Genomic DNA, 115,343 nt, shown 5'->3' on the forward strand with positions numbered 1-115,343 from the left:
CAATGTCTTTGCCGAAATAGTTTTTTACTTTTTCAGAAAAGGCTACGATCTCAATGCTGTCCATTTCCAGGTCTTTGGTAAAGGAGCTGGCTGCTGTAATATCCAGGTCTTCCACAAATTCTTCACCTATTACTTCTGTGATGAATTGTTTCAGTACAGGCAGGATCTCTGCTTCGCTCAGCTTAGCGGGTTGTGTTAACTGGTCCATCCGATAATGTAGTTTTTGTATTGAATAGTTTGAATGTGTACGCCTTGTATGGTTAAGGTTTCCCCGTTAATGGCTTCTACCACATAAGCCTTGGGATTGCCCTGCAGGCCTTTGCCCAGTGATTTGCCATAGGCTTCTTTGGCTACCCAGTAGCGGGTAAGCCACTCTGCATGGCTGCGGTTGCCCAGCAGCGCCAGCTCTGCGGGGTCAAACACCAGCTCTTCAAAAGCGGTGTTGTGCTCCCGTATTTCTTCTATGTCAATGCCTACGGGTTTGCCAAAACGGGCAATGGCTACGGCATCTGTATTTTTATGCGCCAGGGAAATGTGGATGTTGCCGGTCATATCGCCTGCTGTAAAGGGCTGGCCTGCTTCATTGGACTGGATGGCAAATTCCACCGGGTAATACAGGTTACCTGCTTCCAGCAGCAGGGCCTTTACCGCATCTTTTACGGCTACCCGGCTAATGACCCATTCTTTCTTTTTATGCAGGGGCAGGCTGTTGTGATGTTTTTTCTCCTCCTGGTTAAAATAACGTTTCACTATAAAATCCCAGGAGTTCACGCGGCTATAAGCATTGTGGAACATAAACACACCGGGCACAATCTCTTTTGCCAGTGTATGTTTGGGAGAGATGAGCGCATTCCACAGCGGTTCATCAATTTCCAGGCGGCGGTTTTGCCAGCCGCGGATGATGGCCCATACCTTATTATCCCGTTTCAGGATAAAATCTGCAAATGCAAATTCATCGTTTAGGGAAGTTAGCTGGCAGGTGCATTCAAAGCTGCCCTGCTGGTCTTCCATCTGCTGGTAGAACTCTACTTCCTGGATCTTAACGGGGAAAGCTATACGGTCTTTGGGCAGGGTTAGCTGCAGCCATAATCCAAACAGCTGCCCGGCATTATCCAGCAGGGAGCCTTTGCCGGCGCCGCCTTCAATAATACCGGTAATGCCTTTTTCCGCAATTACCTTTACTTCGGTAATGCCCTGGTATGCGGGCCCGTGGAACATGCGCTGGGAGTAGATCTGCTGCGGCGTGATAGCAATCTGCAAAGGCGTGCCAATATCTGCTGCCGTTTTTTCCGGCGTGCCATATTGCTGTGATAACTGTACTTCTGCATTGGCATATTTTTCCAGGTCCAGGTAAATACGGTCAGGTGTTTTCCATTCTCCTTTTACGGTTTCGCGGAAGGGGGCGGCCACATTCATCCACTGGAACACTTTTACCTGCATGATCTTTTGTACTTCCATGCCGGGCGCGTTCTCTTTGGCTATGTCGCCAAACATTTCCAGGATCATGGTCATGGGTATTACGGGCTCACAATCATCTGCACAATGCCAGCCCGGCCTTTGGCGTATCAGGGAATGGTCTATGAGGTAAGGATGTGTATCCAGCGATACATCCAGCTTTTTTACTACCGGCTGCTTTTGCAGCGGGGCCGTGGGCATAGCCGTATGTGCATGGCCGTTAGTTCCGTTGCGATGGCTGGCCTTTTGCTGGAATATTTCCATTACAGATTGCTGTATGTCTGATATTTCTGCAAAATTGTTCAGCAAAGCCTGCATCAGGGGCGAGGATGCTGTTTCCGGCACTGCGCTGCGGCCGGCAGCAGGTACTGACAGCTTTTTCAGGGAAGGCAGCTCCCGCACAATGGGAGAGCCCAACTGCAGTTTTATAGAGCGGTTGGCTGGTTTACTTTTTATAGTTGAAGTTACGGCTGCAGGTGCTTCCATAAAAGTGCTGTCAACTGCCTGGCCTTCTACAAACAGGGCCGCCAGTACGCGTTGCAGCTGTGTGATGCCGGAGCGGGTGGGCACGCTGGCGGCTACTGCGCTGTAATTTTTTTGTTTCAGCGTATCATCCACAAAACCTATTAAACCGCCGGCGCCTACCTGTACGAATATACGTACACCGGTTTCATACAATTTCTCTGTAAGCTCCCGGAAACGTACAGGTTCTACCAAATGCTCCACGCTCAGCGCGCGGATGGCAGCAACATCATCCGGGTAAGTGCTTAAGGTAGTGGCAGACCATACCGGCACTGACGCCTGCTGGAATTCCAATTGGTTCATACCATCCAGCAGCAGCTCCAGCTTGTCTTTTACAAAAGGGGAGTGAAAGCCTGACTGGAAGGGCAGCACCTGGTAAAAAACCTGTTCTGCTTTTAAGGTATGGATAAATTCTTCTACCGCTTCATTGGTGCCGCAAAGGATCACCTGCTGCGGGCAGTTATCAATAGAAAGGTAAATGTCTTTAGTGGCGGCCAGTAATGGTTCTAGCCGCTCGTACCCGCAACCTGCTACCAGGAAGGTGGCGTTCTTTTGTTCAAACAGGGCAGGGTCTAACTGCGCCTGCAGGCGTAACAATGATTGCTCTGTTACCATTTCAGCAGCGCGGCCGGCCAGCCACTCACCCAGGCTATGCCCTGCATTCAGGTGCGGTTGCACACCTAATAACTTCAGGGCGCTATCCAGGATACTGCTGTTCTCCATTTGCTGCTGCGCAGCGCCTAACACGCCATCGGCAGCGGCTACACGCGGTAAACCCGGCAGGTTAAAATACTGCGCTACGCTGCTGGTTTCGCCACCGGCCAGGCCATCCAGACCGGGGAACAGGAAGGCTATTTTACCCCCCTGTAATAACATGGCTTCGTTGGAGAACCAGATGTCCTGCCGGTTACGCCAGGGCACATCTTTATTTATAATTTTTATAGCGCGTTGGATACGTTCGGGTGTGGGATCAAAAATGGCGATGCGGTAAGCGCCTTCACCGGTAAAGGTTTCATTGGTTTCTAATGCCTGCAGCAGTGCAGCTTTATCAGGCCTTGCGAGTAAAAGCACCGCATCTTTTTGCGCAACAGCGCCAATGCCGTTGAATTGTTTTTTGGAAATACCTTCCTGCATACTCACGGCTTCCATTACTACATGCGCATTGATTCCGCCAAAGCCAAACGCGTTCACCCCGGCACGGCGCGGCAGCCCGGTTTCATCCCAGGGCGTAACGTTGTGTATTGGTGTGAACCGTGTTTTTTCCATAAAAGGTAAAGGCTCTTCGCAATGCAGGGTAGGAGGCAGCTGGCCGTGATGCAGTGCCAGCGCGGTTTTAATAAGCCCTGCTATACCGGCTGCTGGCATGGCATGGCCTATCATGGATTTAATAGTGCCAATGCCTGCTTTGGGTAAAGCTGCTGCGCTGCCAAATACATTCAGCAGGGTTTCCAGCTCTGTTTTGTCGCCCAGCTGGGTGGCGGTACCATGCGCTTCTATCAGGCCAATATCGCGCAGATCAGCGCCGGCCTGCTGCCAGGCTTGCAGAATGGCCTTTGTTTGTCCTTTTACGGAGGGGCTCATTACGCTTACGCCTGCGCCATCGCTGGATACGCCTACACCCTTAACGACCGCGTATATACGATGTCCGTCGCGGATGGCATCTTCCAGCCTTTTCAGTACTACAAAACCGCAGCCTTCTCCAATGATCACTCCATCTGCGCGTTGGTCAAAAGGCCGGATCTGCTGGTTGCGTGATAAGGCGCCCAGCTGAGTGAAGATGCTCCAGAAAGGCGCGTTCTGCGAGGCATGTACGCCGCCGGCTATTACCATATCAGAACGCCGGCTGCTCAGCTCCTGCACGGCATGGTCTACTGCTATGAGGGAGCTTGCGCAGGCGGCATCAATGGTATAGGCGGTACCGCCCAGGTTCAGGCGGTTAGCCACCAGAGAGGCTACCAGGTTAGGGATCAGGCCCATGGCCGTATCCGGGCCAAAGCGGCCTTTCTTTACCTGGAACTCTTTTTTAACCAGGTCTAATTCTTCTGATCTTAAATTGGGTAGCAGGTGCTGCAATACCCGTACTATTTGTTCACCAGTTCTAATAATTTCAATACCTCTTACTGCGCCGGGGCCGGGGTAGTTCCCTTTGCCAATGATGATGCCTGTTTTTTCCAGCGATAAATTCTTTTCAAACACCCCTGCATCATTCAGCGCTTTATGGGCCAGGTGTAAGGCCAGCAGCTGCTCTGGTTCCGTGCTTTCCACCACCAGCGGCAGAATGCCAAATTGTATAGGATCAAATTCTGCAAAATCATCTATAAACCCGCCGCGCCGGCAGTAGAACCGGTCTACCGCTACCTCCCCGTCAAAGAACATACTTTCCATCCGGTTTTCCGGTACGGTCTGTATCGCATCCACCCTGTTGATGATATTTTTCCAGAAAGCAGCTACATCAGGGGCGCCCGGGAAAATGCAGGACATACCTATGATAGCTACGTTTATGTTGTGGTCCATTTTTATGATTTATTTCCCTCTTTCTCTATCAGAAAGTAACATTACCGGCCATGATCACTACCTGGCTTTCATTGCCATACTTCAGTTCATCAATAAAGATCTCCATACCATCGCCCAACGGTATTAAGGCTATGCCGCGGCGTTCGTATTCCTTTTCCAGCGAGGGGGATACCATGCCGGTACCTTTCCAGGGGCCCCAGTTAATGGCCATTACCTTGGCTTTCAGCTGCTGTTTCAGCACCCGTGCATAACGGTCCATTACACTGTTGGCTGCTGCATAATCTGTTTGCCCGCGGTTACCGTATACAGAGGCTACACTGGAGAAGAGGATCACGAACTGCGTATCTGCATTCAGGTGCTCAGCCAGCACACGCAGTGGTGTTACTTTGGTGGAGAATACGCGCTCAAAGGATTCCGGTGTTTTCTGGTGGAACAGCTTATCTTCCAGCAGGCCTGCGCCGTGCACCACGCCATCAATACGGCCATACTCTTTATACACCTGGCTCATGAAAGCACGCAGGGCGGCTTCATTCCGCAGGTCAAGCGAATGATAGCTAACAGTTGCGCCATTGTGTTCCATGGCAGTGAAGGTATTCAGGATCTGGTTATGTTTATGGATCTCTGCTGCACGTTTTTCAATGTCGGCCGGTTTTTTCAGCTCACCTTGCGCTACCAGGTGCTGGCGGATCTCGTCTTTAGTTTTGAGATGCACCAGGCTTTCCTGTGACAGCTTGCGCGGATCTGCAGAGCGGCCTACCAGGATATAGTGACAGGGATATTCTTTAGAGAAACGGATCATGAGCTCCGCGGTAATGCCTTGTGCGCCGCCAAATACCAGCACCACGGATTGTTTGGTGAGGCGGATATCGGACGTAACACCAATGGTAAGCGGTGCATGTACCGGTTCCAGCGTTTGGCGCTGCCCGTTAAGGTAGGTAACTTCTGCAGGGCCTTCCGGGTGCAGAATTTCATCTAATGCAATGGCGGCAATTTTTTCCGGCGACAGCTTATTGGCCAGGTTAATTGTGCGGCAGGTGGTATGCTCATATTCTTTATCCAGGCTTTTAAAAAAGCCGCTGTAACCCTGGAAGTGCTGCAGCAACAGCGGATCTGCCGCGGGTGTTACATGCCCGTCAAAATCAGAGAGGGCATATACCCATTTCACTTTCTCAAAATCCAGCTTCTTCACCATGAAAACGGAGGTGATAATATCGCTTCTTTTTGGCGAGGAGAAAATATCCAGTATAATAAGGCCGTGATAAGCTTCCAGTGAATCGGTGGCTGCTATGATGGTGGCTTGTGCACCCTGCTGTTCCAGCAGCTGTTTAACCGCTGTTGCAATGGGGCCGCCGCCATCATCTGTTATGGCAAAGTGTAATCCTTTTAATTCTGCGGGCGACAGGCGCTGCATGGCGGAAGGTGTAAGCTCAAAGCGCAGGCGGGAAATTTTCTCCTTCAGGCTTTCTTTCACAAAACCTTCTTCAATGATCTTTTTGGCTTCCTGCACCGGTTCAAAATTACCGGCGGTGCTTTCTGCTATCCAGCTGATCAAACCCTGTAAGGTTTTTATGGAGGCCAGCTTTTCCATCATCTCCTCTCCATTGCCATTGGCCTGCTGCAGGCCGCCCAGGCGGGTTTTCAGCTCTCCAATGATCTCCATACGTTTAATGGAGTCAATGCTCAGGTCTGCTTCCAGGTCCAGCTCAAGGCCCAGCATATCCGGCGGGTAACCGGTTTTTTCACTTACTACATTTAAGAGTACGGTTTGTATCTCTGTAACAGATAAACCTTTGGAGGGTGTTGTTGCTGCCTGGATAGTAGCTGCGGGTATGGGGGCCGGTGCTGCTGTGGTGTTTTCCTGTGCGTTGGTTGTTAACCAGTCCACCAGCCCTTTCAGTGTTTTTATAGCAGCCAGCTGCTCCACCAGCGATTCTTCACTGTGCGTGCTGCTGCTAAAGCCACCCAGGCGGGTTTTCAGCTCTCCAATGATCTCCATGCGTTTAATGGAATCAATGCTCAGGTCTGCTTCCAGGTCCATTTCCATGCCCAGCATATCTGAGGGATAACCGGTTTTATCGCTGATCACTGCCAGCAGAATGGCCTTTACATCTTTTTCCGCGGTTACGGTTTGCACTCCATTCGTGTAAGCATGCCCGTTTGATCCGTTATTATGATGGCCGTTATTGCCATTGTGTCCATTGGTTCCGTTATAACCATTGCTGATATTAGTGATGTTTGTGCCATCGGTATGTACGGCAATGATCTTGCGGGGCGACAGGTCCGGCGCTGGAAGATCGGCGCTGTGGAAGCTTTGCGGGGTATGGCCCAGGTAACCTAAAATTACATCGCGCTGCGCCTGTACAATATGTTTCAGGCTGTTCAGGTAAGCTTCTACCATTTGTTCTGCACCGCTGTTGTGGTTGATCACTACTGTATTAGGCTCTGTACCTTTTAAAACCAGTGGTGTCATAATGGGCATTGCGCCATGGGCCGGCAGCTTACCATAAGCGGGTACTGCCATCTGCCCGTTCACCAGCCAAACGGTGCCAGGTTTTTTGTACTGGTCAATGGCTTCCAGATCCAGCTGTTTTACATTACGGCCGTCAAATAAACGGTCCAGCTGCACGGTTCTGCCACTGGCCATGTAGCGGGCAATGGTGTGCAGCAGGTGGGTAATGCCCGGCTGGTCTTTATCTTCTGTATGCAGGATCAGCTCATCATCACCTATAATAGACCTGGTAAGGTTGCTTAACACTTTACCCGGACCTACTTCAATGAATACACGTGCGCCCTGTGCATACATCTGTTCTATTTCTTCTGTAAAACGTACCGGCTGTACCAGGTGTGTTGCCAGTCTTTCCTTAATGGCTGCGGGCTCTGTAGGGTATGCTGCTGCTGTGGTGTTAGACCATACGGGAATAACCGGCGTTTTAAAATCTGCATCCTTCAGCGCATTGGCAAATAAGCCTTTGGCGCCGGACAGCAGAGGGCTGTGGAATGCGCAGGCTACTTCCAGCGGCTGGAAGGAGATGTTGGCGGCTGTTAGCTTGGCCGACAGTCTTGCTATAGCGGGTGTGGCGCCGGCCATTACCCATTGCAGGGGCGAGTTGTGGTTCACCAGGTACACATCGGCTTCCCCTTCAATGGCGCTGGTTAACACTTCTTCCCTGCAGCTCAGGGCCAGCATGGCGCCTTTATCAGCTCCAATAGCATCCAGTATAGAAGCGGCTCTTTTTTCACTTAAAGGCAGCAGCTGATCTTCTTCAAACACTTTGGCAAAACACAGGGCCGGCAGCTCGCCATAGCTGTGGCCTGCCAGCATATCCGGCACAATGCCCAGCTCCTGTAAAAAGGTGGCAATGGCCAGATCCACCATACCTAAAAGCGGTTGCGCCAGGCGGGTGTCTTTAATGGCATTGCGCTGCGCTTTGGCGGCTGTTTCATCAAAAACAGCGGAGGGGAACAGGATCTGTTCATACTGCGGTTTGTCTTTCAGCAAACGGCGCATTACCGGGAAAGTAACAAACAGCTCACGCGCCATATTCACCCGCTGGCTGCCCTGTCCGGGAAACAGGAAGGCTACTTTACCTTCCAGCTGCTGTGTGGTGTACACGCCGTTGGTAGCGGCGCCGGACAAGGCTAGGTCCAGCTTTAGCAGCAGGTCGTCTGCGCTGTCTGCCACAATACATAACTGAACGGCTGAAGTGTGGTTTTTATAAAGGCTGAAGGCGATGTCCTTCAACGGAATGTTATCATTTTTTTCCAGCAGGCCTTTTACTTTCAGCAGCTGTTGCCGTGCTGCTTCATAAGTTGCGCCACGGAACACGAACAGCTCGGCCGGCCAGGAATTGAGCACAGTGGCCGGTTGCGGCGTATTCACATCATTCTCTATCACTGCATGGAAGTTGGTGCCGCCAAAACCAAATGCGCTGATGCCTGCTACTCTTTTATCCTCGTTCCAGATGCCGGTTTGCGTGTTAAAGGCAAAGGGGCTGGTGGCTGCGTTATAAAAACTATTTGGATCTTTCAGGTGCAGGGTAGGTGGTTTTACACCGTGGTATACTGACAGCGCTGCTTTAATAAGCCCTGCCAGACCGGCGGCACACTTGGTATGCCCTATCTGTGTTTTTACAGAGCCCAGGTGTGTTTGCGCATGGGTAGCGCCGGAGCGGATGAGCATATCGGATATAGCGCTTAGCTCTGTTTTATCACCTACTACTGTGCCGGTGCCATGTGCTTCTATGAGCCCTACGCTTACCGGTGAAATACCGGCCTGCTCGTAGGCCCGTTGCAGGGCGCTGGTTTGGCCGGCTTTGCGTGGTGCGGTAAGGCCCAGGCTTTTACCATCACTGGAGCCGCCTACACCTTTTATTACTGCGTAAATGGTATCACCATCGCGCTGGGCATCTTCCACACGTTTCAGCACCATCATGGCAATGCCTTCACCCAGCGTAGTGCCGTCTGCGTTAGCATCAAAGGTGGCGCATTTGCCCTTGCGGCTTAATGCGTGTGTGCTGGAAAACATCAGGTAATCATTAATGCTGTTGTGCAGGTCTGCTGCACCGGCTATTACCATGTCGGATTTTTCCAGGATCAGCTCCTGGCAGGCCAGGTCAATAGCTGCCAGGGAGGAGGCACAGGCAGCATCTACCGTGTAGTTACGCCCGCCCAGGTCTAAACGGTTGGTGATACGGCCGGCAATTACATTGGCCAGCACACCGGGGAATGAATCTTCTGTGAGCTTGGGCAAAACTTCATGCAGCTCTGCCGGCATTTCTCCGAAGATCTGGGTAAAGAGGGAGCGGAAGCCATAGCTGTTGGCCAGGTCCGTGCCCGCCTCTGTACCAATAATCACAGATATATTTTCACGGTTAATATTCAGCTCACCATAACCTGCGTTATCCAGCGCCTGTTTGGCTACCAGTAAGCTTAACAGCTGCGTGGGGTCAATGGCTGCCAGGGATTGCGGGGGAATGCCAAAGGCTACGGGATCAAAATCTATTTTAGGAATAAAACCGCCCCATTTGGAAGGCGTTTTTTCTCCGTTGGTAGATGCGGGATCATAGTAGAGTGATTTGTTCCAGCGTTCATCCGGCACTTCTGTTACACAATCTTTACCCAGTATAATATTACGCCAGTATTCTTCTGTGTTGCGTGCGCCGGGGTAAATACAGGCCATGCCTACAATGGCTACGTTCAGCGCTTTTTCCGGCGCATGAGGCATAGCGGGTAATGCTGCCTGTTCTATAATGGCATAATTATCTGCTGCTACTGTTTTGTGCAGATCTGCAATGGTGGTGATACGGTCCCTTAAGGCCGCTACCTGGCCTATCATGTACATGCCGCCGGTAAGCTGGTCTGCTGTATTAATGTTCAGCAGCTCATTGCCGCGGCGTTCTATACCTTTGGCGGCTATACGTAAACGGCCTACGTTCAGCTGTTCCAGCTGCGCCCATATTTCTTTTTTATCGGCGCCGGCTGATTGTAAACGTTCTTTTTCTACATTAAAGAAATCGGCAAATGGGGTATACAGGCAGCGGGTTTCATGGCCTGGTGCGGTTTCCAGTAAAATGGTGTCTTTATGGTTAATGGCTTGTTCCTGGAACTGGGGCAGGATGGCGCCGCTGCTTACGGCTTCCTGTGTATAGATATAGGCGGTGCCCATTAGTACGCCGGTTTTAGCGCCGCGTGCTGCTAAGGGGGCTGCCATTACGGAAATAAAGGCGGCGGACAATGCATCATGTATACCACCGGCAAAGAATACACTGAACTGGTCGGCATGCTCTTCCTGCAGCAAACGTTCTACCTGCCGCTCCCATAACACCAGGCTGGATAAGGGGCCTACGTGGCCGCCGCATTCCCGGCCTTCAAACACAAAACGTTTTGCTCCTTCTTTAATGAACATGTCCAGCAAAGAAGTAGATGGTACATGCAGGTAGGTTTTAATGCCTGCCTGCTCCAGCGATTTAGCCTGTGAAGGCCTGCCGCCGGCTATTAATACAATGGGTGGTTTTTCATCTTTAATATAAGCGATCTGCTCTTCCCTTAATTCAGGCGGCGCAAATCCCAGTATGCCTACGCCCCAGGGTTTGTTGCCTGCCAGAGTTTTGGTTTGCTGGATCAGCTTTTTGGCGGGTTCGCCTTTTAATAAGGAAAGCGCTACAAAGGGCAGCCCGCCTGCATCTGCTACTGCGGCGGCAAAGGCAGGTACATCACTTACGCGGGTCATGGGGCCTTGTGCAATAGGATAGGGGATGTTCAGCTCTTTGGATAAGGCATTGCCCGGGCTTAATACATTTAATGCTTTGGCTTGCTGCAGGTGGCCGTAAGCGGCTTCCTGCAAACCAAATATTAAGCGGTTCAGTTTTTTGTAACGTAAAACCAGGTCAATACCAATGGCTATATCCTGGCCCAGGGGTAAATAACCTTTATCCATATCCGTTATACCCAGGTAAGGCGCTAAGTCTTGCCGGGTGGCCTTTTCAGGCAGCAGGGGTGAATTGGGCCTTGCCAGCACACGGTAATGATCTATTATGCGGGTTTCATTACCATTCAGCTTTTCACAGATATTTTTAATGGGGGCAGGTACATTACTTTCCGGGAATAATGCCAGCTGGCTGTCCAGCACCACACCGGTAGCGCCGGTAGCTGCCAGCGCTGCGGCGGTGTGTATGCCTACGCCGCCCTGCACCCATATTTCCAGTCCGCTTATTTCCCGTATCACGCGCTGGAACAGGATGTAGGATGATTCATCGCTCACGGTGCCTGCGCCTTCATTTCCTTTTATAATAATGCCCTGTGCATTGGCTGCTTTGGCTTTGTGCGCCTCACCAACCGCATGCACCTGGTAATAAGCTGCTACGTGTTTGGGTAACGTTATTTTAAAACCATAAGGAATAATTGCCAGTGTAACCTGTGCTGGCAGGGAAATGGAGGCCAGCTGCTCATCTGCAAAACATACACCGAAAGGCTGGCTGGTTTTTGCGGTAATGGTGTTTAGTGCGGTCTGGGCTTTTGACAGATCACGGCCCAAATGAAGTACAGGAAAGGCTTTTGCTTTCAGCAGGGCCAATACAAGGCCTGCATCCGGTTGCTCCAGGGGAGTCACTCCGATAATTTTTATTTTTCCCATGGTTATGGTTTTATTCCGGCAAAGTATACCAATGTAAACAGGTAGTGTAAGCTGTTAGCTACAAGGTTTTTTATGTTACATACCGGATATGTTCTATGGTTATTACGAATAGCTGGTTCTATTGTTCCTATATATACGGCCTATTTGCCTGGATGGGTTCTCAAAAAAATATATATTAAAACTACTTATAGGTGTAACCAGGCAAGGCGCTTTCAATAAAGACAGAAAAGGTTTTTCAATCTTCCCGAGGGAGTAAAGATTAAAATAGGGCCGTATTTAAAAGATATAGTCCACTGGTTCTAAAATCCAATCTGTTATTTCACACTTCACATGTTATTTCACATGCGTATTATCGCTGACATGCATTCTCATTTAAATGTTTTATCAATTGCATGATCAGCCGAAAAGTGATGCTAAAACAATCATGGTTTTTATTTCATCATGAGCAAGGTGGTAAAATGTAAGGTTCATAGGTGTGTATTTTGAGTAATTCTTACATGAATTTACAAAAAAAGCAAACGGTGATCCGGTGGTAACATGTTTTTAACACGCCAATTTCATTTAGGGTAAGAATATACATTTTCTTAATATCTGCGGAATGCCAGTAAAAAGGGGCATAGTGAATGTTTATGAAGCGGGTTTATTTGTTATTGACTTTTTTGAGGGGGATATAAGATGAAACATTGCATGAAGAAATCTTCCGGGGTTAACCTGTATCTTAACGCAAACAATTTGTACAGATATACGTATTACTTAAATTAATAAGTATCAAAAAAAGCAGCAGTGAATAAAGTATTGTACAGTAAAAGGTTTGATGTACAAAAACTGTTCAATTGACAATTATTCCTGCTGCTTTGTTAATGGTTCATTGTTAAGTACTTACTGCCATCCGCCGCCTAAGGTCTGGTATAATTGTACGGTGCCGGCCATCATATCACGGCGGGCATGAACAAGCGCCAGCTCTGCTTCCAGCACACTTTTTTGCGCGGTAATGATCTCCAGATAAGAAGCATAACCACTTAAGAACAGGTCATTTGCAGTGGATACTGCGCTTTGCAGCACACTTACTTCCTTTTCACGTAAGGCGTAGATGTGTTGCTGGTTGTGCACATTGCCCAATGCAACCGACACTTCCTGGTAAGCCTTCAGGATCTTTTGCTGGTAATTATAATAAGATATTTTGCTGCCGGATTCATTGATGCGGTACTGCGCCTGTAATTGTTTTTGATTGAACAGCGGCGCTGTAATGCCGCCTAATACGCCATAGGCAAAGGATGCAGGCTCCAGCAGCAAGCCGGCTTTAAAAGCATTAAAACCTCCGTATGGCGTAATATTCAAAGAAGGCAAAAATGCTTTGCGGGCTGCCTGCACATCTGCTTTAGATGCAGCCAGCTCCAGCTCCGCCTGTTTAATATCCGGGCGGTTGGCAAGCAGCTTCCCGGGCAGGCCGGGCTTCCAGGGCGCTCCCAGCGTATCTATTGCTAATGCTTTACTACGTGGCACTGGTTGCGGATAACGGCCTAATAAAAAATTCAGCTGGCTTTCTATCACCAGCTGGCGCTGACGGGTTATATGTTCCAGGCTGCGCGTATCCAGCAGCTGCGCTTCAAACTGTTGTACGGCCAGTAAAGTAGCCCGCCCGGCAGCTTGCTGGATCTGCACGGTGGCTAATGCGGTTTCCTGTAATGCAATGTTCTTTTTGATAATTGCCAGCTCATTATCCAAAGCGATCAGCGTATAATAATGCGCGGCCACTTCTGATACCAATAAGGTAGTTACCAGGCGGCGGCCCTGCGCACTGGCCAGGTAACGCGCCAGGGCGGCCTGTTTGCGTGCTTTTATTTTACCCCAGAGATCTACTTCCCAGCTGCTGCGCAGGCCCAGGAAAAAATCCGGAGTAGGATCCGGAATGCGCTGATCCTTACTAATGTTAGTAGACAAATTTGTATCAAAATTGCCTACTCCATTCAGGGTATACTTACCATATTTATCAATACCGGCAGTGGCAGACAGGTTTACATTCGGTAACCATGCATACCGGGCAGCCAGTAAAACTGCTTCGGAAATCTTCATTTCTTCCCGGCTGCTTTGTAAGGCATAATTATATTGTAAGGCCGTATCTATCAGCGCGCGTAAAGGTGCATCTTCAAAGAATTGCTGCCAGGGCAGCTGGCCTATACCGGCAGTGTCTGTGCTGTTAACCGCAAAGGTATCCGGCATGGGTTTGTTATCCGGTAAGACCAGTGGTTTAGGCAGGCGGCAACCGAATGCCATTAATAGAAGGCTGAATGCTATTATTTTAATCAGATCCATCATGATGTTGCTTTTAAACGTTTGCGGGATAAGCTGGCGAACAATACATACAAACCCGGTATTACCAGCACCCCGAACAAAGTACCTATTAACATACCACCTGCTGCTGCCGTACCAATGGAACGGTTACCCATAGCGCCTGCACCAGCGGCCACACACAGGGGTATTAAGCCTGCAATGAATGCAAAGGAGGTCATGAGGATGGGACGCAGGCGGGATACCGCACCTTCCTTTGCCGCTTCCAATGGAGAGAGCCCCTGCTTATTACGCAGAATGGCAAACTCCACGATCAGGATGGCGTTCTTGCCCAGCAAGCCAATGAGCATCACCAATGCTACCTGCGCATAAATGTTATTTTCCAGCCCGAATAATTTCAGCGATAGGAAAGCGCCGAAAATGCCAGCGGGTAAGGAAAGGATCACCGGCAAGGGTAACAGGAAACTTTCATATTGCGCGGCCAGCAGCAGGTACACGAACACCAGGCATATCATAAAAATATAAATGGCCTGGTTGCCGGAAAGGATCTGCTCCCGCGTCATGCCGCTCCATTCATAACTATACCCGCGTGGTAGCTGTGCGGCGGTTTCCTGGATGGCTTTAATAGCATCGCCGCTGCTGTAGCCAGGCGCCGCATCTCCATTGATCATGGCTGCAGTGTACATGTTATAACGGGTAAGCTGCTCCGGCCCATACACCCGTTCCAAACGAATGAAGTTGGAGAAGGGCACCATTTCACCTTTATCATTTTTTACATACAGGTGCAGCACATCTTCCGGTTTGGCGCGGTACTGTGGCGATGCCTGTACCATTACCTTGTACATTTGACCAAAGCGTATGAAGTTAGACGCGTAGTAGCTGCCCAGCAAGGTTTGCAGCGTGTTCATGGCAGTTTCAATACTCACGCTCTTTTGTGCGGCACGTTCCTGGTCCACATGGATCATGTATTGCGGAAAGCTGGGATCAAAGCTGGTGAAGGCTGCGCCTATTTCCGGCCGCTTTTTTAATGCAGCTATAAAATTATTGGTAGCCTCAGCTGTTTGCTGCAGGTTGCCACTGCCGGTTTTATCCAGCACCCGCAGCTCAAAACCACTGGCATTCCCAAATCCGGGTACTGTAGGCGGCGGAAAAAATTCAATGTTGGCATCCCTGATATGGCTGGTTCTCTTTTCCAGCTCCGCAATCAGATCTGTTACGGAAGCTTTACGCTCGTCCCATGGTTTCAGGTTGATCATGCCCATGCCGTAAGAGGCACCGGCAACATCATTCACCAGGCTAAAACCAGCCAGTGTGGATGCGGATTCCACGGCATCTATATTCCGCGCAACCTGGTACACCTGTTCCAGCACCTGCTCTGTACGTTCTACCGTAGCGCCGGGCGGGGTGGTTACATTTACGTAGATCATGCCCTGATCTTCCGAAGGAATAAACCCGGATGGCAATATAGCGCTGGCGCCCCAGGTAGCCAGGAAGAACAGTATCAGCAATCCAACGGTAATAAGCCGCCGGCCTGCTATACGGCCTATGAATTTCCGGTAGCGGTTGGCCGTAGCATCATAACCTTTGTTAAATCCTCCAAAAAAGCGCTGTAATAAATTCTTCTTTGCCGGCTGCCCGTGCGTATTTTTTAACATGATAGCGCAGAGTGCAGGCGTAAGCGTTACTGCATTAATGCCGGATATAACAATGGAGAATGCCAGCGTTAGCGAGAACTGCCTGTAAAAAACGCCTACCGGCCCGGATAGGAAAGCTACGGGTATAAATACGGCCGACATTACCAGCGTCATGGCCCCAATGGCCCCGCTGATCTCTTTCATAGCTGCTATGGTGGCTTCCAATGGCGGCAGGTGCTCTTCGCCCATTTTTACATGCACGGCCTCCACTACCACAATAGCATTATCCACCACAATACCTATGGCCAGCACTAAGGCAAACAGGGTAAGCAGGTTAATGGAAAAACCTAACATCTGCATAAAGCTTAAAGTACCTATCAATGCTACGGGCACTGCCAGCGCAGGTATCAGGGTGGAGCGGAAATCCTGCAGGAACAGGAACACTACCAGGAATACCAGCAGGAAGGCTTCAAACAGCGTACGCACTACTTCATGAATGGAGGCATCCAGGAAGCGGGATACGTCGTAGTTGAAATTGTACGTCATGCCCGGTGGAAAGGAAGTGGCTTTCAGCTGTGCCATGCGGTCCTTTACATTTTGTATCACCTCCCGCGCATTGGAGCCGGGGCGCTGCTTCAGCATGATGGATGCAGAGGGCTTGCCATCTGTTTTGGATACCATGCCGTAGCTTAATGCCCCGAACTCCAGCTCTGCTACGTCTTTCAGGCGGAGCATAGCACCATCTGCCTCTGTGCGCAGGATGATGCCGGCGTACTGGGAAGGTTCAAAGAACTTGCCCGTGTAGCGTAATACATATTGTAACAGTTGTGGGTTTTTGTCAGAGCTTTCACCGGTTTTACCGGGTGCTGCTTCAATATTCTGGCGGCGGATAGCGGCAATAATTTCTTCTGCTGAAATGTTGTAGGCCAGCATACGGTCGGGCTTTAACCATACGCGCATGGCATATTCCTTGGCGCCCATGATCTCTGCAAAGCCAACACCGTCAATCCTTTTCAGCTCCTGCAGCACATTAATGTCGGCAAAATTGTAAATGAACTGTTCATCCAGGTCAGCGTCTTCGCTCATTACATTGAGGTACAGCAGCATGCTGTTCACCTCTTTTTCTGTGGTTACGCCGGCTTTAATTACTTCTTCGGGTAATTCATCTATAATGGTGGCTACGCGGTTCTGTACGTTCACTGCTGCCTGGTCGGGATCAGTGCCTACCTTAAAAAAGATCTGTATAAGGGTAATGCCGTTGTTACTGGATACGGACGACATATACGTCATGCCGGGTACGCCGTTAATGGCGCGTTCCAGCGGGGTGGATACGGCTTTGGCGCATACTTCTGCATTGGCCCCGGTATATTTAGCCGTTACCGTTACAGAGGGCGGTACAATATCGGGGAATTGGGTAACCGGCAGCGTAAACAGCGCCAGCAGGCCCAATAACAGTATGATCAAAGAGATAACGAGCGACAGTACCGGCCGCTTTATAAAAGTTTCAAACATGTGTTGTTGTTTTTGTGTCCCTACATTTTCATCTTCAGCAAACTGTCGAGGGGAATGCTAACAGGATGAATGTGCATGCCCTCGCGGATGGTTTGCGTGCCTTCGCACACAATGCGCTCACCGGCTGTAAGCCCGTTTTTCACAATGTAACAATGTGATAAGCGGGAGCCTGGCATAAAGCTGCGCATGCTTACCCGGTTTACGCTGTCTACTACAAAAACGTAGTTCTTATCCTGCATTTCAAATACGGCTTTCTGGGGAATGATCAAAGCATCCTCCAGGGTATTCTCCAGCTGAATGCTGCCGCTGGCGCCGTGTTTCAGCAGCTTTTGCGGATTGGGAAAGCGGGCGCGGAAGGCAATGGCGCCTGTGGAGGATTCAAATTCCCCTTCTATGGTCTCTACCTTGCCGGGATAGCTATAGCTGGTACCGTCCGCCAGGATCAGGCTTACCGCTTTATTGCTGGGCCCTTTTTGTGATTTCCGGTATTCCAGGTATTCTGTTTCCGATACATTGAAGTAGGCATACATTTCATGTGTGTCTGATACGGTGGTGAGCAGCGTACCATCTGTTACCAGGCTGCCTGTTTTCAGCGGAATGCGGTCAATGGTGCCATCAAAGGGCGCATGAATGTTGGTGTAGTTCAGGTGCATGGTAGCAGTGGCGGCGGCAGACCGTGCCTGGTCTATTTTTGCCTGTGCCGCGTTAAGCTTGGCGGTGGCCACTTCCAGCTCTGTAGGTGCTATCACTTTTTTATCTACCAGCATTTTTACGCGGCGGGTATCTACCTCCGCGGCTTTTGCTTCTGCAATGGCGCTGCTTAAGCTGGCATTGGCTTCTGCCAGCCGTGCCTTGTATTCCTCGTTATTTATGGAGAAGAGTAATTGTCCTTTTTGTACTTCCTGGCCTTCATCCACATAGATCTTTTCCAGGAAACCATTTACCCGGGCCCGGATCTCTACATTACGAACGGCCTGTAAACCGGCTACATAGTTATGTTTCAACAAAGTGTCTTTCGTCACCAGCTTTGTAACCGGGAAGGGCTGCGCCTTTTCCTTTTTGTTATTGGTGTTGCCATTGGTGGTGCATCCCCACAGGATGATCACCAGCATGGCGTATATATAACGCTGCTGCATTAATTGTAATTAATAATGAAGAATGGGTAATTAATAGCCTGCAGGATGTTACTGCCTGCATAATCCATTACATTGATCCGTAAGTGGCATAGCATGGCCGGATTCTCTTACGGGAACGGATACTTTACTATCACCAGATCAGAAAGGGGAGAAGGGGCTCAGAAAAGGGCTAAGCGGAACAGGAAGTTATAATAGGCGGGCAGAAAGGAATCCTGCCATTGATATACACCGCTTTTATTTTCTTTTTCGAGAATGTAATTGTCCTGCCGTTCATCCAGGTACAGGATGCGCGGGCTGCAGCTGAACTGCTGCGTAGTGGCGTTCAGGTAATAGCGCTGTTTGCGGCCTTTAGGGGCCGTGGCGCGTAAGATATCCCTGTTGTCGTCCGCTGTTTCATCTGCCAGCAGCTCTGCTGCCAGGCGGGTAAAAGCGGTGTCGTCAAAAAGAGCAACCTTTGTTTGCTGAATATGTTTTTCTGCGGCTGCAGCGGGTGTTTGCAGGGCCTGCCCGTCGGGGAAAAAGCCCGCCAGCTGCCGTAAGCTGAAGAACAGCATACAGCAGAGCCATTTAACCGGTATGTGCATTTTTTTCACCACGCCTTAAAAAAAGTCCCCAACATTAAGTGTATGCAAAGGTATATTTTAGTGCGCAGGGATCAAAGGAGAATTGGATAAGCGGAATAATAATTAATAATGAAAAATGAATAATTAATAATTGTAGAGCGGGAGTCCGATTGTCCTGAAATGCTCCCTGGATGCGGTATGTAGTGGCCTTAATCACACGTTAGTGGCACGCATTCATGGATCGTGTCCTGAATTCTTCAGGGGTATAATTTATAATTATCTTAACAAAACTTCAGCGTGCAGTATGCATTCATTATTAATTGTTACTGCTGCTGCCCCGCTACACTTCCATCCACCTCTATTGAAGTTTGCTGGCTGCCGGCGGTATCTACGTTATTCATTTCTTCAAAGAATTGACCGTCTTCATAACCAACAGAAACAAATACCGTTAGCTTTTGGCGGGCAGGGCCTTTAAAGGTGCCGCGTACGGGGCTGCAATCCCGGAAATTGCGGCCTACAGATAATTTTACGTGTTTATTGGTTACCCATATATTATTAGTGGGGTCTATGCCGGCCCAGCCAAAACCGGGGATCAGGGCTTCCACCCAGGCATGCGTAGCGCCCTCGCCCCGCATCCCATTTTTATTCGGGCAAATATAGCCGCTCACATAACGGGCGGGGATATGGCAGGTGCGCAATATTTGCAGCATCAGGTGGGCAAAGTCCTGGCATACACCGGCGCTGTGCTGCAGTATTTCGTCCACGGTGGTCTCTACATTGGTAATGCCTTTAATGTATTTGAAATGTTTAAAAATGTATTCGCTGCAGCTTTCTACTACGGCTGCTACACTCTCGCCGCGGCGCACGGCAATAGCAATGGCGTCTATGGCCGCCTGCGACTTTATTGTATCGCGGTTGCCCAGCTCCAGTAATTGCAATTGCCCGTCCATTTCCTGCTGCAGCTGTTTAAAATTGGAATGAAAGTTTATTCCCAGCTGGGAAGATGCCGTGGTACGCACCAGCAGCTTGCTTTCTATTGCCAGCACGTTATGGGAGGGCAGAATGTTGAACAAACCGGTTTTATTGCCCCAGTAGTCAGAGAACGTTTGTACGTTCGGGTGATCTGTGATGAACAGGTCGTGCTGTAACACTTCCTGGTCTGCACACTGGTAAGGAAAGATCTTTATTTCGTTGGCGCTTTCCTTTACCGGCCGGTCGTACTCGTAACGGGTAATATGGTGTATCTTGAAAATAGACATAATCCTATCTGATAAAGCTTATACGTAAGAAAAGAATTGACGGCTCAGCTGCAAGGTAAATTCCTGCAGGTCCTGCCTTATTTCTTCCAGGAACTGTTGTAAAGATGCGTTATTCAATGTTTCCGGGTCCGTGTAACGCACCTTGCTGGACAGGCGGCCAAAACAACGGGTGAGCGCTGCATTTTCCGCCATGGGATTACCCCTTATCACTTCCTGCAAGCGCCGCTCCGCCCTGCCCAGGGTATGAGCTACGGAATGTGGGAAATTATCATTGAACAGTACCTGGTGTAAAACATTTGAATTATAATTGGCGGTACGGTATGTTTTTAAATGCAGCTCATAACCGGAGAGCGACATCAGCAGGTAACGCCATTGCATAATGTCCTGCACATTATCCAGGTCATAATTTATACGCTGGTATTCCTTATTGGTAAGCACAATAGTTTCCAGGCAGCGCTCCACATATTTTCCCAGGTTCATAAAATTCCAGCCCAGCCCGCGCGACATGGTAATGTCTGTAACGCCGTTATACAGAACGGTATGCCTGGTAATGGCGTCCAGCACTTCCAGCGCTTCATAGCTCATCAGGCGCTGATCTACCGAAGGCTGGTTCATAAGATGATAAATGGCATTTACCTCCTCCCATACTTCTTTGGTAATATGGTCCTGTACGCCGCGGGCATTTTCACGGGCGCGGCCCACGATCATCTTCAGCGAATTATTATTGTTGGGGTCTGTGATCAGCTTCCGTAAAGAAGCGCCGGTATTGTGCTCCAGCGCTATGATCTCATTTGCGCCGCAGGTAGTGAAAGTTTCCAGCACCGGCTTCCAGGTCAGGGATCCATTCACATCTTTGTCCAGGGCCTGCACATAATGTGTAGCAGCCACCCTGCAAAGCCCACCGGCCCTTTCCATGTAACGGTTCATCCAATATAATGCGTCAGCTATCCGGCTTAACATGCGAAAAAAATTACGAATTACAAATTAATCAATCACCCAGGTATCCTTACTGCCGCCGCCCTGTGAAGAGTTCACCACCAGCGAACCGGCGCGTAATGCTACACGCGTAAGGCCCCCTGGCACGATCTTAACACCCTGCGGCCCGCATAATGCATAAGGCCTTAGGTCCACATGCCGCGGCTGAAAGGTACCATCAATAAAACAAGGTACCGTAGATAATTTAATGATCGGCTGTGCAATATAATTACGGGCATCTGCCTGAATCTCTACTTTTGCTTTGTTCCAATCCTCCTCTGATACTTTATTGCCCATGATCATACCATACCCACCGGATTGGTTGGTACGTTTAATAACCATGTTCTGGATATTCTCAAAAACATGATTCCGCATATCAGGATCGCTTAGCTCATAAGTGGGCACGTTGGCCAGGATGGGCTCCTCATTCAGGTAGTAGCGGATCATGGCCGGTACATAGGCATATACCGCCTTATCATCTGCCACGCCGTTGCCTACCGCGTTTACAATAGCCACGCTGCCCCTGCGGTAAGCGCCCAGCAGGCCGGGTACACCCAGCACGCTGTCTGGTTTAAAGATCAGCGGGTCCAGGTATTCATCATCTATACGGCGGTATATTACGTGCACTTGTTCCAGGCCATTGGTAGTTTTCATATATACCTTATGGTTATCCACCACCAGGTCCCGCGCTTCTACCAGTGAAATACCCATCTGGCGGGCCAGGAAGGTATGTTCGTAATAAGCGGAGTTATATACGCCGGGCGTTAGCAGCGCTACCGTAGGGTTGGCGATCTGCCCCGGGGCCAGCTGCAACAGTATTTCGTGTAGCAGTATGGGGTAGTTGCTTACCCGCCTCACGTGGTTGGCTGCCAGCAGGTCGGGGAAAATACGTTTGGTCACTTCCCGGTTTTCCAGCATGTAGCTAACGCCGGAGGGAGTACGCAGGTTATCTTCCAGGATATAGAATTTACCATCGTCCCCGCGGATCAGGTCAATGCCGGAAATGTGTACATAAATATCATAGGGCACTTTTATTCCGAATACCTCGCGTGTATAATGCGGGCAGGAGGCAATGAGCCCTGCGGGCACAATTTTATCCTTTATGATCTGCTGTGCGCTATAGATATCTTTTAAGAACAGGTTCAGGGCCTGCAAACGCTGTTTAATGCCGCGTTCTACTATATCCCATTCTTTGCCGGTAATAATACGGGGAATAATGTCAAAGGGAAAAATGCGCTCAATACCTTCATTATCGCTGTATACCGTAAAGGTAATGCCCTGGTTCATAAACAGTTCGCCTGCCAGGCGGTCCTTTTGCAGCAGGGCCGTTACATCCAGCCCCTGTAAGGTGGCAAAAACCTTGTTGTAGTGTTCACGTATCTGCCCGGAATCGTGCATCTCATCCCAAATACCAGGGGCTATATTATATTCATGCAGTAAATGATCCAGGCTCATATCTTTTCACTAATTTGGTTGATGATTGATGGTGTTAACCAATGGTTTGCTATGTTCAACTGATAGGCCAATATAATATTAAAAAAAGGCAAATAGAAGGCATTTTTGATCACATCGGCTAATATTTGTCAAAATATAGCTAATTCTAGTAATTATAAATTATTTTTATTCTACTATCTTAACCCGCATCAACCAAATCGCTAAAGCACCCAATAACCTGCTAAAGCATCAATTTAAAATCTGGCACTATGTTGAAGATCCACAGCGCATTATTATGCCTGCCCGTACCATTACACAATGTTTAAACCATCGAAAGAACCGTAATCTGAAAAAAAATTATTATTAACGGCATCAATCCAAAATCTATGCAAATGACGAGCATTACCGGACATTATTATGTCTGATTGTACTATTGTACAATGTTTACACTACCTAAAGAACCGTAATCTAATCAACCAATTAGTTTAACAAGTATCAACCAAATTTTGCTGAAGCATGCACTAAACCGCTAAAGCACCCACCCAAAAATCTGCACAATTATGAGAACACTCTACCTGGCATTGTTATGCCTGATCGTACCGCTATTGCCGGCACTGGCCCAAACCGTTAAGGTTGAAGGCACGGTGACGGATAATGCAAAGGAACCCCTGCCCGGCGTTTCTGTACGTGTAAAATCAACTAACAACGGCGTTGCTACAGATGCCAAAGGACATTTCAGCCTTTCTGCCACACCCGGCGCTACGCTGGAGATCACTTACGTAGGATTTACCAAACAGGAGATCAAAGTTACCGGACAGCAGGACCTGCATGTGGTAATGGCTGCCACTGCAAGCGCATTGCAGGAAACGGTGATCATCGGTTACCAGCAGGTGACCCGCAAAAAGGCCACCGCCGCTATTTCCAGCCTGTCGGGCCGGGAAATACAAAACCTGCCTGCTGCCAGTTTTGATCAGTTAATGCAGGGCCGCCTTTCCGGGGTGAACGTGCAGAACTTTACCGGCGAGCCGGGGGCACGTACTACCGTTTCCGTTAGGGGAAATTCTGCAGTAAGCCGCGATTATGACGAGTTTAAAGTAGTGAACTCGCCCTTGTACGTAGTAGATGGCATTCCCCAGCCGTCAGAGGAATATGTGAACTCCAATGTGGGCACCGGCACCAACTTCCTGGCGGGCATTAATCCCATGGATATTGCTACCATTGATGTACTGAAAGATGCCTCTGCTGCCGCCATTTACGGATCGCGTGCAGCCAACGGCGTCATACTCATCACTACCAAAAAAGGAAAGTCCGGCATTCCCAAAGTGAGCCTTTCCAGCTATTTTGGTATTACTGAAAGGCCGGAGCTGCGGGATGTGGTTTTAGGCACCGAAGAACGGCGGCAAAAAATGGCGCTGTTACAGCAAAGCCTTACCTACGCACAAAAACAGCAGCTGCCCTTTTTAATGACAGACAGCCTGAACCCGGCGTACAATGCCCATACCGACTGGCAGGACATTTTTTACCGCACCGGGCTTATTAAAAATGCTGACCTGAGTGTGAGCGGCGGCAGCGATAACTCTTACTACCGCTTCAGCGCCGGTTATTACGACGAGCAAGGCGTGGTAATAGGTACAGATTTTAAAAGATACTCCACGCGTTTAAACCTGATGACGCGCGCAATGAACAATAAGCTGGAGATCAATCCCATTATTTCCTTTTCGCGCACAGACCGGCACCGGGGCAATGGCCAGCCGGGTAACTCCATCAACATTACCACGAATGGCGATCCGCGTGATCCTGTAACAGTAGGGGCGGGGCAGATGCCTTCCTCCCTGTTTGCGCTGGACCCGGATAAAAAAGCCGCCATGCTGGGCTCCTATAAGGATGCGCTGGACAGGAATATGGAGAACCAGTTCACCATTAACCTGAACCTGGGATTAAGCATTACCCCGCACCTGAAGCTCAATTCCCAGAACTCTTACATTTATAAGACCAGCCGGCGGGATTATAACAAAACCAATGCGCTTACCTCTAACAGCGGAAGCTTTTCCTTCTCGTTTGCGGATAATGGCGCCAACCTCCTGTCCTCTAACTATCTCAGCTATACGAATAGTTTTAAGGACCATAACCTGAGCGTGATACTGGGTACAGATCTGCAGTATGATCAGTACCAGAATACCCGGGCGCTGGGTTACGGCGGCTCCTCAGACCAGATACAGGTGGTGCAGGGCTTCCGGCAAACGAATATTGAAGCATCATCCGATTACCAGGCATACGGGCTGTTATCTTACTACTCCCGTATTGCGTATGACTTTAAAGAGAAATACCTGCTGTCAGTAAGCGCGCGTACAGATGGCTCTTCCCGTTTTGGAGCAGATAGTAAATGGGGCTTTTTCCCCTCTGCATCTGCAGCATGGATCATATCTGACGAAGCCTTCCTGCAGCACAGCCGCACTTTTTCCCTGGTAAAAATAAGGGGTAGTATAGGTACCTCCGGAAGCCTGCCGGAACAGAACTATTTACAGTATAACCTGTACAAGGTGAATAACGGCGGTTTTTTGGGCAATGACGGCGCTACCTCTTATAACGGGGTTACCGCTATTACGCCCAACTTTACGGATGGCGCGGCACAGAAGGGATTAAGCTGGGAACGCAGTGTGCAATGGAACCTGGGTACAGACCTGGAATTTGCCGATGGTAACTTTGCCGCCACGGTAGATGTGTATAACCGGCAAAATTCCCTGCAGCTGTTTAGTATCATCCTGCCGGTTACCTCCGGTTATGACAAGGCGCTCACCAATGCGCTGGGCGTACGTAACTCCGGTGTGGAGCTGACCGTTTCCGGTTACCCGTTCAAACGGCGTAACAGTGCCATTAAATGGTTTACCCGGCTGAATATTTCCTATAACAAGAACATGATCACCAGCCTGCCCAATGGGGGGCGTGACATTGTTTTCCAGAATGGCGACCGGTTTGATAAATCACACATTCTTTCTGTGGGCAAGCCATTGAACGCTTTTTATTTGTACCAGAACCTGGGCGTATTTGCTACGGACGATGATGTGCCGGGCAACAAATACACCGGCGAAAAATACCGTAACGGCAATGGTACCTACCGTGGTGGCGACTTTTACCTGGCAGACCTGGATGGCGATAACTTCATTGATGTTTTTAATGAAGGGATTAACCCGGACAAGATGCCCGTTGGCGACCCGAACCCCAAGATAACCGGTGGCTTTAACAATGAAATTACCTGGAAGAATTTTATACTGAACATCTTTTGCACCTTCACCTTTGACCGGGATGTGCTGAACCTTTATAAGGCCGACCAGTTCAGCAATTCAACGGATGGTGATGCCACCAACCGCTTTATACAATACGCCACTCCTGATTTCAGCAAGCTGGATATATGGCGCAAACCCGGTGATAAGGCTACTTACGCCAAGTATGACCTGGGTACTTACCGTTATTATTACACCTCTGCGCAAACTTTCTTTCTAGAGAAAGGCGATTACCTGCGCATTAAAAGCATCAGCCTTACGTACAACCTGGGGGCTGACCTGCTGAAACGCTGGGGCATAGACCGGTTCAGCATTTTTGGCGTGCTGGATAATGTGGCGATGTTCCAGCGGTCCAAAGACCTGCCGGATGCAGAAGCCGTGAACCCATACGGGGAGTATAACGGTAATGGATACCCCATTCCAAAGAAATATACTATGGGCCTGAGTGTTAATTTTTAAACCGGTAAAATCTGCTACTATGAAACTTAAACATATTATGCTCCTGTGCACGTTATTATTATCTGTTTCCTGCAAAAAGCTGCTGGAACAGGAGCCCAAGAACTCTACCTACCTTGAAAAGTACTGGAAAAGCACCCAGGACTGTGAAAGCGCCCTGGCTGGTAACTATGCGCTGTTAAGGAATGCGCTGGCATTTAAATACAGCTATTACATGTATGGCGATGCTGTTGCCAAGAATTACTTTGTAATTGATTATAATGGCGATGGGCTGGAAGGCATACAGAACGGGGATTACACCTTTACCTATAATGTGAAGGACCTGGGTAACTGGTCGCGCTATTTTAAGGTGATCACCATGAGCAACACCATCCTGGCAGAGCTGCCCAAAGTGCCGGATGCCAACCTGGAGAAAGATGTGCCTAATGCGCAGCAATACAAGAACCGCGTGCTGGGGCAAGCCCTTTTTATACGTGCATTCACTTACTTTACCATGACCCGCATATGGGGTGACGTGCCTTTGGTAACGGAGTTTTATGAAAATCCGCTGGAAGCGCCGGAGCTGCCCCGCAGCCCCAAGGCCGATGTGATGCAGCAAATAGAAAAGGACTGCCATGATGCCATCAGCCTGCTGAACTGGGGTTATGCTGATAACCCCAGCGGTGCAGCGGTTACTGCCAACAAAGGCTCCGTATACGCGTTACTGGCCCACCTGTACCTGTGGAGGGGCACTACGCTGAATGCAGCCAATGGCGGCGCCAATGACATGAAGGATATTAACAGCGCCGATACTGCTATTAATACGCTGATCGCTAATGGCGGTTATGCGCTAACGGATACGGCTAACTATTATAAAACCTTCATCGGCAAATCCACCGAAAGCATTTTTGAGCTGAACATGAGCGAAGACCAGCTGGAAGGCTCTGATGACGGTATTGGCATGCAGTTCCTGCGTGGCGACCAGTACATTAAATATCACGGGGATTATGCCCGTATGGCTGTGCGCCCGGAATACTTCAGCCGGCATTACCTGAAAGGGCAGGCGGTGAACGATACGCTGGATGTGCGCTACCAGAAAGGATTTGATTACCGGGATGATAACCGCCCGCTGTGCCGCAAGTACAGCAATGTTATTTACCGCAACCCCGGTTTAAAGCTAAGCCCGTACATGAGCAATAACCTGATCATTTTCCGTTTCGCGGATATAAAGCTGCTGCAGGCAGAAATAGCTATATACAAGCAGGAATATGGAAAGGCGCTGGACATCATCAACTTTTTCCGTACCCGTAATAACACGCAGCCCTTAACCATGCCCGCACCGGATGTGCTGATGTATGATTACATCCTGGAAAGAGGGAAAGAGCTGTACCTGGAAGGGCAGCTGTTCTACGACCTGGTACGCACCAAAACCTACACCTACATTGTGGATTGGCTCACAGAGCAGCGTTATGCGCAGGAAGGTTTTTACTGGCCGGTGGATCCCCGCCTGTTCAGGGGCAACAAGTTCCTTACGCAAACCCGTTTCTGGGTAGGTAAGATCTGATCCTTTTTTCTGACCATTTAATATTACGTATATGCAATACCGTTTAAACATCACCTTTCTCATATTAGCTACCGCAATTTTTCTTTTTGCCTGTAAAAAGAATGATTATAAGAACGATGGGGGCGTACATGACCCGCATGTGAACATGACCACCTACGATTACCTGAGATCGCAAAGGGTATTTGACTCCCTGGTGTACCTGATAGACCGTGCCGGCCTGAAGGATATGGTAAACAGCGATGTGACCTTTTTTGCTGTGACCAACTACGGGGTGGATGATTACCTGAAGATCCGCCAGCTGCGCGCTGCAGAGCAAACCGGCGATGAGAATATCCCTTTTAATATGGACAGCATTTCTGTAAAGGAGCTGCAGGATTCCTTAAAGCTGTACATGATCAAGGGCGCCATTAACCGGGATCAAATGAACCGGCAGGGGCAGCTGTATGATTGTATGCTGGGTGCTATTCCAAATACAAAGTTCATGATCAGCTTATTGCGCACCTATCCTTACAATGATTATGTTTCTTATGTGGATATGGTGAACTATACAAAAGTGATAGGCTCCCGTGATGACCAGGCTTTAGACCCGGCCCAGATACCGCAAAGTGAAAAGGATAATGCAGCCGTTTGCCAAACCTCCGGTATTATTACCACCACGGGTATTGTGCACGTGCTGAACGGCTATCACCGGTTATTTTTTAATACTGAAGTTCACTAACCATTAAAGCGAAACAACATGCAAAAAATACTATTGCTTATACTGTGTACAGCCTTTGTGATGGCTGCCTGTAAAAAAGTAGAGCCGGGTTTTTTAAGTGACCAGATGCGCTACAAGGATAACGTGATCTATTGCAAAAGGGGATTATCCCTGCAGCAGTCGGACCGTATTAACACCGACGAATCTACGCCGCCGGTAACATTCAAAATGCTGAACCTGCGGGATAAGGCCACCGGCAAAGCAGCGCCTCAATCATTTTTTGACGATTATGAAGTGCTGGTTTTCAAAGACGGGGAATCTTTTAACGTGGAAACAGATACCAGCGTGGAGCAGCTCAATAAAAAGCGCGAGATCCAGAAGCTGAAGCCTATGTATTTTAACGAGAACAGCGGACAGTTTGTGTTTAACAAAGCATCCCTGAACCTGCCGCTGGGCGATTATCTTTTTGATATTGCCTCCCAGAACGTACATGGCTCCCACACCTTTCCCAGCTTTGGCCAGATCAGCGTTGTAGAGCCAACACTGGATGATATTTTTACCATAGAGGATAATGTATCCAATGCGTTTGACGTGAATAGCGTGGCTATTCCCATGCGCAATCCTAAAATGACGCTCACGAAAGTGTCTGATGAAGGCGCCCGCGTGATCCTGAAGCTGGTGGACAAAAACGGCAACCCGTTCAATCCAAAGGCCGGTGAGATCATTAAACGTGGCGACAGGCCGGTATTTGAGAACTATGCACGCTTTCATCCGATTATTACTACGGATACAGCCATGATCTGTGATTTTGAGCTGGCGCCGTTCCCCCTCACCAAATATAATGATGGTGTTACGGACTGGAACCACCTGATGTATTACCGTATTCCATCGCAGTTTGTGAAGGTGGATAATATGGCGGCAAATGCATTTTCCGTGAATCCGCGGTTTGCGTTTGTAGTGAAATTGGAGGGAACTTATATTGTAGAGATTAAGTTTTTGGATGCAGAGAGGGTGCATTAATTTTAAAGACCATGGACTAAGTGCCCACGGAGTGGCACTTAGTCCAATTTTGGGCTGCGATCTGTAGCCGTGGTTCCACATGTTACCGCACTTACATTGTTTTCCCTCCGCCAATCCCAGCCGCTAACCATACCGCCCCAACGAAGCTTCCACTGCTGAGCGCCTGTTTCCAGGATACTGGCGCAGTTTTTACGGAATATATATGCAGGATGCGGGTTTAAAAGCGTTTTGATCTATCCTATAAATACAGTTGTTTGCCACGCCACCGGATCGTTCCCAGGAACGTGAAGGTGGCGTTTGGCTTTTGTTTGTTAAGCTAATGTTATTCAGGCATTACACATAGATACCACAAAATGACAATGTCTGAAATGATAAACATTCATGATCATATAGTTATTGGGGCCGCTGCTGTCTTTGTGATACTCGTTTAACCCTTTTTATAACACTAAAGTTTTTGCATATTATCCAATAATAATCTTATTATTAAATTATATAAATTAGATTTTATATATTTGCAGCGAAGAAATACAGTTGTTTGTAAGGCTGACCGTTTGGACGTGCTATCCCTTTAATATCAAGATCCTATAGCGAAAATAAGATCACAGCACTACAAAACAGACATGTTTATTTGGGACAATCTTCACGTCAGATCCCCTCATTAATCAGTGAACAGCGGGCAAATTCCTCGCATTCATCCATCTGAAAAGCAGCCCGTTTTATAGCTATCCTATACTGTCTATGAAAAAAAATTTCATTAAAGGTCTGTTAAGCACCGGCTTAATCCTGTGTTCATTACTGACATTCGGCCAGCTGCCTTATAGTCCGTGTAGCCCCAGTGGTGGTAAAAGAGCCGATCTGTTAGGTGTAGAAACTAAATACAAGGCTCCGGGAGGCAGCGCGCCTGTCTTTACCATTCCGGCAGGAACCAAGTCCATAGCGGTTTATACCTCATCTGAAACCGGCATGCCTACCGGTAGCGATAACGCGCAGGGGGATGAGGATTTCATCACCATTAATGCCATCATCAATCTTGCGGCCAATACTTCTTCCGGGTATGTGAACTATGCAAAGAATACAAACACGGATGGTTCCGGTACCAACGTATACGGATGGAAGGATGCCGCATTGGGTGCGCTGATCCCTGCTGCCAGCAAGATAGGAGATGCCTCGCCCGACCTGAACAATGTTAACTTTACGGTTTCCGGCAGCACATTAACCATCACTGAAACCGCTACCAGTATACATACATCATATTATGTTGAATATCTTTCACCCTATACCAACTCATTAAATCCGTTAAGCCCGCAGATCCGGGCATTATTGCATGGGAGTGCCAGCACGAATACCGACCTGGTAATACCTATTCCCGCGGGCACTAACCTGATCAGCATTTCGGCAAAGGGTACCAACTCCAGCGCTACAGATCTGAATTCCAGCAGCGGTACAGAGGAAGGTTATTCCAATTTACGTTTTAATATTGACCTGGATGCCGGTTTAACAGACGGTTTTGTTACCTTATCAAACGGCGGCTCTGTGGATAGAAGATCTACTTATGTGATCAATGACATGAGCAGCACCTCCACCAGCAGCATGATCTCTTCCGGCGTTATAACGGGTGATTATTCAACAAAGCTGACAACTGCAGGTGCAGTGGGCCTGTATAATCCACAGATCTATGTTTCAGGCGGCAACCTGGTCATTAAGAGGGATGCCAATTATGCACGTGATTTTGATGACGCTTATGTAGTGGAGTTCTACCATCGTGTAGGACAGGGCATGAGCGCGGATTTTATCAATACAGAAATTAAAGCCATCCCCAGCGGACTAAGCTCCACTTCAGGAGTTAGCAGGGTATTTAAAATACCGCCGGGCACCAACTCCATTTATTTTAATGAAACCGGTAACGCGGTAAATACAGACCGGGAAAGTAATGAGAACTCCCTGGCAGCATATGCTTATATAGACCTGGCTACTGAAACCGCTACCGGTTATTTCTATCAGCAGGTAGGTTTATCCGGTGCTACCAGGCGCGATGATAACTATGCGTTTAAAGGGGTGCCATTAACGAATGTTAGCACCAGCACACATGCAAATACAGTAGGATTCACTATTCCCGGTGATAACTATGACCTTTTATTTTCTTTGTCGGCCGATAAAAGCGAGCTGACAATTACCAATAAAACCGGTTTAGCCAATCCTTTTTACCAGTTCCTGCTGTCAGCAGACTATTATGGCTCCAAACCGGATATTGCCTTTAGTGATGGCGGGGGTAATATAACTTTCACCAAAGGCGCTTCCTGTAATATAGTAAAGGCCAATATAAACATATGTAATCCCGGTTCCGGTAACAGTAACGGGGGGATGCCCATTTCATTTTACCAGGGCGATCCGACCGTGGACCCTGCCGCTAAGCTAGTATATACCGGTACCTTTGGCCAGGCCGTGGGTGTAGGAGAATGTAAGGTGTTTGTTTTTGATATTGACATGACAGGTTACAGCAACCTGAATGTGCCTTTAACACTGATCATCAACGACAATGGCAGCTTTGTGCCTGGTGGCGTAGGACATACGGTGGGCACGCCTTTTACGCTGTCATCTCTTGCTAACCAGAACACTACTTATAAAGAATGCTACTACGATAACAATAAGATCACCAAAACAGTAAATGTAAATAACTGTCCGCTCGTAAACCTGGATCCGGACAATAGCTCCGGTGCTACAGGTAGTTATAATTACCTGAACTATTTTAACGCCGGAAGTGCTACCGGCTCAAAGATCGCAGATGCCGATCTTAGTATCGTGGACCCGGATGCCGGCGATCTTTTCAGCGCTACTGTTACTTTAACCAATGTGCTGAATGCAGGCAGCGAAAGGCTGAACCTGAATGGCGTACTGCCTGCCGGTATTACCATTTCGGGTAATGGTACCAGCACAATCACGCTCTCCGGCCAGGCTTCGCAGGCAAATTATATTGCTGCTATCAAAATGCTGGAATATAAGAATACGGCCGGTTCGCCTAATACTACTAACCGTATTATCACCGTGGCTGTAAATGATGGTGTGGAAACAGGTCCTGCATCCACCACCACTATCGTTATCTTAACCAGCCCGCGCATTAATGTAACCGGTAATACCATTACCATAGCAGATGCCAGCACTACTACCTATATAACGGATGGTACTAATTTCGGCACTATTACGCCTGGCGGCAGTGCCGTGAATCACACCTTTGCTATCCAGAATGTGGGCACCGGTATTGTTACTTTAACCGGTACACCAGCGGTAAGTAAAACGGGCGATGCGGGTTTTACCATCTTCACACAGCCGGCTTCCAATTCTATTACAAGCGGCAGCAGCACGAACTTCGTGGTACGTTTTGACCCGGCTGCTCATGCTGTGGGCACTTATACCGCCACTATCACCATTAATAATAATGATCCGAATGCAGCCCGTTCCGTATACACTTTTGTAGTTGCTGCTACGGTAAATACGATACCGGCTATTACGGATTTTACCGTAAACGGCAGTGAGGATAATACACTTGCCTTTACCGCAGCCAACTTCAGCACGCATTATACGGATGGTGATGGAACGGCTTTAAATAAGATCATGATCACCAGCCTGCCGCTGAACGGCAGCTTCCAGCTAAGTGGGGTGAACATTACCATAGGGCAGGAGATCCCTGCTGCACAGCTGGGCAACATTACATTTGTACCTACTGCTAACTGGAACGGTACAACGGGATTTGACTGGAACGGTTCCGATGGTATCTCTTATACTGCCGGTGTAGCGCATACTACTATTAATATTACACCGGTAAACGATGCACCTATTATTTCGTTGCCCACCAGTATTGCCGTAACAGAAGATGTACCGGTTTCTATGGGCGGTGTGTCATTTATAGATATTGATGCGGGCACCAGTCCTGTGACGGTTACTTTTAGTGTTCCCAATGGCACTTTCACTGCATTGCCCGGTACCGGCATAACGATAGGCGGCACACCTGGTGCGCTTACTTTAACCGGCACCGTGGATGATATTAACGCCTACCTGGTGTCAGACAAGCTGACGTATAATACTTCACAGAATCCGCCGGTTACGCTGAGCATTACTGTGAACATTAATGATAATGGCAATACCGGCATTGGCGGCGCTATGCAGGATACCCAGATCCTGACGCTGGGCATTACTCCCGTTAATGATATACCGGTAGTAACGGCTGTTCCAAAAACAGTAGCAGAAGATAATGTACTGGCCTTTACAGCGGTGGATTTCACCAGCAAATTTGCCGATCCTGATACTGATCCGTTAGTGAAGATCCGGGTAGTAACCCTGCCTGCACATGGTACGCTGAAACTGAATGGTGTTAATATTACTGCGGGTCAGGAGATTGTTGCTGCTGATTTAGTGAATATTACTTATACGCCTGCTGCTGATTTTAATGGTGCTGATAGTTTTAACTGGAATGGTTATGACGGTACAGCTTATGCTGCTGCAGCATCGCCGGTTAATATTACTGTTACACCGACGAATGACTCGCCGGTAGTAGCTGATGTGCTGAAGACTGTGGTAGAAGATAATGTGTTGGCGTTTGCTAGTGCTGACTTTACCGGCAAGTTTACGGATACTGATAGCGATCCGTTAGTGAAAATTCAGGTTGTTACCTTGCCTACACACGGTACTTTAAAACTAAATGGTACTAATATCACCGCTGGACAAGAAATCCTGGCAACTGATCTGGCTAACATCACCTACACGCCTGATGCTGATTTCAATGGTGCAGATAACTTTAACTGGAATGGCTCCGATGGTGCGGCTTATGCTGTTACTCCGGCCGCTGTAAATATTACAGTTACGCCAGCCAATGACGCACCGGTAATAGCAGACATGCCGAAAACTGTGGTGGAAGATAATGTGCTTGCGTTTGCCAGCACAGACTTTACGAGCAAGTTCACAGACACCGATAGTGATCCGTTAATGAAAATTCAGATCTTGACCCTGCCTACGCATGGTACGCTGAAGCTGAATGGTACTAACATTACTGCTGGTCAGGAGATTGTTGCAGTTGACTTGGTCAACATTACTTACACGCCTGATGCAGACTTCAATGGCTCCGATAATTTCAACTGGAATGGTTCCGATGGTACGGCTTACGCTGTTACTCCGGCCGCTGTAAATATCACCGTTACTCCTGCGAATGATGCACCGGTGGTGGCTGATGTGCCTAAGACAGTGGTGGAAGATAACGTGCTGGCCTTTACTGGTACCGACTTTACTAGCAAGTTTACGGATACCGATAGCGATCCGTTAGTGAAAATCCAAATCGTAACATTGCCTACGCATGGTACCTTAAAGCTGAATGGTACTAATATTACCGCTGGCCAGGAAGTTCTGGTGGCCGACCTGGTGAACATTACTTATACACCAGATGCAGACTTTAATGGTTCTGATAACTTTACCTGGAACGGCTCTGATGGTACGGCCTACGCTGCCACGCCGGCAGCTGTAAATATCACTGTAATACCGGCCAATGATGCACCAGTTGTAACCGATGTGTCAAAAACAGTAGTGGAAGACAATGTACTCGCCTTCACCGCCACCGATTTTACCAGCAAGTTCACCGATACCGATAGTGACCCGTTAGTGAAAATACAGGTGGTAACATTGCCTGCTCATGGTACATTAAAGCTGAATGGTACTAATATTACCGCTGGTCAGGAAGTTCTGGCGGCCGACCTGGTGAACATTACTTATACACCAGATGCAGACTTTAATGGTTCTGATAATTTTACCTGGAATGGCTCTGATGGTACGGCTTACGCTGCCACACCGGCTGCTGTAAATATTGCCGTTACACCAGCCAACGATGCACCAGTAATAGCAGATGTGCCTAAAACAGTAGTAGAAGATAATGTGCTGACCTTCACGGGTACAGACTTTACCAGCAAGTTTACGGATACTGATAGTGATCCGTTAGTGAAAATCCAGGTGGTAACGCTGCCTACGCATGGTATATTGAAGCTGAATGGTGTTAATATTACTGCCGGTCAGGAGATCGTTGCTGCTGATTTAGTGAACATCACTTATACGCCTGATGCTGATTTTAATGGCTCCGATAATTTCAACTGGAATGGTTCTGATGGTACGGCTTACGCCGCCACACCAGCCGCTGTAAATATTACGGTTACACCTGCAAATGATGCACCAGTAGTAGCCGATGTGCCGAAAACAGTAGTAGAAGATAATGTACTGACATTTGCCGGTACAGACTTTACCAGCAAGTTCACCGATACCGATAGCGATCCATTAGTAAAAATCCAGATCATTACACTGTCTGCACATGGTACGCTGAAACTGAATGGTACTAATATTACTGTTGGTCAGGAGATTGTTGCAGCTGACCTGGTCAACATTACTTACACGCCTGATGCAGACTTCAATGGCTCCGATAATTTCAACTGGAATGGCTCCGATGGTACGGCTTACGCTGTTACTCCGGCCGCTGTAAATATCACCGTTATTCCTGCGAACGATGCACCGGTAGTAGCTGATGTGCCTAAGACAGTGATAGAAGATAATGTGCTGGCCTTTACTGGTACCGACTTTACTAGCAAGTTTACGGATACCGATAGCGATCCGTTAGTGAAAATCCAAATCGTAACATTGCCTACGCATGGTACCTTAAAGCTGAATGGTGTTAATATTACTGCTGGTCAGGAGATTGTTGCAGCTGATCTGGCTAATATCACTTATACGCCTGATGCTGATTTTAATGGTTCGGATAACTTTACCTGGAACGGCTCTGATGGTACGGCCTATGCTGCCACGCCGGCAGCTGTAAATGTCACTGTAATACCGGCCAATGATGCACCAGTTGTAACCGATGTGTCAAAAACAGTAGTAGAAGACAATGTACTCGCCTTCACCGCTACCGATTTTACCAGCAAGTTCACCGATACCGATAGTGACCCGTTAGTGAAAATACAGGTGGTAACATTGCCTGCTCATGGTACATTAAAGCTGAATGGCACTAACATCACCGCAGGTCAGGAAATCCTGGCAGCAGATCTGGCCAACATCACTTACATACCAGATGCAGACTTTAATGGTTCTGATAACTTTAATTGGAATGGTTCTGATGGCACCGCCTACGCCGCCACACCAGCCGCTGTAAATATTACGGTTACACCCGCCAATGATGCACCAGTAGTAGCCGATGTGCCGAAAACAGTAGTAGAAGACAACGTGCTCGCCTTCACCGGTACAGACTTCACCAGCAAGTTCACTGATACCGATAGTGATCCATTAGTGAAAATTCAGGTTATTACCTTGCCTACGCACGGTACGCTGAAACTGAATGGTGCTAACATCACAGCAGGTCAGGAGATTGTTGCGGCTGATTTAGCCAATATCACTTATACACCGAATGCAGACTTCAATGGCTCCGATAATTTCAACTGGAACGGTTCTGATGGTACGGCTTACGCAGCCACACCAGCCGCTGTAAATATTGCTGTTACTCCGGCAAACGATGCACCAGTAATAGCTGATGTTCCGAAAATAGTAGTAGAAGATAATGTGCTGGCCTTTATGGGCACTGACTTTACCAGCAAGTTTACCGATACCGACAGCGATCCGTTAGTGAAAATACAGGTGGTAACACTGCCTACACATGGTGCACTGAAGCTGAATGGTACTAACATCACAGCAGGTCAGGAGATTGTTGCGGCCGATTTAGCCAATATCACCTACACGCCAGATGCAGACTTCAACGGTTCCGATAGCTTTACCTGGAACGGTTCTGACGGCACGGCTTACACCGCCACACCGGCCGCTGTAAATATTACTGTTACACCTGCAAATGATGCACCAGTAGTAGCCGATGTGCCGAAAACAGTAGTAGAAGATAATGTGCTGACCTTCACGGGTACAGACTTTACCAGTAAGTTCACCGATACGGACAGTGACCCGTTAGTGAAAATACAGATGGTAACATTGCCTGCTCATGGTACCTTAAAGCTAAATGGTACTAATATTACCGCTGGTCAGGAAGTTCTGGCGGCCGACCTGGTGAACATTACTTATACGCCTGATGCAGACTTTAATGGCTCCGATAATTTCAACTGGAATGGTTCTGATGGTACGGCTTACGCCGCCACACCAGCCGCTGTAAATATTACGGTTACACCTGCAAATGATGCACCAGTAGTAGCCGATGTGCCGAAAACAGTAGTAGAAGACAATGTGCTCGCCTTCACCGGTACAGACTTCACCAGCAAGTTCACTGATACCGATAGTGATCCATTAGTGAAAATTCAGGTTATTACCTTGCCTACGCACGGTACGCTGAAACTGAATGGTGCTAACATCACAGCAGGTCAGGAGATTGTTGCGGCTGATTTAGCCAATATCACTTATACACCAGATGCAGACTTCAATGGCTCCGATAACTTTAATTGGAACGGTTCTGATGGTACGGCTTACGCAGCCACACCAGCCGCTGTAAATATTGCTGTTACTCCGGCAAACGATGCACCAGTAATAGCTGATGTTCCGAAAATAGTAGTAGAAGATAATGTGCTGGCCTTTACGGGCACTGACTTTACCAGCAAGTTTACCGATACCGACAGCGATCCGTTAGTGAAAATACAGGTGGTAACACTGCCTACACATGGTGCACTGAAGCTGAATGGTACTAACATCACAGCAGGTCAGGAGATTGTTGCGGCCGATTTAGCCAATATCACCTACACGCCAGATGCAGACTTCAACGGTTCCGATAGCTTTACCTGGAACGGTTCTGACGGCACGGCTTACACCGCCACACCGGCCGCTGTAAATATTACTGTTACACCTGCAAATGATGCACCAGTAGTAGCCGATGTGCCGAAAGCAGTGGTGGAAGATAACGTGCTGTCATTTACCGGCACCGACTTTACCAGCAAGTTCACTGATACCGATAGCGATCCGTTAGTTAAGATTCAGATTGTTACCTTGCCTACGCATGGTACACTGAAGCTGAATGGTACTAATATTACCGCTGGCCAAGAAATCGTGGCCGCCGACCTGGTTAACATCACTTATACACCAGATGCAGACTTTAATGGTTCCGATAACTTTACCTGGAACGGCTCTGATGGAACAGCTTATGCTACCACACCAGCTGCTGTAAATATTACGGTTACAGCAGCTAATGATGCACCAGTAGTAGCCGATGTGCCAAAAACAGTGGTGGAAGATAACGTGCTGACATTTACCGGCACCGACTTTACGAGCAAGTTTACTGATACAGATAGTGATCCATTAGTAAAAATACAGGTGGTAACACTGCCTACGCATGGTACGCTGAAACTGAATGGTACTAATATTACTGCTGGTCAGGAGATTGTTGCAGCTGACCTGGTCAATATTACTTACACGCCTGATGCAGACTTCAATGGCTCCGATAATTTCAACTGGAATGGCTCCGATGGTACGGCTTACGCTGTTACTCCGGCCGCTGTAAATATCACCGTTACTCCTGCGAACGATGCACCGGTAGTAGCTGATGTGCCTAAGACAGTGATAGAAGATAATGTGCTGGCCTTTACTGGTACCGACTTTAGTAGCAAGTTTACGGATACCGATAGTGATCCATTAGTGAAAATCCAGATTGTTACCTTGCCTACGCACGGTACGCTGAAGCGGAATGGTACTAACATTACTGTAGGTCAGGAGATTCTGGCAGCTGATCTTGCTAACATCACCTATACGCCTGATGCAGATTTCAACGGCTCCGATAGCTTTACATGGAATGGTTCAGACGGCACGGCTTACGCTGCCACACCAGCCGCTGTAAATATCACCGTTACACCAGCCAACGATGCACCGGCAGTAGCTGATATAATAAAAACAGTAATAGAAGATAACGTGCTGGCCTTTACGGGCACTGACTTTACCAGCAAATTCACCGATACCGACAGCGATCCGTTAGTAAAAATCCAGATCGTAACACTGCCCACTCATGGAACGCTTAAGCTGAATGGTACTAATATCACCGCCGGGCAGGAAATCCTGGCTGCTGATTTAGTGAATATTACCTACACACCAGCCGCAGACTTCAACGGTTCCGATAACTTTACCTGGAATGGTTCTGATGGCACGGCTTACGCCGCCACACCGGCCGTAGTAAATATTACTGTTACACCAGCCAATGATGCACCTGTAATAGCCGATGTTCCGAAAACAGTAGTAGAAGATAACGTGCTGACCTTCACCGGTATAGACTTTGCCAGCAAGTTCACTGACACAGACAGTGATCCGTTAGTAAAAATCCAAATCACCACCCTGCCTACGCATGGCACTTTAAAACTGAACGGTACCAACATCACAGCAGGCCAGGAAATCCTGGCAACGGACCTGGCTAACATCACCTACACACCAAACGCTGACTTTAACGGCTCCGACAGCTTCAACTGGAACGGCTCCGACGGCACCGCCTACGCCGCCACACCGGCCGCTGTAAACATCACCGTTACACCAGCCAATGATGCACCGGCAGTAGCTGATATAATAAAAACAGTAGTAGAAGATAACACATTATCCTTCACAAGCACTGATTTCACCAGCAAATTCACTGACACAGACAGTGATCCGTTAGTAAAAATCCAGATTGTCACCTTGTCCACGCACGGTACACTGAAGCTGAATGGTACTAACATTACTGCGGGGCAAGAAATCCTTGCCGCTGACCTGGCAAACATCACCTACACACCAACCTCTAATTTCAACGGCTCCGATAACTTTACCTGGAACGGCTCCGACGGCACCGCTTACGCTGCCACACCAGCCGCAGTAAACATCACCGTTACACCAGCCAATGATGCACCGGTAGTCACCAACATACCAAAAACAGTTGTAGAGGATAACACATTAGCCTTCACCACCACAGATTTCACCAGCAAGTTCACCGACACCGACAGCGATCCGTTAGTAAAAACCCAAATCACCACCCTGCCTGCACACGGTACTTTAAAACTAAACGGTACCAACATCACCGCAGGTCAGGAAATCTTAGCCGCTGATCTGGCAAACATCACCTACACACCAGCCGCTGACTTCACAGGCTCCGACAGCTTCAACTGGAACGGCTCCGATGGCACCGCCTACGCCGCCACACCGGCAGCAGTAAACATCACTGTTACACCAGCAAACGATGCGCCTGCCGGCAATAATGACGGCAAAACCACTAATGAGGATACTCCTGTAAACGGCGTCATTACCGGTACCGATACAGATGCGGATCCGCTCATCTATACTAAAGGCAACAATCCATTACATGGTACAGTAGTGGTAAATCCTGACGGTACTTATACCTACACACCGGCTGCCAATTATAACGGCCCGGATAGCTTTACCATCATTATCAGCGATGGTAAGGGCGGCAACACAACGGTAACGGTAAACATTACCATAATACCGGTAAATGATGCACCCATCAGCGCCGGCAACAGCAAAACTACCCAGGAAGGAATGCCGGTAAGCGGCGCGGTAACCGGTACAGATGTAGACGGAGATCCGCTGACATTCACGAAGGGCACAGATCCTGCGCATGGTACGGTAGTAGTAAATCCTGATGGCACCTATACCTATACACCGGCGCCTGGTTACACCGGTCCGGATAACTTTACCATCATCATCAGTGATGGCAAGGGTGGTACCACTACGGTTACTGTTAACATCACGGTAGGTATGGCTGACAACCCGGCCATTACCCTGGTAAAAACAGGTCTGGTACGTGCGGACAGTATCAGCATCACCTATACATTCACCATCACCAACACCGGCAATGTAACCTTACATAACGTAACGGTATCAGATCCCATGCTGGGATTAAGTAAAACCATTACCGGCAATTTCCTGCCTGGCGCCGTAATCACGGAAACAACCGTGTACATGCTTACACAGGCCGACCGTGATCATGGCAGCGTAAGCAATACTGCCTCCGTAAGCGGACAAACACCGGTTAACACAACTATTACAGATATCTCCGGTACAGGAGGTAATAACGATGCGCCTACCGTAACTGAAGTATCCAGATCGCCGGTGGCTGTGGACGATGAAATGTCCACGAAAGTGAATGCACCGGTAACTATCCCGGTACTGGATAATGATGATGCAGGTCATTCTACATTCAACACCGGTACGGTGGCGGTTATTACACAACCGCAGCATGGCCGCGCGAATGTTAATGAAGATGGTACCATTACCTACACACCGGATCTGAGCTATAAGGGCGATGACAGCTTTACCTACCAGGTACGGGATGCAGATGGTTATATTACCAATGTAGCTATTGTGAAGCTGGGCATCTCTTTCTCAGATCTTAAAGTGCCAACGCTGTTCACACCGAATGGCGATGGTAAGAACGATGCCTTTGAAATACGCGGCCTGAACCAGTACGCAGAAAATGAGCTGGTGATCATTAACCGCTGGGGTAATGAAGTGTTCCGCCAGAAGGGCTACCAGAATAACTGGTTTGGTGAGGGGCTGAATGAAGGCACCTACTATTACCTGTTACGCATAAAGAAAACAAATGGTTCTGGATGGGAAGTACTGAAAGGGTATACAACGCTGATCCGCGCATTCAAACATTAATGTTCTTATAAATTGTCGTTATGAGAAAAGGCATCATATTCACAGGTTTGCTGTTGCTGATTGGCAGGTTCGCGCTTGCCCAGCAGGATGCGCAGTACAGCCAGTATATGTTTAACGGGATCTACATCAACCCCGCCTACGCCGGTTATAAAGAGGTGCTGAATGTGCACAGCTTTTACCGGGCCCAGTGGACGGGTATTGAGGGGGCGCCCCGCAGCTTTTCCGTAGCGGTGGATGCCATTGCCAATGAGGGCAATGTAGGCCTGGCCTTACAGCTTTTCAGCGATAAGCTGGGCGCGCAAAGCACACAAGGCGTGTATGCTAACTATGCCTACCGTATACGGCTAAATGAAGATGGCAGCTCGCGCCTGGCCTTTGGCATCAGCGGGGGACTGCTGCAGCTTGGTATCAATGGCTCGCTGCTTACCACCAATGATCCTGAGCTGGATATGCCGGGTGGTACGCAAACCACACTAGTGCCGGATGCGAGGGCAGGAGTGTTCTTTTCAAACGACCGTGTATTTGCAGGTTTTTCAGTGGATAATCTCATTGCGCCGCACATGAATAAATCGCGCTACATCTATATTCCGCAGCCCAGGCCGCACTATTACCTTACCGCGGGAATGCTGCTGCCGCTATGTGAAAGCATCCAGCTTAAACCTTCCTTTTTACTGAAGGATGACCGGGGCGGCCCTTCCAGCCTGGATATGAACGCTTTCCTGCTCTTTAAGGAAAAGATCTGGGTGGGCGGCTCTTACCGTACCGGTTTAAAGCTGTATGATAAAAATTACCTGCAAAAGGTGCTGATAAAACGGAATGCGGCAGTGGCGGTCATAGAGTTTTTCCCGGTCAGCAACCTGCGTGTAGGGTACGCATATGATTTCTCAGTAGGCCCGCTGCAAAGCTACAGCAGCGGTTCGCATGAGATCTCTATCGGTTTTTCATTTGCCGGTCCGGATATGCGGATGGCCACCCCGCGGGTGTTTTAAACGATTCAATGAAACAGCTTTTCCAGATGAGTAGATACATGACCGGGTTATTACTGTTGTTGTCCTTCACAACGCAGGCGCAGTATATAATAAAGGAGGCAGATCACCAGTATGTGCTTTATAACTTCAGTAAGGCAATAACACTGTATGAAAAAGCCTATGAGAAAAAGCGCATGCTGCATGCTGCGGAAAGACTGGCTGATATTTACCGCCAGACGAACAACTACCCCCAGGCAGAAAAATGGTGCGCCATTGCAGCAGGTATGAAAGGCAGTAAGCCGGAGAACCTGTTATATTACGCAAAAGCTTTACAGAGCAATGCCCGTTATGCCGCAGCAAAAGAGCAATACCGGAAATATATAGCTACTGATACCGCCGGCAGGCTGTCGGACCGGCAAAAGCATAACTGGCTGGCCTCCTGTGATTCCGCCATCAGCTGGATGAATATCTCCAGCATTATTACGGTAGAGAATATAGAGGCGCTGAACTCTCCACAGTCCGACTGGGCGGCAGTACCTTACCAGGGTGGGGTTGTATTCACATCCGACAGGATCATTACACAGCCCTCAAAAACAGATAAGCCATTCCTGCGCTTTGATACGGAGAAGCTTCCGGATGAAGCCATTTATGGCTGGACAGGCAACCAATACCTGCGCCTGTATTATAAAAAGGGGCAGGATAGCGTGACCGTTTACCCGTTTAATGCCGGTACACGATACCATGTGGGCGCCGCTACCTTTACGGAAGATGAAAGACAGCTATTTTTTTCGCTCACCGAAATACCGCGCAAAACAGCTAAGGGAAAAGGAGCGCTCAAAACTATTAACGTAGAAATATACAGCAGCCAGAAAGACGATCGTGGCCGCTGGCAGGCGCCCGTGCCTTTTATGTATAATAACGTGGACGTATACTCGGTAGGCGACCCTTTTATTACGCCCACGGGTGATACCTTATATTTTTCATCTAACATGCCGGGAGGTGATGGTGGTACAGACCTGTACCGCTGTTTTCGTACAGATAAAGGCTGGACCAAACCGCAAAACCTGGCCTGGTTAAATACAGAAGGTAATGAGCGTTGCCCCATTATTGACCGGCAGGGCCACCTGTTCTTTTCCAGCGATGGTGGTATTGGTATGGGCGGCCTGGATATTTTCCGCGGGCCCATTACCGGTGTAGGCGCTATTGTAAATATGCAGTCCCCCATTAACTCACCGCAGGATGATCTTTCGTTTACGTTGGACCAGTATGGGAATATGTTATACATGTCATCGGACCGCAGTGGCGGAAAAGGGGCAGATGATATTTACCGCGTGTACCCGCATGTGAAGCCTGTAATGCCGGTAGGCACGCCGGAAGATGAGCCGCTGATAGATACCGTGAAGAAACCGGCAGACACCACACAGAAAATAGTACCCATTGCCAAGGAGCCGGTAGAGCCGCCTAAAAAGCCGGCGCTGCCGCAATTAGCCAGCCTGCTCCAGTTCTCTATAGATGGTACGGTGTACGACAGTGAAACAAAAGAGCCGCTGGAAAATGCAGCAGTAACGTTGTTCATTTCTAAAACACCAATAGCCACCGTTCAAACAAATGATGCCGGTTATTATCGCTTTGACCTGGATACCGGTACCGTTTATATGCTGCACGGGCAAAAGGAAAATTATACATGGGATGAGAAAACCGTGAGCACCCATGGATTGAAAAAAACGACCGTGCTGCATCAAAGCCTTTACCTGCCTATATTGCCGGTAAGACCCAGGCTGCAGGTGCTCAATGTATACTTTGATTTTGATAAGGCAGATATACGGTCCGAAGCAGCCGTTGAGCTGAATACCCTTGTTAAATTATTACAGCAGCATCCGCACATGAAAATTGAGCTGCGCACGCATACGGATAGCCGCGGTAATGATGTCTATAACCTGAGGCTGTCGCAGAAGCGCTCTGAAGCAGTGGTGAAATATCTTATCAGCAAAGGCATTGAAAAGAAAAGACTGGTAGCAAAAGGCTATGGCGAAACCAAATTGCTGAACCGCTGTAAGAATGGCGTGGAGTGCAGTGAAGAAGAGCACCAGCTGAACAGGAGAACAGAGTTTATGATACTGACAGACTAAAAAAGGCTCCCCCCAGGGAACTCATTTAATTTTTAGTGCGCAAAGCCGTTACGGCCGCCGCCACTGGCAAAAGTAGCCAGCATGCGGGTTCTCTGACCAGCGCTGAACATGTACATGCAGGCATCGTCTGTATAGTCCATGTAGTTCATAGTCATTTCAACCGGCGATCCGGAGCAGGTGCTCAGGTGCGGGTAAGAGGGGCATCCGAAATTAGCATCATTATGCTGCGGTGTATCGCTTACCAGGTCGCTGCCGCAAAGAGCATCGCCCCAGATATGATACAGGTTCAGGAAATGGCCTACTTCATGCGTAGCGGTTCTGCCAAGATTAAACGGCGATACAGCAGTACCGGTATTGCCAAAATAACGGTAACCTATCACCACACCATCTGTAGATGCGCTGCCACCGGGGAATTGCGCGTAACCCAGCACTTCCTGCCCCCCATAGTTAATATAATTCACCACCCAGATGTTCAATACAGAATCCGGCGTAGTAGGATTAATACCACCTAAAGAACTTTTCTTCATGTTCTCAGTACTGGCAGACCAGCTGGTTTTGGTGGAGGATTTACGTACCACGCTTTTTAATGTAAAGTGAATACCCACATTTGCCTTTACACCGGCAAACAGCGCGGGTACGCTGCCATATTCGCTGTTGGCGGCATTGTAATCTTTTTCCAGCACATCGATCTGTGACTGGATCTGTGCCAGGGAAATATTTTCCGTTGTGGTGCGGTACAGCACATTTACCACTACCGGTATCTGCACGCTGCCATCGGGCAGCAGGCGGCCTAAAGATCTGTCTTTAGCAATACGCTGTGTAAGGTTTTCAATAGACTGCAGGCGTTGGCCACGGGCCGGGTCTTTTGAGATCTGGTCTTTCAGTATGTCCATACTGGCGCAGGCACGCGCAGTTGCTGCCATGGGTGTTGGGTCTTTTTCCGGGTTGTCAGCAGGGCGTTCCTGTTTGGTACAGGCAGCCAGCATAAGGGTTATGCCAAATAGGATACTTAGTTGCTTTTTCATACAGAATTGCGGTTTTGTTGTTTGCTCATACAGCTATCAGGTAAGAAATACCTTGGGGGGAGCCGATAGCAGGAGAGTTAAAACGGGTTCTCCGCGCTAAAGTAACTAAAATACTTTTTCGCATACCAGGGTGAACAACGGGACCTGCCCGTGTAATTATGAGGGGGTATTTGCGTGATGGCGCAGTGAGTTATTATCCGGCTGCTGTGCGGCGCGGTACTCGCCTGGCGTAACCTGTTCCTGTTTCCTGAACTGCCTTATAAAATAAGGGATGTTGTTAAAGCCGCTCTGGTAGGCTATTTCAGCAATGCTTGTGTCAGCCTCCTGCAGCAGCTGTCTGGCTAGGGCAATACGTTCGCGTACAATATAATCTGCAGGTGAAAGTCCCAGGTAGCTTTTAAATGCTTTGAAGAAATTGGTGCGGCTCATACAGGCTACCCGGCTCAATTGCTCTATGCTGATCTTTTCTGTGATATGCTGTTTTATAAAATGCAGTACGTGCGCAAAGTGATTGCTGTTATGGGCATATTCGCTGGCCTGCTCCGTTTGTGAAAGATGCTGCTGCTGCGCTATCAATACCAGCAGCTCTTTCAGGGAGAGCTCCACCCGCAGCTCGTTCATAGGTTTATGCTCCAGGCTTAAATGTACGATCTTGTTTATAGTGGCGGTGATCTCCGGGTTATGCAGAAAAAAACAGCTATCCATGGGTAATGCCCAGTGGTGGCTGTTGTCCATTGTATTATATTCCTCATCCAGCTGATCCAGGTTCTTTTGAATAAAATTTTCTTCCATCATTAAAGCCGTGCATTGTGTAGGGGAGGAGATGCCTGCCTCCGGGTAATCGATCAGCATGGCCCGCTGCGCCGGTATGATCAGCGATTCGCCGGGCAGGTAATCAAAAGGTGCTGAACGGTCCATGCGGATCACTTTTTTACCCCGCATCATAGACATAATGGTAAGATGATTGAACTGTAATGGTACCGCCTGTGCCTGCTGGGTAGTTTCAAAAAGGTTCAGCTCACAATGGGTGTAGCTGTACACGCGGCGTTGCTCTACGGCTGGCTGTATAGTGGGGGTCGGTTGTGCCATACTTCAATTTAGTGCATTTCAGGCATTCATAGCGCACATTTGTACGATTGTGTTACCGGAAATGTATTATAGTGTTATGTAAAGGAGCAGGAATGCAGGAAGTTTGAATGCAAGTATTCCGCGTTTTCTTCACTTTTAAATTATCTGAACTTATGAGTAGCAACAGAGGTGTAGTATACATCAAACCAGGGGTAGTGGAAGTGCAGTCTATTGATTTTCCCAAGCTGGCGCTGGGCAACCGCAAATGCGAGCACGGTGTTATACTGCAGATCGTTTCAACCAACATCTGCGGCAGTGATCAACATATGGTAAGAGGCCGTACCACTGCGCCTGCAGGGCTGGTGCTGGGGCATGAGATCACCGGGCTGGTGCTGGAAGCCGGCCGGGATGTGGAGTTCATAAAAAAAGGCGACCTGGTATCCGTTCCTTTTAATATTGCCTGCGGCCGCTGCCGTAACTGCAAGGCGGGGCAAACCGGTATTTGTTTAAATGTAAATCCTGCCCGCCCCGGCGCTGCAAATGGGTATGTGGTTATGGGCGGCGGGGTAGGTGGCCAGGCAGAATATGTAGTGGGGACTTATGCTGATTTTAACCTACTGAAGTTCCCGGACAAGGATCAGGGCATGGCCAAGATCCGCGACCTTACTTTATTATCTGATATTTTTCCCACCGGCTATCACGGTGCTGTTACCGCAGGCGTAGGCCCGGGCTCCATTGTATATGTAGCAGGCGCAGGGCCTGTGGGGCTGGCTTGCGCAGCCTCCTGCCATTTGTTAGGTGCAGCAGTGGTGATAGTGGGGGATATGATCCCTGAAAGATTGGAGCAGGCCAAAAGTTTTGGCTGTGAAATAGTGGACCTGCGCAGCGATACACCTTTACCGGACCAGATTGCAGCTATCATTGGCACACCGGAAGTAGATGCAGCAGTGGACTGTGTAGGTTTTGAAGCAAGGGGCCACGGCAGCCACTCCCATTCTGAACAACCGGCCACGGTGTTAAATGCCGCTATGCAAATTACCCGTGCCGGCGGCGCCATTGGTATTCCCGGCTTATATGTAACGGAAGATCCGGGCGCTAAGGAAGATGCTGCCAAACATGGAAACCTGAGCCTGCGCCTGGGATTAGGCTGGGCCAAATCATTGACTTTTGCTACGGGCCAGTGCCCGGTAATGAAATATCACCGGCAGCTGATGAATGCTATTTTGTATGATAAGATAAAGATTGCCAAAGCCGTAAATGTAGAAGTAATAACGCTGGATGATGCGCCCCGTGGTTATAGTGATTTTGATAAGGGCGCTGCTAAAAAGTTTGTGCTGGACCCCGGAGGCCTGATCAAAAATTAAGTAATTAACGAACCGTGAACATAACAATAACCTGCCGGGGCTGGTCAAAAAGAATGTAAAATCATAAATATAAAATTTCAAATGTAAAAGTAAAATGCCGTGAACATAAGCCTACCAGGTTTCGAAGTATTTACTTTTACATTTATGGATTTGAAATTTTACATTTTACATTCTTTTTGACTAGTGCCGGTAGTACCCTTATTTATTTTGTAATCTAATATCGTAATCATGAACCTCACCTTAGCACAAGCCGAAGCGGCTGTAAAAGCGGCTAAAGAAAAAGCTGCCGCCTTAAACACTTTAATGAACATTGCGGTAGTAGATGCCGGCGCCAACCTCATTGCATTTGTACATATGGATGGCGCCTGGCTGGGCTCTATTGACATATCCATGCGCAAAGCCCGCACGGCCCGTTTCTTTAACATGAACACCGGCGATATTGGCCAGCTGTCACAACCCGGTGGCCCGCTGTATAATATAGAGCATTCCAATGGCGGGTTGATCACTTTTCCCGGCGGCATTCCTGTTAAGGACAGTAAAGGTACAGTGATAGGCGCTATTGGCGTTTCCGGCAGCACGGTGGAGAATGATCATGCCGTTGCAGAAGCCGGGTTAAAAGCAATAAGCTGATCTGCTTTACTGCCAATATCCCATGACCTGCTACCGTGGCCTGTTCCCCGCTCTCAGTGTAAACTGTGTTGCGCCCGCAGGCAAGCCTGCATTCAGTAAGCCCAGTAAGCGGGTGAGGTGCCGTGTATTTACATTGGTGGAGTTGTAAGAATTACCCATAATAGTATCTGTACGGTTTGCAGTTACTGCAGCTGCGCTGTTTAGCGCCGGTGCGGCCTGTGGAGTGCCGGTCATGCCTTCCATGCTGGAAAGGGAGCGGTCCTGTGCGCTCATAGTGGGGAACGCAGCCGCTATTTCTGCATTGCTGCCCGGCAGCTGGTATTCATCCGATGCGCCGATGATATGCCCGAATTCATGCGCTACCGTGCCATTGGGCACGTTCAGGAACCAGCAGGTTTGTTCTGAACGGCCAGGGCCCAGGCTGGGGGCGCAGCTAAGGGTATTATTAGTCATTACGCGGATGGAAACTGCATCCGGATCAGCTTCAGAAAGGAACAACGGCACAAATACCACATTAAACGCCTGCGTGCCGTTAGTGATATGGAAATGGCCATTCCATACGCTGGTAATAGCATTCATCCACCGCGTATATACACCGGCGTTAGCCCCCAGGAAATAAAAACCGCTGCAGCCGGCAGATCCCGCAGTGGGACAACTTACAGTATCATTCCCGTCCACAAACCGCATACGCACAATTACCCGCAGCTCTGTACCGGAAATGTAGCTGTTGGCAGAAATATTTCCTGTAAACTTTTGCATGGCATAATTACCACCACCCACCGGCTGCTCATAATGCGCTTCTTCGTAGGTGGTACTATGCCGCTGGCTGATGTTGGCATCATCCCGGTGATCTATCAAACGAAGCAGCTCATTCTGCAAGGGATCACCGCTGAACTCTACGGTCACTACTTCGCGCAGCATGGTGAAATAAATATCACGGTCATAATCAGGCGCGCCCTGTAATACAACAATGCTCAGCATATCTGCCAGCAGGCGTGCATCGTGGTTAGATACGGCCAGGGTTAAACGCAGATGCGGCTCCGGGGTATGATTATGGAACTGGAGAATGGTGTACACCGTCCATAAAGTACGGCCACGGAAATACCGGCGTATGGTGCCAAAGAATACCGTATCACGGATCAGCAGGCCGGCTTCATCCGGCGTAACACCGCGTAAGCGGTTCAGAAAGGTAATACCATCTGCCCGTGCGCCGGTTAAAGGTTCCAGCACACGCTCACGTACTAAACGCGTTCTTTCAAGCCTGGCCTGGTTATCTGCGCTGATAATGCCTTCTATCATCCGCATAAATTCATCCTGCGGGGCAGCCGGCGTAGGCGGCGTGGGGGCTTCCTGTTTTTGAATAAAGGGGGTTAACGGTTTACGCTGCACCTTTTCTTCTTCCTCACAATGCGCACATTTACGTTGTATAAAAGAAGGTTCCGGCATGCGCATAACAGTATCGGCCATATTATCTGCTTCCTGTTCCAAAGGATCATCTACCGCGCCTACATTTAGCCGGCATTGGATGGGCAGCAGCAAAGGTTCCGCCATATCAGGCGTAGCTTCCATGGTGGCTGCTGCTGCGGGTACTGCAACCGGTGCAGCCTGTGGAGCGGATAATATGGACGGATTTGCTGACATACTATACTGTTATTATGGACAAGCATTACGGAGCGTAGGACAGGGATCATTCTGACCCGGCGGGCATAAACCTGTGCCGCCTGCTGCAATTTCTAAGATAACATCCCAGGGGTGTGCTATTAGCCTGCGCCTGAAACACTCAAAGGCATCGCCGGTATGCAGGTCAAAGTTCATGCGGGTGGTAATACAGTCTACTGTTAATGCATCCAGCCCGTTGCGGATCTCTGCATGGGGCAAAAAAGCATTGGTGATCAATGTCTGTATATTGGCAGGCAGGGAGGGCAGGTCAGCTGCACGCCACGCATACGCGGGATTGGTGGTGGAGGTGGTATCTTCTGCCGGGAATAATGCCGGTGCACGGAAGTTGGCAGGATCTGCCAGCTGCCTGCCCCTGGTAAAATCGCCGGAAACGCCTGCGCTGTAAGCCTGCCGTCCTTCCTGGAAGCTAAGCGTAATAGCTTCTGTAAGCATTTGCTGCGTTTGTTGCTGCGGGGTAGTGGCCGTTGCGCCGCTTGCAGGGAATAAAGCGTCGTCACCTACTGCGCGCCAGTGAAAAGGCGACCCGGTAGTGGAACCGGCGGGCCCGCGGCTGCTCACAACATCCAGCCCTGCGTTATCGGCATCATGCAGCACTTTGGAAATAAGATCGCCAATAGAAAAAGAGGTGAGGGTACTGCCGCCCATAGAGCGTACTACGGGAATGATCTGTTCTGTTAACATATCCACCGTCATCACGTAGCCTATGTTGTCCCTTTCATTAATATGGCTGGCCATGTAACAGCTGATCATGCGTATCATGTTATCTACAAAGCCGGGGTACATGCCATTCCAGTACCGTTGTATATTTCCGCGCTGTGTACGCACATGCCCTGCGGAGAATGCATCTGTTAAAAAGTGCTGTGCAAAACCTTCCCGCGCCTGCCAGGTCCATCTTCTTACTACCAGCGGGTTAAGGCCTTCTGAAAAAGCATCTATCATGGCCTGCGTATGTATATCCGCATAACGCTCCCGGTTACTGTTACCGGCTGAGCTGCCGGTGGAGAAATGGGTTTCATTACGTGCGGCCAGCCGGTTGTACCGGTCTTCTACTGCATCAACAACGGATTGGGATACGGTAGGCCGGGTGCGGGTAGGGTTCACCTTCCACAATACATAATCTATCTGGTCATGGCCAAAGGTGCCATAACTTTCTGCCAGCATAGCTATTTCCTCAATGCTTTCAAAATAGTCGCCGGCCATGGCAATCATCTCCCCAAAAGTTACCGTTCCATAAGAGGTGATGAGTGCACGGTCACTCACTGCGCTATCACCTATACGCCGGTGCTCATCTGATCCGAACCTGCGGATAGTAGCGCCCTGCTGTTGTATAGTATGGGTAAGCTCATGCGCCAGTAAGTGCTGCCCATCGCTGGTTTCCGGTGAGAATTTGCCGCTGTTGAAATAAATATCATTGCCTACGGTGAATGCCTGTGCGGATAACTCGCCGGATAATTGCGATGCATAATCCCCGGTATGGATCCGCACGGAGGAGAAATCCGTTTCAAAACGGCTTTCCATAAAGCTGCGCGTAGTGGAAGGCATGGTTTGCCCGCCGCCCTGCGTAGCGCTTATCTGGTTACTAACTGACTGGCTAACGGAGGTATTGCCACTGCCGCCTGCTTTCTTCTGAATAAAAGAAGCCAGCGGTTTGCGCTGCGCTTTTTCCTCTGCTTCGCAATGCGCACATTTACGCTGAATGAACGAGGGTTCCGGCATGCGCATTACGCGGCCGGCCATATCATCTGCTTCTTTTTCCAACGGATCATCTGCTGCGCCAACTGTTAGCTGGCGCTGAACGGGCAGCCATTGCAAGGGTTCCATACCTTGTTCCGGTTGTGCGGCTTCACTTACTATTGCAGTAACAGGCGCTGCAGCGGCAGCAGTAGCGGGGTTTGAAGTTGACTGGTGTGTTTGTGCAGACATTGCTTTTTGTTATCCGTTAATACATCATCATACTCTGTGGATTACATCCCTGGTAGCAGAAACCTCTCAGGTACCAGGGTTGCGATTCGCAGCCGCGGTAGCATTCCATCATTCTTTCACCTTCCCGGTCGCTGTTATAACGCCGGCTTTCCCAGAAAGCGCCCCAGCCTTTTTGCCAGATGCCGCCACGGTCGTTCCAGGTATGGTCCCATGCATTGGTTGATGAATCGTAATCATCCGGTGTACCGGCGCACTCCGGGTAGGCATGGTTTTGGTCTACCAGCACCCCGCTGTGATCATAAAAACATTCGTTCATGGGATCTTGCGGTGAGGGACGCCTGTCTTCCAGTATACCGCGGAAACCGCAGTGGAACCAGTAGCTGTCGCCATGGTAAGGTACCCAGCCGGGAGGTACGGGGTCAGGATCATTCAGGTGCACAGGGCAGGGGGCCATGCGCTGGATCATTTTACGGCCTATGCCTTCATTTTGCTGTAAGGTATGCGTAAGCTCATGCGCTAACAGGTGTTTGCCCTGTGTTGATTCCGGCGCATACTGCCCGCTATTGAAATAAATATCGTTGCCTACGGTAAATGCCTGCGCATTCAGCTGCGCTGATAAATGGGCGGCATCATTACCGGTGTGGATGCGTACATCAGAAAAATCGGCGCCAAAACGGCCTTCCATAAAGCTGCGGGTATTGCCGGTCATAGGCTGCCCGCTGCCTTTACTGGATGCTATCTGGCTGCTTACGGCTGCAGGGGCGGTGGATGCGCTGCCGGCTTCTTTCTTTTGTATGAAAGAAGCAGCGGGTTTGCGTTGCGCTTTTTCTTCACCATCACATTGCGCGCATTTGCGTTGAATAAAGTTGGGTTGCTGCATGCGCATTTGATGGTTATGCATAGGGGTATGCGCTGCGGGCGTATGCTGTTTTTGGAAGTTAATGATAGTATGTTCCGGCATGAGGTTACATTGTGTATTTAATGGATGTTATTTTATATCCGTTACTTCGCCGTCGCTTCCGCCTGTGTCCAGGCCAATGGTAGGGCCTTTACGGGTGGCTTCAATAGAAGGTGTACCGCCGTTAAAGTCATCAACTTCCTTCACCCACTGTGGCAGTGTTTGATATTTAAGTCCTGAGCCTAAGTGCCCCCAGTACTTGCCCAGGCCTACATAAATAATATTTTCCCCTTCTGTTGCTGTATTGCCGCCGTGATCCATATTGCCCTGGTTGTGAATATATCCCCAGTCGCCGGGGATCCAGTCGGTATCATCGCCTCCATCGTCATTTATAACCGGGCTTTTGCTGCCGCCCACCATGGTAAGCGCAGTAGCGGCTTCGCAGGCAATAGCATATTGCTCCGGATGCACATTAAGGTCATTGATGGCCTTTGTTTTATCCACACCAGGTTTCACATTAAAATTGTCGCTGCCCAGCACCCAGTAATCAGGGTTCATTTTAAAACTGCCTGCTCCTGCCCCGAAGCTATATTGCTTTTTAGCGGCAAAGCTTATAATACCCATCCTGGCAGCCATTTGTTTGCGCAGGCTGGCATTGGCAGCTGCGCTGGTATTGCCCTTCAGCTTAAAGATCCTGGGGGAATGAAATAAGGAGGTTACCAGCTCATTATGTACAGAGCTTTTGTTTACCGCCGGTGCGGTGTAAAAGTTGGCGGATTTTTTAATGCTGTACCCCATAGTATCCAGCTCCACGCCAGAGCTTACCTCTATCATTCTTTGTATACCCTGGCCGCTGCTTTGCTGCAAAGTATGCGTAAGCTCATGTGCCAGCAAATGCTGCCCGCCGCTTGATTCCGGCGCATACCTGCCGCTGCCGGCTTCTTTTTTTGGTACAAAGGGAGTGATGGGTTTGCGCTGCACTGCATCTTCTTCCTCACAATCCGCACATTTACGCTGAATAAAACCGGGGTTCTGCATGCGCAGCGCATCGCCCTGCGCGGGTGCATGTGCGGCAGGCGTTTGTTGTTGCGGAATGCTGATTGTTGTATGTTCCGGCATGAGGACCTACATTATGTGTTTAAATGTTTATAACAGTTCATAAACCAGCTGCCGCGTGCCCAGCGCTTTTTTCAGCTCATCAAACCTTTTACTGAAGGGCAGGCTGCTTTGCAGGTTGCCACCTCCCTGCATGTTGCGCTGTTTACCTTTTAGGATCACCTTACGGAGACGGGTATCTGTTTTTATTACCTGCAATATTTTATCAAACCCTGCATCATTATCGCCTGCTTTTTCCCCGTTTATAAAGTAGGTAACCTGCTCCGGCTGAGCAGTATGAAACTCCCAGCTTATAATAACAGAATCTGTATGCATAGTTTGAATGATCATTTGCGTAATTATTATTCCAGTCCTGCAGTGGGAGAGGTGCGCTGGTTGTCAATAGACGCGCCTCCGTGCCAGCTTTTCACCTGGTCAAACCACTGCTTTAATGTTTTGTATTCAAGCCCCGGGCCAAAGTGGCCCCAGAACTGGTCTTTACCTACATAAATAATATTTTCACCTTCCAGCCCTACCTGCCCGCCCGCGGGGAATTTAGTGTTGGTGATGTAGCCCCAGTCGCCGGGGATCCAGTCTGTAGTGTCTGCGCTGGTGCCATCTGTAAGCGGGCTTTTGCTGCCGCCTTCCATGGTGAGCGTGGTGGCTGCCAGGCAGGCAATGTTATATTCCGTGGGGTTCACATTCAGGTCTTCTATTGCCTTTTGCCGGTCTACGCCGGGTTTTACGGTCATGTCGTTATTCCAATAAGCGGGGTTCATCCTGAAAGCGGCGCCTGCACCAAAGGTATATTTCTTTTTAGACGCAAAGCTTACAATGCCTAAGCGGGATTTTATCTGCGCCTGTAAGCTGGCGTTGGCGGCCGCGCTGGTGCTGCCTTTTAGCTTAAACGTCCTGGGGGAATGTAATAACCCGGAAAAGATCTCATTATGCACAGAGCTTTTAGTAACTGCCGGTGCGGTGTAGGTATCCCCGGTATGGGTAACAGAAAACCCCATGGTATCCAGGTTTACACCGGGATCCACGGAGATGCTTCTTTGTATGCCCTGGCTGCTGCCCTGCTGCAAGGTATGTGTAAGCTCATGCGCCAGCAAATGCTGCCCGCTGGTTGATTCCGGGGCATACTTGCCGCTGTTAAAGTAAATATCATTCCCTACGGTAAATGCCTGCGCCTGCAGCTCATCAGACAGCTCAGCGGCATAACCGCCGGTATGTACGCGTACTCCGGAGAAATCTGCGCCAAAGCGGCTTTCCATAAAGGTTTTGGTATTATCTCCCAGGGCGCTGCCACCGCCTTTTGTGGCTTGTATGCCGCTGCTTACTTCTGCGCTGGCGCTACCGCCGCTGCCGGCTTCCTTTTTTTGTACAAAGGAGGTAACGGGCTTGCGCTGTACTGCATCCTCTTCCTCACACTCCGCACATTTGCGCTGAATGGTGGCGGCTGGTGCAGGCATGCGCATCACGGTATCTGCCATGGTATCTGCTTCCGTTTCCAGCGGGTCATGTACTGCGCCAATAGTAAGGGGCGCTGCTGCAGGTACTACTGCTGCTTTGCCTTCATTAGGACCGGTTTTGCTGGTGTACATAACTACCTGTTTAAATGGTTTTGCCTTCTTTTTTAAACTCCTTGCGGATGCCCTGTAACAGGTCATCTACCAGTATGTGACTGTCGTTGCGGTTCAATGCCATTAGTGATGCATATTGCACCACGTTCATAATAGAACCACCAGACAGCTCATATTGTTGTGCAATACGTTCCAGCTCATCCGGCCTGGGAGGCTGGCATTGTTTGCTAAACGCATTGCTCCAGAGCCGCAGCCTTTCCCTGGACCGGGGCGCCTGGAAGTGGATGATGGCCTGCAAACGGCGGGTAAAGGCTTCATCTACGTTATTACGCATATTGGACGCCAGTATTACCAGCCCGCGGTAATCTTCCAGCCTTTGTAACAGGTAGGCTATTTCCTGGTTTGCATATTTATCGTGGGAGTCAGAGATGCTGGTCCGTTTACCGAACAGCGCATCTGCTTCATCAAAGAATAAGATCCAGTTCTTGTTCTCTGCTTTCTTAAAAACTTTTTCCAGGTTCTTTTCTGTTTCACCAATGTATTTGGAAACAACCATAGAAAGATCTACCCGGTACACTTCCAGGTTATAGAGCTTGCCCAGCAGGGCGGCGGTTAAGGTTTTGCCGGTGCCGGGAGGGCCATGGAACAGCGCTTTGTAGCCGGGTTTCAGCTTTTTGCTCATGCCCCAGCTTTCATATAAGGTAGCGCCATGCTGTACCCATATGCGCAGCTCATCCAGCTGCTGCGCGGTATAATCATCTACCACCAGGTCCGTCCAGTTCAGGGAGGTGCTTAAGCGCCTGGCCGGGAACTCCATACTGAAGTTGGGTTTGCGGAACTGACCCGTAGTAAAAAAATCAACATACTCTTCTGAAATGCTCACCGGGCTGCTGTAAAAGGGTTCATTGCCCGGTGCAGGATCAATGGTAATGATCTGGTGGCCGGAGAAAATATGCTCCGGCTCAAAGAGCTTGTACAGGCGGAAGCGGTGTGCCAGATCATTGCCGGCCAGCAGGAACAGCGCGGTTTCAATGGTAGGCAAAAAGCCGCTGTGCCGCGTGCCTTTGATACCGCCAAACTCCGTATGCCCCCGGCCGGATGCTTTGTTGATGCTAAAGAAAATATCCAGCAGGTGCGGCTGCACATGCGGGATAAGGGTCAGCATTAACAGCAGCCTTTCATCCCGGCTCAGGTGATAATAGTTCACAAACTCCGCGTATACAGAGCGGTCGTTGCTGAGGTCCGGAGCTGTGGTGTCAGCAGGGTCGGTGTCTGCTGTTTCTTTATTGAAATACTCGCTTAAACGGGCATTCACCACCCCGGCAAACCAGGTGATCTCCGCGGAGAGGCTGGCTGCATTTTGATCTAACCGGTTTACGGTAGTTACCGGTCCTTCCATCACGGTTGCGCCGTTGGCCATAAAAAGAGCGATTAGCTGTTAGTAATTAACTGTTAGCTGTTAGCAATTAGCTTTTAGTGTTTAGCGTTAATAGATGATTTACACCATAAGTATAATGCAATCACTAATAGCTAAAAGCTAACGGCTAACAGCTTATTATTCGTTCACCATTCTACAAAGATCAAATAACCGTTCCAGGGCAGGCTGATGGTGGAGAAGCCCCAGGGAATGCTGTCCAGCAGCACATCCAGGGTTTTTTGCTCCACCTGCAAACGCCAGTTCTTTTCCTGGCGGCTCAGGATACCGTCCCTTTTCAGGAAGGTTTCCCGCAGCCCGTTCACAGAAGTATTTTTAAGCATTTTCCAATGCCCGATAATAGATTCCAGCAACAGGGCAGATTCTGTGATCTCTTTTTCTGTAAGCTCCAGATCCAGCGGCACCGGCTCATTCAGCGGCAGGCCGCAGCAAATTTTTTCCATTACCAGGCTGTATTCCGGCACCTGCTGCTGCCCGGTGCACAAATACTTTAACAGGTGCACTGCCCGGTAACAGGCATCTTTACTTTTCCATTCCTTACCATCCCATAATTCCAGCGTGGTAAAGAAAGGACGAAGGAATGCCGCGAGCAGGATTACCCCGGCATGGCGAACAGTGTATTGTTCTTCTTCAGCATGTGTGTTATAGTCCGTTTGAAAAAGCGATCCGGGTAACAATGCTTCTTTTTTAACTGTAGCGGTGGTGCCCCCTGGTAATTGCAGGCCTTTTTCTATAGCCAGTGTTAGCACCAGCGGTTCCACTACACTGCTTTCCTGTTCAGGTGTAATGATGAACAGGTTAAGCAGGTGCTTAGTAAACACCTGCCATACAACATTTTTATCTGCCGTGGCCTGTAACAGCAGGGGCGCGCTTTCCAGCACCAGGTTTACGATCTTTTCCGGTGAGGTAGCTGCCAGTGCTGGTGTAGCCCGTGCGCTAATGGTTTGCCGCCATTCCTGTAATAAGCCCTGCGCATTTGCCAGCGCCGGGAACAGGGTAATGATCTGCATTTTCAGATCATTGCTGAACTGTAAAACCAGGCGTTGCCACAGGTGCGGGTGTGCGCGCTGCGCCTGCAAAAAATCCAGCAGGGCTGCGGGCTGCTCCTGTAACAGCTGCGCGGTAACTTCCTGCAGGTTCAGCTCCGTTTCATCAACCCACCAGGGTAAGCTGCCTTTTAACAGAAAGTGCTGCCACATTTCCGCATAGGAGAGCTGCCTGGCCTGCTGCCGCTTCACCAGCGATATGCCGGCCAGCTTTTGCTGAAAGGCCTGCTCAAACTTTGCCAGGAATACCTCGCTGAACCGGGTGTTGAAACCCTGCGGGCTAAACTTGCCTAAGTCTATTTCCAGCTTATCAATGCGCAGCCATTCCTTATCATCTACATATTTGGAGCATACCCGGTCCACCACTTCCATGATCTGCTCCTGGTAAGTGAGGGAGAAGTTATAGCGCAGGTTCAGCGCCAGCTCTTCATCCGGGCAGTTAACTTCAAATTGCAGTTTATTGATCAGGTGCGACATGTTATATTTATCAGCTTACCGCTTTTTTAACTCTTACATCATCTGCCAGGCCTTTGCTGCAATCATCTTTACATACACCGCAGGGTTGTAAGGTATTGAGCACATCTACCAAAGGATTTACCTTTTCATAGCTGGGCAGTTCCGTTTGCGCCATTTCCTGCAACCAGTCATAATACACTTTTTCAAAGCGCTGCATTTCATTGATGCCTATCCATACCACGCGTGTATATACATGTGCCGGTGATTCCGTTTGCACTGTTTTTTCCACCAGGTTGCGGAAAGTAGCATCGCGGAAACGTTTGGGCCAGCAGGGGAATACTACCGTAGTGCGGAAGGAGTAAGGATCCTCGTTATTGTCGCAGGGATCTGCGGCACAGTACAGGTCCAGCTGGAAGCTGAAGTAGATGATCAGCTGCGCTATTTCTTTTTCAATATCATCCGCTACATCCGGCGCGCCGGGCTGTTTGGATTTTTGATTGAAGATAAAGCTGCTCTGCGCCAGCACTATGTCCTTATCGCCATGGATAATAAAGCTGTATTTCAGCTTGGCAGGATCTTCTTCACCATTGGATACAATGGTATAGTTCACCCTTTCTGATCCATACTCCTGCAGGTCCTTTACGCGTTTGGCCAGGTTCTCATACCGGCGGAACTTTAAGGGCACGGGCGCAGTACCATCTGCAAACGCTTCCTGGAACAGGAACGACTGATCACCTATGCCGGGGTTTACATTCTTGCGGATGTATTCCAGCACCCAGGGCAGGTTATCAAAACATTTTTCAGCGGGTATGCGGTACAATCTTTTACGGTAAGGCGGCACCTCTGTGTTTTGTCCCAGGCCAATGCCCAGGTCACAGGTGTCCAGGCAAATATCCAGCATGCCGGGTAGTATGGGGTTGCCTGCTTCATCCAGCGCACCATCGAACCGCGGGCGTAACAGCAGGTGCTCTACCAGGTGCATGCCTTCGTCATTATTCAGCGTGTCCATTACATACTGCAGGCGTTTAAAGGCCTTATCACGGTCTTCGCTCTTATCAAATTTTTCGCCGGTGGCAATGGCAAGCGCTATCTCAGGGTCTGTGCCATCCCACAGCTCATACCAGAAGGTGCCTATTTGCCCGGCAGATTTGCGGCTGCGCTGGCGCAGCTCATCATGGAAATGGAAGTTGTGCCGGTCGTCTGCAAATTCCAGCAGCTCGCTGATGAGGGATTCCGTGCAGCAGCCGTCTGCTACCTCAATACTGGTAAGCAGCACGGTTTCTTTATTATCCGGATCCACCAGCTTGATCACATTTACGTTCTGGCCTTTTTTATTCTTTTTCCAAACCTGTGTTTTGGTTTTTTCGTCGGTTTCCATCACCGGCTCTACTACAATGTAATCCGGCGCCAGCGTTCTGCGCATGGCATTGCGGAAGCCCAGCAGGCGGCTTACCCTTCTCTCAGTTCCGGAAACATTGGGTGTATCCCAGATATCGTTTTGTGCGTAGTTATAACCTTTGCCACGATTGGTGCTGATCTGGTAGTACTCGCCATCCTTCAGGATGCGGATCTTATCCTGGATCATGCGCTCCTTTACTTTATAGGGCGTAAGCCAGGCGCTGATATTCTCATACTCACTTAAGTCCTCACTGAAGCGGGCCAGCATATGATCCAGGAAATGATTGCGGCGGTCCTGGAAAATTTTAGGTGTTTCCACCAGGCTTTGGATCACATGGGTAAATTCTTTCAGCACCTGCTCCCAGGGATTAGGTGCGCCGTGATCTACCACCAGGTCTTTAAGGTCCTCTATTTCCGTGAGGGCACGGGTAAAATAAGTATGCTTAATGGTATCGTCAAAAGTGAACAGGTCGCGGAGGTGGTTCAGCTGCACCAGGTAATCTGCCAGGATCTGCTCAAAGAACATCAGGTAACCTTTCAGCTGCAGGGCTTGCGTGCGGCGTTTTTCATCGGCCTCATTGGGCAGCCCTGCGCGGTCGCTTACACCATAACACATGGGCAGGGAGTAGGTTACCGGGTAATAATCTTCCAGCTCCATGTTCTCGCCAAGCGGTATAGGCAGGTCTACGGTATGGCCTTCCAGCTTGTACTTGCGTTCCAGCACTTTCAGGTCATTGAACAGCTTCAACATTCTTTCCGGCCGGCGGTCAGCAGGACAGCCGGTGTAATAGGTGAGCAGCTCCCTTTCCTTACAGAAAATGATCTGCGACATGGCTGGTTGTATACGGGCTACCTTGCGCTGTTCCCGCAGGAAGTTCAACCACTGGTAAAAGAAGTTCTTATCAGGATCTGCATCACCGGTCTGGCTGCCACTGGAAAGGTGCAGGTAGGTAATGGCTTTAATGCCTTTAATGTCGGCTATTTCGTTGATAATGTCCGACAGGCGGATGTCGCGGAAAAAGTCTGTTGCCTCCAGTTCTACATCATCAATAAACCCGTGCTTAAGGGCAGGGCCTTCAAATATTTCATCTATCAGGTAACCTCTTTCCTGCATTTGCGGGATGGTATGAAAGGGTACGGATGGGGTGAAGTATTTGTAAATGATGAAGAACATTTGCGCCAGCACCTGGTCAGGATCGGCATATTCCTCTAATGCTACAGATGCCATGATGCCAAAATCCTCGTACTCCACGCCATTGATGCTCAGGAAATCTTCGCATAAATTGCGGTGGCGGCTCAGGCGGTCCAGCACCAGCTGCCGTACTTCCTCCCGCTGGTCGGCCTGCAGCACATCTTCTTCATACTCCACCATTACATTGTACAGCCCTTCAAACTCAATGATCTTGGAGGGGAGCACATTGTTGTTTGGGGAAAGATATTCCAGCAGCGTATTGAGCGCCGTTGTTTTTTTGTCGATATGTTTTACCTGATCCTGCAGCTGTTCCCGTTCTGCAATAAGCGCGGCCCTTTTGGTGGGGTCAATGTCCGGCATATCTATCTGCGTGGTCAGGTCGGCGATCTTTGTTTCAGCGGCGGTTTTTGCGGTGGCTAATTTTTGCAGCAAGGCATTAATGTCCTGCGTTTTGGTGTTGCGGTAAGCACCTACCTGGTCGGTGGTAAGTGATTCCAGCCCCAGCCTGCCGTAACATATTTTTTCATCCGCATCATCGCAGCTGCAGCCGGCTTCCTCCCGGATCTCTGCATCGTTATAATCTATCCACACCGGTACTTCATAATCTTTGCTGGTTTCTATCCAGGCATTGCGCACGCCTTTAATGTCGATCACCAGCTTACGGTAATCGTTAATGGTAAGCGCATTGTTATGCAGGATCTGCCGGGCGGTGTAAAAGATCTGCTTCCAGGTATCGTTATTCAGCTGCTCCGGTGCCAGCAGGTCTTTAATATCAAAGTCCGTGCGGTAAGAGAGGTCCGTAATGGCGTAGCAAACTGCTTCCAGTATGGAGATGCCGGGGTCTGAATTATTATAATCCGTCCAGATATCGCTGCCCAGTTTTGAAATGTATTGTATGCCTTTGTCGCGTAACGCTGGATAATCTTCTGCGGGCAGCAGCGGATTGGATTTTATTAAATTAACTGGCTCTTGCATGTCAGCTTATTTTATGGGAATAGATCATTTGGGGTTCTTCTTGTCTGTTTTCTTTTTAGTGCCGGTTAGCTTCAGCGGTGCTGCGGGCGCTTTTTCAGGCGCCGGCGCCGGTTTGTCAGTAGCTGGTTTACCTGCGGGAATAGTATCCTTTGCGGCAGGATTTACCGTTGGATTGGCCGGTGCTGTTTTATCTGTTACAGGGGTATCCACTGCTGGTTTGCCGGTAGCTGCTTTTACAGCGGCTGCTTTCTCCGCAGCTAACTTATCGGCTGCAGCTTTATCAGCGGTAGCTTTTTCTGTGGCGGCCTTATCAGCAGTTGCTTTTTCTACAGCTAATTTTTCCGCAGCCAGTTTACCGGCAGCAATTTTCTCAGCTGCCGCTTTCTCCGCAGCTGTTTTTTCAGTCACCGTTGTTTTACCCGGCGCGGTGCTTACCGGTGGTTTGGTATCTGTTGCAGGTTTAGACGGTACCGGGTCTGTGGCTTGCGGCGTGCGCGGAACATTGGCTACGGGGCCGGGTACCGGCGTTCTTGTGGCTACTCTTTGCTCACAGCGCGATGGTTTAACCGGCTCTTCGTAAGGTATAATAATATGTTTGGGTACTGATACCAGTATGGAGCGCGGGGTAGAGGGCTGCGCTACTACCACGCCAATAAAGTTCAGCTGGTCCTGCAGCAGGCGTTCCACATCATCACAGCCGGTTAGCTGGTTCAGCACTTCAGGCATGTCGTTATTTCCCTGGTCGTCATCTCCCTCATCATCTGTTTGCGGAGGGCAACATTCATCCTTACATACAAACAGCAGGAAGTCGGTAATGAAATCTACATACGGCCTTTCTTCAATGAAATTTACAATGGAAGACGCGTAGATCTTTTGCCCGAACTTCACATCTGCATTTTCATCAAAGGCCCAGGGGGTCAGGAACTGCACCAGCTCCTCATTCAGCTTTTTCAGGAAATAACCTTTGTCTGTACCGGATACAAATTTTACACGGAAAAAGGTAAGCACCTGCTCATACAGCGGGTTACGTGCCCTGATCTGTACAAAGGGCGAACTGCGTTTTTTCAGATAAGCTTCAATATCCAGCAGGGTGCGGCGGCTTGTTTTAGGCTGCAGCGGGTTAATGGCATTGCGGTTCTTCAGGTTGGCTATTGCCACCAGCAATACATGCCCCGGTGCTACCTGCGGACCGCAGCAGGTGGTTTCCCCATTACCATCTGAATTTACTTCCGTATGTTCCCTGCAAAGGCAATTAGGATCTGTATGCGGAATACATTTCACTTTGTAAATGCTGGGAAAACGGTCCAGCACCAGGTGCTCATAATCCCAGGCATTAATGGCGCGTGCCTTATGGCGCAGGCGCTCGCTTACGCGGGTATAAAATTCCTTGCCTACCTCTGCATGTTTTCCATCAAAAGACGCAAAGGGCTGTGATACTTTACTTACTTCTGCCACCTTTACAGATAGCTTGCTGATGCTGCCTGCGGGCAGCGCATTGTCAAAATGCGAAAGGGCGTTCCCGTTATCGTCAAATACTACTTCTACGGCCTGCGCCACTACATCCACCAGCATGGGGAAGCGGTCGGCATGTGCGGTTACACTGGCGCAAAACCAGTGCAGGCCGCCGGTAATAATGGTGTTATTATTGGTAGCATCTTCCGGTACATCTATTTTAATAATGCCGGTGGTCTGAAAATCGAAGGTGCCGTCAAACACAATGGCTTCACCTCTCAGCGGGCGCCATTCGTTGTTGCTCAGGTATGCCCAGTGCACCGGCGGCGGATCATTTTCTTCATCCTTAGCCGTGCCTTCTGCAAACTGGAACAGGAGGGACAGCGTTTGCAGGGGTTGTACTTTTTCCAGCCCTATGAATAACATGCCTTCTTCCTGTATATCGCCGGAGTATTGGTTCAGCTGTGTGCCGGTATCAATGCCGCTGGCGCTCAGTAATAATTGCGCCAGGTACCGGTCGCTGGCGCTGCGGGCCAGGGCCCTGGACTTGGCTTTAGTGATGGCTGCACCTGCCGGCTGTGGTTTGCCGTCTGCATTCAGCGTGGGTTTAGTGGCTAAGCCGGCTGAGGTATCGATTGTGCCATTACTATCCGTTTGCTGGTCGTACTGGCTGTAGGGGCTTGTCCAGGTGAATTGCGGTAGTAAAGATCCTTTTGCATCTACCAGCAGATCGGCTGTTTTACGGCCAAAACGGGAAGGCAGCTGCTTAATGGGGATCAATACATCATTGAGCTGGGTGAAAGATTTTATGCCACTATTATTGTTTGCGGCCAGGTCTATTTCCACTGCGCCAAAAGGATATACATGGAAGAACTGGTCGGTACCGGCTTCCAGCGCTGCCAGCTCTGAGTAATAGCTCAGTGAAACTTCTTTGATCTTAAAGAAGGCTGCATAAGCGGCTGATTGCTGGAAGAAATTATCGTTGTTAGGATTAATGAAAAAAGTATTTTCTACCTGCAAAAAACCTTTGGGGGTTTTCCCGTTCTCAAACAGGGCAGGATATACCAGGGGCGCCCGTACCGTGGTAATGGGAGTGGAGGGCTGGCTACCCTGTGGATCACCGCCTACGTTCAGGATATTATACGTAAGCTCATTTTCATCAAACAGCGGTCCGCTGAAGCTTTCGCCGGATAAGTACAGCCACTGTTTGCTCTGCAGCAGGCTTACCTTATATTCCACCATGCTTTCATTTATATCTAAAGCGCCGCTGTTGTTCACGTGCCGGATGTTCAGCGAGAGTTTTTCCAGCGGCTTGTTAAACACTTCGTTACTGCCAACGTAAAAGGTGCTGCCGGTTTTGGGATAAGCCGTGAAGGGGTCAAATGGTTTGCCGGGTGTAAGCAGGCCATCATCATTTTGCAGGGTCAGCACTTTTAGCCCGTCAAAATTTGCATAGGTATCTTTTACAAAGGCGGCGGCTGTAATGCCACCAGCAGCTGCAGCAGGCGCCGCTGCTGCAATGCCAATAACAGGAATGTGGTTTATAGATCCTACGCGTACATTAATAGACAGGCCGGTGTAGGAAAGATCTTTAAAGCGGCCGGCGGTTAAACCTATATCCGGCCCTACCATCAATTGCATTACCGGGTAAGCCGTGTTGTAGGTACGGCCTGCGTGCAGCTTGGCATCAAAAGGTATTACCCCTTTTTCTGCTATGGGCAGGAAAATGTAAATGCGGTCCGGAGCGCTTTCTCCGCTATAGATGCAGGAGCCTAATTCATCCTCGTTATTAAACATATCATCGGAGTACAATTTGGCGAATTGTGCTGCCGTGATTGTTTGATCTATTTTTAACCAGCCGTCTTCGCCGGTAAGCCATATCTCCGCCTGGCCTGCATCAAACAGCTCTTTAATGCCGTTGCTTTGCAGGGTTATCAGCCGGTTACCGCCCTGCAGCAGCAGCTGCGGCGATGCAATGGCAAAACCAATTGCGGTTTCATTGCGGGTGTTTATTTCATCATTAATAATATCCAGCGCTTCGCAGATATTAGCGGCTGCTCCGGGGTGATTGCTGCCTTTACCAAAAGTGCTCCACTTGGGATAGGGGTCTGTGAACGGTGTGCCGTATCCATCCAGCGAGTTGGCTACCGGGCGCGCATAGAGGGTGGCAATGTTCTTGCTTTCTTCGTCTGCTTCCAGCGGCAGCTTTTCAATGAACAGCGTTTTCAGCTCTTTGACCTTGGCCTGGTTCACTACCAGGGCGCCGTCTGTTTTATATACCTGGTCTTTGCCCAAAGCATCCTTACCGGCATCCAGGGGAGTGCCTGGCGCCAGGTCGTAGGCTGCTACATCTTTGGCCAGCTCAAACACTACAAAGGCGCGGTCTGGGATGGCCGGTTTTTCCGTGAGCTGTAATACCTCGCGGTAATAGAAATCCAGCACACGGCCGGTGAGGGTGTTCATCTGGTCCTGCGCTAAACGGAACAGCTGCAGGAATGCAATGAACAGCGCCATGTGCGGCTGGTGGGCCGGGTATTGCTCCATGGCATATTGCAGGTAGCTTTCAGAATTATCTACCAGCTGGCTCATTACACCATAGAAGCTTAGGAAAATGGAATCTGCGAACAGGGCGGCAAAACGGATCTTATCTTCCGGCGTAGCGCCTTCATAGATGCTGATGTCTGCATCCACGGGGTCATTTACCTTCCACACATCATCATTTTCAATGGGGCTAAAGTCCAGCGTAAAAGCATTCTTGGCATCTACCAGCTTAAAACCTTCTTCATAGGCTATCATTTTCTTCACCTGCTCCTGCAGGTTAGATTGAATGGCCAGGTTCAGGTCTACATACAACGGGTTTTGCGGAATAGCCAGTGAATACCAGCGGTCCAGCCTTGCCAGCATGCCCAGTATGGGATCAAACAAATTTGCATAGGTTTGCCCGGTAGGCTTCAGGTCCAGCTTAGCGCGGTTCTCCTCGTAATCCTTTTTGATTTGCGCAAGGTCTATGGTGCCAATGGAGGCGGCAATTACCGCCATATCGCGCCGGAAAAATTCACGCCAGCTCACCTGTGCGGGCGGCGTATCATCTTCTACCTGGCTTCCGGGAATATCGTAGAACCGGATCTGTGCGGCATATCTTTTTGCAAATACCAGCAGGTCTTCAAAACTGCGGCCATCCACCGGTGCATAACCGGGGTCCAGCGCTTTCAGGTACCGGCCCAACTGGCCCGACCCGTCGCGGTTAATAGTGGTATGACAATGACAATTACTCATCGGAACGTCATAATTAATTTATTGATGAATAGCTTAGCCAAACAGTGTTTGGCCCTGCGTTATACAGGTTTTACCGTTTCAATGTTCGTAGCTTCGTTGATGTAGAAGGGGAATACGTAATTGTAACGGGTATTGGTAGTGATAATACTGTATTCAATGTTGATCTCGAGCCGTCCTTCTGCCTGGAAAGCAGTAGAGGTAAGATTCTCCACAATGATCCTGGGCTCATGGTAAATGAGCGCTTCCCGTACTATTTTTTCTATCATGGCAATGGTGGGTACGTTCAGCGGATCAAATACGTGGGGCTGCAGGTTGCAGCCAAAGGTGGGCAGCATTACCCGCTCACCGGTAATGGTGGAAAGGATGATCTGTATGCTGCTGCGTACATCTGCTTCTTCAACCAGCATTTCGGGGCCGTTCCATTCCCTGCGGAAGGTGGGCGGAAAGCTCCAGCCCGTTCCTAAAAAAGATCTGTCTGTATTTTCCATGATGTTGTGGTTAGTAGTTGTTATAAAAAAGATCAGCCGCCTATCACCACTGTGGGAAAACCGGCGGCTATTTGTCCGCCATGCGAGGTCATATCGCCCTGGCGCGCGGCTTGTTGTCCGCCAATCAGCACTGTGCCGGATCCCGCGGTAATGCTATCCGGGGGACCGGCGCATACACACTGCCCGCCGACTACTGCGGCCGGCTGTCCGCCAATGAGCACTGTAGGCACACCGGCCGGCATAATGGGACCGCCTGTATGCGGACTGCCGTTGGGGTTTGCCATGGGGCAGGTGTGGTTGTCGGTTACTCTGGCTGCTGCGGGCATATTATTTAATTACGAATAATCAATTACGAATTATGTACTGCGTTATTCAGAGATTTCGCCTGTAAGCACTTACATCTTGTTTTACCTGGGACATCTCATCCATGATTATTAATTAATAAGCACTTTCGCCCCTCTGATCGTTACGTCTTTTGCGGCATTAATGGTAATGCCGGAAGAGTCCATCTTAATGCTGTTCTGGTTATCATCCTTCAGCTCAATGGCGCTGGCATCACTGTTAAGGATCAGCGATTTTTCGCCACTGGCAGTGGGTACCAGTAAGGTCATACGTTTGTTGGTATCGTCAAATATGAGCTTAATGCCTTCCTTGGTTACAAAGCCATATTGCAGGGAGCCATCCTGCTCCGGCAGCGCTGATTTTTTGCTGTCTTTGCTATGCAGGTAACCTACAATGACAGGCTCGCGGGGATCATCGTTCAGGAAGCCTAACACCACTTCATCCGTTACCTGCGGACGAAAATATACGCCGCGGTTAGCGCCGGCATCCAGCGTGGCTACCCTTGCCCAAATGCCTTCCTGGCTGCTGGTAATGGAAGGGATATGTACTTTTACGCGGTACTGGCCGCCGCCTTCCGTATCATCCAGGCCTAACACAGTACCTATCTGCAAACCATTTACACCGGGTAATAAACCGGCGGCAGGTTTGTCCATCACATCTTCTTTTTTGTAGAACCATTCCTCGCGCCAGCCAAACTGTATATCAGTTTGCCAGTTGCCTTCAAAGTGATGCAGCACACCGGTTACAAACACATTGCCGTTAAAGCGGTCGCCTACACCGGCCAGGGTGACCATGGTGCCGGGTTTTACAGCGGCATTGCCTTCCACCCGCACACGGCCTATGGCTTTGGAAAGATGGCTGCGCATGGCATAGGCATCTGACCAGTCCTGTAATTGCTGTTGGGTAAGATGCCCGGCGTGCGTAAGCTTTACTTCCGCGCCTAATACAGCGCCTATTTCTGAGGAGGCTATATTACCGTTCTCCGTAAAGGTGGCGCTGCCTGCATTGGACGTTTCCGGCTGCTGCGTGGTATAATCCCATGACTGGCCGGTTACGCTTTGCAGCTGGCGGCGTGCATCCATTTCACCTTCAAACTCCCAGAGGTTATCGCCGTAAGTGGCGGTAAGCACTGGTGCGCCAGTGGTGGAAGGCTTTTTTACGATGATCTTTCCATCATCCGTAAGCACCAGCATGCCATTGGCTTCTGCGCGGGTAACTATAAAGTCCCAGTCAGATGCATCAAACTGTACGAGCTGTTTGGGCGGCGGGCTGCTGGTAGTGTCTACAACCGGCGATGGGTCAATGGGCCGGGCCAGTGTAGTTATTACCTCGCTGTCTGTTTTGTTGATGTAATAAGCGTGCTTACGGGCAGCTGCCAGCTTAATGGCTTTGTCTTTTGCTTCTATCAGTAACAAAGAGCCCTGCTGGCTTACCTTGATGGCATGTTTTATAATAATGCCTTCAAATACGGTGTCTGCTTCGCCTTCATAACCCAGCTGCACGCGGATCTCGCTGCCCGGTTTAAACTTATCGTCGTTGCTGAGCGGAAAGTTCCGGTCGCTGGCAGAGCCGTCTGCAAACACCAAACGGGCATAGGCAATTTTGTTAAAAGATTTATTGACGGTGATCTGTGCCAGCTGGATCTCATTGCTTAACACGGTACCGTTAATAAACACTTTTTTGGTAATTACATGCCGCGGGGTTTGCGTGCCGGGCGGTAAACTGTCTAATACGCCCATATGCTTACGATGTTTGAGTTTTACTGGAACCGTTGTTACTGTCTATTGGCGGGAACTTTAGTTTGGTGCCTGCCTCCAGCTTCCGGAAGTTCTTCAGCTTATTGACCTTTGCTACCTGCAAATAATAAAGCTGGTTATTATAGATCCCGTTCGTGAGCACCGGCAGCAGCTCGCCTTCCTTTACGGTTTTGTAATGCGTAAGGTCGGGCGATGATAACATGCCCAGTATATCGCTCAGGGTGGGCACGGTGTGCTCTGTAAAGGAGGCGCTGATCTTGGCGCGGATGGGCAGGCCGGTAAAGTCAAACAGGCTGTAGGTAACGTTAGAGCTGTTTAACGCACAGGTGCAGATAAAAAGGCCATACTGCACCAGCAGGAAAGCCGGTTTGTGCAGGGCGCCTCTCACACCTGTAGTGGCGGCGCGGAAGAGCGCTACCTGCGCAGTGACCGGTATCTTTACACCATTGGTGTTTACGCCGGTACCGTCAATAGTAAATTCCAGGGTAAAGGTGCGGGGTTTGGTGCCTTTATACTTCAGGTTGGCTCCCTGTGCGCCGGGCGGGCAGTTGGCCAGCCAGTCAATATCCTCATGAATGGTGAAATTCTCAGGATTGAACATGGCAATAAAGGGGATACCAATTGGGAAACCCGTATCATTTATTGGAATGATCTTGAGATTAAAGGGCAGTTTTGCCAGGCTTTGATCGTCCATTATCTTTCTTTTTTCTCCCGAAGGATTTCCAGAATTTTTTCAGCCAGTTCGTTCTCGCTGTTACCGGCAGCAGCAGGCGGGCATTCCGGCGGATTGGTGCTTCCCGTGCTGCGGGTGTCCGGCCGCGGATCTACTACCGCTTTAATGATGACTTCATTGATTTGTACGGCCATTTTTTTGAGCTTAAAGGTGAAAGCATAAAGTATAAAGCTTTTAGCTTTTTGGAATACGCTTTCAACTATTAAAAAATGCTATAAAGACTTTCTGTTTTCGTATTACTGCCTGTTGTTAAAGATGCTTAACAACAAACGGCTTTTGCTTTCTGCTTTACGCCTGCTGCATACAGCACTACTATCAGCCAGTAAAAAGCTTAACAGCAAACCGTTTTTGCTTTTGCTTTCCGCATAACACAACCAGTAAAACGCTTAGCAACAAACGGCTTTTGCTTTCTGCTTTTTGCTTTCCGCTTTTAGCCTTTAAAAACCGTATTCTCAACAGGCAGCCGCTCAAAATATTGGTACGCCAGCTCTATTGTTTCCACCAGGATGGCATTCTCCGTAGCCTTCAGATCTGCAGTGCTCCATTTCACCGGGTAAGCCTGTACTACTTTCCATACGGCTACCTGTGAATCGGCTTCGTCCAGTAAGGTTATTACCAGGTCTGCCGGTTTAAAGTCATAGATCACTACAGTGAAGTAGGTTTTGAGCGCATCCTTTAACCAATCCAGCAGCGCAGTGTTGGTAAGCAGTCCGCGCTTCAGGATCAGGTTAGGATACTTGGCCCTTTTGGGCAGCTTGTAGGTAAAGCGGTTCTCACCGCCTTCCCGCAGCTCCTCTGTTTCTACTTCAAAAGAAAGGCCGCTGACCTCCTGGAAGCGCTGTTCCGTATCGCTATCCGCTCCGCTGACGCCCATAAATTCAACGCGGAAATGAAACCCCGTTGGTGGATAATAAGCCGACATTGCTTAGGCGGTTTTTAATGTAATGCCCTCGTGCGCCAGGTCTACTGACTCTATGGCAATATCGTTGCCGGAAGCTTTTAAGCCCGGACCTTCGCATTTCACCGGCCATGCCTGGGCTATGCTCCATATAAATACGGGCGCGCCTTCGTCATTCAGCAGGGTAATTACCAGGTCGCGGCGCTCTACGTTAGGCTGGCCGCTGTTATTAAGCCAGTTGTACAGCTCAATGTTAGCAGTTACCATCCCTTTTTTCAGGGTAATGTTGCCCGCCTTTTTCAAACCTGGCCTTTTCAGCGGCAGGGTAGTGCCGGACATTAAACCGTCGCGGTACTCAATTGCCTGCACTTCCTGTGATAAGCCGCTTACTTCAGAGAAACCTATATTATCTCCACCCCAGGATACGCTGAAATGGAAAACCGTTAATGGATACGCCATTGTATAAAGAATTTAATTTTTAGTAATTGTTGAATAAAGTGCTGTGAACCGTTTTATCAGGAGGCTTGCATGATCTGCACAAACTGCAGGATTATAAATTCACCCGGTCTTGCAACAGCCATCTTAATTTCCACGATCATGCGCCCTTCCAGTATATCCACGGAGTTCATGGTTTTGCCCAGACCTACATTTACCTGGAATGCCTGCTCCGGTTTAGCGCCGGCCAGTGCACCATCCCTCCATTTCAGGAACAGGTAGTTTTCTATCATGGCTTGTACCTTGGTCCAGGTGCTGGCGGTATTAGGTTCAAATACTACCCAGTTGGTGGATTTCTTGATGGATTCTTCGACTACGCTGAAGAAGCGGCGTACGTTAATGTACTTCCAGTCATTGCTGTTACCATCCAGGGTTCTGCCGCCCATTACCACGGTGCCAAAACCGGGCATGCTTAAAATAGCATTCACGGATTTGCCGCTGGTGGTGTTAATGTTCAGGGAGTCCTGCTCACCGCGTGATACGTTCACCAGCGGTTTTATTACATCCACCAAACCTACGTTGGCAGGGGCTTTCCATACGCCGCGGTCGCGGTCTGTTCTGGCGTACACACCAGCAATAGCAGCAGATGGCGGCAGTGCAATGGTGTATTTGCTGTACTCTGCCTGGATAGCATTATACAGGGTAGAGGCGGTTGCTTTCAGGGCAGAGAGCAATCCTTCTTTATTATCCGCACCGGTAGCATCCACACCGTTTATTTTATGATCATTCAGCTGCAGGTTGTCAAAATCAAATGCGTAGGTGTAAGCAGTACGCACCCAGGGATAGTATACTGCTGCATAACGGGTAGTATCACCTACGGGGATGGTGGAAATGGCAACATCTACATCTGCCTGTACAGAAGATGGTGTTTTAGGAACCGTAGTAGCCTTGGTGTCCAGCACTGCAAAACGGTCTTTCAGGGTAGATGCCTGGTCGATCATTTTTGAATTAATGCTCTGGAATTCCCCATCAGAAGCCAGGTACACGGCTTCGGGCACTACCAGTATGGTCGGTACATCTTCCAGGGCTACCAGGTCAAGGCCTGCTTCCAGATCTCCCTTGGTAGGCGCTGTGCCGTAATCGCCTACAGATACAATGTAACATTTACCACCGCCGTTGGCGAAGAACAGTTTTACGGCATGGTAAAGAATGTGCTTGCGCAGGTTAGCTGCATTGGGGGTAACAGTTACCTTGTAACCGGTGGTCACAGTGCCGGTGCGTAGTTCATTCACAGCTATCGTAATATTCGCGCCATCTTCCTTTTCAGGGCCGCCGAAGTAAGTTACATATTCGCCCCAGCTGCTAATGGGGGTAGGTACTTTCAGCAGGTCGCCGGTTCCCAGCGAATCAGCTTTTTGCGTGTAACCAACAAATGCGGGGACTGCAGATTCTACTTCTGCAATGGATGGTGGAAAGGAGGCTATTTCTTCTACATAAACACCAGGGGAACGGTAAGTTGCCATTTTTTTAAAAGTTAAAGTGTTAGAAAAATGTCAGAGTAAATGAATGGGGCGTTAGCGGTATCAATGGCACCGGTAGCAGGGTAGGGCAGGTTAGCCCTTACCACTGCCTCTTTGGCCGGATCGCCAATATATTTTTTAAGCGTAAGGCTTAAGGTATCATGGGTAGCGCTGGAAGCGGAGTAATAGTTTTCCTGCAGGGCCAGCGCGTTGTCCGATACCATCTCAATAGCAGTATCGGTAGTGGTGGTCCGGTGGAAATGGATATTGGTATCATTGCTTACAATGTTTAGCTGGTTCAGGAAAGCCGCTTTGTCTGCAGGGCTCATGCCGGCCATTTCCAGGAACAAAGGGCTGTTAGGCTGCAGGCTCAGGGTATACCGCCAGATGGTGGGGCGGTTCACCAGGCGGATCTTATACTGCGGGCGCTCCGGCGTTAAGGAACGGTCGGCCTCAATAATGCGGTAATTTGCATCCAGTAAAGCGGACAGGGATATTTCTACCACGCCGAACAGCGGGCCGGTACTGATGTTGCCGGGAAAATAGAATTCATCTTCCTGCACATGATTGATCCACAGCTGGCAAATGCCGGAAGGTAAAGGCGTAAGATCGAACATCACATCAGAAGCGCCGCTTTGCGTAATAATATTCTTTTCACCCAGGTTGGCGCCGCTCAGTAAATGTTTAATGATGGCGGTACCCGGTGCTACTGGTGTAGTACTGTGAAAGGTGTAGGCCGCATTGCTGGTTTTAATAGTATCCGGTTCTGCTGCGCCGGTAGCGGCTTTGCTCAGGTGCAAATTATTACGCGTGGCAGCAGCATCCACTACGCTGTTGCTGAAGTAGTAGATATGATCTGCGGCGGTTTGTACCGGCAGCTCATCAAAGTTTAACAGCTCCGGGTTTTTAAGCAATGCCAGGAAAGTGAGCTTGTTGCCCTTTTTAGCGGCAAAGCGCAGCAGGTCGTTGCCGCCGGCTGTTTGCCCAAATATATTGGCCAGTAGGGTAAAGCCGCCGTTAGTTGGGGTGGGTTTAAACAGCAGGTCCATGCTGCTCATAATGCCACGGCTTTCCGGTGTAGGCACAAACGTTATATCCGTAACAGGATCTGCTTTGTATTGCTTACATACTTTATTGGTGTAAAACAATTGTTCTACGGATAAAGTAAACAGTTCGGTGTATTTAACCTGCATGCCATTCATACATAACAAGCGTTAGTTTTCTTTAAAGTTGAGTTCTTTGATGCCGGGTGTTTTATCCTTGCCTTTGGTATCAAATACAGTAAGCATATTCATTTTATACACCAGGCTGGGGAAGTATTTGCCGCCCAGCATAGCCCATAAATTATTTTGCTGTTCAAAGGAAAGATTATAGAGCTTAAAGGTGAGCCGCTCAATCAGCTGCCAGGGCTTGTTCACAGGATCTGTAACGCTTGCGTTCAATGCGGGGTAACGTTGCTGATCAAATACGGGGTTAGCCTGGAAAAAGCTGGCTACGTCTGAAAGATCGCGCAGCGCCGTTTCATAGTGGCCGTTGTGTGCAATGAACAATATCAGCAGGTCCAGCTCCACCGGGGGATTCAGACGCATGAACTGTTTATCGTCCGTAGGCACATAGTAGGGGCGTTTGCCTTCACGGCGTTCTTCTTCCACGCCGGCCATCATAATGGTAACGTGCGTGGTGTCGGTAACATTTAATTCACCGGTAGGCTTTATGAGCGGCTTCAGTTCCACAACGTTGCCGGCGCTGTAGTTTGCAGGGTCCTGCTCACGTTCCACTATATAAGCTTCCAGCTCTTTTTTAATAAATTCCAGTGAGGTGCGAATCATCTATCAATTGGGATTAATAGTCAAGTGATACCAATAAATTAATTGGATAAAAAGAATGGATTTGATCTGTGGTGCACACGATATCACATATGTCCATTTGGGCAGGACATAGCAATAACAACAATAAACATCATATAGCTTTAGCTACACAACTTTGGGGAACCAGTAAAACCTAGCTGATATTTAAAAACCTGACGAGTGATTTGGAGTAAACAATCTATTTTGAAGTAAACAATCTGATTTTTGGAGGTCAACCATTACTGCGCCAATGTCAACAGCACAGTGGCAATATTACGACAATTTTTTAATTCTCCAATTTTTGATGAAAAATTTTTCCGCCACAGAAAGTTGAATGAAAGTTGCACGCTATGAAAGTGAATGCGTACAATATATAGTTTTGTTTTACTACAAAATTTATTTTACTCTGTTAAGCGGCTGCTGTTGCTTATACCCGTGATACCTGCTGCCCTGGCGCTTCCTGTGCCATGCCGCTAAACAAATAAGGCTATTGCATAAGCGCATTGTCGTCATTGTGAGGCGCAGTATAAAGAAGCAATCCCCTGAATGAAAGGCAGGAGATTGCTTCAGCATGCTCCGCACAAAGCCGTGTTATGCTTCGCAATGACGGTGATAAAGTCATACATCACACCACTTCCCTGAACACCACAATACCGTTATGGCCGCCAAAACCAAAGGTATTGCTCATAGCTACTTTTACTTTTTTCTCAATGGCCTGCCCGGTAATAATTTGCATGCCTGCAGGTATAGTCGGGTCTAATGTTGTAGTGTTAATAGTAGGCGGTACTACGCCGTATTTTATACTCAGGATGCAGGCAATAGCTTCTATTGCGCCGGCTGCGCCTAATAAATGCCCGGTCATGGATTTGGTAGCGCTGATGTGTAAGTGGGAAGGGTCACTGCCAAACAGTTTTGTAATAGCAGCTATCTCACTCAGGTCGCCAACAGGGGTGGAGGTGGCGTGCGCATTCAGGTAATCTACCTGTGTTGCATTTAATCCTGCATCCTCCAATGCCAGCTGCATAGCGCGTAAAGCGCCCAAGCCTTCGGGGTGCGTAGCTGTCATGTGATACGCATCTGCCGTCATGGAAGCGCCTACTACCTCTGCATAAATATGTGCGCCTCTTGCTTTGGCATGTTCATATTCTTCCAGCACTAATGCACCGGCGCCTTCACCCATCACAAAACCATCGCGCTCCACATCAAAGGGCCGTGAAGCAGTAGCCGGATCATCGTTGCGGGTAGACATTGCCTTCATAGCACAGAAACCGCCTACCGATGCTTCTGTTATGGGCGCCTCAGCGCCGCCGGTAATGATCATTTTGGCTTTCCCCAAACGGATGTAGTTCAGCGCATCCATAATAGCGGTATTGGAAGTAGAGCAGGCAGAAACCGTTGTGTAGTTAATGCCCATTAAGCCGTATTTAATAGAGATCATACCTGCCGCCATGTTGGCAATGAGCTTAGGTACAAAGTAGGGGCTGAAGCGCGGGTTAAAACCGCCTTGTGTATATTCTTTAACCTGCTCTTCAAAAGTTTGCATACCACCCTGTCCGGAGCCAAAGATAACACCGGTATCAAATGGATCCATGCTGCTGAAGTCCAGGCCGGAATCTTTAATAGCTTCATCTGCAGCAACCATTGCGTATTGTGTAAAGGGATCGCTTTTGCGGATGTCTCCTTTATCCAGCAGATCCTGCGCATTAAAACCTTTTATTTCCCCGGCAAACTGTGTGCGGAAGCGGCTGGGGTCAAACTTGGTGATCGTGGCCGCACCGCTTTTGCCGGCGCTGAGCCGTTCCCAGAACGTAGCTGCATTGTTGCCGATAGGCGTTAAAGCCCCTAATCCGGTAATAACTGCTCTTTTCATCTGAAGTGGTTTGATGGTTTATGATTTTGTACAGGCCATTGCCTGTGTAATTGTAAAGTGTTGTTATATCAGGTCTTTGGCCAGCTGTTTGCTCATGCGCTGAAAAGTGCTGCCGCCCAATACCCGTGAAAATAATAATGATGATAACAGGTTGGAAAGCACCATCAGGGCCCGGTCATATGCTTCGCCTTCAAAATGTAAGCGCTGCTGCGCCCTGCCTTTTTCCAGGCATTGCGTCATCCATTGTAATATGCCGGTGCACATTTCCTGTACCTTGGCCTGCATAGGCGCCGGCAGCGTATCATAATCCGGTGTTAAGGAACCTACCAGGCAAATGGTGCCCAGCTTATAGCGCTGCTGAAATACATCTATGAGCTTTCTTAGCTGCTGGTCCTCCGGCATTTTTTCCCATTTGCGTATGTGCAGGGCAAGGTTTTTCAGCTCCCGTTCAATTACGCTGATCCCCAGGTCGCCCTTGGTAGGGAAGTGGTAATGAACGGCCGCGTTCTTAATGGCCAGGGGGGCCGAAATATCGGCATAGCTAAAGGCATTAAAACCTTTTGTGCGGATCAGATGATCGGCCAGGTCAATGATCTTTTCCTTAGTGGTGTCAGCCATAAAGCAGCATTCAGGCTGCAAATATACTGACTAATTAGTAAGTAAGCAAATGCCGGGGCCTTCAGCCCGGTTTCAGGGCTCCCGCCTATATATAAGAAAATGATAAAATAATGTGTATCTTATCCCGTAAAATTCCACTGTACAACAGGAACGGATCAACGTTAATCAATCAACCCACACATGAACAAAAAATTATTTACCGGCTGCCTGGTAGCCGCTTTAGGCGGACTGTTATTCGGGGCAGATACCGCGGTGATCTCCGGTGCAGAGCAGGCTATTAAAGAAGTATTTCAGCTGGATGGTTTCTGGCACGGGTTCACCAATTCCATTGCTTTAATAGGTACCATTGCTGGCGCTATTGGCTGCGGTATTCCGTTGGATAAATACGGCCGTAAAAAGGTATTGATCCTGGTAGGCATCTTTTATATTGTATCTGCATTAGGCTGCGGCCTGTCGCACTCCTGGCCGGCTTTCCTGATCTATCGTTTTATTGGCGGCTTAGGTATTGGCGCATCTTCCGTAGCGGGGCCCATGTATATTTCAGAAATAGCGCCGCCCAAGCTGCGTGGCAGGCTGGTAGCATTGTTCCAGTTTAACATTGTGCTGGGTATATTGCTCGCTTACTTTTCCAATTACTTTATTAACAAGTGGGTAGCTACCGATGCATGGCGCTGGATGTTAGGCGTGCAGGCCGTTCCGTCTTTATTGTTCCTGGTATTATTATACCTGATACCTGAAAGCCCGCGCTGGCTTATGAAACGCCAGCGTACTGCGGAAGCGCGTGAAGTATTGCTTACATTAGGTAATGCGGATGCTGATGTAATTGTAACTGATATTGCAGAGTCCCTGAAAGCAGAGAACAGCGGGCATACAGAGAAATTATTTACGCGTAAATTCTCCTTCCCGGTCATGTGTGCTATCCTGTTAGCCACGTTCAACCAGTTCTCCGGTATAAATGCCATCATGTATTATGCGCCCCGTATTTTTTCTATGACGGGCCTGGCCCGCGATACCGCCCTGTTACAGGCGGTGCTCATAGGCGTTACCAACATGGTGTTTACTATTATCGCTATGTTTGTGATCGATAAATTTGGCAGAAAAACATTGCTGATAGCCGGCTCCATAGGTATGATCCTGTTCCTGGGATTAACAGCCCGCGCCTTTTACCTGCATGATTTTGGCGGTTACCTGGTGCTTGTTTACCTGGTAGGTTTTATTGCCAGCTTTGCATTTTCACAGGGCGCTGTAATATGGGTATTCCTGGCAGAGATCTTCCCGAACTCCGTGCGTGCCAAAGGGCAGGCGCTGGGCAGCTTTACGCACTGGTTCTGGGCCGCTGTAATGACCTGGTTATTTCCTATTGTGGCAGAGCTGCCTTTTGGCGGTACCCTGGCATTCAGCTTCTTTTGCGTAGCCATGGTGTTACACCTGTTATTTGCCGTAAAAATGCTGCCGGAAACAAGGGGTAAATCACTGGAAGAGCTGGAAAAAATAGTATTGCGGTAAAAAGTATCAATCATTTATTAACGCAATTAGCAGTTACAGGTGTAGCATTCCAAACGTAAAACCCAATTCGTAATTGATAATTCGTAATTAAAATTGACCTGCTGGTAAATACACCCGCAGGTCATTTTTTTTATGCTAATGATTATGTAATCTTTCCCCGTAATTATGTAACAATTATATAAACCCAACGCCGGACCTTTGTATACTATTATGCCGGCTTATACACTACATATTAAAGGAATGGTTTGCCCGCGTTGTATCTCTACCGTACAACAGGAGCTTACTGCAGCAGGCCTGCAGGTATCCCATGTTGAACTGGGCAGCGCAATCATACAATCCGCTACACCACCCGATCTGAATGTTATTGCAGCAACACTGGAACCCTTAGGTTTCAGCCTGCTGGAAAATAAAAACCAGCAGCTGGTTAAGCAGGTAAAAGAAGCGGTTACTTATATATACTCCGGTGAATTTGATTTCCCGCCGCAGTTCCGTTTTTCAAAATGGGTAGCAGAAAAATTATCACGCTCTTATGATATCCTGAGCGCTGTTTTTTCAGCAGCAGAAGATACCACGCTGGAAAAATACATCCTGGCCTACCGGGTTGAGAAGGTAAAGGAGCTCTTAATATACACACCCGCTACGCTGGCTGACATTGCTTTTCGTTTAGGCTTCAGCAGCGAGGCGCATTTATCCCGCCAGTTCAAGGCATTAACCGGCCTTACCCCATCTTATTTCATAAAGATCCGTAAAGAGCGGGCAGGACGTAATACTAATTATCCTTTTCAGAAGGTTTAAAAAGTCTGCGGTCTAATTCCAAGGGCTCATAATTCACAACGTTCACCAGGTCATAATAACGGGGAAAAAGCGGATCCAGCAAATAGTTGAACTCATTTGGCAACACAGCAGAACGTACTTTAAAACCCAGGTATTTCTTGTCTTTAAACAATTGATCCCCGATCCTGCGCAGGGCCAGGGTTTCCGGCAGACGCCAGTCTTCAATTAATTTATCGTCGGAAAGCGTGTAGATGGGGGCATTATCTGCAATCTCAATTTCCATAGTATATAAGCGGGGCGGCAGTTCCGGCTGGTCATAATGCACCAGGTTTTCCAGCAGTGCCAGCGACCGGCTTTCACTGGTATACAGCATAAAGGTTCCGGTTGAGTTCCAGCGGCCGCCGGCCAGGTAAGCACCTTTGCCAGAGAGGTCTTGTGCCCTTTCTGCGGTTTTTACAATGCGGTAAACAGTCATGACAATACAACTTCGATCATGAGAATATGGTTAATGAGAGAGAGATATGTTTGTTTAGGAGAAAATACCTTCTTCAATGCGGGTTAAAATATTGTTGACCAGCTTAATACCCGTAGGGGTACCCAGCAGCTCAAGCGGCTTTTTATCGCCTAAGGCGCGGTTATCTTTAGACAGCCAGCGGTTCAGTTTGTCCTGATCTTCAAACACCTTCATACCGTGGGCTAATGTGCTCGCCATTTCAATGACTTGTGAAGAGACTACTTTATCCATGCGGTCGTCAAGTTTTTTTCGTTCTAGTGTTTTGGTGGACAGATCTACCAGATCCGCCATTTCCCTCATCGGGATATTCATAAACCTGGCAATGTTTGTAAGGCAAACCTTAGGCAAACCCAGGAAGCTAAGCTCTACATAATCCATGTCATTTTTAGGAATAAGAGCTTCATCCGCCTCAAAATTTCCGCCTAGTATATACCATGTAACTCTATCCTGGTCATCCCACATACCACTGGTATCACCTCCCTTATTAGCAATAGAGCTGCTGTTTTTGGCTTTGGGATAAATGTGCAGGCGTGCCTGGCCGGATAAATTTAGCTCAATAGGCGCTACCGGATTAGTTTTACCAGCTTTTGATGGAACATCCCCCTCTTTACCTGTTTTTGAGGCATCACCCATACCACCCCTTGATTTAGAGGTATTCCCTGCTTTAGATGTATCACCCTCCGCCTTCATAAAACGTACATTTTACCCAAATCTACCCCCTTTTTGTCGCTTTTCCAACAACTAATCTTAAAATTTTTCCCCTTTATAGTATAAGAGGCCTGCCCATAGGAGGCAGTAACTTTGCATTAAATAAAAGAAGGTAAGATGACAACCATAACAACAGGCAGGCAGAAAGAAAGCAGCGCAGCGGTTAACGCGGCGCTCAGGAAAGATACCTTTCCGGTATTGGAAATGACCTGTGCGGCCTGCGCCATCAGCGTGGAGTCTATGCTGAAAACAGCCGCCGGTGTGCAGGATGCCGGCGTAAATTTTGCCAACCAAAGCGCCTGGGTATTATATGATCCTAACATAGCTACCCCGGAATCCTTACAAAATACCGTTCGCTCCATTGGCTACGACCTGGTAATTGATATTGCTAACCAGCAGGAAATAAAAGAAACCGCCCAACAGCAATACTATCAAAAGCTGAAAATAAGAACTATATGGTCATCGCTGCTGGCGCTGCCGGTAGTGGTGATCGGTATGGTTTTTATGAACATGCCTTATGCTAACTGGATCATGCTGGTACTGGCTACGCCGGTAGTATTTTACTTTGGCCGTAGTTTCTTTATCAATGCCTGGAAACAGGCCCGCTTCCGCAAAGCTAATATGGATACACTGGTAGCGCTCAGCACTGGTATTGCCTGGGTGTTCAGCGTATTTAATACAGTATACCCTGCTTTCTGGCACCAGCGCGGCTTGCATGCGCATGTATATTTTGAGGCTGCCGCAGTGGTCATTGCATTTATTTCCTTGGGCAAGCTGCTGGAAGAAAAAGCAAAGTCCAACACTTCTTCCGCCATTAAAAAGCTGATGGGCTTGCAACCCCAAACCGTTACCATAGTACATCCAGGCGGCCATATGCAGCAAATGCCTATTGCCCAGGTAAAAGTGCAGGATATACTACTGGTAAAACCCGGCGAAAAGATCCCGGTAGATGGTGTAGTGATCAGTGGCGGATCTTATATAGATGAAAGCATGATCAGCGGAGAGCCGCTGCCCGTAGGCAAAACCGCCGGCGATAACATCTTTGCCGGCACCATTAACCAGCAGGGTAGCTTCCAGTTCCGGGCAGAAAAAGTAGGAGGGGATACCGTATTGGCCCGCATTATAAAAATGGTGCAGGAAGCGCAGGGCAGTAAAGCCCCGGTGCAAAAGCTGGTAGACAAAATAGCCGGTATTTTTGTACCGGTAGTAATAGGCATTGCTATTCTCACTTTTGGTGTATGGATGATAGCCGGTGGCGCACATGCCTTTACGCATGGCTTGCTGGCCGCAGTAACCGTACTGGTAATTGCATGTCCATGCGCATTGGGCCTGGCCACACCTACCGCTATTATGGTAGGGATGGGTAAAGGCGCCAGCCACCATATGCTTATCCGCGATGCAGAGAGCTTGGAGCTGGCCCACCGGGTAAATGCCATTATCCTGGATAAAACCGGCACCATTACAGAAGGCCGGCCCGCGCTCACAGATACCCATTTCATAAACGATACCGCAGCCTGGAAACAGGTATTGCTGGCTATGGAGCTGCAATCAGAACACCCGCTGGCAACCGCCATTGTAAATGGTTTGCAGCAGCAGGGCATACAGCCGGTAGGCATAAATAACATTACCAGCATTACAGGTAAAGGAATAGCCGCCGTGTATGAAGGGATCACCTACCGCATAGGTAACCTCCGTTTCATGGAAGACCATAACATTCAAATGAATGCAGGCCTGGCAGCCAAAGCACAGGCCTGGCAGGCATCTGCTAAAACTGTTATTGCGTTTGCTGCTAACGCGGAAGTGGTAGCTGTATTGGCTATTGCAGATAAAATAAAAGCTACCTCCAAAGAAGCCATTACCGCCCTACAGCAACAGGGTATAGCGGTGTACATGCTCACCGGCGACCAGGAGCAAACTGCCGCCGCCGTAGCTAAGCAGGTAAATGTGCAGCATTATAAAGCCGGGGTAATGCCCGCAGAAAAAGCCGCCTTTGTAAAAGAGCTGCAGCAGCAGGGTAAAATAGTGGCTATGGTGGGCGATGGTATTAACGACAGCCATGCGCTGGCCCAGGCAGATGTAAGCATTGCTATGGGCAAAGGATCAGACATTGCCATGGATATAGCTAAGATCACCCTCATTACCTCCGATCTGAACACGCTGCCCAAAGTATTGCGCCTGTCACGCAAAACAGTACGCACCATCCGGCAAAACCTTTTCTGGGCCTTTATTTACAATATCATAGGTATTCCGCTGGCAGCAGGGATCTTATATCCTTTCAACGGGTTTTTATTAGACCCGATGATTGCCGGTGCGGCCATGGCATTAAGTTCCGTGTCAGTGGTCAGCAATAGCCTGCGGTTAAAATTGTCAACATTATAAAAGCATAATAGTATGGAAACGTTAAAATTCAAGACAAACATTAAATGTGCCGGTTGCATAACAACCGTAACACCTTTCCTGGATACAGTAGCAGGTAAAGATAGCTGGACCGTGGATACACAAAACCCCGACAAAACACTGGTGATCACTACAGATAAGACCATCACCGGGGCCGATGTGATCCAGGCTTTACAGCAGGCCGGCTATAAAGCAGAAAATATATAAGCAGCTAAAAGAATGTAAAATGTAAAATTTTAAATCATAAATGTAAAAGTAAAATGCCCTGAGCACAAGCCTGTAAACGGTATCGCGGTATTCTACTTTTACATTTATCTCGTTCATAAAGTCTTTTAAATGGCCTCTGTGAACCTCCTTCGTCGGTTTGAAATTTTGCATTTATGATTTTACATTCTTTTTATACAGCCGCCTGTAAGTATTAAAAAATAGTATCTTTGTTCTCTTATGAAGCGATTCATTGCTGTTATATTAACCATCCTTTACATGAGCACCGCCATGGGCGCCACTGTGCAGTTACATTACTGCATGGGCAAGCTGGTATCATGGGAGCTGGGTAGCAGCATAAAGGATCATTGCGCGGGCTGTGGTATGAAGCTGCCCGCCAAAAATACCAGCAAAAAGAAATGCTGTCAGGATGAGTACAAGGAAATAAAGCTGAAAAAAGACCATCACAACCCGGCAACAACTGCAGGGGTTATGGTTCCTCTGGCCTTAGAAGCCACCCCTGTAACAATGTATACTTTACAGGTTATGCCGGTAGCTTCCCTGGCAGTTACCTTTCCTGTAGCGCAGGCGCCGCCGGACCCTGGCAATACATCTGTTTTCCTGCTCAACTGTAATTTCCGCATCTGATATACCCCCAACGCCGTTAATCTCTCTTAACGGGATCTTTCCCTTTTTAATTTTTCCTTTTACTTTTTTACTTAATGTTATGGTACATAAGATCATTTCATGGTCGTTACGTAACCGTTTTATAGTGCTTGTGCTGGCAGCTGCATTATTTGCCTGGGGATTTTTTGCCGTCAAAAAAAATCCCATAGATGCCATTCCCGACCTGTCAGAAAACCAGGTGATCGTATTTACGGAATGGATGGGCCGTGGTCCCCAGCTGGTAGAAGACCAGGTTACCTACCCGCTGGTAACCAGCCTGCAGGGCATTTCCAAAGTGAAATATGTGCGCGGCTCCTCCATGTCCGGCATGAGCTTCATCTTCGTGATCTTTGAAGATGATGCAGACATCTATTGGGCACGGGAACGGGTACTCGAAAAGCTAAGTACCATTACCCGTCAGTTACCGGAGGGCGTAGCACCCACGCTGGGCCCGGATGGTACGGGTGTAGGCCACATTCTCTGGTATACGCTGGATGCGCCGGATGTGGTCCTGGGCGGGCAACGCGCTATCCAGGTCTGGTACGTGAAATTTGCCCTGCAAAATGTACCTGGCGTAAGTGAAATAGCTTCCTTTGGCGGCGCCCAGCAGCAATACCAGGTTACAGTAGATCCTAATAAGCTGCTTTATTATAAGCTGGGTGTAACAGATGTGATCAACGCCATACGCACCAATAACAATGAATCCGGCGGCCGCAAATTTGAAATGAGCGGCATTGGTTACATCATCAAAACCAGCGGTTACCTGCAATCCATAGAACAGATCCGCAACATACCGGTAAAGAACCAGAACTCCATTCCCATTCGTGTAGCAGATATTGCCAGCGTACAGATGACCGGCGAAACCCGCCTGGGTATTTTTGACCAGGATGGTAAAGGCGAGCGGGTAGGCGGCATTGTGGTAATGCGGTATGGCGAAAATGCAGATGCCGTCATTGACCGCGTAAAAGCTAAAATGAAGGAAGTGGCTAAAGGCCTGCCCGCAGGAGTGAAGTTTGATATTGTGTACGACCGTGGTACGCTTATTAAAGAATCTGTAAGCTCCATTAAACGCACGCTCATAGAAGAAATGATCGTAGTATCAGCCGTGGTGATCATTTTCCTCTTCCACTGGCGCAGCGCGCTCAGTATCATTATCCAGATCCCCATTACGCTGGCAGCCAGCTTTATTCTGCTGAATGCTTTTGGTATTTCTTCCAACATTATGTCCTTAACCGGTATTGCGCTGGCTATTGGGGTGATAGTAGACAATGGCATCATTATGAGCGAGAATGCCTACAAACACCTGGCAGAGCGGTATGCAGCGTACCTGGATCAAACAAAAAAATAACTATGAGCTTATTCAAAAAAATATTTCGCAAAACACCCAGCTGGATCAGTGAGGAGGAGCGCCTGGCAGTGATAGAACAATCCAGCAAGCAGGTATCACGGGGTGTATTCTTTGCAACCGTGATCATCATCACCTCTTTTTTGCCGGTGTTTATGCTCACCGGGCAGGAGGGCAAGCTGTTTCACCCGCTGGCCTTCACCAAAACATTTATTATGCTGGTGGATGCGGTGCTGGTGATCACTCTGGCGCCCGTGCTCATCTCTTTTTTCATGAAGGGAAAGTTCCGGCCGGATAATGCCAACCCCGTAAACCGCCTGCTGGAAAAGATCTACGAGCCGGTGATCCGTTGGGTGCTGCGCTGGCGTAAGACCACGCTGGCCATTAACATCCTGGCCCTTATTATTTCCATTCCCTTATTAAAAAGTTTGGGTACGGAATTTATGCCGCCGCTGGATGAGCAAAGCATCCTGTTTATGCCGGTAACCTTACCGGATGTAAGCAATGCAGAAGCCAAACGTTTGCTGCAGGTGCAGGACAGGATCATACGCACGGTGCCGGAAGTAGATAAAGTACTGGGAAAGGCCGGCCGCGCCAGCACAGCCACAGACAATGCGCCCATCAGCATGATAGAAACCATCATCATGCTTAAACCTAAATCACAGTGGCGCAAAGGGTTTACTAAAAAAGATATCATCAACGAGCTGGATAACAAGCTGCAGATCCCCGGCGTAGTAAATGGCTGGACGCAGCCCATCATTAACCGCATTAACATGCTGGCCACCGGCGTGCGTACAGATGTAGGCATTAAAGTGTTCGGGCAAAACCTGGATACCATTGCAGCCGTATCAGCAAAGGTAAAACAGGCGCTGGAAGGCACCCCCGGTGTGCAGGACCTGTATGTGGAACCGGTTACCGGCGGTAAATATTTAGCTATTAACGTAAAGCGGGATGCCCTGTCCCGCTATGGCTTAAGTGTGGATGATGTGAACCAAACAGTAGAAGTAGCCCTGGGCGGCGCACCCATTGGTAACACCATTGAAGGCCGCCGCCGTTTCTCCATCAGTGTACGGCTGGCGCAGGATTTCAGGAACAGCGTAGCGCAGATCCAGCGTATTCCATTACGCTCTCCTGCCTTTGGTGAAATTCCATTAAGCGAGGTAGCGGATGTGCAGTTTGAAGACGGTCCGCCCATGATCACTTCTGAAAATGCCATTCTGCGCGGAGCCGTAATGTTCAATGTACGCGGCCGCGACCTGGGCAGCACCGTAAAAGAAGCCATTGATAAGATCAACAGTGAAAAGAAAATATTGCCGGCCGGTTATTTCCTGGAATGGAGCGGGCAGTATGAAAACCTTATCCGCGGTAAGCAAACCCTGATGTGGATAGCGCCGGTAGTGTTGATCATCATTTTCTTCTCACTGTATTTCGCTTTCCACTCCATCCGCGAAGCTTTCCTGAGCCTCATTACCGTGCCTTTTGCGCTGGTAGGCGGCGCTTATATTATTTACGCCTGGGGGGTAAATCTTTCAGTAGCGGTGGCAGTAGGTTTTATAGCCTTGTTTGGCATTGCAGTGGAAACCGGCATTGTAATGGTCATTTACCTGAACGATGCCATGCAGCAGTTAGTAAAACTAAAAGGCAATAACATTACCAAAGAAGACCTGCGGGAGTATGTAGTAGCCGGTGCCGCCAGGCGTTTACGGCCTAAGCTAATGACGGTATGCGTATCGCTGTTTGGGTTAGTACCGGTATTGTGGGCCTCTGGTGTGGGTACGGATGTAATGCAGCCTATTGTGCTGCCTATGATAGGCGGGGTGCTTACCTCCTCCACACACATTTTGCTGGTAACGCCCCTCATTTTTTTAATAACAAAAGAATATGAATTACGCAAATACGGTAAACTGGAAGTATATGCTACGCAACATTAGAACAGCGCTGTTATTCCTGTGCGGGTTGCCGTTATCAGCAGCAGCACAGCAGCCGCCGGTGTTATCGCTGGATACCATTTTGCAGCGCATAGAACGTAATAATGTAAAGCTGGATGTGTATGCGCTCAGGGCAGCCTCTTATGAATACAGCGCCAAAGCCGCTACGGCCTGGATGGCGCCCATGGTAGGCGTGGGTACCTTCATGACGCCTTACCCCGGTGCAAAGACCATGAGCCCTGCAGAAAAAGGCTCGCTGATGTTCCAGCTGGAACAGGATATTCCCAACACGTCCAAGCTGCAGGCAAAAAAACGTTATATCGAATCACAGGGGAATATTGAAAAAGCCAGCCGGGAAGTAACCTTAAACGAGCTGAAGGCAGAAGCCAAACGCCTGTACTACACCTGGATTATAGCCACTGCCCGCATACGGGTACTGGAGCAGAACCAGCAGATCATGGAAACCATGAAAAAGATAGCAGAGGTACGCTACCCCTATAATCAATCACAGCTGGGTAGCATTTATAAAGCAGAAGGCCGTGTGGCAGAGAACCATAACATGATGCATATGCAGGAGGGGCTGATTGATAAGGCACGGGCATGGCTCAACGCTTTAATGAACCGGCCGGGCACAGAGGCTTTTGATATTGATACTACCCTGGCGCCGGCCTTTATACCAGCTGCTACCTACGACACCGCCACACTGGCCGCCTCCCGCAAAGATGTACAGAAAATGGATGCCGGCATCCAGTCCATGCAGCTGAATATTGATGCTATGAAGCTGGGCAAACGCCCTGATTTCAGGTTCCGCTTTGATCATATGCAGCCCCTGGGCACGGGTATGCCAAGGGCTTACAGCGTAATGGGAATGGTAAGCATTCCCATTGCACCCTGGGCTTCCAAAATGTATAAGAATGAAGTAAAGGCCATGGAGCTCAATGTACAATCTATGGAAAAAGAAAAGGCCGGTATGCTGCAGGAAACACAGGGCATGCTGTATGGTATGGAAGCTGAAATTGTATCCATGCAGGAGCACATCCATGCCACGGAAAACAAGATACTGCCCACTTTACAGCGTACGCTGGATGCAGATTTTCAAACTTACCAGGAAAATAAGCTGGAGCTGCCGGTGATCATTGATGCCTGGGAAGCGCTTACCATGGCCCAATCCGACCTGCTGAATGAAAAATTGAAGTACTATGAAATGATAGTAGCATATGAAAAAGAATTATATCGTTAACATATTCCTTGGTATAACACTGCTGTTAGCAGCCTGCAAACAGCATAAGCCACAGCCGGCACATGACCATGCTGCCATGGAGCACGGTTATACCGTAGATAGCAGCCTGGCGCCGCTGCTGCAGCCGGTAAATGAGCAGGTAGTGGCGCAGATCAGCTCCATACAGCCGGAACAGCGGGAGGGAAGCATTACCAAAGAGATCCAGGGTACTGTAACCTACGATACGCGCAGTGAAACCAGCATTGCCAGCCGGGTAGCAGGCCGCATAGAAAAGCTATATATCAAGTATAATTACCAGCCGGTAAAAAAAGGCCAGCTGATTATGGAGGTATATTCCCCGGACCTGGTGGCCGCACAGCGGGAATTGCTGTTTATACAGGATGGGGGCGATAACCCTGCTTTGCTGAATGGCGCCAGGCAACGTTTATTGCTGCTGGGCATGACGGCACAGCAAATAGAACAGGTGATCCGTACCAAACAGCCGCTGTACCGGGTTTCAGTTTATAGTAACGCTAATGGTTATATTATAGATAAGGCAGCGTCCACACCGGTTGTTGCAACCGCATCTGCACCAGCAGGTGGCGATGGCATGGGAGGGATGAATACAACGCCGGCTGCACCTGCCGCCAGTACAACCACTTCACCGGTGTTATTAAGAGAGGGGCAATATGTAAGCGCCGGTCAAAATTTATTTACCCTTTACAAAGCAGATAAGCTGGTAGGCGAGTTTGCCCTGGAACCCGCCACCGCAGCACTGGTACGGAAAGGTCAGTCTTTATCCATACAAGGCAATAATGATCAAACTATTACCGGTACCATTGGCCTGGTGCAACCTGTTTTCCGTAACGGGGAAAATTTTACGCTGGTACGGGTATACCTGCAGGGACAGCCCTTTAGCGCCGGCGCCTTACTGAAAGCCAGTATTCCCCTGGCGGTAAAAAAAGCCTGGTGGCTGCCGGAAGCAGCGGTGTTGCAGCTGGGCCGGCAATCCGTAGTATTTAAAAAGGAAGGAACGGTTTATAAACCCATTTCCATTGTTACGGGTGTTAAAGCCAACGGGCGTATACAGGTGCCCGATAGTATTGCCGGCTGGAACATAGCCCGTAATGCTTATTACCTGGTAGATAGTGAAAGTTTTATTAAAGCAGCTGCTACAAACAAATAACATGAAAAGGAAACACTTTATCAGTTTAATAGCGCTCCTGCTGTTCTTCACAGCCTGCGGTACAAAAAAAACGGCCGATGCCGGTAAGGCACAAGCCTATACCTGCCCTATGCATCCGCAAATTGTGCAGCACGGGCCGGGCGCTTGTCCCATTTGCGGCATGGACCTGGTGCCGGCAAGTGAAATGAATAATAAACAGGAGCTGATGCTGAATGAAAGTCAGATTGCATTAGCCAACATCACTACCCTGGAAATAGGCAACAGCAACCTGGATAATTACAAGCGTTTGAATGGCAAGCTGGCCATAGACCCGCAGCGCACAGTATACATCAGCAGCCGGGTAGGGGGCCGTATAGAACAGCTGTATGTAAAGGAAACCGGCGTACCGGTACATAAAGGCCAGCCCCTGTACAAAATATATTCTGAACAATTGGCCGGTCTGCAGCAGGAATACCTGATTGCCGCCGCACAAACCGCGGCTTTCCCGGACAATGCCCGCTTTAAACAGATTGAAGCAGCCGCCCGCCAAAAGCTGCTGTTATACGATGTAACTGCACATACCCTTGACCAGCTGAAACAGCAAAAGAAAACAGATCCCTACATTACCTACACCGCTGCCGTAAATGGGGTAGTGGCAGCCTTACCGGTAAGCGAAGGCCAGTATGTAGCAGAAGGCAACACTGTTATGCAGCTGGAAAATTACGATGCCCTGTGGGTAGAAGCAGATGTATACCCCGCGGAGCTGAGCCAGGTGAGCATAGGTAAAAAGGTAAAAGTAGCGGTTAGCGGTTGGGAAAACCAGCCCCTGGATATGCAGGTGGATTTTATTACACCTGCCCTGCAAACCGGCACACAGCTGGCGCAGGTAAGGGGTACCATTCCCAATACAGGGCATCAATGGCAGCCCGGTATGCAGGCCAATATTTACCTGCCTGCTGCCAGCAGCAGCAATGTGCTGACCTTACCGGTAAATGCCGTGATCCGCGACCAGAAAGGTACGCACGTATGGCTTAAAAAGGGAGGCAACCGTTTTGTACCCCGTATAATAAAAACCGGAACAGAGAACGCTGACCAGGTAGAGATCACAGAAGGCTTGCAGGCTGGCGATGCAGTAGTAGTAACCGGCGCTTACCTGCTGTACAGTGAGTATGTGCTGAAAAAAGGCGCAGATCCATTATCGCATAATACACACAAACACTAATTTTTTTAACAGATAAACCATTTGATGTATGCTTAAACAAACTTTGAAAGTACTGGCTCTTAGCTTACTGGCCGCCTGCGGCAACAATGCGGAAAACAAAACAGCGGATAATGCGGAAGATCAATCTACCGTAACAGTAGCAGCCGCGCCCGTAAAATTAAAAGATGAAAAAGTGAATAACGTGTACCAGCATTACGTGCACCTCACCACCGCCTTAGTGAACAGCGACAGCACCGAAGCTAAGAACGCCGGCGCGGCCATTGAAGCAGGCGCTAAAGAATTGCCCGGTGCAGATAGTATCCTTGCCAATGCGAAAAGGATAGCGCAGTCATCTTCCCTGGAAGAGCAGCGGCAGCAATACATCAGCTTAAGTACTGCCGTAATTGCACTGGTACGGTCAACCGGTGTAAGCAGCGGGGAATTGTATGTGGATTATTGTCCCATGGCTAACAATGAAAAAGGCGCCAGCTGGTTATCATCCAGCAAAGACATTAAAAATCCCTATTTCGGTGATGAAATGCTTACGTGTGGAGAGGTGAAGGAAACGATTAAATAATGTGCAGATGATAAATGTGCAGATGTGCGGATGAAGTATGCAGCGAAGATCGGGGCAATCCATTTGCACATCTGCATATCTGCACATCTACACATCTTTTGTGATCTCTTTCGAGATCTCAGCCCTGGTCTTCGGCAGGCTCTCCGGGTATTTTTCCTGCACAAAAGCAATCATACGCTCTCTTAAAAAACAGCGCAGGTCAAACGCCTGCCCGGAGTTCACAGCACTGATCAGCAAACGTACTTCCATGGTACGGTCCGTAGCATTGGTTATCTGCATTACCTTTACCCGCTTATCCCATAGGGGATGATCTTCCACCAGCCGGAAAAATTCTTCCCGCAAAGCATCCACCGGTGCAGAATAATCGAGGTATAGGAACACGGTGCCCAATATGGCCGATCCTGTGCGGGTCCAGTTCTGAAAAGGTTTTTCAATAAAATAGTTAATAGGTAATATCAGCTTACGCTGATCCCAGATCCCCAGCACTACATAGGTGAGCGTAATTTCTTCTACACGCCCCCATTCATTTTCCACGATCAGTACATCATCAATACGGATAGGCTGGGTAAAAGCGATCTGCAATCCCGCCAGGAAATTACCCAGCGACCGCTGCGCGGCAAAACCTACAATAATACCACCCACACCAACACCGGTTAGCAGGCCGGTACCAATTTTACGCAGGCTGTCAAAGCTCAGTAATACTGCGCACAACACTAATATTATAATAATGGTCACGGCTATTTTTCGTAAGAACTGCAGCTGTGTACGGATCTTGCGTTCCCGCAGGTTATTGGCCTTGCGCAGGTCATAGGCATGTACAATGTAATCCTCAAAAACTTTAACAATTCCTATCAGCACATACCCAAACGTGATAATCAAAAGCACCTCTACCGTGGAGCTCAATAGCTTTAGCTGTTTGGGCTGAAGGTCCATAAGCGGCATCATCATGTCTAAAACCAGTACCGGTAAAAAGAAGTTAACGGGCCGGCCTAAACGTTTTACAATAGAACGCATCATGGAATAATCTTCCACAGGCGTTTTGGTGGTCTTGTGTATGAACAGCGCCAGTAACCACTTAATAATATAACCGGTAATAAGTGCACAGGCCGCTAGTATAATGTTACCAATAAAAGGCGGTAAATGGCTGAGTTGACGTTGTATTAATTCAAGCATGCGTGTAAAGGTACAAACGATCTCCTTTTTTCAAAACAATTGAATGGTATAGTGTTTGTGCCGCATTCATAAAATGTAGCACTATGGGAAATGTACGCATGCGCCACCCCAACCGTAATACGGCAAAAGGTGAGCAGGAGGAACAAACAGCACAGCAGAAATCGCAGAACACCTATAAGCCAGGCGTAGTAATTCAGGCAGAACCATTACCGGCCACCCTGGATAGAAATGGCTTTAAAGACCTGGCCCAATACAGGGCAGATCCCTGCATTACCTTATACATACCTACCCACCGTTCCGGTATGGAAGTAAATGAACGGCAGGATGCTATTTTGTTTAAACAATTACTGCAGCAGGTACAGCAGCAGCTGGTACAAAAAGGTTTATCGGCTGATAAAATAGGATCTTTATTAAAGCCAGGTTTTGATCTGTACCACGATGAAATTTTTTGGCGGAGCCAGCAACGCGGCTTAGGCGTATTCATTGCAGATAACTATTTTAAGTATATCCAGTTGCCTTTTGAAGTAGGGCAGCAATGTTATATCAATCACTCTTTTCATACCAGTGCATTATTACCACTGTTAAACAGCAAAGAACAGTTTTATTTGCTGGTGCTGAGCAAGCACAAAGCCACCTTGTATGAGGCAGACACTTTTGGCATGCATAAGGTAGAGGTAGAAGGTATGCCGGATGGTATGTCTGATGTGATACACTTTGAGGAAAAAGATGATCAGCAGCTGTTCCGCACCGGTGGCTCCGGGGCAGGACATGGCGCAAACTATCATGGCATGGGCTCCGGTACGCCGGATGATAAGGCCAACATTTCCATGTACCTGGATGAGGTGGAGGAAACCATCTGGAAAGAAGTATTATCTACCAAACATATACCCCTGATGCTGGCAGCAGTGGATTACATTATTCCCATCTTTAAAAAGCGTACAAAATATAAACATATTGTTGAAGAAACGCTCACTGGCAACTATGAGCATGAAAGCATACCGGTGTTGTATGAAAAGGCCCGGGAAAAAATGCAGCCTCATTTTAAACAGCATCAGCAGCAGGTCTTAGAGCGTTATGCCAATAACAGCACCAACGGCAATACCTCCTCTATTCCGGCAGATGTGATCCCCGCCTGTTATTATTCCCAGGCAGATGTGCTGTTTGTAGAAAAAGGTGCGCAATTATGGGGAACATTTAATGAGCAGGATAACCAGTTAACCCTGCATAATACCGAACAGCAGGGCGATGAATGCCTGGTAAATGCCGCTGCCGCCAAAGCGGTGGAAACCGGCGCGGAAGTATTTATTCTAAATAAGGAAGAAATGCCGGCCAATAGTGCCCTGGCAGCTATAATGCGCTATTAGTACATGCATATAGATTAGGGATGGCCGGTGTTACTGAGTGAACACCGGCTTTTTTTTTATAATTAATTATTAGCTATTTTCGCAGCAGTATGAACCTTTGGAAAAATATCATTAAAAGCCCTACCTGATCCCGCCCGGTTCTGTAACTCCCTTTTTCTTATTACCCAATTATATAAACCGCTCCGCCAGGGAGTAGCGGTCACGTATCTATACTTATAAATATCCACTAACAACAGATCTGACAAACTAAATGAAAACAATTATAGAACCGTTCCGGATCAAATCCGTAGAACCTATTTATTTCACTACCCGTGAAGAACGCATCCGTATCTTAAAAGAAGCGCATTACAATCCCTTCCTCATCCATGCCCGCGATGTGATCATTGACCTCCTTACGGACAGTGGCACCAGCGCCATGAGCAGCGAGCAATGGGCCGGCATAATGCGGGGCGATGAAAGTTATGCAGGCAGCGAAAGTTTTTTCCGCTTTGAAAGCTCTGTACATAATATTACCGGTATGCCCTACATTATACCTACCCACCAGGGCCGGGCTGCAGAAAAAATACTGTTCAGCATTACCGGCGGTAAGGGTAAATATTTTGTGAGCAATACTTTGTTTGATACTACCCGGGCTAATATTGAGTTTTCCGGCGCCACCGGGGTAGACCTTTTATGCGATGAAGGTAAGCAGCCCGCACTGGTAGCGCCTTTTAAGGGTAATATGAACGTAGCCGCCCTGGAACAGTTTATACAGGAAAAAGGCGCAGAAAATATTCCCCTGGTAATAATTACCGTAACCAATAACTCCGGCGGCGGCCAGCCGGTAAGCATGGAAAATGTGAAAGCCGTAAAAGCCGTCTGCAAAAAATATGGGATCCGCCTGTTCATTGATGCCTGCCGTTTTGCGGAGAATTGTTACTTCATAAAAAAACGGGAGCCGGGTTATGCGGATCAGTCCATACTGGCCATTGCGCAGGAGCTGTTCTCCTACGCAGATGGCTGTACGATGAGCGCCAAGAAAGATGCCTTTGCCAATATTGGCGGCTTCCTGGCTATGCACGATGAGCAGCTGGCTATGGAGTGCCGCAACCTGCTGATCATTACAGAAGGTTTTCCCACCTATGGCGGGCTGGCCGGCCGCGACCTGGAAGCCATTGCCATTGGGCTGGAAGAGGTGCTGAAAGAAGATTACCTGCAATACCGCATCCGCAGTATTGAATACATAGGGGAGAAGCTGGATGCAGCGGGTGTGCCATATATTAAACCAACCGGGGGCCATGCAGTGTACCTGGATGCAAAGGCCTTCCTGCCACACATACCGGTACATGAATACCCGGGCCAGGCTTTATGCGGCGCCTTATATACAGAAGGAGGGGTGCGGGGTGTGGAAATAGGCTCCGTAATGTTTGGTAAATATGCGGAGGATGGTTCCCTGCTGCCCGCTGCTATGGAATTAGTGCGGCTGGCTATTCCGCGCCGGGTATACACCCAGAGCCATATTGATTATGTGGCAGAAGTGATCCTGGAAGTATTTAAACAGCGGAATAGCATAAAAGGTTATAGGATCACCTATGAAACGCCGCTGCTGCGGCACTTTATAGCGCATTTTGAACAATTGTAGTTTGTATAAAAGGCGGTCCGCATGGGCCGCCTTCTTTATATAAGACCTTTCTTCCCCAATACACACCAACCCCTTTTCCAGGTACCATAAATAAAAGGACCGCTTTTTGATGGCAGAAGGATATATCCGCTAAAACCGCCTTGAAAAAACTGCCATTTACGTATTTAAAAATAACTACAGGATAAGTTAGATTTCCCCGATTTCTCATTTTTACGGAAAAGGACAACTTAGTTAACGTTTTAACATATTTTAAATCAAATGATTACAAATAGTTTTAAATAAAATTCAATTAAACATTTGTTTAACTTAAACAAACGTTTAACTTTGCATCTGTTTAAATGAATGTTTAAATAGTGAAATAATGGAGGAAGCGATAATGGACTATAATCAAAAACAGTTGCAAATACTGGATACTGCAGAGCGTTTATTTGCCATGCATGGTTTCCATGGTGCTTCTGTAAGAGATATTGCGCAGGAGGCTGATGTGAACATCGCGATGATTTCTTATTACTTCGGATCAAAAGAACGGCTGATAGAAGCAATTTTCCTGAAAAGGGTAATGGATGTAAAGAACGGTTTGGATGAGCTGGTAAAGAACAAAGACCTGGCTCCGCTGGAAAAGATCAACAAGCTGATAGAGCTGTTTGTTGCTAAAATATCCGACCGCCCCTATTTCTGCCGTATTATGGTACGCGCACAGGCCACCCAGGAAGGCGTACCCACAGAGCTGATCCATGAGGTAAAGAAGCAGATGTACGACCTGGTGAAAAAGCTCATCACGGAAGGCCAGAAGAAAGGCGCGTTTTTAGGGGATATTGATACTATGATGATGGTGAACACCTTAGTAGGCACCAGTAACCATGTGATTATTTCCCAGAACTTCCTGAAAAAAGTATGGAACCAGGAAGCAATATCGGAAGATAAATTCCGTCAACAGTTAAAAGAAAGAGTAAGCAACCATTTGAAAAAATTATTTAAAGTAGTATTAACAGATGAACGCTAAGAGCAAATACAGATCGTTATGGATGTTGGTGCTGCCGCTGTTACTGGCCTTTAGTTTACCCGGCCGGGCGCAGGATGGCAAAGTGCTGACGCTAAAAGATGCCATTGATCTGAGTATTAAAAACAGCAAGCAGTTACGATTAAATCAAACCAAAATTACCTCTGCGCTAAATGCCGTAAAGGATGCCAAGGCAAGGCAGCTGCCGGATGCAAATATCTCCGGTTCTTACCTCAGGGTGAACAAGCCGAATATTGACCTGAAATCAAGCGGCGACAGTAGCGGCGGCGGTAGCAGCTTTGCAGATGTAAACCAGGTGGCTTATGGAATGGCTACCCTTTCCGTACCCCTGTTTTCCGGCTTTAAGATCCAGGCAGCAAAAGAATCTGCCCGTTACCTGGCAGAAGCCGCCAAGCTGGATGCAGACCTGGACCGTGAAGATGTAATTCAGAACACGGTAGCCGCCTACAGCAACTTATATAAGGCAACAGTAGCTGTAAACCTGGTAAGGGAAAACCTGAAACAGCAGGAGCAGCGCACCACCGACTTTTCCAACATGGAAAAGAATGGCATCATGGCCCGCAATGACCTGTTAAAGGCTCAGCTGCAGCAGTCTAACATAGAAGTAGCCTTAACACAGGCAGAAAGTGATCTGAAAATAGCCCGCATCAATATGAATATTATGCTGGGCTTACCGGAAAATACTAACATGGACCTGGATACAACCTTTTTGGCACAGGCAGGTGGCGAGGAAAAAGCAGTAACAGATTGGGAACAAGTCGCACAGCAAAAACGTAAGGACGCCGCCTCCCTGCAGGCCCATGAAAAAGCCGCCTATGCAGGCATTAAATCAGCTAAGGGAGATTATTACCCCTCCCTGGCGCTCACCGGTGGTTATGTAGCCGCCTACATCCCCAACGTTGTAACTGTAACCAATGCAGTGAACGTAGGAGTAGGGCTAAAGTACAACCTGGCCTCCTTATGGAAAACAGGTTCTAAGGTAGATGACGCTAAGAACGAGCTGAGTGCAGTAAAGATCAACGAAGAAATGCTGAACGATCAGATCCATATTCAGGTGAACCAGGCATACGAGAACTATATAGTAAGTCTGAAGAAGATCGGCATGTACGAAAAAGCAATTGAACAGGCAGACGAAAACTACCGCATCACTAAGAACAAACACACCAACGCACTGGCAACTACTACAGATCTGCTGGAAGCAGATGTTGCAGAGCTGCAGGCAAAGCTGAACTACACCTCTGCCCGCGCAGATGCTGTAGTGTCCTACAACAAGCTGTTACAATCAGCCGGTTTACTGGGAGAGAATAAATGAGCGCAAAACAAAAAGTAATTAAAACACAACCATCAATTTCAATTTAAGGTCTTTATGGAAACACAAGTAAATGAAGTAAGATCTACCAGCAATAAAACAGGAAACGCTGCCCCGCAGGAGCAACCTCCTAAAAGGAATATGCGTTTCATCATTATTCTTGCAGTACTGGTGATCGGCGGTGCCATATTTGGTATCAGTAAGTATGTTCATGCATTACATCATGAAGAAACAGACAATGCGCAGATCGATGCAAATGTGAGCCCGGTAATACCCCGTGTAAGCGGTTATGTAACCTCCATACGGGTAAAGGATAACCAGGATGTAAAGAAAGGTGATACCCTGATAGTGCTGGATGATCGTGATCTGCAGATCAAGCTGCAGCAGGCAGAAGCATCCCTGGTAGCTGCACAGGCTAATGTAGGTGTGGCACAGGCCAATACAGAAGCTTCACAGGTAAGCGTTACAACTTCCCGCGCAAATGTAGCAACGGTAAATGCGCAGATAGAAGCTGCCAAAGTAGAAGTATGGCGCGCTTCCCAGGATTATGACCGTTACGCAAACCTGATCAAGGACCACTCTATTACCCAACAGCAATATGAGCAGGCCCTGGCTGCCAAACAAACGGCAGAAAGGCAATTGCAGGTGCTGCAGGAACAGAAGGCATATGCCGCACAGCAAACCAACGGTGTAGCCTCCCAGAGTAATGCTACCGCCCGCCAGATAGCCGCTGTACAGGCAGTGATTAAAGAAAAGGAAGCAGATGTGAACAACGCAAAGCTGAACCTTTCTTACACCGTGATCACTGCACCGGAAGCCGGCCGTGTATCTAAAGTATACGTACAGCCTGGGCAGTATTTACAGGCCGGACAGTCACTGTTCAGCATTGTAACAGACAACTCCGTATGGGTTGTAGCCAACTTTAAGGAAACACAGCTGGATAAAATGAAGGTAGGTCAAAAGGTAAGCGTGCATGTGGATGCTTTCCCGGAAAAAAGCCTGGATGCACATGTATCCTCTTTCTCACCGGCCACCGGCGCCCGTTTTGCGCTGCTGCCCCCGGATAATGCTACCGGTAACTTCGTGAAAGTGGTACAACGCCTGCCCGTGAAGATCGAGTTTGATAACCCGAACGATCCGGTTGTAAAACAGCTGCGCGCGGGTCTGAACGTTGATGTGGACGTACACCTTGACTAATAATCATTAGATAATTTTATGACACAACAGGCATCATTGGTAGAATACGGCGCCCGCCGGGTGATCATCACCATCACAGCTATATTCTGCGCGCTGCTGGAAATAGTGGACACCACTATTGTGAACGTAGCCCTGAATGATATGCGTGGTAATCTGGGCGCAACCATGAGTGAAATAGGATGGGTGGTAACAGCGTATGCCATTGGTAACGTAATTATCATACCCATGACCAGCTGGCTGGCGCAACAATTTGGCCGCCGGAACTATTTTGCCGTATCCATCGTCATGTTTACGGTTGCCTCCTTTTTGTGCGGTAACGCATCCACCCTGTGGGAGCTGGTATTGTTCCGCTTTATACAGGGGGTAGGCGGTGGCGCCCTGCTGGTAACATCACAAACCATTATCACAGAAAGTTACCCGCCTGAAAAACGTGGTATGGCACAGGCCATCTACGGTTTAGGGGTGATCATAGGCCCAACCCTGGGCCCTCCCTTAGGCGGTTATATTATCGATACTTCTGCATGGCCTAATATCTTTTACATCAATATACCCATAGGAATTATAGCCACCTTGTTAACACTGCAGTTTGTGCGTAGTCCCAAATATGCAGAGAAGAAAGCAGCGAATGAAATTGATTGGTGGGGTATTGCTTTCCTGGCAGCCGCAGTAGGAGCGTTGCAATATGTGCTGGAGCGCGGACAGGAAGACGACTGGTTTAATGATTCAGCCATCACCATCTTAACAGTGGTGTCGGTGTTAGGATTTTTCTTTTTCGTTTGGCGGGAATTGGTGTACAAGAATCCAATAGTAGAGCTGCGTGTACTAAAGAATGGGAATTTACGGATCGGAACAATTTTATCGTTTATCATGGGATTTGGCTTATACGGGTCCACCTTCGTTTTACCCCTGTATACACAAGGGTTAATGGGGTGGACCGCCACGCAGTCCGGTTTGCTGATGCTGCCCGCTGCGCTCATGACGGCCTTTATGATGCCGCTGATAGGTAAAATGCTGGAAAAAGGGGTGCCGCAGCCCTACCTGATTGCCGTAGGCATGATCTCGTTTTTCGTTTACAGCTTCTGGGGTTATAAGATTATTTCCCCGGATACCGGTAAGCCTGACTTTTTCTGGATGCTGATCGTACGTGGGGTAGGTTTAGGCCTGCTGTTCATACCTATCACGGCCATGTCGCTCTCCTCGCTGAAAGGGGTGCAGATAGGCCAGGGCGCAGCGTTCACGGGGATGATGCGGCAGCTGGGCGGTTCATTCGGGATTGCATTGATCACTACTTTCGTATCCCGCCGCAATGAGCTGCACCGTATGGACCTGGTAAGTAAGCTGGATACCAATAACCCGGCTGTAATGGACCGGGTGCACAGTATGCAGGCCAATTTTATGCACAAGGGTATGGATGCATCAACCGCGCTGAAAAGCGCCTACCAGTCGCTGGAATACACTGTTATTAAGCAGCAAACCGTGTTGTCTTATATGGATGTGTTCCTGTACCTGGGTATATTGTTCCTGATCTTTGTGCCCATTGTGCTGCTGGTGAAGAGTAATAAAAAAGCAGGAAAATTAGACGCATCAGCCATGCACTAATTAACTCATTATAAAGTTATGTTACTAACAGTGTAACAGTTGTAGGTTTAGGTAAAAGCCGGAATATTCTTGTTCCGGTTTTCTTTTTTTTACTTTTACCCCGCCAGGAATAACAGTGAACCAAATTGTACAACAGAGAGATATGCAATCATCATTTCTAAAAGTCGTTTATACAGGCCTGTTATGCCTGTTAGACGCCGCCATGCAAATACATGCCGCTGCCCTGCCGGACAAAACCGCTATTGACGGCCTGGTGAAACGGGTATTAAAAGAGCAGGCCGCGCATTTTGAAACCGCTTTCATCCCGCAGGAGAACGGGAAGGATGTATTTGAGCTGGAAAGCAGTCATGGTAAAATACTGCTCAAAGGCAGCAATGGCCTTAGCATAGCCAGCGCGCTCAATTACTATTTACATCACTACGCGCATTGCGATATAAGCTGGAACGGCACCAACCTGCAGCTGCCGTTACCCTTGCCGGCGGTGGATACCATCGTACATAAAACCACGCCGTATAAATACCGCTATTACCTGAACTACTGCACTTTTAACTATACCATCAGCTGGTGGAAATGGGAGCGCTGGCAATGGGAAATAGACTGGATGGCGCTGAGCGGTATTAACATGCCCCTGGCGCTTACCGGGCAAAACTCCATCTGGGACCGCGTGTATAAAAGCCTGGGTTTTACAGACAAGGACCTGAGCAACTTTTACAGCGGCCCTACCTATTTTAACTGGTTCTGGATGGGTAACCTGGATGGCTGGGGAGGACCGCTGCCACAGAGTTTTATGAAAGGCCATGAAGCGCTGCAGAAGCAGATCCTGGAAAGGGAACGGTCCCTGGGCATGACACCTGTGCTGCCGGCTTTTACCGGCCACGTGCCACCGGCATTTAAAGATAAGTTTCCCAATGCCAAAGTAAAACGCACTAACTGGGATGCCGGTTTTGATGATGTATACATCCTGGACCCCGGCGATCCGATGTTTGCGGAAATAGGCCGCCGGTTTATGGAAGAGGAGATCCGCACTTTTGGTACAGATCACCTGTACTCTTCTGATACCTTTAATGAAAACCTGCCGCCTACCAATGATTCTGTGTTCCTGCACCAGATCAGTAAAAAAATATACCAGTCTATGGCTGCGGTGGATACGGCTGCTATATGGGTAATGCAGGGCTGGATGTTCCACTACCAGAAAGACTTCTGGCATCCTGCGCAGATCCGGGCTTTAATGACCGCTGCACCGGATGATAAAATGGTGGTGCTGGACCTGTTCAGTGAGAACTATCCTGTTTGGAACCGCACGGAAGCCTATTACGGCAAACAATGGATCTGGTGTATGCTGCAGAACTTTGGCGGCAACATCAGCATGTATGGCCGTATGGATAATGTAGCCAATGATCCGGCTAATGCGCTGCACGATCCATCCGCCAAGAACCTGGTAGGCATTGGCGTAACGCCGGAAGGCATAGAACAGAACCCGGTAATGTACGCGCTGATGCTGGAAAACGTGTGGCGCGATCAGCCCATTGACCTTAACACCTGGCTAAAAGCGTATACCCTTCGCCGTTATGGCAGGCAAAATGATGCAGCAGAAAAGGCCTGGGATATTTTGCATAAAACCGTTTACAGCGGCGGCCTTACAGAAGGGGGGCCGGAAAGTATCTTAACCGGCCGGCCTGGTTTTAAAACAGAAACCACCCGCACTAAAACTATGCTGGCTTACGACCCTGGCGCGTTAATACCTGCCTGGGATCATATGATAGAAGCTGCAGCAGCCCTTAAAAACAGCGATGGTTTCCAGTATGATGTGGTGGATGTAACCCGCCAGGTGCTGGCCAACTATGCGGATTCCCTGCAGCAGCAATTTGCCAGGGCTTATCAGCATAACGATGCGGTGGCCTTTAAAAAATACAGCGGACAGTTCATTGTACTGCTTACTGATATGGACCGCTTACTGGCCACCCGTAAGGATTTCCTGTTAGGCCGGTGGCTGGAAGATGCTAAGGGCTGGGGCGCCACGCCTGCGGAAAAAGCGCTGTTTGAAAAGAATGCCCGCGACCTGGTAACCCTTTGGGGCGATAAGAACAGCGAGCTGCATGAATACTCCAGCCGCCAATGGTCAGGGTTGATCAATAACTTTTATAAAGCCCGCTGGGCGCAGTTCTTCACGTATGTAAATGCCTGTATGCAACAGCACAAACCTGTTGATGAAAAGTATTTTGATGAAAAAATGAAGGATTGGGAATGGCAATGGGTAAATGCGCATGAGCTATATACTGCAACACCCAAAGGCAACGCAGTAGCCACTGCAAAAGAGCTGTACACGAAATATAACGCGGTGATAAAAGCCACCTACAATTAATTATTAATTACAAGGTCTGGGCGGTCTATCCGCCCAGACCACCCAGCATGCTGAATAAAATAACGCCCAGAACAATAAGGGTAATTACAATATATAGGTAGTCTTTTTCAACCGTGAACGCAAATACGGAGAACAGGATGCGGGCAATAGGAGTGGCAATCAGCAGCACTACGCCCAGCTGAATAATTTCACGCCCATGACCCAGGAATACGCCGCGCATAATAGCGGGCAGGTTATCCCAGCGGTTGTTAGGCCCTGCAAAATCACGGTATTCCGGTATTTCATGCCCATGCCGCATAATGTAAATGATACCGCCTGCCAGTACTACTATGCTGGACAGTATTACGCCATAGCGCAGCAGCGTGCCCAGTAAAACTTCCACATCTTTATCTTCCCAGTATTTTCGGGATAACAATCGCTTCATGCGTTATAATTTTCCGGTAACACCGTTATAGATCATTTGTAATGCCAGCAGCGCTATCACCACGCCAAACACAACACGCAGCATTTTGGTATTTGCCTTTGCTAATATCTTAGTGCCGCCCAATGCCCCTGCCAGCACACCCAGCACCACCGGCAGGCATAACCCGGGATCAATGTAACCCCGCTTCAAATACACAACTGCGCTGGCAGCAGCCGTTACGCCTATCATGAAGTTGCTGGTAGTGGTAGACACTTTAAACGGCACCTTCATCATATTATCCATAGCCAGCACTTTTAACGCGCCGGAGCCAATGCCCAGCAAGCCGGATAATACGCCGGCCAGCGTCATCATCAGGTAACCGCCGGGCACATGCCGTACTTTATAATTCACTATACCTTCAGGGGTAGGGTACTGGCCATTGAGGCGCAGCTGCTGCGCCAGCTGGCTTTTATCAGCTGTTTCCAGGTGATTGCCTTTAGGCCGGATGGATAAGAAAGCGGAGATAATGAGCACCAGTCCAAAAATAACCGCCACTACGTTGGTGGGCATATACACCGCCAGCAAGGCCCCGGCCACTGCGCCGGTAGTAGTGGCAATTTCCAGGAACATACCCAGGCGTATATTGGTAATACCTTCTTTTACATAGGCGGATGCTGAACCGGAGGAGGTAGCAATGGCCGCAATAAGGGCGGTGCCAATTGCATAACGGATGTCGGTATGGAATACAAGCGTCAGCAAAGGAATAATTACTACGCCGCCACCCAGGCCGGTAAGAGACCCCAGCAAGCCCGCCAGGAAAGCCCCACCCAGGAGTATTAGCGTAAAAGTTAAAATGGTCATGGTTGGTCCATCAGTTGTTGGTGGGCACAAAGGTCAGTAAATGTGGCCAGAATGCAAAGCTGTCTTGTATTCCGATGGACTAAGAGTAATGTGTGGATGTGCACATCTGCACATTAAATCACTTTCTTTGTGAAGAGCTTCTCACTATCAAAACCGGTTCCAGCACTACCTTTTCTGCCGGCCGGTCTTCGGCAGGTTCTTTATTAAGCACTGTTTTCAGGAATAAGCGGGCTGCTTCTTCACCCATTTTTACGGTTTGCTGGTCTACAGTGGAAAGACCGGGATGCACCAGCTCACCAAAAGCTTCATTGGCAAAGCCTATTACGCCGGTTTGCTGCGGTATCTGTATATTATAGGCCTGCAGCTGTTGTATTACGCCCATAGCAGTATAATCTTCCAGCGCAAATACGGCGTCAAAGGGAATGCCCTTCTCCCGCAGCTGCCGTATGCAGGAGCGGCCGTATTCAATGGAGAACTGTCCTTGCAATATCAGCTCTTCCTGCAGGGGTATGCCGTAACGTTCCAGGGCATCTTTATAACCGCGCAGCCGTTCCTTAAAAATGGGCATGTTCTGCGCGGCGGTAATATGCACAATACGCCGGTAGCCTTGCTGTATCAGGTGCTCAGTAGCCATAAAGCCGCCCTGGTGGTCATCAATGGTTACGGTAGGAGTGTTCAGCGCATCCAGGGTACGGTCAAAGAAAATAAGGGGAATGTTGCGCTTTTTAATTTCCTCGTAATGCCCATACTGCTCCGTTTCCAGCGTTACGGAAGAAATGATCCCATCCACCCGCGACTGTAAGAACGTTTCAATTCCCTTCACTTCCTGCCGTTGCATTTCATTGCTCTGGTACAGGAGTATGCTGTAGCCATTCTCATTCATTACCTTTTCAATACCATGTACCACAGAGCTGAAAAAGCTTACATGCAGGCTGGGTACAATCACCCCTATAACATGCGTGCTGCCGGAGCGCAGGGAGCTGGCCAGCTTGTTCTGCCGGTAGTTGAGCCGCTCAGCTGTTTGGTGTACGGCCACCCGGGTAGCCTCGCTAATGGCCGGGTTGTTGCGCAGGGCCCGTGCTACGGTAGAAAAGGTGATATTCAGCTCCCGGGCTATATCGTGAATAGTAGTTTTTTTCATTTTGCACCACAATTTTAAGAATAGGCTTTTGTTTTTTCAAGGTTTATTTTATTTTTATGCCAACGTTGGCATAAATTGTCAAAACGTTCCACTTTCACCATTTTTAAAACTGATACCTTACTCTATGGCAAACATTGTCACAGGCAGCAAAGAATTTTTCAAAGGTATAGGCGCCATCAAGTATGAGGGGCCTGCTACCGACAACCCGCTGGCATACCGCTGGTACGATGAGAATAAAGTAGTAGCCGGTAAAACCATGAAAGAGCACCTGCGTTTTGCAGTGGCCTACTGGCATTCCTTCTGCGGCAACGGCGCCGATCCTTTTGGCGGCCCTACCCATATTTTCCCCTGGGATGAAAAAGGGGATGCAGTAGAAAGAGCTAAAGACAAGATGGACGCTGCTTTTGAGTTCATTACCAAGCTGGGTATGCCCTATTACTGCTTTCATGATGTGGATGTAGTAGATTATGGGAACGATGTAGCTGAGAATGATAAAAGGCTGCAAGCCCTGGTAGATTATGCTAAGACCAAACAGTCTGATAGCGGGGTAAAGCTGCTATGGGGTACCGCCAACCTGTTCTCACACCGCCGTTATATGAATGGCGCTGCCACCAACCCTGATTTTCATGTGCTCAGCCATGCGGCGGCGCAGGTAAAAGCAGCGCTGGATGCTACCATTGCGCTGGGGGGCGAAAACTATGTGTTCTGGGGCGGCCGTGAAGGTTATATGAGCCTGCTGAACACCAATGTAAAGCGGGAGCAGGAACACCTGGCCCGTTTCTTACATACCGCTAAGGACTACGCCCGCAAGCAGGGTTTTAAAGGCACCTTCTTTATAGAGCCTAAGCCCTGTGAGCCTACCAAACATCAATATGATTACGATGCGGCAACTGTGATCAGCTTTTTACGCCAGTACGACCTGCTGAACGACTTTAAGCTGAACCTGGAAGTGAACCACGCCACCCTGGCCGGCCATACCTTCCAGCATGAGCTGCAGATAGCAGCAGATGCAGGTTTGCTGGGTTCTATTGATGCCAACAGAGGCGATCAGCAGAACGGCTGGGATACAGACCAATTCCCCAACAATATCAACGAGGTAGCGGAATATATGCTCATTATCCTGGAAGCCGGTGGCTTCAAAGGCGGTGGTATTAATTTCGATGCCAAGATCCGCCGTAACTCTACTGATCCGGCAGACCTGTTCCATGCACATATTGGTGGCATTGATACCTTTGCCCGTGCGCTGGTAGTGGCAGATAATGTGCTGCAAAAATCAGAGTACCGCAAGATCCGCCAGGACCGTTATGCCTCTTTTGACAGCGGTAAAGGAAAGGATTTTGAAGCCGGGAAGCTGTCGCTGGAAGACCTGCGCGCCTATGCTATTGAAAAAGGTGAGCCAGCATCCATCAGCGGCAGGCAGGAATACCTGGAAAATCTCATTAACAGATACATTTAACACGACACAACTATCAATTTTCCTGGTCCGGTAAGCATTTTCTTACCGGACCAATTTTTTTTGCTTTCTTTGTAGGGACAACCGGCGCCGTTCATTCCTCATAGTACCATACCCTATACACGAATAGAACCACCGCAGCCGGCACAAAGGCCTGAATATCAGTTTGGATCTCGCGGTAAGAAGTAATCAACCACCGGAATCAACCATCGTTGTTACTGAAAATTTTTTTGCTAAATAATAAGGTTGTATATTAAAAAAAATTGAATATTTTTCTTTCAAAGTAGACCATTTAGCTGTTAAAAGGTGTCCTTACTGCACATTTTTCTAATCAGGGGCATTGGCCGTTCTCACCTTAAAATAGGTAGGGCCCTGAGCTTCGTATATATTTCCTGTAATAGTTGTCATATCCCAAATATGCAAAAGTATGACCGCCGATCCCTGCTTATGTCTTATAAATTCTTGTTTTCATTATTCTTTGCATTAGCAGTACTGTCGCCAGGTTTAAAAGCACAATATAAACCGGTGGGTAAGCGCATTTCCTTTGTTGGGAAAAATGTGCGCCTGGCCGACTTTTTCAACGTGGTATGGGACCAAACCCATATGCAGGCTTTCTATAATGATGAACAGCTGAGCAGTGAAGAAAGGATCACGGTAGAATTCAGACGGGAGCCCCTGGACAATGTGCTGGCCTTTCTGCTGCGCAAAAAACAGCTTACCTGGTACTACCGGGAAGAAACTTTTGTGATACTGCCCAAAAAGCCCGGAGAACCGGACCTGGGCCAGATGCCGGATGAAGCTACCATGAGCATTCCCGGTGTAGTAACAGATAAAGGTGGTGTTCCCCTGCAGAACGCTACTGTTGTTGTAAAAGGCGGCCGCAGAGGCGCCTCCACCTCAGAGGCCGGAAAATTCCTGCTTTCCGGCATCCGTAAAAAAACATTCCTGAGCATCAGCTGTATAGGATATTCTCCCAAAGACGTACAGGTATTTGATGATGATACTTTAAAAGTACAGTTAACGCCTGCTGTTACCGGCCTGGATGAAGTACTGGTAATTGCCTATGGTACCAGCACCCGCCGTAACCTTACCGGCGCAGTAAGCGAGGTTACTTCAAAAGATATTGCCCAGCAGCCGGTGTCCGATCCCTTGCTGGCTATGCAGGGCCGCATACCGGGCCTCAATATTACCCAAACATCCGGCCTGCCGGGAGCAGAAGTAAAGGTGGAGCTGCGCGGCCGTAACAGTATTGCCGCCGGTAATAACCCCTTGTATATTGTAGATGGCATACCTTTTCCGGGTACGGCGCTCACGTTTAATAATATAGCCGTAGATGACCGTTCCATTAGCGCATTAGGCGCCTCCAACCCGCTCAATATGATCAACATAGCGGATATTGCCAGCATTGATGTGCTGAAGGATGCAGATGCCACCGCTATTTATGGATCACGTGGCGCTAATGGTGTAATACTCATCACTACCAAAACAGCTAAGCAGGGCCGCATGAAAATGGATGCCAACATTTACAGCGGTGTTGGCACTATGGGGCATAGCACCAACTATTTGAATACGCAGCAATACCTGCAAATGCGCCATGAGGCATTTAAGAATGATAAAACTGCCCCCCAACCATCTGATTATGATATAACATTATGGGATACCACTCGTTATACCGACTGGCAAAAAGAGTTGTTGGGTAAAACAGCAAAAATCACGGATGGGCAAATTGCCTTTTCCGGTGGCGACTCTACCATACAGGCCCGTATAAGCGGCGGTTACCGCAGGGAAAGTACTATTTACCCCGGCAATTTTAATTATCAGAAAGCATCCGGCCGTATTAACCTGAACATGCTTTCACACGATAAACGTTTGAAGCTGACCATAGGCGCCAGCTATGTGGCGGATAAGAACTATTTACCAGCCAGGGAAATGGCGGAATTTATAGCAACACCGCCAACAGCGCCGGCTATCTATAAAGATGGGCAGCTGAATTGGGAGGATGGCACTTTTGATAATCCCATGGCTTCCTTTTTAAAGACGTACAATGCGAAGACCAGTAACCTCATGACCAATGCAGTACTAAGCTATAACATACTGCCTGGTTTACAGATAAAGGCAAACGTAGGGTATAACCTGATGGAAATGCATGAGGTACAACCCAATCCAATAACCGCTTTCAACCCGGCGTATAATCAGCTGGGGTTTTCCTACTTCGGTAATGGCAGCAGTAAAAGCCTGAGCGTAGAGCCACAGCTCATTTATAAAAGATCCGTAGCTAAAGGCGAGCTTGAAGTATTGGTTGGTACAACCTACCAACAGGAAATAAGGAGCCAGGATGGGTTCTATGCTTTTGGATATGCCAATGATGATCTGTTGGAAAGTATGACAGCAGCCTCCAGTATTCAAAAATTGGGAGAATCATATTATAAGTATCATTATAACGCATTGTTTGGGCGTATCAATTATAACTGGGAGGGCAAATACATCATTAACCTTACCGGCAGGAGAGATGGTTCCAGCCGCTTTGGCCCGGGCAGGCAGCTGGCCAATTTTGGATCTGTAGGCGCCGCATGGATCTTTTCCAGGGAACACTGGGTGGAGAATACACTGCCTTTCCTGAGCTTTGGTAAGCTGCGCGCCAGCTACGGCCGTACCGGTAACGACCAGATAGCAGATTACGGTTATTATGCCAGCTATTCTACCTCTCCGCCTTATTCCGGCCTGGGAGGTTTATCGCCTACCCGTTTATACAATCCCAATTATGGATGGGAATTGAGCAACAAGGCAGAAGCAGGGCTGGAGCTGGGTTTCCGGCAAGACCAGGTGCTCTTCAGGGCCAGCTATTATCATAACCGTTCATCTAACCAGCTGGTAAGATATCCCTTATCCGGTTTAAGTGGTTTTGATTTTATTATTGATAATTACCCGGCTGTTGTACAAAATACAGGATGGGAGTTTGAGCTGAATACCGTGAATATAAAACATAGACATTTCAGCTGGAATACCAGTTTTAATATCAGTATCCCCAATAATAAGCTGCTTGCATTCCCTAATCTTGAGAACACGCCCTATAATAATTATTTCACGGTAGGGCAGCCACTAAACATCACCAAAGGATTTCATTATACAGGCGTGAATGATAAAACAGGTTTCTATGAATTTGAAGATGTGGATGGAGACGGCAAAATAATAGCGCTTACAAAGGATTACAATTTTACAAAGAGAACCGGCAGCATTTTTTATGGTGGTTTGCAAAACAGCCTGCATTATAAAGGCTGGCAGCTGGATGTGCTGTTCCAGTTTGTAAAACAGAACCGGTATAATTTTCTGTATACACACCTGATGCCGGGCATGATAGACAACCAGCCAGTAGAAGTATTGGGGCGTTGGCAGGTAGCCGGTAATCACAATGGCATGCAGCAGTTTTCTCAAATGCTGGATAATGCATATACCGCTTATTTGAATATGCAAAGAAGTGATGCTATCATTACAGATGCTTCCTATGCCCGGCTAAAAAACCTGAGCCTCAGCTATCACTTACCGGAAAAATGGATGCGTAGCGCACATTTACAAAGCACCCGGATCTATTTACAGGGGCAAAACCTGTTTACCATTACCAATTATAAAGGAAGAGATCCGGAAGTTGCAGGAGATCATGAAATATATCCGCCATTAAGGATCTGGACATTAGGATTACAATTAGTACTTTAATAGCATTCAATAATGCAGCTAAAAAAACAGCACATAATACTCTGGCCGCTTTTTGCAGGAAACCCCTGGAAAAATAGCGCTGTTGCAGGTATTATGATGTTAGTATTTGTTGTTGTTATAAGCGGCTGCAAAAAACTGATAGAAGTACCGGTACCGCCTACAGAAACAACACCCACTACTGTTTTTACCAGCGATGCAAATGCAACATCTGCAGTAATTGGCATTTATGGAGATATGATCAGCAGTAAAGGTTTTGCCAGTGGTAATTCCAGGAGCATTACTTTTTTAGGTGCACTGTCTGCCGACGAGCTGCAAAATTATTCCAGCTTAACAGCGCCCCGGGAATTTTATGAAAATAGCCTGAACAGTAATAATTCGGTAGTGGAGAACCAGTTATGGGATGAAGGTTATCACTACATTTATGCCGCCAATTTATTGCTGGAAGGGCTGGAAAAATCCCAGGGAGTAAGCCCGGGAACAAAGGCGCGGCTGAGAGGGGAGGCCTTGTTTATACGGGCTTTTTGTCATTTTTACCTGGTTAACCTATTTGGAGATATCCCTTACCTGGAAGTAACAGATTATACCAAGAACATAGTTAGTTACCGGCAATTGAGAACAACGGTTTATGATCATATTACTGCAGACCTGGTGGAGGCGCAATCATTGTTACCTGACAATGCAGAAAGGGTACGCCCGAATAAATGGGCTGCCACTGCTTTCCTGGCCAGGGTTTATTTATATGCCGGTAAATGGGAGGCGGCGGCAACGCAGGCTGGAAAAGTGATCAATACTACAACTACTTATCAGTTAGAGAAGTCGCTGAATAAGGTATTTCTTATAAAAAGTAATGAGGCCATCTGGCAATTATTATCCAACAGCGCGGGCGTAAATACCTGGGAGGGTAAGAATTTTATACTTACAAGGGCGCCTGCCACCGGGGAAACCAATTCTTCGGTTTTAAGCAGCTCTTTATTAAACGTGTTTGAAAATGACGACCAGCGCCGGAGCAGCTGGGTAGATAGTATTACAGTGGGCGCTGCCGGAAAGTATTATTTCCCATATAAATATAAGGTCAAGAGCGACACAGCCATTAATGAAGCATCTATGGTGCTCCGCCTGGCAGAACAATACCTGGTACGGGCAGAAGCCCGTGTACACCTGGGTGATCTTGATGGTGCAAAAGAAGACGTTGACCTCATCCGCCGGCGTGCCGGCCTGCCGGGCACTACTGCTAACAGTGAACCGGCCTTATTAAACGCCATTGCCCATGAGCGGCAGGTAGAATTATTTACAGAATGGGGACACCGCTGGCTGGATCTGAAACGCACCGGCCAGGCCAATACAGTACTGAACAATGAAAAGGCGCCGGGCTGGCAGCCTATGGACACACTTTATCCCATCCCGCAGAACGAGCTTATGCTAAACAAAAATTTAACTCAAAATCAGGGGTACAATTAGGAAAAAATCGAAGAATACTTGTAGATTAGCCATTATATTATAAAATTATTACTGGTATGTCCAGTCCCGGGGGGAAGCGGGGAAAAATATAAAGACACAAAATACAGATTGTTAGGTGAAAAAATTAATCGTTGGGGAGACACAGCCTTGCCACTTCTTTTGCTTATATGCCACTAAGCATTTCACATCTCATTTAATATATCAAAGAAACAGGAACATCCGAAAACCTGCGAAAATTTGGGAACAACACAAAAACTTTTTCAACCAAAGTCCTTCAGCATGAAAAAGAAAGTAATTTTAACCGCCTGCACATTGGCGCTGGTAGCTATTGGTGCATTTGTTACAAAAGCCAATGCCCGTAGAATTAGTGTGCGTTACACGGATACGGCGACAGGGCCACAATGCCTTTATCCAAGATCTTTGCCTGCAGACTGTAGTACAGAAAATACAGGAACTATCTGTTCTTCTGTCTCAGGCTCCCTTACTACTACCTTCTACCAGGGTACCTCCTGCGTTACGCCGTTCTACCGGTTGTAACTGATCAGCATGGGCAAATAGGTAACCAGCTATGACGATAGTGGGGTTAATAAACTAAGGTATTATGTTCAAACGTCTGTTTCGCTTACTCCGGCGTCGCCGGGGAAGGATAGGAATTGCTATTGCCTGTTTTCTGCTAAGCATTGCAGCTATATGGGTGTTGTACGTCGCATCAGATAAAATTAACCACCGGCCTAATGGTTTCATCCGGCTCATTCCGCCGCACCGTGCCGTTCCGGAAAAAATACTGGATGTTAAGTATAACTCCTTCTACATTGCAGGAGCTACGCCTACCCGTATTTTCCTGGGCAATGCCACAGCTGCCACTTTTATCCTGACCACTAATTATACGTTGTCAGATACAGGGCATATGTGGTTAACATTGCCGCCGGAAACAAGGCTGGCCGGACCGGTTACCATCGAGATCGACTCACCGCACCTCTATATGATGGCTGGCCTGCAGGGCACTTTATTGCACACGCTGCTGCCAGACACTCTCCTCAGCCGCCTGCCCGAAGGGCGCCGCCAGTTCTTTAATGCCCGGCCATTATCCCCCGCCTCTTTTATAATGCGAACCTATGACAGCGCCTGGCAACAGAACATACTGGTAAAACGTACCTCGGAAACGGCCTACCTGCGGCCATCTCCGCCGTTGCTGGAGAAGCAGATAGACGGTGTGTTCTGCACAGACGGTGTACTGAGCTACGAGCCTAATACGGCAAAACTCATGTACATGTACTACTACCGTAACCAGTTTTTGTGTATGGACACTAACCTGAACGTACTATACAAAGGCCGGACTATTGACACTACCGCCCATGCTCACATCAAGGTATCCTCCATGGTAGACGTTGGCAAAAGCACCGTTTCCTCGCCCTCCGGCGTGGTAAACCGCTTAAGCTGTATGGACACCCAGTGGCTGTATGTAAATTCAAAACTGATGGCCAACAATGAACGGAAAGAGGAATTTGATAAGGTGTCTGTAATCGACGTGTATTCATTGAAAGACGGCACTTATCATTTCAGTTTTTACCTGCCCAACCTGGGAGAAAAGAAAATACGCAGCTTCCGGGTGTTCAATAAAACATTGGTCGCATTATATGACCACTACGTGTATACGTTCAGGCTAAATTTTTAGGTCCCGGCTTGAACAGAGCGGATCTAAGCTGAAGTAGCGTAGATAAGAAGCCGGATTTTTATCCGGCTTTTTTATTCCTGTAATCAAACCGCAGTCACTGCAGCATTAACGAATTTTCCATGCAGAATTACGTATCTTCTTTTGCATTAACTAATGGTTAATAATACGTAAGAGAATTAAGATCAATTAAGATATGTGGATTGTTGAACTGGCGCATAAGGATACTTTATGAGGGTAGTTATTTGAACACCGGAGCTGTAATAAGGTTACAGGTATTAATAGCAATGCCTCCCTTTATCTAACGTATTGTGATAGTAACTGTTGTGTTGTTTGCAGGCCGTATGTAAATTAATATTCCCCCAAATATTATTTCTATTAAATTCTTGCGCAGATCAAAAAAAAGTATAAACTTTGTGTGGTAATAATAATTACAACCTAAAATGAAAACGGACGATCATTCGATCAACTTCTTTAAAGTTTTTGTTGCCTCTCACTTCAATACCTCACCGCCCCCGGCTATCGTTTAATAAACAGCAAAGGCCCCTGTACCGTATATCAGGCATCGTGTGCTTGCACGTACCAGTACCTGTACCTTTTACTGCCTGAACTACCGCTTTGCGGCGGTTGGTGGC

General features: G+C 48.5%; 72 protein-coding genes (1 of these 72 only partly in view). 32 read left to right on the plus strand and 40 right to left on the minus strand.

Annotation, left to right across the window (positions count from 1 at the left end; translation table 11 throughout):
* The 10 genes from KVT36_RS12405 to KVT36_RS12450 form a co-directional block, all read right to left on the minus strand.
* A protein-coding gene (locus tag KVT36_RS12405) for a phosphopantetheine-binding protein (protein ID WP_217603817.1) crosses the window boundary here: on the minus strand, positions 1 to 208 show its 5' portion. The gene continues 92 nt to the left of window position 1, outside the view; the window shows 208 of its 300 coding nt (coding positions 1–208); its start codon is at positions 206 to 208; its stop codon lies beyond the left edge, outside the window.
* Positions 196 to 4,491 (minus strand): type I polyketide synthase, encoded by a 4,296-nt coding sequence (locus tag KVT36_RS12410; RefSeq protein ID WP_217603818.1) that lies wholly within the window; start codon positions 4,489 to 4,491, stop codon positions 196 to 198. Before KVT36_RS12410 ends, KVT36_RS12405 begins: the two co-directional genes overlap by 13 nt.
* Before the next feature lie 28 nt (positions 4,492 to 4,519).
* Entirely contained in the window at positions 4,520 to 11,623 is a 7,104-nt protein-coding gene (locus KVT36_RS12415) for a type I polyketide synthase (RefSeq protein WP_217603819.1), read from the minus strand.
* An 879-nt stretch (positions 11,624 to 12,502) separates the two neighbouring features.
* A complete protein-coding gene (locus tag KVT36_RS12420; RefSeq protein ID WP_217603820.1) occupies positions 12,503 to 13,939 on the minus strand; it encodes a TolC family protein in 1,437 nt (478 codons plus the stop codon).
* Positions 13,936 to 17,058 carry an efflux RND transporter permease subunit gene (locus KVT36_RS12425; protein WP_217603821.1) on the minus strand — a complete coding sequence of 1,041 codons (3,123 nt, stop codon included), beginning with the start codon at positions 17,056 to 17,058 and terminating at the stop codon, positions 13,936 to 13,938. The genes KVT36_RS12420 and KVT36_RS12425 overlap by 4 nt, the downstream gene beginning before the upstream one ends.
* Positions 17,059 to 17,078: 20 nt before the next feature.
* Positions 17,079 to 18,194: an efflux RND transporter periplasmic adaptor subunit gene (locus KVT36_RS12430; RefSeq protein ID WP_217603822.1), complete on the minus strand. Its 1,116-nt coding sequence runs from the start codon at positions 18,192 to 18,194 to the stop codon at positions 17,079 to 17,081.
* A 158-nt stretch (positions 18,195 to 18,352) separates the two neighbouring features.
* Positions 18,353 to 18,778: a hypothetical protein gene (locus KVT36_RS12435; protein WP_217603823.1), complete on the minus strand. Its 426-nt coding sequence runs from the start codon at positions 18,776 to 18,778 to the stop codon at positions 18,353 to 18,355.
* 302 nt (positions 18,779 to 19,080) lie between these two features.
* On the minus strand, positions 19,081 to 20,016 hold the full coding sequence (locus KVT36_RS12440) for a transglutaminase family protein (protein ID WP_217603824.1): 936 nt from the start codon (positions 20,014 to 20,016) through the stop codon (positions 19,081 to 19,083).
* Between the two features lie 18 nt (positions 20,017 to 20,034).
* Positions 20,035 to 20,976, minus strand: coding sequence for an alpha-E domain-containing protein (locus tag KVT36_RS12445; RefSeq protein WP_217603825.1), 942 nt, complete (start codon positions 20,974 to 20,976; stop codon positions 20,035 to 20,037).
* A gap of 24 nt (positions 20,977 to 21,000) precedes the next feature.
* Positions 21,001 to 22,446 (minus strand): circularly permuted type 2 ATP-grasp protein, encoded by a 1,446-nt coding sequence (locus KVT36_RS12450; RefSeq protein ID WP_217603826.1) that lies wholly within the window; start codon positions 22,444 to 22,446, stop codon positions 21,001 to 21,003.
* A gap of 539 nt (positions 22,447 to 22,985) precedes the next feature.
* On the opposite strand from KVT36_RS12450, the gene KVT36_RS12455 reads away from it, so the two are divergent.
* The 7 genes from KVT36_RS12455 to KVT36_RS12485 all read left to right on the plus strand — a co-directional run bounded on the left by KVT36_RS12455 (position 22,986) and on the right by KVT36_RS12485 (position 45,155).
* Positions 22,986 to 26,165 (plus strand): SusC/RagA family TonB-linked outer membrane protein, encoded by a 3,180-nt coding sequence (locus KVT36_RS12455; protein WP_217603827.1) that lies wholly within the window; start codon positions 22,986 to 22,988, stop codon positions 26,163 to 26,165.
* A 19-nt stretch (positions 26,166 to 26,184) separates the two neighbouring features.
* Complete coding sequence (locus KVT36_RS12460) at positions 26,185 to 27,705, plus strand: RagB/SusD family nutrient uptake outer membrane protein (protein WP_217603828.1); 1,521 nt, start codon at positions 26,185 to 26,187, stop codon at positions 27,703 to 27,705.
* Positions 27,706 to 27,736: 31 nt separating this feature from the next.
* A complete protein-coding gene (locus tag KVT36_RS12465) occupies positions 27,737 to 28,423 on the plus strand; it encodes a hypothetical protein (RefSeq protein ID WP_217603829.1) in 687 nt (228 codons plus the stop codon).
* An 18-nt stretch (positions 28,424 to 28,441) separates the two neighbouring features.
* Complete coding sequence (locus tag KVT36_RS12470; RefSeq protein WP_217603830.1) at positions 28,442 to 29,422, plus strand: DUF5007 domain-containing protein; 981 nt, start codon at positions 28,442 to 28,444, stop codon at positions 29,420 to 29,422.
* A 738-nt stretch (positions 29,423 to 30,160) separates the two neighbouring features.
* Positions 30,161 to 42,058: an Ig-like domain-containing protein gene (locus KVT36_RS12475; RefSeq protein ID WP_217603831.1), complete on the plus strand. Its 11,898-nt coding sequence runs from the start codon at positions 30,161 to 30,163 to the stop codon at positions 42,056 to 42,058.
* Positions 42,059 to 42,078: 20 nt separating this feature from the next.
* Positions 42,079 to 43,047 (plus strand): type IX secretion system membrane protein PorP/SprF, encoded by a 969-nt coding sequence (locus KVT36_RS12480; protein WP_217603832.1) that lies wholly within the window; start codon positions 42,079 to 42,081, stop codon positions 43,045 to 43,047.
* A gap of 26 nt (positions 43,048 to 43,073) precedes the next feature.
* On the plus strand, positions 43,074 to 45,155 hold the full coding sequence (locus tag KVT36_RS12485) for an OmpA family protein (RefSeq protein ID WP_217603833.1): 2,082 nt from the start codon (positions 43,074 to 43,076) through the stop codon (positions 45,153 to 45,155).
* Between the two features lie 32 nt (positions 45,156 to 45,187).
* Here KVT36_RS12485 and KVT36_RS12490 read toward each other — a convergent pair whose 3' ends face one another.
* Together KVT36_RS12490 and KVT36_RS12495 are read right to left on the minus strand one after the other, a co-directional pair.
* On the minus strand, positions 45,188 to 46,180 hold the full coding sequence (locus KVT36_RS12490; protein WP_217603834.1) for a zinc metalloprotease: 993 nt from the start codon (positions 46,178 to 46,180) through the stop codon (positions 45,188 to 45,190).
* 156 nt (positions 46,181 to 46,336) lie between these two features.
* Positions 46,337 to 47,269, minus strand: coding sequence for a helix-turn-helix domain-containing protein (locus KVT36_RS12495; RefSeq protein WP_217603835.1), 933 nt, complete (start codon positions 47,267 to 47,269; stop codon positions 46,337 to 46,339).
* Positions 47,270 to 47,421: 152 nt separating this feature from the next.
* On the opposite strand from KVT36_RS12495, the gene fdhA reads away from it, so the two are divergent.
* Complete coding sequence (gene fdhA / locus KVT36_RS12500; RefSeq protein ID WP_217603836.1) at positions 47,422 to 48,612, plus strand: formaldehyde dehydrogenase, glutathione-independent; 1,191 nt, start codon at positions 47,422 to 47,424, stop codon at positions 48,610 to 48,612.
* A 228-nt stretch (positions 48,613 to 48,840) separates the two neighbouring features.
* Positions 48,841 to 49,242 carry a heme-binding protein gene (locus tag KVT36_RS12505; RefSeq protein WP_217603837.1) on the plus strand — a complete coding sequence of 134 codons (402 nt, stop codon included), beginning with the start codon at positions 48,841 to 48,843 and terminating at the stop codon, positions 49,240 to 49,242.
* Between the two features lie 30 nt (positions 49,243 to 49,272).
* On the opposite strand, the gene KVT36_RS12510 is transcribed toward KVT36_RS12505, so the two are convergent.
* From KVT36_RS12510 to KVT36_RS12615, 22 genes are all read right to left on the minus strand, one after another.
* On the minus strand, positions 49,273 to 50,883 hold the full coding sequence (locus tag KVT36_RS12510) for a hypothetical protein (RefSeq protein WP_217603838.1): 1,611 nt from the start codon (positions 50,881 to 50,883) through the stop codon (positions 49,273 to 49,275).
* A gap of 12 nt (positions 50,884 to 50,895) precedes the next feature.
* Positions 50,896 to 52,845 (minus strand): DUF4157 domain-containing protein, encoded by a 1,950-nt coding sequence (locus KVT36_RS12515; RefSeq protein WP_217603839.1) that lies wholly within the window; start codon positions 52,843 to 52,845, stop codon positions 50,896 to 50,898.
* A 16-nt stretch (positions 52,846 to 52,861) separates the two neighbouring features.
* Complete coding sequence (locus KVT36_RS12520) at positions 52,862 to 53,806, minus strand: DUF4157 domain-containing protein (protein WP_217603840.1); 945 nt, start codon at positions 53,804 to 53,806, stop codon at positions 52,862 to 52,864.
* A 27-nt stretch (positions 53,807 to 53,833) separates the two neighbouring features.
* Positions 53,834 to 54,862 (minus strand): DUF4157 domain-containing protein, encoded by a 1,029-nt coding sequence (locus KVT36_RS12525; protein ID WP_217603841.1) that lies wholly within the window; start codon positions 54,860 to 54,862, stop codon positions 53,834 to 53,836.
* 27 nt (positions 54,863 to 54,889) lie between these two features.
* Complete coding sequence (locus tag KVT36_RS12530) at positions 54,890 to 55,189, minus strand: hypothetical protein (protein WP_217603842.1); 300 nt, start codon at positions 55,187 to 55,189, stop codon at positions 54,890 to 54,892.
* An 11-nt stretch (positions 55,190 to 55,200) separates the two neighbouring features.
* The gene (locus tag KVT36_RS12535) at positions 55,201 to 56,442 is read right to left on the minus strand and encodes a DUF4157 domain-containing protein (protein ID WP_217603843.1); all 1,242 of its coding nucleotides are present in this window, start codon (positions 56,440 to 56,442) and stop codon (positions 55,201 to 55,203) included.
* Positions 56,443 to 56,452: 10 nt separating this feature from the next.
* Positions 56,453 to 57,841 (minus strand): ATP-binding protein, encoded by a 1,389-nt coding sequence (locus KVT36_RS12540; RefSeq protein ID WP_217603844.1) that lies wholly within the window; start codon positions 57,839 to 57,841, stop codon positions 56,453 to 56,455.
* A 143-nt stretch (positions 57,842 to 57,984) separates the two neighbouring features.
* The gene (locus tag KVT36_RS12545; protein WP_217603845.1) at positions 57,985 to 59,379 is read right to left on the minus strand and encodes a contractile injection system tape measure protein; all 1,395 of its coding nucleotides are present in this window, start codon (positions 59,377 to 59,379) and stop codon (positions 57,985 to 57,987) included.
* Positions 59,380 to 59,389: 10 nt separating this feature from the next.
* On the minus strand, positions 59,390 to 62,923 hold the full coding sequence (locus KVT36_RS12550; RefSeq protein WP_217603846.1) for a hypothetical protein: 3,534 nt from the start codon (positions 62,921 to 62,923) through the stop codon (positions 59,390 to 59,392).
* 24 nt (positions 62,924 to 62,947) lie between these two features.
* A complete protein-coding gene (locus KVT36_RS12555; RefSeq protein ID WP_217603847.1) occupies positions 62,948 to 67,651 on the minus strand; it encodes a hypothetical protein in 4,704 nt (1,567 codons plus the stop codon).
* Between the two features lie 59 nt (positions 67,652 to 67,710).
* Complete coding sequence (locus tag KVT36_RS12560) at positions 67,711 to 68,139, minus strand: GPW/gp25 family protein (protein WP_217603848.1); 429 nt, start codon at positions 68,137 to 68,139, stop codon at positions 67,711 to 67,713.
* 32 nt (positions 68,140 to 68,171) lie between these two features.
* Complete coding sequence (locus tag KVT36_RS12565; RefSeq protein WP_217603849.1) at positions 68,172 to 68,465, minus strand: PAAR domain-containing protein; 294 nt, start codon at positions 68,463 to 68,465, stop codon at positions 68,172 to 68,174.
* A gap of 108 nt (positions 68,466 to 68,573) precedes the next feature.
* Positions 68,574 to 70,220: a type VI secretion system tip protein VgrG gene (gene vgrG / locus KVT36_RS12570; protein WP_217603850.1), complete on the minus strand. Its 1,647-nt coding sequence runs from the start codon at positions 70,218 to 70,220 to the stop codon at positions 68,574 to 68,576.
* A gap of 4 nt (positions 70,221 to 70,224) precedes the next feature.
* Entirely contained in the window at positions 70,225 to 70,932 is a 708-nt protein-coding gene (locus tag KVT36_RS12575) for a hypothetical protein (RefSeq protein WP_217603851.1), read from the minus strand.
* Entirely contained in the window at positions 70,932 to 71,105 is a 174-nt protein-coding gene (locus KVT36_RS12580) for a DUF5908 family protein (RefSeq protein WP_217603852.1), read from the minus strand. Before KVT36_RS12580 ends, KVT36_RS12575 begins: the two co-directional genes overlap by 1 nt.
* 296 nt (positions 71,106 to 71,401) lie before the next feature.
* Complete coding sequence (locus KVT36_RS12585) at positions 71,402 to 71,893, minus strand: phage tail protein (protein ID WP_217603853.1); 492 nt, start codon at positions 71,891 to 71,893, stop codon at positions 71,402 to 71,404.
* Positions 71,894 to 71,896: 3 nt separating this feature from the next.
* On the minus strand, positions 71,897 to 72,328 hold the full coding sequence (locus KVT36_RS12590; protein WP_217603854.1) for a phage tail protein: 432 nt from the start codon (positions 72,326 to 72,328) through the stop codon (positions 71,897 to 71,899).
* Positions 72,329 to 72,384: 56 nt separating this feature from the next.
* On the minus strand, positions 72,385 to 73,827 hold the full coding sequence (locus tag KVT36_RS12595) for a phage tail sheath C-terminal domain-containing protein (protein ID WP_217603855.1): 1,443 nt from the start codon (positions 73,825 to 73,827) through the stop codon (positions 72,385 to 72,387).
* Positions 73,828 to 73,838: 11 nt separating this feature from the next.
* Positions 73,839 to 75,026, minus strand: a complete 1,188-nt coding sequence (locus KVT36_RS12600) for a hypothetical protein (RefSeq protein WP_217603856.1) — start codon at positions 75,024 to 75,026, stop codon at positions 73,839 to 73,841.
* Positions 75,027 to 75,038: 12 nt separating this feature from the next.
* Positions 75,039 to 75,653, minus strand: a complete 615-nt coding sequence (locus KVT36_RS12605; protein WP_089909369.1) for a DUF4255 domain-containing protein — start codon at positions 75,651 to 75,653, stop codon at positions 75,039 to 75,041.
* A 643-nt stretch (positions 75,654 to 76,296) separates the two neighbouring features.
* Complete coding sequence (gene fabF / locus KVT36_RS12610; RefSeq protein ID WP_217603857.1) at positions 76,297 to 77,541, minus strand: beta-ketoacyl-ACP synthase II; 1,245 nt, start codon at positions 77,539 to 77,541, stop codon at positions 76,297 to 76,299.
* 63 nt (positions 77,542 to 77,604) lie between these two features.
* Positions 77,605 to 78,159, minus strand: coding sequence for a TetR/AcrR family transcriptional regulator (locus KVT36_RS12615; RefSeq protein ID WP_217603858.1), 555 nt, complete (start codon positions 78,157 to 78,159; stop codon positions 77,605 to 77,607).
* A 180-nt stretch (positions 78,160 to 78,339) separates the two neighbouring features.
* On the opposite strand from KVT36_RS12615, the gene KVT36_RS12620 reads away from it, so the two are divergent.
* Both KVT36_RS12620 and KVT36_RS12625 read left to right on the plus strand, forming a co-directional pair.
* Positions 78,340 to 79,665: a sugar porter family MFS transporter gene (locus KVT36_RS12620; protein WP_217603859.1), complete on the plus strand. Its 1,326-nt coding sequence runs from the start codon at positions 78,340 to 78,342 to the stop codon at positions 79,663 to 79,665.
* A 198-nt stretch (positions 79,666 to 79,863) separates the two neighbouring features.
* On the plus strand, positions 79,864 to 80,460 hold the full coding sequence (locus tag KVT36_RS12625; RefSeq protein ID WP_217603860.1) for an AraC family transcriptional regulator: 597 nt from the start codon (positions 79,864 to 79,866) through the stop codon (positions 80,458 to 80,460).
* On the opposite strand, the gene KVT36_RS12630 is transcribed toward KVT36_RS12625, so the two are convergent.
* On the minus strand, positions 80,435 to 80,914 hold the full coding sequence (locus KVT36_RS12630) for an RES family NAD+ phosphorylase (protein ID WP_217603861.1): 480 nt from the start codon (positions 80,912 to 80,914) through the stop codon (positions 80,435 to 80,437). The genes KVT36_RS12625 and KVT36_RS12630 overlap by 26 nt on opposite strands.
* Before the next feature lie 54 nt (positions 80,915 to 80,968).
* Positions 80,969 to 81,643, minus strand: a complete 675-nt coding sequence (locus KVT36_RS12635; RefSeq protein WP_217603862.1) for an antitoxin Xre/MbcA/ParS toxin-binding domain-containing protein — start codon at positions 81,641 to 81,643, stop codon at positions 80,969 to 80,971.
* 135 nt (positions 81,644 to 81,778) lie between these two features.
* On the opposite strand from KVT36_RS12635, the gene KVT36_RS12640 reads away from it, so the two are divergent.
* The 9 genes from KVT36_RS12640 to KVT36_RS12680 all read left to right on the plus strand — a co-directional run bounded on the left by KVT36_RS12640 (position 81,779) and on the right by KVT36_RS12680 (position 92,363).
* Positions 81,779 to 84,040, plus strand: a complete 2,262-nt coding sequence (locus tag KVT36_RS12640) for a heavy metal translocating P-type ATPase (RefSeq protein WP_217603863.1) — start codon at positions 81,779 to 81,781, stop codon at positions 84,038 to 84,040.
* A gap of 12 nt (positions 84,041 to 84,052) precedes the next feature.
* On the plus strand, positions 84,053 to 84,265 hold the full coding sequence (locus tag KVT36_RS12645; protein WP_217603864.1) for a heavy-metal-associated domain-containing protein: 213 nt from the start codon (positions 84,053 to 84,055) through the stop codon (positions 84,263 to 84,265).
* A gap of 237 nt (positions 84,266 to 84,502) precedes the next feature.
* Positions 84,503 to 84,910, plus strand: coding sequence for a hypothetical protein (locus KVT36_RS12650; RefSeq protein WP_217603865.1), 408 nt, complete (start codon positions 84,503 to 84,505; stop codon positions 84,908 to 84,910).
* 79 nt (positions 84,911 to 84,989) lie between these two features.
* Positions 84,990 to 86,276: an efflux RND transporter permease subunit gene (locus KVT36_RS12655; protein WP_217603866.1), complete on the plus strand. Its 1,287-nt coding sequence runs from the start codon at positions 84,990 to 84,992 to the stop codon at positions 86,274 to 86,276.
* A gap of 2 nt (positions 86,277 to 86,278) precedes the next feature.
* Complete coding sequence (locus KVT36_RS12660; protein ID WP_217603867.1) at positions 86,279 to 88,204, plus strand: efflux RND transporter permease subunit; 1,926 nt, start codon at positions 86,279 to 86,281, stop codon at positions 88,202 to 88,204.
* Entirely contained in the window at positions 88,188 to 89,441 is a 1,254-nt protein-coding gene (locus KVT36_RS12665; protein ID WP_217603868.1) for a TolC family protein, read from the plus strand. Before KVT36_RS12660 ends, KVT36_RS12665 begins: the two co-directional genes overlap by 17 nt.
* Positions 89,419 to 90,606: an efflux RND transporter periplasmic adaptor subunit gene (locus KVT36_RS12670; protein WP_217603869.1), complete on the plus strand. Its 1,188-nt coding sequence runs from the start codon at positions 89,419 to 89,421 to the stop codon at positions 90,604 to 90,606. Before KVT36_RS12665 ends, KVT36_RS12670 begins: the two co-directional genes overlap by 23 nt.
* A 1-nt stretch (position 90,607) precedes the next feature.
* Positions 90,608 to 91,807, plus strand: a complete 1,200-nt coding sequence (locus KVT36_RS12675) for an efflux RND transporter periplasmic adaptor subunit (RefSeq protein ID WP_217603870.1) — start codon at positions 90,608 to 90,610, stop codon at positions 91,805 to 91,807.
* 28 nt (positions 91,808 to 91,835) lie between these two features.
* Positions 91,836 to 92,363, plus strand: coding sequence for a DUF3347 domain-containing protein (locus KVT36_RS12680; RefSeq protein ID WP_217603871.1), 528 nt, complete (start codon positions 91,836 to 91,838; stop codon positions 92,361 to 92,363).
* 87 nt (positions 92,364 to 92,450) lie between these two features.
* Here KVT36_RS12680 and KVT36_RS12685 read toward each other — a convergent pair whose 3' ends face one another.
* Entirely contained in the window at positions 92,451 to 93,536 is a 1,086-nt protein-coding gene (locus KVT36_RS12685) for a mechanosensitive ion channel family protein (protein WP_217603872.1), read from the minus strand.
* A gap of 83 nt (positions 93,537 to 93,619) precedes the next feature.
* Between KVT36_RS12685 and KVT36_RS12690 the strand changes: the two genes are divergently transcribed.
* The 7 genes from KVT36_RS12690 (at position 93,620) to KVT36_RS12720 (ending at position 104,009) form a co-directional block, all read left to right on the plus strand.
* Positions 93,620 to 94,900, plus strand: a complete 1,281-nt coding sequence (locus KVT36_RS12690; protein WP_217603873.1) for a hypothetical protein — start codon at positions 93,620 to 93,622, stop codon at positions 94,898 to 94,900.
* Positions 94,901 to 95,150: 250 nt separating this feature from the next.
* Entirely contained in the window at positions 95,151 to 96,521 is a 1,371-nt protein-coding gene (locus KVT36_RS12695; RefSeq protein ID WP_217603874.1) for a tryptophanase, read from the plus strand.
* 361 nt (positions 96,522 to 96,882) lie between these two features.
* Positions 96,883 to 97,524 carry a TetR/AcrR family transcriptional regulator gene (locus KVT36_RS12700; RefSeq protein ID WP_217603875.1) on the plus strand — a complete coding sequence of 214 codons (642 nt, stop codon included), beginning with the start codon at positions 96,883 to 96,885 and terminating at the stop codon, positions 97,522 to 97,524.
* Positions 97,514 to 98,854 carry a TolC family protein gene (locus KVT36_RS12705; protein WP_217603876.1) on the plus strand — a complete coding sequence of 447 codons (1,341 nt, stop codon included), beginning with the start codon at positions 97,514 to 97,516 and terminating at the stop codon, positions 98,852 to 98,854. Before KVT36_RS12700 ends, KVT36_RS12705 begins: the two co-directional genes overlap by 11 nt.
* Before the next feature lie 54 nt (positions 98,855 to 98,908).
* Entirely contained in the window at positions 98,909 to 100,048 is a 1,140-nt protein-coding gene (locus tag KVT36_RS12710) for an HlyD family secretion protein (protein WP_217603877.1), read from the plus strand.
* Positions 100,049 to 100,066: 18 nt separating this feature from the next.
* Complete coding sequence (locus tag KVT36_RS12715; protein ID WP_217603878.1) at positions 100,067 to 101,647, plus strand: DHA2 family efflux MFS transporter permease subunit; 1,581 nt, start codon at positions 100,067 to 100,069, stop codon at positions 101,645 to 101,647.
* Between the two features lie 142 nt (positions 101,648 to 101,789).
* Entirely contained in the window at positions 101,790 to 104,009 is a 2,220-nt protein-coding gene (locus KVT36_RS12720) for an alpha-N-acetylglucosaminidase (protein ID WP_217603879.1), read from the plus strand.
* A gap of 25 nt (positions 104,010 to 104,034) precedes the next feature.
* Here KVT36_RS12720 and KVT36_RS12725 read toward each other — a convergent pair whose 3' ends face one another.
* From KVT36_RS12725 to KVT36_RS12735, 3 genes are all read right to left on the minus strand, one after another.
* The gene (locus tag KVT36_RS12725; protein ID WP_217603880.1) at positions 104,035 to 104,433 is read right to left on the minus strand and encodes a DUF1634 domain-containing protein; all 399 of its coding nucleotides are present in this window, start codon (positions 104,431 to 104,433) and stop codon (positions 104,035 to 104,037) included.
* A 3-nt stretch (positions 104,434 to 104,436) separates the two neighbouring features.
* On the minus strand, positions 104,437 to 105,273 hold the full coding sequence (locus KVT36_RS12730) for a sulfite exporter TauE/SafE family protein (RefSeq protein WP_217603881.1): 837 nt from the start codon (positions 105,271 to 105,273) through the stop codon (positions 104,437 to 104,439).
* Between the two features lie 118 nt (positions 105,274 to 105,391).
* Entirely contained in the window at positions 105,392 to 106,414 is a 1,023-nt protein-coding gene (locus tag KVT36_RS12735; RefSeq protein WP_217603882.1) for a LacI family DNA-binding transcriptional regulator, read from the minus strand.
* Between the two features lie 124 nt (positions 106,415 to 106,538).
* On the opposite strand from KVT36_RS12735, the gene xylA reads away from it, so the two are divergent.
* The 5 genes from xylA to KVT36_RS12760 all read left to right on the plus strand — a co-directional run bounded on the left by xylA (position 106,539) and on the right by KVT36_RS12760 (position 114,711).
* A complete protein-coding gene (gene xylA, locus KVT36_RS12740) occupies positions 106,539 to 107,870 on the plus strand; it encodes a xylose isomerase (RefSeq protein ID WP_217603883.1) in 1,332 nt (443 codons plus the stop codon).
* Between the two features lie 444 nt (positions 107,871 to 108,314).
* Positions 108,315 to 111,578, plus strand: a complete 3,264-nt coding sequence (locus tag KVT36_RS12745) for a SusC/RagA family TonB-linked outer membrane protein (protein WP_217603884.1) — start codon at positions 108,315 to 108,317, stop codon at positions 111,576 to 111,578.
* Between the two features lie 12 nt (positions 111,579 to 111,590).
* Complete coding sequence (locus tag KVT36_RS12750; protein ID WP_217603885.1) at positions 111,591 to 113,036, plus strand: RagB/SusD family nutrient uptake outer membrane protein; 1,446 nt, start codon at positions 111,591 to 111,593, stop codon at positions 113,034 to 113,036.
* A 279-nt stretch (positions 113,037 to 113,315) separates the two neighbouring features.
* Positions 113,316 to 113,573, plus strand: a complete 258-nt coding sequence (locus tag KVT36_RS12755; RefSeq protein WP_217603886.1) for a hypothetical protein — start codon at positions 113,316 to 113,318, stop codon at positions 113,571 to 113,573.
* Between the two features lie 64 nt (positions 113,574 to 113,637).
* A complete protein-coding gene (locus tag KVT36_RS12760) occupies positions 113,638 to 114,711 on the plus strand; it encodes a hypothetical protein (RefSeq protein ID WP_217603887.1) in 1,074 nt (357 codons plus the stop codon).
* The last annotated feature ends 632 nt before the right edge of the window (positions 114,712 to 115,343 follow it).

The sequence above is a fragment of the Chitinophaga sp. GbtcB8 genome, assembly GCF_019091455.1.
In the GTDB taxonomy this organism is placed as follows: domain Bacteria; phylum Bacteroidota; class Bacteroidia; order Chitinophagales; family Chitinophagaceae; genus Chitinophaga.

Coding starts and splice junctions, on each gene's coding strand:
- KVT36_RS12410 (WP_217603818.1), bottom strand. CDS start 4,491: ATGGACCACAACATAAACGTAGCTATCATAGGTATGTCCTGCATTTTC.
- KVT36_RS12415 (WP_217603819.1), bottom strand. CDS start 11,623: ATGGGAAAAATAAAAATTATCGGAGTGACTCCCCTGGAGCAACCGGAT.
- KVT36_RS12420 (WP_217603820.1), bottom strand. CDS start 13,939: ATGATGGATCTGATTAAAATAATAGCATTCAGCCTTCTATTAATGGCA.
- KVT36_RS12425 (WP_217603821.1), bottom strand. CDS start 17,058: ATGTTTGAAACTTTTATAAAGCGGCCGGTACTGTCGCTCGTTATCTCT.
- KVT36_RS12430 (WP_217603822.1), bottom strand. CDS start 18,194: ATGCAGCAGCGTTATATATACGCCATGCTGGTGATCATCCTGTGGGGA.
- KVT36_RS12435 (WP_217603823.1), bottom strand. CDS start 18,778: ATGCACATACCGGTTAAATGGCTCTGCTGTATGCTGTTCTTCAGCTTA.
- KVT36_RS12440 (WP_217603824.1), bottom strand. CDS start 20,016: ATGTCTATTTTCAAGATACACCATATTACCCGTTACGAGTACGACCGG.
- KVT36_RS12445 (WP_217603825.1), bottom strand. CDS start 20,976: ATGTTAAGCCGGATAGCTGACGCATTATATTGGATGAACCGTTACATG.
- KVT36_RS12450 (WP_217603826.1), bottom strand. CDS start 22,446: ATGAGCCTGGATCATTTACTGCATGAATATAATATAGCCCCTGGTATT.
- KVT36_RS12455 (WP_217603827.1), top strand. CDS start 22,986: ATGAGAACACTCTACCTGGCATTGTTATGCCTGATCGTACCGCTATTG.
- KVT36_RS12460 (WP_217603828.1), top strand. CDS start 26,185: ATGAAACTTAAACATATTATGCTCCTGTGCACGTTATTATTATCTGTT.
- KVT36_RS12465 (WP_217603829.1), top strand. CDS start 27,737: ATGCAATACCGTTTAAACATCACCTTTCTCATATTAGCTACCGCAATT.
- KVT36_RS12470 (WP_217603830.1), top strand. CDS start 28,442: ATGCAAAAAATACTATTGCTTATACTGTGTACAGCCTTTGTGATGGCT.
- KVT36_RS12475 (WP_217603831.1), top strand. CDS start 30,161: ATGAAAAAAAATTTCATTAAAGGTCTGTTAAGCACCGGCTTAATCCTG.
- KVT36_RS12480 (WP_217603832.1), top strand. CDS start 42,079: ATGAGAAAAGGCATCATATTCACAGGTTTGCTGTTGCTGATTGGCAGG.
- KVT36_RS12485 (WP_217603833.1), top strand. CDS start 43,074: ATGAGTAGATACATGACCGGGTTATTACTGTTGTTGTCCTTCACAACG.
- KVT36_RS12490 (WP_217603834.1), bottom strand. CDS start 46,180: ATGAAAAAGCAACTAAGTATCCTATTTGGCATAACCCTTATGCTGGCT.
- KVT36_RS12495 (WP_217603835.1), bottom strand. CDS start 47,269: ATGGCACAACCGACCCCCACTATACAGCCAGCCGTAGAGCAACGCCGC.
- fdhA (WP_217603836.1), top strand. CDS start 47,422: ATGAGTAGCAACAGAGGTGTAGTATACATCAAACCAGGGGTAGTGGAA.
- KVT36_RS12505 (WP_217603837.1), top strand. CDS start 48,841: ATGAACCTCACCTTAGCACAAGCCGAAGCGGCTGTAAAAGCGGCTAAA.
- KVT36_RS12510 (WP_217603838.1), bottom strand. CDS start 50,883: ATGTCAGCAAATCCGTCCATATTATCCGCTCCACAGGCTGCACCGGTT.
- KVT36_RS12515 (WP_217603839.1), bottom strand. CDS start 52,845: ATGTCTGCACAAACACACCAGTCAACTTCAAACCCCGCTACTGCTGCC.
- KVT36_RS12520 (WP_217603840.1), bottom strand. CDS start 53,806: ATGCCGGAACATACTATCATTAACTTCCAAAAACAGCATACGCCCGCA.
- KVT36_RS12525 (WP_217603841.1), bottom strand. CDS start 54,862: ATGCCGGAACATACAACAATCAGCATTCCGCAACAACAAACGCCTGCC.
- KVT36_RS12530 (WP_217603842.1), bottom strand. CDS start 55,189: ATGATCATTCAAACTATGCATACAGATTCTGTTATTATAAGCTGGGAG.
- KVT36_RS12535 (WP_217603843.1), bottom strand. CDS start 56,442: ATGTACACCAGCAAAACCGGTCCTAATGAAGGCAAAGCAGCAGTAGTA.
- KVT36_RS12540 (WP_217603844.1), bottom strand. CDS start 57,841: ATGGCCAACGGCGCAACCGTGATGGAAGGACCGGTAACTACCGTAAAC.
- KVT36_RS12545 (WP_217603845.1), bottom strand. CDS start 59,379: ATGTCGCACCTGATCAATAAACTGCAATTTGAAGTTAACTGCCCGGAT.
- KVT36_RS12550 (WP_217603846.1), bottom strand. CDS start 62,923: ATGCAAGAGCCAGTTAATTTAATAAAATCCAATCCGCTGCTGCCCGCA.
- KVT36_RS12555 (WP_217603847.1), bottom strand. CDS start 67,651: ATGAGTAATTGTCATTGTCATACCACTATTAACCGCGACGGGTCGGGC.
- KVT36_RS12560 (WP_217603848.1), bottom strand. CDS start 68,139: ATGGAAAATACAGACAGATCTTTTTTAGGAACGGGCTGGAGCTTTCCG.
- KVT36_RS12565 (WP_217603849.1), bottom strand. CDS start 68,465: ATGCCCGCAGCAGCCAGAGTAACCGACAACCACACCTGCCCCATGGCA.
- vgrG (WP_217603850.1), bottom strand. CDS start 70,220: ATGGGCGTATTAGACAGTTTACCGCCCGGCACGCAAACCCCGCGGCAT.
- KVT36_RS12575 (WP_217603851.1), bottom strand. CDS start 70,932: ATGGACGATCAAAGCCTGGCAAAACTGCCCTTTAATCTCAAGATCATT.
- KVT36_RS12580 (WP_217603852.1), bottom strand. CDS start 71,105: ATGGCCGTACAAATCAATGAAGTCATCATTAAAGCGGTAGTAGATCCG.
- KVT36_RS12585 (WP_217603853.1), bottom strand. CDS start 71,893: ATGTCGGCTTATTATCCACCAACGGGGTTTCATTTCCGCGTTGAATTT.
- KVT36_RS12590 (WP_217603854.1), bottom strand. CDS start 72,328: ATGGCGTATCCATTAACGGTTTTCCATTTCAGCGTATCCTGGGGTGGA.
- KVT36_RS12595 (WP_217603855.1), bottom strand. CDS start 73,827: ATGGCAACTTACCGTTCCCCTGGTGTTTATGTAGAAGAAATAGCCTCC.
- KVT36_RS12600 (WP_217603856.1), bottom strand. CDS start 75,026: ATGAATGGCATGCAGGTTAAATACACCGAACTGTTTACTTTATCCGTA.
- KVT36_RS12605 (WP_089909369.1), bottom strand. CDS start 75,653: ATGATTCGCACCTCACTGGAATTTATTAAAAAAGAGCTGGAAGCTTAT.
- fabF (WP_217603857.1), bottom strand. CDS start 77,541: ATGAAAAGAGCAGTTATTACCGGATTAGGGGCTTTAACGCCTATCGGC.
- KVT36_RS12615 (WP_217603858.1), bottom strand. CDS start 78,159: ATGGCTGACACCACTAAGGAAAAGATCATTGACCTGGCCGATCATCTG.
- KVT36_RS12620 (WP_217603859.1), top strand. CDS start 78,340: ATGAACAAAAAATTATTTACCGGCTGCCTGGTAGCCGCTTTAGGCGGA.
- KVT36_RS12630 (WP_217603861.1), bottom strand. CDS start 80,914: ATGACTGTTTACCGCATTGTAAAAACCGCAGAAAGGGCACAAGACCTC.
- KVT36_RS12635 (WP_217603862.1), bottom strand. CDS start 81,643: ATGAAGGCGGAGGGTGATACATCTAAAGCAGGGAATACCTCTAAATCA.
- KVT36_RS12640 (WP_217603863.1), top strand. CDS start 81,779: ATGACAACCATAACAACAGGCAGGCAGAAAGAAAGCAGCGCAGCGGTT.
- KVT36_RS12645 (WP_217603864.1), top strand. CDS start 84,053: ATGGAAACGTTAAAATTCAAGACAAACATTAAATGTGCCGGTTGCATA.
- KVT36_RS12650 (WP_217603865.1), top strand. CDS start 84,503: ATGAAGCGATTCATTGCTGTTATATTAACCATCCTTTACATGAGCACC.
- KVT36_RS12655 (WP_217603866.1), top strand. CDS start 84,990: ATGGTACATAAGATCATTTCATGGTCGTTACGTAACCGTTTTATAGTG.
- KVT36_RS12660 (WP_217603867.1), top strand. CDS start 86,279: ATGAGCTTATTCAAAAAAATATTTCGCAAAACACCCAGCTGGATCAGT.
- KVT36_RS12665 (WP_217603868.1), top strand. CDS start 88,188: ATGCTACGCAACATTAGAACAGCGCTGTTATTCCTGTGCGGGTTGCCG.
- KVT36_RS12670 (WP_217603869.1), top strand. CDS start 89,419: ATGAAAAAGAATTATATCGTTAACATATTCCTTGGTATAACACTGCTG.
- KVT36_RS12675 (WP_217603870.1), top strand. CDS start 90,608: ATGAAAAGGAAACACTTTATCAGTTTAATAGCGCTCCTGCTGTTCTTC.
- KVT36_RS12680 (WP_217603871.1), top strand. CDS start 91,836: ATGCTTAAACAAACTTTGAAAGTACTGGCTCTTAGCTTACTGGCCGCC.
- KVT36_RS12685 (WP_217603872.1), bottom strand. CDS start 93,536: ATGCTTGAATTAATACAACGTCAACTCAGCCATTTACCGCCTTTTATT.
- KVT36_RS12690 (WP_217603873.1), top strand. CDS start 93,620: ATGGGAAATGTACGCATGCGCCACCCCAACCGTAATACGGCAAAAGGT.
- KVT36_RS12695 (WP_217603874.1), top strand. CDS start 95,151: ATGAAAACAATTATAGAACCGTTCCGGATCAAATCCGTAGAACCTATT.
- KVT36_RS12700 (WP_217603875.1), top strand. CDS start 96,883: ATGGAGGAAGCGATAATGGACTATAATCAAAAACAGTTGCAAATACTG.
- KVT36_RS12705 (WP_217603876.1), top strand. CDS start 97,514: ATGAACGCTAAGAGCAAATACAGATCGTTATGGATGTTGGTGCTGCCG.
- KVT36_RS12710 (WP_217603877.1), top strand. CDS start 98,909: ATGGAAACACAAGTAAATGAAGTAAGATCTACCAGCAATAAAACAGGA.
- KVT36_RS12715 (WP_217603878.1), top strand. CDS start 100,067: ATGACACAACAGGCATCATTGGTAGAATACGGCGCCCGCCGGGTGATC.
- KVT36_RS12720 (WP_217603879.1), top strand. CDS start 101,790: ATGCAATCATCATTTCTAAAAGTCGTTTATACAGGCCTGTTATGCCTG.
- KVT36_RS12725 (WP_217603880.1), bottom strand. CDS start 104,433: ATGAAGCGATTGTTATCCCGAAAATACTGGGAAGATAAAGATGTGGAA.
- KVT36_RS12730 (WP_217603881.1), bottom strand. CDS start 105,273: ATGACCATTTTAACTTTTACGCTAATACTCCTGGGTGGGGCTTTCCTG.
- KVT36_RS12735 (WP_217603882.1), bottom strand. CDS start 106,414: ATGAAAAAAACTACTATTCACGATATAGCCCGGGAGCTGAATATCACC.
- xylA (WP_217603883.1), top strand. CDS start 106,539: ATGGCAAACATTGTCACAGGCAGCAAAGAATTTTTCAAAGGTATAGGC.
- KVT36_RS12745 (WP_217603884.1), top strand. CDS start 108,315: ATGTCTTATAAATTCTTGTTTTCATTATTCTTTGCATTAGCAGTACTG.
- KVT36_RS12750 (WP_217603885.1), top strand. CDS start 111,591: ATGCAGCTAAAAAAACAGCACATAATACTCTGGCCGCTTTTTGCAGGA.
- KVT36_RS12755 (WP_217603886.1), top strand. CDS start 113,316: ATGAAAAAGAAAGTAATTTTAACCGCCTGCACATTGGCGCTGGTAGCT.
- KVT36_RS12760 (WP_217603887.1), top strand. CDS start 113,638: ATGTTCAAACGTCTGTTTCGCTTACTCCGGCGTCGCCGGGGAAGGATA.